The organism is Citrobacter sp. Res13-Sevr-PEB04-36 (genome assembly GCF_015672735.1).
Classification (GTDB): Bacteria; Pseudomonadota; Gammaproteobacteria; order Enterobacterales; family Enterobacteriaceae; genus Citrobacter.
Map to the genome: position 1 here is coordinate 1 of NZ_JADABY010000018.1, position 115,343 is coordinate 115,343.

97 protein-coding genes, 1 tRNA gene and 3 pseudogenes (1 of these 101 running past the window's edge) are annotated in these 115,343 nt (G+C 52.5%); 58 read left to right on the forward strand and 43 right to left on the reverse strand.

Annotated elements, in window-relative coordinates; genetic code table 11:
* Positions 1–605, reverse strand: a 605-nt coding sequence (locus tag IMQ48_RS05540; protein ID WP_196208226.1) for a TonB-dependent receptor plug domain-containing protein, incomplete at its 3' end; no start/stop codon positions are given.
* Positions 606–892: 287 nt separating this feature from the next.
* Positions 893–1,153, reverse strand: a complete 261-nt coding sequence (mcbA, locus tag IMQ48_RS05545; protein ID WP_096757757.1) for a DUF1471 family periplasmic protein McbA — start codon at positions 1,151–1,153, stop codon at positions 893–895.
* A 211-nt stretch (positions 1,154–1,364) separates the two neighbouring features.
* Here mcbA and rlmF point away from each other — a divergent pair, with 211 nt between their 5' ends.
* Complete coding sequence (gene rlmF / locus IMQ48_RS05550; RefSeq protein ID WP_196208227.1) at positions 1,365–2,291, forward strand: 23S rRNA (adenine(1618)-N(6))-methyltransferase RlmF; 927 nt, start codon at positions 1,365–1,367, stop codon at positions 2,289–2,291.
* On the opposite strand, the gene ybiO is transcribed toward rlmF, so the two are convergent.
* The 6 genes from ybiO to rhtA form a co-directional block, all read right to left on the reverse strand.
* Positions 2,288–4,522, reverse strand: coding sequence for a mechanosensitive channel protein (gene ybiO / locus IMQ48_RS05555; protein ID WP_196208228.1), 2,235 nt, complete (start codon positions 4,520–4,522; stop codon positions 2,288–2,290). The genes rlmF and ybiO overlap by 4 nt on opposite strands.
* 117 nt (positions 4,523–4,639) lie before the next feature.
* Positions 4,640–5,362 carry a glutamine ABC transporter ATP-binding protein GlnQ gene (gene glnQ / locus IMQ48_RS05560; protein WP_196208229.1) on the reverse strand — a complete coding sequence of 241 codons (723 nt, stop codon included), beginning with the start codon at positions 5,360–5,362 and terminating at the stop codon, positions 4,640–4,642.
* The gene (gene glnP, locus IMQ48_RS05565; RefSeq protein WP_096757753.1) at positions 5,359–6,018 is read right to left on the reverse strand and encodes a glutamine ABC transporter permease GlnP; all 660 of its coding nucleotides are present in this window, start codon (positions 6,016–6,018) and stop codon (positions 5,359–5,361) included. Before glnP ends, glnQ begins: the two co-directional genes overlap by 4 nt.
* Before the next feature lie 137 nt (positions 6,019–6,155).
* Positions 6,156–6,902 (reverse strand): glutamine ABC transporter substrate-binding protein GlnH, encoded by a 747-nt coding sequence (glnH, locus tag IMQ48_RS05570; protein ID WP_096757752.1) that lies wholly within the window; start codon positions 6,900–6,902, stop codon positions 6,156–6,158.
* A 365-nt stretch (positions 6,903–7,267) separates the two neighbouring features.
* Positions 7,268–7,771, reverse strand: a complete 504-nt coding sequence (gene dps / locus IMQ48_RS05575; protein WP_096757751.1) for a DNA starvation/stationary phase protection protein Dps — start codon at positions 7,769–7,771, stop codon at positions 7,268–7,270.
* A 304-nt stretch (positions 7,772–8,075) separates the two neighbouring features.
* Positions 8,076–8,963, reverse strand: coding sequence for a threonine/homoserine exporter RhtA (rhtA, locus tag IMQ48_RS05580; RefSeq protein ID WP_196208230.1), 888 nt, complete (start codon positions 8,961–8,963; stop codon positions 8,076–8,078).
* 343 nt (positions 8,964–9,306) lie between these two features.
* Between rhtA and ompX the strand changes: the two genes are divergently transcribed.
* The gene (ompX, locus tag IMQ48_RS05585; RefSeq protein WP_196208231.1) at positions 9,307–9,822 is read left to right on the forward strand and encodes an outer membrane protein OmpX; all 516 of its coding nucleotides are present in this window, start codon (positions 9,307–9,309) and stop codon (positions 9,820–9,822) included.
* A gap of 63 nt (positions 9,823–9,885) precedes the next feature.
* On the opposite strand, the gene IMQ48_RS05590 is transcribed toward ompX, so the two are convergent.
* Positions 9,886–11,472 carry a phosphoethanolamine transferase gene (locus tag IMQ48_RS05590; protein ID WP_196208298.1) on the reverse strand — a complete coding sequence of 529 codons (1,587 nt, stop codon included), beginning with the start codon at positions 11,470–11,472 and terminating at the stop codon, positions 9,886–9,888.
* Between the two features lie 277 nt (positions 11,473–11,749).
* Positions 11,750–11,878 (reverse strand): manganase accumulation protein MntS, encoded by a 129-nt coding sequence (mntS, locus tag IMQ48_RS05595; protein ID WP_196208232.1) that lies wholly within the window; start codon positions 11,876–11,878, stop codon positions 11,750–11,752.
* Positions 11,879–12,064: 186 nt separating this feature from the next.
* On the opposite strand from mntS, the gene mntR reads away from it, so the two are divergent.
* Both mntR and IMQ48_RS05605 read left to right on the forward strand, forming a co-directional pair.
* Entirely contained in the window at positions 12,065–12,538 is a 474-nt protein-coding gene (gene mntR / locus IMQ48_RS05600) for a manganese-binding transcriptional regulator MntR (RefSeq protein ID WP_096757747.1), read from the forward strand.
* Positions 12,535–13,644 carry an anion transporter gene (locus IMQ48_RS05605; RefSeq protein WP_196208233.1) on the forward strand — a complete coding sequence of 370 codons (1,110 nt, stop codon included), beginning with the start codon at positions 12,535–12,537 and terminating at the stop codon, positions 13,642–13,644. Before mntR ends, IMQ48_RS05605 begins: the two co-directional genes overlap by 4 nt.
* A 90-nt stretch (positions 13,645–13,734) precedes the next feature.
* Here the strand turns inward: IMQ48_RS05605 and ldtB are convergent, their stop codons facing one another.
* Positions 13,735–14,655 (reverse strand): L,D-transpeptidase, encoded by a 921-nt coding sequence (gene ldtB / locus IMQ48_RS05610; RefSeq protein WP_181618980.1) that lies wholly within the window; start codon positions 14,653–14,655, stop codon positions 13,735–13,737.
* Between the two features lie 225 nt (positions 14,656–14,880).
* Here ldtB and IMQ48_RS05615 point away from each other — a divergent pair, with 225 nt between their 5' ends.
* Complete coding sequence (locus tag IMQ48_RS05615; RefSeq protein ID WP_135321144.1) at positions 14,881–16,473, forward strand: ABC-F family ATPase; 1,593 nt, start codon at positions 14,881–14,883, stop codon at positions 16,471–16,473.
* 143 nt (positions 16,474–16,616) lie between these two features.
* On the opposite strand, the gene IMQ48_RS05620 is transcribed toward IMQ48_RS05615, so the two are convergent.
* A complete protein-coding gene (locus IMQ48_RS05620; RefSeq protein ID WP_196208234.1) occupies positions 16,617–17,879 on the reverse strand; it encodes a DUF1479 domain-containing protein in 1,263 nt (420 codons plus the stop codon).
* A gap of 193 nt (positions 17,880–18,072) precedes the next feature.
* Between IMQ48_RS05620 and IMQ48_RS05625 the strand changes: the two genes are divergently transcribed.
* The gene (locus IMQ48_RS05625; protein WP_196208235.1) at positions 18,073–18,261 is read left to right on the forward strand and encodes a hypothetical protein; all 189 of its coding nucleotides are present in this window, start codon (positions 18,073–18,075) and stop codon (positions 18,259–18,261) included.
* A gap of 54 nt (positions 18,262–18,315) precedes the next feature.
* Here IMQ48_RS05625 and IMQ48_RS05630 read toward each other — a convergent pair whose 3' ends face one another.
* The 3 genes from IMQ48_RS05630 to IMQ48_RS05640 form a co-directional block, all read right to left on the reverse strand.
* Positions 18,316–19,131: a Cof-type HAD-IIB family hydrolase gene (locus tag IMQ48_RS05630; protein WP_196208236.1), complete on the reverse strand. Its 816-nt coding sequence runs from the start codon at positions 19,129–19,131 to the stop codon at positions 18,316–18,318.
* A gap of 200 nt (positions 19,132–19,331) precedes the next feature.
* On the reverse strand, positions 19,332–21,764 hold the full coding sequence (locus IMQ48_RS05635; protein ID WP_196208237.1) for a formate C-acetyltransferase/glycerol dehydratase family glycyl radical enzyme: 2,433 nt from the start codon (positions 21,762–21,764) through the stop codon (positions 19,332–19,334).
* Positions 21,765–21,769: 5 nt separating this feature from the next.
* Positions 21,770–22,669 carry a glycyl-radical enzyme activating protein gene (locus tag IMQ48_RS05640; RefSeq protein WP_196208238.1) on the reverse strand — a complete coding sequence of 300 codons (900 nt, stop codon included), beginning with the start codon at positions 22,667–22,669 and terminating at the stop codon, positions 21,770–21,772.
* Between the two features lie 132 nt (positions 22,670–22,801).
* Between IMQ48_RS05640 and fsa the strand changes: the two genes are divergently transcribed.
* The gene (gene fsa, locus IMQ48_RS05645) at positions 22,802–23,464 is read left to right on the forward strand and encodes a fructose-6-phosphate aldolase (protein ID WP_196208239.1); all 663 of its coding nucleotides are present in this window, start codon (positions 22,802–22,804) and stop codon (positions 23,462–23,464) included.
* Between the two features lie 86 nt (positions 23,465–23,550).
* Here fsa and moeB read toward each other — a convergent pair whose 3' ends face one another.
* Positions 23,551–24,300, reverse strand: a complete 750-nt coding sequence (moeB, locus tag IMQ48_RS05650; protein ID WP_196208240.1) for a molybdopterin-synthase adenylyltransferase MoeB — start codon at positions 24,298–24,300, stop codon at positions 23,551–23,553.
* The gene (moeA, locus tag IMQ48_RS05655; RefSeq protein ID WP_196208241.1) at positions 24,300–25,535 is read right to left on the reverse strand and encodes a molybdopterin molybdotransferase MoeA; all 1,236 of its coding nucleotides are present in this window, start codon (positions 25,533–25,535) and stop codon (positions 24,300–24,302) included. Before moeA ends, moeB begins: the two co-directional genes overlap by 1 nt.
* A gap of 201 nt (positions 25,536–25,736) precedes the next feature.
* Here moeA and iaaA point away from each other — a divergent pair, with 201 nt between their 5' ends.
* The 5 genes from iaaA to gsiD are packed head-to-tail and all read left to right on the forward strand — an operon-like array spanning position 25,737 to position 32,004.
* Entirely contained in the window at positions 25,737–26,702 is a 966-nt protein-coding gene (iaaA, locus tag IMQ48_RS05660; RefSeq protein WP_196208242.1) for a beta-aspartyl-peptidase, read from the forward strand.
* Positions 26,689–28,560 carry a glutathione ABC transporter ATP-binding protein GsiA gene (gene gsiA, locus IMQ48_RS05665; protein ID WP_196208243.1) on the forward strand — a complete coding sequence of 624 codons (1,872 nt, stop codon included), beginning with the start codon at positions 26,689–26,691 and terminating at the stop codon, positions 28,558–28,560. The genes iaaA and gsiA overlap by 14 nt, the downstream gene beginning before the upstream one ends.
* Positions 28,561–28,583: 23 nt before the next feature.
* Complete coding sequence (gene gsiB, locus IMQ48_RS05670; protein WP_196208244.1) at positions 28,584–30,122, forward strand: glutathione ABC transporter substrate-binding protein GsiB; 1,539 nt, start codon at positions 28,584–28,586, stop codon at positions 30,120–30,122.
* A 47-nt stretch (positions 30,123–30,169) separates the two neighbouring features.
* Positions 30,170–31,090, forward strand: a complete 921-nt coding sequence (gene gsiC / locus IMQ48_RS05675; protein ID WP_196208245.1) for a glutathione ABC transporter permease GsiC — start codon at positions 30,170–30,172, stop codon at positions 31,088–31,090.
* 2 nt (positions 31,091–31,092) lie between these two features.
* Positions 31,093–32,004 carry a glutathione ABC transporter permease GsiD gene (gene gsiD / locus IMQ48_RS05680; protein WP_096757731.1) on the forward strand — a complete coding sequence of 304 codons (912 nt, stop codon included), beginning with the start codon at positions 31,093–31,095 and terminating at the stop codon, positions 32,002–32,004.
* A gap of 59 nt (positions 32,005–32,063) precedes the next feature.
* Here gsiD and rimO read toward each other — a convergent pair whose 3' ends face one another.
* On the reverse strand, positions 32,064–33,371 hold the full coding sequence (gene rimO, locus IMQ48_RS05685; protein WP_196208246.1) for a 30S ribosomal protein S12 methylthiotransferase RimO: 1,308 nt from the start codon (positions 33,369–33,371) through the stop codon (positions 32,064–32,066).
* A gap of 469 nt (positions 33,372–33,840) precedes the next feature.
* On the opposite strand from rimO, the pseudogene glgP reads away from it, so the two are divergent.
* Positions 33,841–36,271: pseudogene (gene glgP / locus IMQ48_RS05690) on the forward strand (glycogen/starch/alpha-glucan family phosphorylase).
* A gap of 32 nt (positions 36,272–36,303) precedes the next feature.
* Here the strand turns inward: glgP and IMQ48_RS05695 are convergent.
* Complete coding sequence (locus IMQ48_RS05695) at positions 36,304–37,230, reverse strand: LysR family transcriptional regulator (RefSeq protein ID WP_196208247.1); 927 nt, start codon at positions 37,228–37,230, stop codon at positions 36,304–36,306.
* A 234-nt stretch (positions 37,231–37,464) separates the two neighbouring features.
* Here IMQ48_RS05695 and bssR point away from each other — a divergent pair, with 234 nt between their 5' ends.
* Positions 37,465–37,848 (forward strand): biofilm formation regulator BssR, encoded by a 384-nt coding sequence (gene bssR, locus IMQ48_RS05700; protein WP_196208248.1) that lies wholly within the window; start codon positions 37,465–37,467, stop codon positions 37,846–37,848.
* Between the two features lie 102 nt (positions 37,849–37,950).
* Positions 37,951–39,063: a PQQ-dependent sugar dehydrogenase gene (locus tag IMQ48_RS05705; protein WP_196208249.1), complete on the forward strand. Its 1,113-nt coding sequence runs from the start codon at positions 37,951–37,953 to the stop codon at positions 39,061–39,063.
* A gap of 16 nt (positions 39,064–39,079) precedes the next feature.
* Here IMQ48_RS05705 and IMQ48_RS05710 read toward each other — a convergent pair whose 3' ends face one another.
* On the reverse strand, positions 39,080–39,706 hold the full coding sequence (locus IMQ48_RS05710; protein ID WP_196208250.1) for a glutathione S-transferase family protein: 627 nt from the start codon (positions 39,704–39,706) through the stop codon (positions 39,080–39,082).
* 318 nt (positions 39,707–40,024) lie between these two features.
* Between IMQ48_RS05710 and dacC the strand changes: the two genes are divergently transcribed.
* A complete protein-coding gene (gene dacC / locus IMQ48_RS05715) occupies positions 40,025–41,227 on the forward strand; it encodes a serine-type D-Ala-D-Ala carboxypeptidase (RefSeq protein ID WP_196208299.1) in 1,203 nt (400 codons plus the stop codon).
* A 45-nt stretch (positions 41,228–41,272) separates the two neighbouring features.
* Here the strand turns inward: dacC and deoR are convergent, their stop codons facing one another.
* Both deoR and ybjG read right to left on the reverse strand, forming a co-directional pair.
* Entirely contained in the window at positions 41,273–42,031 is a 759-nt protein-coding gene (gene deoR / locus IMQ48_RS05720; RefSeq protein ID WP_196208251.1) for a DNA-binding transcriptional repressor DeoR, read from the reverse strand.
* Positions 42,032–42,096: 65 nt separating this feature from the next.
* Positions 42,097–42,705 (reverse strand): undecaprenyl-diphosphate phosphatase, encoded by a 609-nt coding sequence (gene ybjG / locus IMQ48_RS05725; protein ID WP_196208300.1) that lies wholly within the window; start codon positions 42,703–42,705, stop codon positions 42,097–42,099.
* Positions 42,706–43,003: 298 nt separating this feature from the next.
* Here ybjG and IMQ48_RS05730 point away from each other — a divergent pair, with 298 nt between their 5' ends.
* Positions 43,004–44,236 (forward strand): MFS transporter, encoded by a 1,233-nt coding sequence (locus IMQ48_RS05730; RefSeq protein WP_196208252.1) that lies wholly within the window; start codon positions 43,004–43,006, stop codon positions 44,234–44,236.
* Between the two features lie 494 nt (positions 44,237–44,730).
* On the opposite strand, the gene IMQ48_RS05735 is transcribed toward IMQ48_RS05730, so the two are convergent.
* The 3 genes from IMQ48_RS05735 to IMQ48_RS05745 form a co-directional block, all read right to left on the reverse strand.
* Entirely contained in the window at positions 44,731–45,012 is a 282-nt protein-coding gene (locus IMQ48_RS05735) for a hypothetical protein (RefSeq protein ID WP_370551829.1), read from the reverse strand.
* A 108-nt stretch (positions 45,013–45,120) separates the two neighbouring features.
* On the reverse strand, positions 45,121–45,936 hold the full coding sequence (locus IMQ48_RS05740; RefSeq protein ID WP_196208253.1) for a Cof-type HAD-IIB family hydrolase: 816 nt from the start codon (positions 45,934–45,936) through the stop codon (positions 45,121–45,123).
* A complete protein-coding gene (locus tag IMQ48_RS05745) occupies positions 45,936–47,144 on the reverse strand; it encodes an MFS transporter (RefSeq protein ID WP_196208254.1) in 1,209 nt (402 codons plus the stop codon). The genes IMQ48_RS05740 and IMQ48_RS05745 overlap by 1 nt, the downstream gene beginning before the upstream one ends.
* Before the next feature lie 85 nt (positions 47,145–47,229).
* Between IMQ48_RS05745 and IMQ48_RS05750 the strand changes: the two genes are divergently transcribed.
* On the forward strand, positions 47,230–47,772 hold the full coding sequence (locus IMQ48_RS05750) for a TetR/AcrR family transcriptional regulator (RefSeq protein WP_196208255.1): 543 nt from the start codon (positions 47,230–47,232) through the stop codon (positions 47,770–47,772).
* Between the two features lie 11 nt (positions 47,773–47,783).
* On the opposite strand, the gene IMQ48_RS05755 is transcribed toward IMQ48_RS05750, so the two are convergent.
* Positions 47,784–48,698 carry a LysR family transcriptional regulator gene (locus tag IMQ48_RS05755; RefSeq protein ID WP_196208256.1) on the reverse strand — a complete coding sequence of 305 codons (915 nt, stop codon included), beginning with the start codon at positions 48,696–48,698 and terminating at the stop codon, positions 47,784–47,786.
* A 102-nt stretch (positions 48,699–48,800) separates the two neighbouring features.
* Here IMQ48_RS05755 and IMQ48_RS05760 point away from each other — a divergent pair, with 102 nt between their 5' ends.
* Complete coding sequence (locus IMQ48_RS05760; RefSeq protein WP_196208257.1) at positions 48,801–49,712, forward strand: DMT family transporter; 912 nt, start codon at positions 48,801–48,803, stop codon at positions 49,710–49,712.
* Between the two features lie 220 nt (positions 49,713–49,932).
* Here the strand turns inward: IMQ48_RS05760 and IMQ48_RS05765 are convergent, their stop codons facing one another.
* Complete coding sequence (locus IMQ48_RS05765) at positions 49,933–51,618, reverse strand: aspartate:alanine antiporter (RefSeq protein ID WP_096757714.1); 1,686 nt, start codon at positions 51,616–51,618, stop codon at positions 49,933–49,935.
* Between the two features lie 267 nt (positions 51,619–51,885).
* On the opposite strand from IMQ48_RS05765, the gene IMQ48_RS05770 reads away from it, so the two are divergent.
* Entirely contained in the window at positions 51,886–52,266 is a 381-nt protein-coding gene (locus tag IMQ48_RS05770; RefSeq protein ID WP_196208302.1) for an inner membrane protein YbjM, read from the forward strand.
* 34 nt (positions 52,267–52,300) lie between these two features.
* Here IMQ48_RS05770 and IMQ48_RS05775 read toward each other — a convergent pair whose 3' ends face one another.
* Positions 52,301–52,564, reverse strand: coding sequence for a GrxA family glutaredoxin (locus tag IMQ48_RS05775; RefSeq protein WP_135322543.1), 264 nt, complete (start codon positions 52,562–52,564; stop codon positions 52,301–52,303).
* A gap of 172 nt (positions 52,565–52,736) precedes the next feature.
* Here IMQ48_RS05775 and IMQ48_RS05780 point away from each other — a divergent pair, with 172 nt between their 5' ends.
* From IMQ48_RS05780 to rlmC, 10 genes are all read left to right on the forward strand, one after another.
* On the forward strand, positions 52,737–53,027 hold the full coding sequence (locus IMQ48_RS05780) for a YbjC family protein (RefSeq protein WP_196208258.1): 291 nt from the start codon (positions 52,737–52,739) through the stop codon (positions 53,025–53,027).
* Positions 53,011–53,733 (forward strand): nitroreductase NfsA, encoded by a 723-nt coding sequence (nfsA, locus tag IMQ48_RS05785; RefSeq protein WP_196208259.1) that lies wholly within the window; start codon positions 53,011–53,013, stop codon positions 53,731–53,733. Before IMQ48_RS05780 ends, nfsA begins: the two co-directional genes overlap by 17 nt.
* 59 nt (positions 53,734–53,792) lie before the next feature.
* Entirely contained in the window at positions 53,793–54,695 is a 903-nt protein-coding gene (gene rimK / locus IMQ48_RS05790) for a 30S ribosomal protein S6--L-glutamate ligase (RefSeq protein ID WP_196208260.1), read from the forward strand.
* Positions 54,696–54,785: 90 nt separating this feature from the next.
* On the forward strand, positions 54,786–55,262 hold the full coding sequence (locus IMQ48_RS05795) for a YbjN domain-containing protein (protein ID WP_196208261.1): 477 nt from the start codon (positions 54,786–54,788) through the stop codon (positions 55,260–55,262).
* Between the two features lie 431 nt (positions 55,263–55,693).
* Complete coding sequence (gene potF, locus IMQ48_RS05800) at positions 55,694–56,806, forward strand: spermidine/putrescine ABC transporter substrate-binding protein PotF (RefSeq protein WP_196208262.1); 1,113 nt, start codon at positions 55,694–55,696, stop codon at positions 56,804–56,806.
* 136 nt (positions 56,807–56,942) lie between these two features.
* Positions 56,943–58,076 carry a putrescine ABC transporter ATP-binding subunit PotG gene (gene potG / locus IMQ48_RS05805; RefSeq protein WP_196208263.1) on the forward strand — a complete coding sequence of 378 codons (1,134 nt, stop codon included), beginning with the start codon at positions 56,943–56,945 and terminating at the stop codon, positions 58,074–58,076.
* Positions 58,077–58,085: 9 nt separating this feature from the next.
* Positions 58,086–59,039: a putrescine ABC transporter permease PotH gene (gene potH / locus IMQ48_RS05810; protein ID WP_115258957.1), complete on the forward strand. Its 954-nt coding sequence runs from the start codon at positions 58,086–58,088 to the stop codon at positions 59,037–59,039.
* Positions 59,036–59,881 (forward strand): putrescine ABC transporter permease PotI, encoded by an 846-nt coding sequence (gene potI, locus IMQ48_RS05815; RefSeq protein ID WP_182270109.1) that lies wholly within the window; start codon positions 59,036–59,038, stop codon positions 59,879–59,881. Before potH ends, potI begins: the two co-directional genes overlap by 4 nt.
* Before the next feature lie 36 nt (positions 59,882–59,917).
* Entirely contained in the window at positions 59,918–60,427 is a 510-nt protein-coding gene (locus IMQ48_RS05820; RefSeq protein WP_196208264.1) for a YbjO family protein, read from the forward strand.
* Positions 60,428–60,467: 40 nt separating this feature from the next.
* On the forward strand, positions 60,468–61,595 hold the full coding sequence (rlmC, locus tag IMQ48_RS05825) for a 23S rRNA (uracil(747)-C(5))-methyltransferase RlmC (protein WP_196208265.1): 1,128 nt from the start codon (positions 60,468–60,470) through the stop codon (positions 61,593–61,595).
* Between the two features lie 137 nt (positions 61,596–61,732).
* Here rlmC and IMQ48_RS05830 read toward each other — a convergent pair.
* From IMQ48_RS05830 to IMQ48_RS05840, 3 genes are all read right to left on the reverse strand, one after another.
* Positions 61,733–61,820: transfer RNA gene (locus IMQ48_RS05830), tRNA-Ser, on the reverse strand.
* Between the two features lie 148 nt (positions 61,821–61,968).
* Positions 61,969–62,646, reverse strand: coding sequence for an isochorismatase family protein (locus IMQ48_RS05835; protein WP_096757702.1), 678 nt, complete (start codon positions 62,644–62,646; stop codon positions 61,969–61,971).
* 16 nt (positions 62,647–62,662) lie between these two features.
* Positions 62,663–63,523, reverse strand: coding sequence for a pirin family protein (locus IMQ48_RS05840; RefSeq protein ID WP_196208266.1), 861 nt, complete (start codon positions 63,521–63,523; stop codon positions 62,663–62,665).
* Positions 63,524–63,631: 108 nt separating this feature from the next.
* Here IMQ48_RS05840 and IMQ48_RS05845 point away from each other — a divergent pair, with 108 nt between their 5' ends.
* A complete protein-coding gene (locus tag IMQ48_RS05845; RefSeq protein ID WP_196208267.1) occupies positions 63,632–64,543 on the forward strand; it encodes a LysR family transcriptional regulator in 912 nt (303 codons plus the stop codon).
* A 78-nt stretch (positions 64,544–64,621) separates the two neighbouring features.
* Here IMQ48_RS05845 and infA read toward each other — a convergent pair whose 3' ends face one another.
* From infA to trxB, 6 genes and pseudogenes are all read right to left on the reverse strand, one after another.
* Positions 64,622–64,840: a translation initiation factor IF-1 gene (gene infA, locus IMQ48_RS05850; RefSeq protein ID WP_002211347.1), complete on the reverse strand. Its 219-nt coding sequence runs from the start codon at positions 64,838–64,840 to the stop codon at positions 64,622–64,624.
* Positions 64,768–65,125: pseudogene (locus IMQ48_RS05855) on the reverse strand (hypothetical protein). The gene infA and the pseudogene IMQ48_RS05855 overlap by 73 nt, the downstream one beginning before the upstream one ends.
* Positions 65,126–65,830 (reverse strand): leucyl/phenylalanyl-tRNA--protein transferase, encoded by a 705-nt coding sequence (gene aat / locus IMQ48_RS05860; RefSeq protein WP_196208268.1) that lies wholly within the window; start codon positions 65,828–65,830, stop codon positions 65,126–65,128.
* 44 nt (positions 65,831–65,874) lie between these two features.
* Positions 65,875–67,596 carry a cysteine/glutathione ABC transporter ATP-binding protein/permease CydC gene (gene cydC / locus IMQ48_RS05865; protein WP_196208269.1) on the reverse strand — a complete coding sequence of 574 codons (1,722 nt, stop codon included), beginning with the start codon at positions 67,594–67,596 and terminating at the stop codon, positions 65,875–65,877.
* Positions 67,597–69,363 (reverse strand): cysteine/glutathione ABC transporter permease/ATP-binding protein CydD, encoded by a 1,767-nt coding sequence (gene cydD, locus IMQ48_RS05870; protein ID WP_196208270.1) that lies wholly within the window; start codon positions 69,361–69,363, stop codon positions 67,597–67,599.
* Positions 69,364–69,476: 113 nt separating this feature from the next.
* On the reverse strand, positions 69,477–70,445 hold the full coding sequence (gene trxB / locus IMQ48_RS05875; RefSeq protein WP_196208271.1) for a thioredoxin-disulfide reductase: 969 nt from the start codon (positions 70,443–70,445) through the stop codon (positions 69,477–69,479).
* 626 nt (positions 70,446–71,071) lie between these two features.
* Between trxB and lrp the strand changes: the two genes are divergently transcribed.
* From lrp to IMQ48_RS05930, 10 genes and pseudogenes are all read left to right on the forward strand, one after another.
* Positions 71,072–71,566, forward strand: coding sequence for a leucine-responsive transcriptional regulator Lrp (gene lrp / locus IMQ48_RS05880; protein WP_000228473.1), 495 nt, complete (start codon positions 71,072–71,074; stop codon positions 71,564–71,566).
* Between the two features lie 134 nt (positions 71,567–71,700).
* Positions 71,701–75,786, forward strand: coding sequence for a DNA translocase FtsK (ftsK, locus tag IMQ48_RS05885; RefSeq protein WP_196208272.1), 4,086 nt, complete (start codon positions 71,701–71,703; stop codon positions 75,784–75,786).
* Positions 75,787–75,896: 110 nt separating this feature from the next.
* Complete coding sequence (lolA, locus tag IMQ48_RS05890) at positions 75,897–76,508, forward strand: outer membrane lipoprotein chaperone LolA (RefSeq protein ID WP_096757694.1); 612 nt, start codon at positions 75,897–75,899, stop codon at positions 76,506–76,508.
* A 10-nt stretch (positions 76,509–76,518) separates the two neighbouring features.
* On the forward strand, positions 76,519–77,862 hold the full coding sequence (gene rarA / locus IMQ48_RS05895; RefSeq protein ID WP_196208273.1) for a replication-associated recombination protein RarA: 1,344 nt from the start codon (positions 76,519–76,521) through the stop codon (positions 77,860–77,862).
* Positions 77,863–77,954: 92 nt separating this feature from the next.
* On the forward strand, positions 77,955–79,247 hold the full coding sequence (gene serS, locus IMQ48_RS05900) for a serine--tRNA ligase (protein ID WP_096757692.1): 1,293 nt from the start codon (positions 77,955–77,957) through the stop codon (positions 79,245–79,247).
* Between the two features lie 229 nt (positions 79,248–79,476).
* The gene (dmsA, locus tag IMQ48_RS05905) at positions 79,477–81,921 is read left to right on the forward strand and encodes a dimethylsulfoxide reductase subunit A (protein ID WP_196208274.1); all 2,445 of its coding nucleotides are present in this window, start codon (positions 79,477–79,479) and stop codon (positions 81,919–81,921) included.
* A 10-nt stretch (positions 81,922–81,931) separates the two neighbouring features.
* On the forward strand, positions 81,932–82,549 hold the full coding sequence (gene dmsB, locus IMQ48_RS05910) for a dimethylsulfoxide reductase iron-sulfur subunit DmsB (protein WP_096757690.1): 618 nt from the start codon (positions 81,932–81,934) through the stop codon (positions 82,547–82,549).
* A 1-nt stretch (position 82,550) separates the two neighbouring features.
* Positions 82,551–83,414 (forward strand): dimethyl sulfoxide reductase anchor subunit family protein, encoded by an 864-nt coding sequence (locus IMQ48_RS05915; protein ID WP_196208275.1) that lies wholly within the window; start codon positions 82,551–82,553, stop codon positions 83,412–83,414.
* Between the two features lie 281 nt (positions 83,415–83,695).
* Complete coding sequence (locus IMQ48_RS05920) at positions 83,696–84,844, forward strand: MFS transporter (protein ID WP_196208303.1); 1,149 nt, start codon at positions 83,696–83,698, stop codon at positions 84,842–84,844.
* A gap of 213 nt (positions 84,845–85,057) precedes the next feature.
* Positions 85,058–86,478: pseudogene (locus tag IMQ48_RS05930) on the forward strand (APC family permease).
* Positions 86,479–86,527: 49 nt separating this feature from the next.
* On the opposite strand, the gene IMQ48_RS05935 reads toward IMQ48_RS05930, so the two are convergent.
* The 5 genes from IMQ48_RS05935 to ycaO form a co-directional block, all read right to left on the reverse strand.
* Positions 86,528–87,319: a hypothetical protein gene (locus tag IMQ48_RS05935; RefSeq protein WP_196208278.1), complete on the reverse strand. Its 792-nt coding sequence runs from the start codon at positions 87,317–87,319 to the stop codon at positions 86,528–86,530.
* A gap of 97 nt (positions 87,320–87,416) precedes the next feature.
* Complete coding sequence (gene pflA, locus IMQ48_RS05940; RefSeq protein WP_096757686.1) at positions 87,417–88,157, reverse strand: pyruvate formate lyase 1-activating protein; 741 nt, start codon at positions 88,155–88,157, stop codon at positions 87,417–87,419.
* 190 nt (positions 88,158–88,347) lie between these two features.
* Positions 88,348–90,630 carry a formate C-acetyltransferase gene (gene pflB / locus IMQ48_RS05945; protein WP_196208279.1) on the reverse strand — a complete coding sequence of 761 codons (2,283 nt, stop codon included), beginning with the start codon at positions 90,628–90,630 and terminating at the stop codon, positions 88,348–88,350.
* A gap of 59 nt (positions 90,631–90,689) precedes the next feature.
* Positions 90,690–91,547 carry a formate transporter FocA gene (focA, locus tag IMQ48_RS05950; protein WP_135322512.1) on the reverse strand — a complete coding sequence of 286 codons (858 nt, stop codon included), beginning with the start codon at positions 91,545–91,547 and terminating at the stop codon, positions 90,690–90,692.
* 404 nt (positions 91,548–91,951) lie between these two features.
* Positions 91,952–93,712 (reverse strand): 30S ribosomal protein S12 methylthiotransferase accessory factor YcaO, encoded by a 1,761-nt coding sequence (gene ycaO / locus IMQ48_RS05955; RefSeq protein WP_196208280.1) that lies wholly within the window; start codon positions 93,710–93,712, stop codon positions 91,952–91,954.
* A 135-nt stretch (positions 93,713–93,847) separates the two neighbouring features.
* Between ycaO and IMQ48_RS05960 the strand changes: the two genes are divergently transcribed.
* The 13 genes from IMQ48_RS05960 to IMQ48_RS06020 all read left to right on the forward strand — a co-directional run bounded on the left by IMQ48_RS05960 (position 93,848) and on the right by IMQ48_RS06020 (position 108,836).
* Positions 93,848–94,540 carry a DUF421 domain-containing protein gene (locus IMQ48_RS05960; RefSeq protein ID WP_196208281.1) on the forward strand — a complete coding sequence of 231 codons (693 nt, stop codon included), beginning with the start codon at positions 93,848–93,850 and terminating at the stop codon, positions 94,538–94,540.
* A 214-nt stretch (positions 94,541–94,754) separates the two neighbouring features.
* Complete coding sequence (gene serC / locus IMQ48_RS05965) at positions 94,755–95,843, forward strand: 3-phosphoserine/phosphohydroxythreonine transaminase (RefSeq protein WP_196208282.1); 1,089 nt, start codon at positions 94,755–94,757, stop codon at positions 95,841–95,843.
* A gap of 70 nt (positions 95,844–95,913) precedes the next feature.
* The gene (gene aroA, locus IMQ48_RS05970; RefSeq protein WP_196208283.1) at positions 95,914–97,197 is read left to right on the forward strand and encodes a 3-phosphoshikimate 1-carboxyvinyltransferase; all 1,284 of its coding nucleotides are present in this window, start codon (positions 95,914–95,916) and stop codon (positions 97,195–97,197) included.
* 172 nt (positions 97,198–97,369) lie between these two features.
* On the forward strand, positions 97,370–98,053 hold the full coding sequence (gene cmk / locus IMQ48_RS05975) for a (d)CMP kinase (protein WP_045441261.1): 684 nt from the start codon (positions 97,370–97,372) through the stop codon (positions 98,051–98,053).
* A 113-nt stretch (positions 98,054–98,166) separates the two neighbouring features.
* Positions 98,167–99,840, forward strand: a complete 1,674-nt coding sequence (gene rpsA, locus IMQ48_RS05980) for a 30S ribosomal protein S1 (protein WP_045441262.1) — start codon at positions 98,167–98,169, stop codon at positions 99,838–99,840.
* A gap of 159 nt (positions 99,841–99,999) precedes the next feature.
* Positions 100,000–100,284: an integration host factor subunit beta gene (gene ihfB / locus IMQ48_RS05985; protein ID WP_003035780.1), complete on the forward strand. Its 285-nt coding sequence runs from the start codon at positions 100,000–100,002 to the stop codon at positions 100,282–100,284.
* Positions 100,285–100,490: 206 nt separating this feature from the next.
* Positions 100,491–102,755 carry a ComEC family protein gene (locus IMQ48_RS05990; protein ID WP_196208284.1) on the forward strand — a complete coding sequence of 755 codons (2,265 nt, stop codon included), beginning with the start codon at positions 100,491–100,493 and terminating at the stop codon, positions 102,753–102,755.
* A gap of 36 nt (positions 102,756–102,791) precedes the next feature.
* On the forward strand, positions 102,792–104,540 hold the full coding sequence (gene msbA, locus IMQ48_RS05995) for a lipid A ABC transporter ATP-binding protein/permease MsbA (protein ID WP_196208285.1): 1,749 nt from the start codon (positions 102,792–102,794) through the stop codon (positions 104,538–104,540).
* A complete protein-coding gene (lpxK, locus tag IMQ48_RS06000) occupies positions 104,537–105,514 on the forward strand; it encodes a tetraacyldisaccharide 4'-kinase (RefSeq protein WP_196208286.1) in 978 nt (325 codons plus the stop codon). The genes msbA and lpxK overlap by 4 nt, the downstream gene beginning before the upstream one ends.
* A gap of 41 nt (positions 105,515–105,555) precedes the next feature.
* Entirely contained in the window at positions 105,556–106,788 is a 1,233-nt protein-coding gene (locus IMQ48_RS06005) for a winged helix-turn-helix domain-containing protein (RefSeq protein ID WP_196208287.1), read from the forward strand.
* A 51-nt stretch (positions 106,789–106,839) separates the two neighbouring features.
* The gene (ycaR, locus tag IMQ48_RS06010) at positions 106,840–107,022 is read left to right on the forward strand and encodes a protein YcaR (RefSeq protein WP_096757674.1); all 183 of its coding nucleotides are present in this window, start codon (positions 106,840–106,842) and stop codon (positions 107,020–107,022) included.
* On the forward strand, positions 107,019–107,765 hold the full coding sequence (kdsB, locus tag IMQ48_RS06015) for a 3-deoxy-manno-octulosonate cytidylyltransferase (protein WP_196208288.1): 747 nt from the start codon (positions 107,019–107,021) through the stop codon (positions 107,763–107,765). The genes ycaR and kdsB overlap by 4 nt, the downstream gene beginning before the upstream one ends.
* Before the next feature lie 177 nt (positions 107,766–107,942).
* Positions 107,943–108,836, forward strand: coding sequence for a YcbJ family phosphotransferase (locus IMQ48_RS06020; protein ID WP_196208289.1), 894 nt, complete (start codon positions 107,943–107,945; stop codon positions 108,834–108,836).
* Here the strand turns inward: IMQ48_RS06020 and elyC are convergent.
* Positions 108,813–109,592 (reverse strand): envelope biogenesis factor ElyC, encoded by a 780-nt coding sequence (elyC, locus tag IMQ48_RS06025; protein ID WP_196208290.1) that lies wholly within the window; start codon positions 109,590–109,592, stop codon positions 108,813–108,815. The two genes, IMQ48_RS06020 and elyC, sit on opposite strands and share 24 nt — an antisense overlap.
* Positions 109,593–109,727: 135 nt before the next feature.
* On the opposite strand from elyC, the gene cmoM reads away from it, so the two are divergent.
* The 4 genes in view from cmoM to mukB are tightly spaced (at most 3 nt apart) and all read left to right on the forward strand, a layout consistent with a single transcriptional unit that may run on beyond the window.
* Positions 109,728–110,507: a tRNA uridine 5-oxyacetic acid(34) methyltransferase CmoM gene (gene cmoM / locus IMQ48_RS06030; protein WP_196208291.1), complete on the forward strand. Its 780-nt coding sequence runs from the start codon at positions 109,728–109,730 to the stop codon at positions 110,505–110,507.
* Between the two features lie 3 nt (positions 110,508–110,510).
* The gene (gene mukF, locus IMQ48_RS06035) at positions 110,511–111,833 is read left to right on the forward strand and encodes a chromosome partition protein MukF (protein ID WP_096757668.1); all 1,323 of its coding nucleotides are present in this window, start codon (positions 110,511–110,513) and stop codon (positions 111,831–111,833) included.
* Positions 111,814–112,518: a chromosome partition protein MukE gene (gene mukE, locus IMQ48_RS06040; protein WP_196208292.1), complete on the forward strand. Its 705-nt coding sequence runs from the start codon at positions 111,814–111,816 to the stop codon at positions 112,516–112,518. The genes mukF and mukE overlap by 20 nt, the downstream gene beginning before the upstream one ends.
* Positions 112,518–115,343 carry the 5' portion of a chromosome partition protein MukB gene (gene mukB / locus IMQ48_RS06045; protein WP_196208293.1) on the forward strand. 1,635 nt of this gene lie beyond the right edge of the window, so 2,826 of the gene's 4,461 nt are visible here — the first part of the coding sequence; it begins with the start codon at positions 112,518–112,520; its stop codon lies off the right edge, out of view. Before mukE ends, mukB begins: the two co-directional genes overlap by 1 nt.

Here is a 115,343-nt window from a genome sequence, read left to right on the forward strand (position 1 = left end):
ATATCCAGCGTACCGCGGCGGAACCAGGCGCTGCCGACGCTGGCAGAGGCATCAATGCCCGAGTCAGTGCGCGGTTGCTTGCTGATCATATTGATCGAGCCGGTCGGCGCGCTGCGGCCATAGTCGGTGCCGGAAGGACCTTTAATCACTTCAACCTGTTCGGTATTGAAGGTATCGCGCGTGACACTGCCAATGTCGCGAACGCCGTCGATGTAAATGCTGTTTGAGGTATCGGCCCCACGCATATAAATCGCGTCGCCGGTAGTAGAGTTGCCGTTTTCACCTGCGAAAAATGCGCCGACGCCCGGTACGTTCTTTAGCGCGTCGGTCAGGTTTGTTGCCCCTTGATCCTTAATGACCTGCTCAGAAATCACCGTCATGGTGCGCGTCGTATCAGCAACAGGACGGGAGAATTTCGGATCGGCTGAGTGGGTGGGGGCGTACAGCGACGGTTTGGCGGCTTCTACGACCAGCGTATCTTCTTGCTTCTTGTCCTGATCGCCTGCGGCGACGGCCTGAGCGACCGGAGACAGGCCGATGCACAGACCGGCAAAAAAGGTCAGTGAATGGAAACTACTGGACGGCAGGTTGCGATTTTTATCCATGTTAATGAGTAGCTTATTATTTTTGAGTAGAAGGTTTCACTCGTGCGAAGGGACATCTCTTTGGATGTTACGCCTGCAGGTCTCGCCGTAATGAAATGCGTAATTGATAATGATTTTGATAAGCATTATTAATCAGTGCGACTTTTTAGCATTCATTAATTCAAAAATAAATACATTTATTTACATTGGATTCAAAATTCCAACATGGTGGTTACAAATTGTGCGGGGAGTACGGAGAGCAAAAAAGAAAACTGCATTCAGGACGAATGCAGTTAGGCTGAGGGAGATTACTTGTAGATAGTTGCGGTACCGTACATCTGATTTTTACCGCCAGCAGCATTAACCACAAAGCCTTTTGCGCCTTGCTCTTTCGCTTTTTCCGCCAGCTTGTCTTCAAGATCGGTCAGACTTGACGCGCCGGTAGCCGACACGGTTCCGGAAGCCTGTAGCGGGCCGGTGGCAGGACTGGTGTTAGGCGGTGCAGCAAAAGACGCAAATGTCATACCGGTAAGTACGGTAGCGGCAAGGAGTGTGAGGCATTTCTTCATAATGATATCCTCTGAGAAACAACGGGTAGTGCCTGATAAGTTTAGGACGTCATTGCCGGACGTTTACCGCAAAAAATTGATGGACAACTGAGTGTTTTTTGAACGATTCGTTTTGTGGAAATCCGGCATAAATTATCGATTTTCCGTGCCGTGCGTGTTTACCGCGTGGCGTTATGCGGGTATCTTACGCCGCTGTTAATAGGAGAATGTTATGCCCCCCCAGAAACCGGGATTACACCCACGCAACCGCCACAATGGCCGTTACGATCTTGCCGCGTTATGCCAGGTGACGCCCGAATTGACGCAATTCCTCACCATTACGCCAGGCGGCGAGCAGAGCGTTGATTTTGCTAACCCATTGGCTGTGAAGGCGCTGAATAAAGCCCTGCTGGCGCATTACTATGCGGTGGCTAATTGGGATATTCCGCAAGGTTACCTGTGCCCACCGGTCCCGGGTCGGGCGGATTACATTCATCATCTGGCCGATCTGCTGGGCGAAACGACGGGAACTATCCCGGCGAATGCGAGCGTGCTGGACGTCGGCGTTGGGGCAAACTGTATTTATCCGCTGATTGGCGTGCACGAATATGGCTGGCGGTTTACCGGCAGTGAGACCAGCCAGGAAGCATTGAGCAGCGCACTGGCGATCGTTAACGGCAATCCGGGGTTAACCCGTGCTATTCGCCTGCGCCGTCAGAAAGATTTGTCGTCTATCTTCAACGGAATTATTCATAAGAATGAACAGTTCGAAGCGACACTGTGCAATCCGCCGTTCCATGATTCAGCGGCTTCTGCCCGCGCCGGAAGTGAGCGTAAACGTCGTAACCTGGGACAGGACAAAGACGATGCGCTGAACTTTGGCGGGAAACAGGAGGAGCTCTGGTGTGAAGGTGGCGAAGTAGCGTTTATCAAAAAAATGATCGCCGAAAGCCAGGCCTTTGGTCGCCAGGTGATGTGGTTCACCACGCTGGTTTCACGCGGTGAAAATCTGCCACCGCTGTACCACGCCCTGACGGATGTGGGTGCGGTGAAAGTGGTCAAAAAAGAGATGGCCCAGGGGCAAAAGCACAGCCGCTTTATTGCCTGGACCTTTATGGATAACGATCAGCGTCGCCGTTTCATGGCGCGTCAGCGCTAAATCGTCGGCTCCGTCGGCGGCAGCGGATCGGCTGCTGCCGTGGGACCATTCACCGCTGCGGGCAAAACCTGGTAGGCCTGTACCGGCGCGCGCACGTTGGCCAAATCAAAGTATTTTTTCACCTGACTGTCGAGCGCAAAGCGTACCGCCCACTGCTTCAGCGGTAAGGTGGTGAACGACACCCGCAGCGTAAACGCCGTATTGGTTAACCCGACAATACCCGCGAATGACGGCTCGCCAATAATGAATCCACGAATATCTTCCCTTTCCATCACCGCCGTGACGGCATCCTTCAACGCCTGATTGGCTTTATCGGCATCCTCATGGCGGTCCACGTCGTAATTGGCGACGACAGATCCAATGCCCCGTACAAAGTTGGCGAAGGTGGTTATCGATGACCACGGGATAATATGGTACGCCCCGGTGTCCTGGCGCACACCGACTGAGCGAATCGACATGCGCTCAACCGTGCCGGTTAGCGGACCGATGGTGACCAAATCACCAGTGTTCATGCCATTTTCAAACTGGATAAAGATCCCGGTAATAATATCTTTCACCAGCGTCTGCGAGCCGAAGGAAATAGCCAGCCCCAGCGCGCCCGCGCCTGCCAGTAACGGGGCAATATTGACCCCAATTTCCGACAGCACGATCATGATAGTGATGGTGCTGATAATCACCGCCAGCGCGTTGCGAAACAGCGTCAGCAGCGTGCGGGTGCGTGCGCTGGGCAGGGGCCGACCGTGGATATCCGAGGTCAGGCGGTTTTCAATCAGGCTGGCGAGCAGGGTCCAGCCGATAGCCGAGAAGAATAAAATCAGCGCGATACGGATCAGAATATCCACCGTTTTTTCGCCCGCGCCGTAATGCAGCCAGTTCCAGAAGTCGAACAACCCCCAGGCGTTGAGCAGCAGCATGATGGCGACACAGACCGTCAGGATCCGCGCGATGCTTAACGCCGTCGACAGCCAGCCATTAAGGCGTTTTTGCAATTCCGGATAGCTGCGCTGGGTGTGAGGTGAAAGCGTAATGGTTTTGGCGATCCAGCGGGAAAACATGCCGGAAATAAAGGCGGCGATGCCGATAATCACCAGGCTGCGCAGCGTTGCCCCCATCATAAATTTCAGGCTGTTGCCCGGATCAAATAGCGAGAAGAAAAACAGCACGACGAAATAGGCGCTGGCCAGCCAGTGCCAAATCAGCGCAAAGGCGCGGATAAACAGGCTGAAAAAAGCCAGCGACCTTTCTGCCAGATTCTGTAAATGCTCGGTGATCTCTTTCTTGTTCTTGAAGATCAGATACAGCGCCCACAGCGTAATGCACAACATGATGATGACGTTAGCCATAGCACCGACCTGCACATTGATCTGATTAGAAATAATGGGCACCACCACAATAAGCCCGTAGCCAATCAGACTGCTGAGTGAACTCAGGCGACGATTCCAGTAGCGCGCACCTGCTGTCTGAATGTTGAACGGACGCAACTCCGCCACCGTCGGGCAAAATATCAGGCGTAAAATGGCCTTGAAGAACTCAATCAACGCGAATGCATTGAGGAACAAACTTTGTTGGAAAGCGATGGTGCGATTACCTGCGTTCATGCGGTCGCTTAATATCTGCCCAACAAACAGCGTCAGCGCCAGCAGCAATAAATCAATGATGAACGCGCCAATAATCATGGCGGGAAGCTGTAGCCAGTTGCTGCGTTCACGATTTTTTTGCCGCACCCATTGCCCCATTTTGCGATACAGCGGCAGCGCACATAAGCGTATCAACCAGTAAAACCCGAATACGGACACCGCCAGCATGACGAAGTGGGTCAGGGCATTGGTGAATGATTGCGGGTTAAATGATTTGTGCGGCGCGTCGGTGATGTTGCGATAAAGCTGGGCAAATCGGCTGGAGAGGGCTTCGCCGTAGTGGCGACTGACATCGGTCACGTTCTCAAGTACCGTTTTTTCTTCCGTCAGCGTGGGGGGGACGATAGTGGGGACCGGGTCAGGTGGTGGCGTTGCCGCCACTTTACGCAGTTGTCCTATCAACTCCTGGCGTGAGGCGTCATTCTCCAGCACGTCTGCCAGAGCAGAATAGGCCGCCTTCTTTTGCTCAACGTCAGGCTCAGCTGTAGGCTTCGTTGGTGGGCTGTCGGAGGCTGTGGAGGTTATGCCGGGTATCGTGACTGCCTGAGCCGGGACGCTCAGTAGAAAAACGCAAATGAATAAGATCCACCGCATGACTCCTCCCATGAGAAATAAACGCAAAAGGATAAGTATAGATGTCAGGGCGGGAGGGGCGTGAAATCAGACGATTCTTGGGGAGAACCTCCCTTCGGGAGAAGGGAGGTGTCAGCATCAGGAAACGTGCTGCAAAAATTCCTGCAGACGCTGGCTGGGCGGATTTTCAATCAGAGTTTGCGGGTTGCCGTCTTCGGCAATACGGCCCTTATCAATGAAGATCAGGCGTGAAGCCACTTTTTCGGCAAAGCCGATTTCGTGGGTCACAATCACCATCGTCATGCCTTCTTCTGCCAGATCCTGCATGACTTTCAGCACTTCGTGACGCAGTTCCGGATCAAGGGCTGAGGTTGGTTCATCAAACAGCATCATTTTCGGCTTCACCGCCAGTGCACGGGCGATCGCCACACGCTGCTGCTGGCCGCCGGAAAGCTCAGAAGGGTAGTGATGCGCACGCTCGGCGAGGCCCACTTTAGCCAGTAACTCTTTGGCCTGTTTCTCAGCCTGATCTTTCTTCGCCCCGCGCACGCGCAGCGGTCCAAACATGACATTTTCCAGTGCTGTCAGGTGTGGGAACAGATAGAACTGCTGGAATACCATCCCGGCTTCCTGGCGAATTAACCGCTCGTCGACCTTCGGATCGTTGACCTTCAGACCATCGACAATCAGTTCGCCGGAGGTAATCTCTTCCAGCTTGTTAATGCAGCGTAGCAGGGTCGACTTACCGGAGCCGGAAGGCCCGATAATCACCACTACTTCGCCCTGGCTAATATTCAGATCGATGTTATGCAGCACCTGGGTAGGACCAAAATGCTTAGAGACGTTTTTAAATTCAATCACAGGATTTTCATCCTTCTTTCCAGACGACGCAGAACGAAGCTCAGCACCAGCGTAATAATCAGATAGAACACCGCAACGGCGCTCCAGATTTCCAGTGCGCGGAAGTTACCGGCAATGATTTCCTGGCCCTGACGGGTCAGTTCAGCGACGCCAATGACAATAAACAGTGAGGTATCTTTAATGCTGATGATCCACTGGTTACCCAGCGGTGGCAGCATACGACGCAGCGCGAGTGGTAAAATAACGTGGCGAATAGTCTCTGTGCGTGAGAGACCCAGCGCCAGCCCGGCTTCGCTGAAACCTTTATGAATTGAGAGCACCGCGCCACGGGTGATTTCCGCGATGTAGGCACCGGAGTTAATCATGATGGTGACGACGGCGGCACTGAAGGGATCAATGCGTAAATCGTTAAACGCCATCGGCAGGGCGAAGTAAATAAACATCACCTGCACAACGATGGGCGTGCCGCGGATGACTTCGATAAATACCAGCGCAACGTGGTTGGCTATCCAACCGCCGAAGGTACGTGCAAAACCTGCTGCCAGCCCGATTACCAGACCGCCAGCCAGACCGAGGACCGAAATCCACAGGGTCATTTTGGCGCCTTCAATCAAGAGCGGAATGGCGGGCCAAATGGCACTCCAGTCAAACTGCATATGTCGTTCCTGTTACCGTGGTGAAAATATTCAAATGCCTGTTTTGCCGGATTCGACAGGCTTATCCGGCCTACAGGTCTCAAATCTGCTGGCGTAGGCCCGGTAAGCTTCGCGCTACCGGGCAACGCCGCGAGTTATTATTTAGGTTCAGTACCGAACCATTTTTTGTAGATTTCGTTGTATGTGCCGTTCTCTTTCAGCGTTTTCAGCGCGCCGTTCACTTTCTCACGCAGTTCGTCGCTGCCTTTCGGGAAGGCAATACCGTATTGCTGGGCTTCCAGAGAGTCGCCTACGGCTTTGAACTGACCGTTGCCCGCGGTTTTGATGAAGTAAAGAATGTTTGGTGTGTCGTGCAGGACGGCATCTGCGCGGTTAGTGCCCAGTTCCATATAGGCGTTATCGATGTTCGGGAACTGGCGCAGGTCTTTGGTTTTGATGTTTGCTTTCGCGTAATCGACAGAACCGGTTCCGCCTTTCACCGCCACCACTTTGCCATCCAGATCTTTCACGCTTTTCACGTCGTTATTGTTGGCTTTAACCATCACTAACAGGCCGCTTTTGTAGTAGCCGTCAGAGAAGTCGATCGCTTTTTTACGTTCTTCGGTGATGGTGATACCTGCCAGAGCCAAATCGATATTTTTGGTTTGCAGCGCCGGGATGATGCCGCTGAAATCCATTGGTTTCAGTTCATAATCCAGCTTCAGCTCTTTAGCCACAGCTGCCCACAGATCCACATCAAAACCGACGTATTTGTCACCCTGCTTGAATTCAAACGGAACAAAAGCGGTGTCAGTTGCGACAACGAGTTTCTTATCCGCGGCATGAGAAGACACCGCAAAAGCCAGGGTAAGTGCAGCCAGTGAAACTTTTAATACAGACTTCATAGGATTTCCTTTTATATCCACGGGGCGATCCCCTGCGAGAACAAATAGCGTAATGAAAGAATCGTGCCAATTTTGCAACTTATTGTTTTAACAAGAAGGTACTGCATTTTCCTGCACAATATGTAGGGCAAAGCGGGCTGCCTGCACCGTTTCGGGGCACTCATTTGGTGCGTGAAAGGTGTGGTGCAAACGGTATGACTATTTAGCGTAAAAATTGCTGATAAAACAATCTTTCGTTAACGATTGTGTGAGGTGATTATTACAAATATTTTACTTTGCAGTGACGAGCGATCAATGTTGTGCACCAAAAAAGTGCAAAACCCCCGCCAGGGCGAGGGTTATATAGGAATTTCTTATCATGACTGTTATTCGATGTTGGCTTCGATAAACCACAGGAATTTGTCGAGATCGCGCGACGCGGCGGTGAAAATATCAGCGGTATCTTCATCTTTGGCTTCGCTAATGGCTTTACGCACGCTGTTAGCGACCACGGCATAGCGTTCAGCCAGCTCTTTTAAGTGATCCTGCACGCTGTGAATATCCAGCGGGTAGCTTTTCAGCGACGTTTTGCTGTTAATAACTTGCGTTGTCCCCAACGCGACGCCACCCAACTGTACGGCGCGCTCGGCCATGGTGTCGAGATGATCGGTTAACGCGGTGCGAAAACCATCCAGCATTTCATGTACGGCAATAAAATTAGCGCCGCGCATGTTCCAGTGCGCTTGCTTGGTGATGAGTGACAGGTCGATGAACTGGATCACCTGCTGATTCAACAGCTCTACGGTCGCTTTCTTATCACTGTCGGATACATCGTTACGGGTATAAAGAAGGGGGGATGCTTTTGTTTTTACCAGTTTTGCTGTACTCATAATCTTATATCCTCTTGATATTTATGTCCCAGGTCATTCAACGAGAGTAAGTATAGACCTAAATTCTTGTTTCTTTTTCTGGTCTTACCTATCACTTTAATAGTGAACACTGTGGGGAATATAAATATTCAATTGAATCATGCTAATAAGTTAAATTGTAATCTGTTGTCAGCTATTTTTTCTGGATGTTTATATTCGTGGGAAATAGGAAGTGATAAACGATAGCGGTATAAGAATAATAATCACTGAGATCAACAAAAGGCTATTCTGCATGATTATGCAAACCATGCAGAATAACGGCAGGTTAATTTACGTCGAGTTGCTTAATTTGTGGCTCTTTACGAATGGTGAGCGTAGAGCCCATTGACGCGGCAATAATGGCCCCCAGAGCCAGCATTTGTACCATCGTCAGCGTTTCGCCGAGGAAGATCATGCCAGAAACCGCCGCCAGCGCAGGCTCCATGCTCATCAGCGTGCCAAAAGTGCGCGTAGGCAGGCGCGTTAAGGCGATCATTTCCAGCGAGTAGGGTAGCGCTGTAGAGAGGACGGCGACTGCTAAACCCAATGGCAGAATCGACCAGTGCCACAGCGCATCTCCGGCCTGTATCGCGCCCAGCGGCACGAAAATGATCGCTGCAATCAGCGAACCCACCGCTACGGTTGCCGGGCCGTGCTCCTCGCCAGCGCGCTGACCGGTAAGAATATAGACCGCCCAGCAGGCACCTGCGCCCAGTGCCAGCGCAGCACCGGTTAAATCAACGTGCGACACATCCTGGCCCAACGGCAGCAGGAACCAGAGTCCAAGTACGGCCAGAGCTACCCAAATGAAATCAACAGGACGTCGGGATGAGAACAGTGCCACCGCTAATGGCCCGGTGAATTCCAGCGCCACGGCAATCCCCAGCGGAACGGTCTGAATCGACAGATAGAAGAGATAGTTCATCCCGCCCAGAGACAGGCCGTAAAACAGCAGAGGAAGACGCTGCTCTTTGGCAAAACGTAACCGCCAGGGTTTAAAAAATGCGATGAGGATTAATGTTCCTAGTGCCAGACGTAGCGCGGTCACACCTGGTGCGCCGACGATAGGGAATAGCGATTTCGCCAGCGATGCCCCGCTTTGTATAGAGGACATTGCAATCAGCAGAACCAAAATAGGTAACCAGACTGGCGTTTTACGTGACGACCCCAGCATCCTTTCTCCTGTCAATATAAGTAAAACAGCGAGTGTAATGGAAATACACGCAGGTGGTTGAGTATTCGTTGAAAAAAAAAGTGCACAGATCCGTACAATGACCTGAAAGTGATGGATTAATAATCTGTGTGATTAGGAATTTTCTGGATGAATGTGCCTGGTTGTGCGCGCAATAATGGCATTAATCGTTATAAAAGTGATGTTAATTGAAAGAGATAGCGGGTTTTTGAAATGTTCTGTTACATGAAATTTCCCGTTAGACATCGCTAATCGCAAAGAGTTTCCCATCAATTTTTGGTATATTTAAAACTTAAGATTTACTTGAAGCACATTTGAGGTGGTTATGAAAAAAATTGCATGTCTTTCAGCACTGGCCGCTGTTCTGGCTTTCTCCGCAGGTTCCGCTGTTGCGTCTACTTCTACCGTTACCGGTGGTTATGCTCAGAGTGATGCTCAGGGCGCTGCGAACAAAATGAACGGTTTTAACCTGAAGTATCGCTACGAGCAGGACAACAACCCGCTGGGCGTGATCGGTTCCTTCACTTACACTGAAAAAGATCGTACCGATGCTTCCGGCGACTACAACAAAACCCAGTACTACGGCATCACTGCAGGTCCTGCTTACCGTCTGAACGACTGGGCAAGCATCTACGGCGTTGTAGGTGTTGGCTACGGTAAATTCCAGGATGCAGCCTCTCCTGCTGACAACCACAGCACCAGCGACTACGGTTTCTCTTACGGTGCTGGTCTGCAGTTCAACCCGATCGAAAACGTTGCTCTGGACTTCTCTTACGAGCAGAGCCGTATTCGTAGCGTTGACGTCGGCACCTGGATCGCAGGCGTGGGTTACCGCTTCTAATCACTTCGGTGATATGAAAAATCCGCCCCGAGGGGCGGATTTTTTTTGTCTGCGATTTGCGCGTTAGCGTGATTTGGTCTCGAAGATATCGGTACCAAGATGGTTGTAGTCCACCTTCTGTAATTTGAAGTTGGTGATGTACACCGGTCCGGCTTTTTTCTCGGAAATAAAGCGGTAGCGGTTAGTGATTTCTTTCGCGCTGATCCCTGTCCACTGCGAGAAAAAGCTCAGGAAGTCATTTGCGGAGCGACGGGCTTTAATCACCCTGTGTGCTTTGTCGTCACTGGATAGCACCATAAACGGCACCTGGAAATTCTGCTGGAATTGATCGTCGTGTGCCAGGTACTGTACCTCTTTCCCGCGTTCTTTAAAGGCGAGGCCATGATCGGAGAAGTAGACCATCGAAAAGCTGTCGCCGCTATTACGCAGCTGATCGTAGAGCTGGCGTAGAAGGTCGTCGGTCTGCGTCATGGTGTACAGATAACACGACGTCTCTCTCGACTGGACGAAAGTCTCGTATTTCCCCTGAGTACGATCGCAGGCCTGCGGATGCGAACCCATTAAGTGCAACACAATGAGCTGGGGTTGAGTACGCTCCGTTTCTAACACCTGGGCGGTCATCTTCAACAGCGCTTCATCGCGGGTGTTCTTGTCGGCTTCGAAGTCGCCGTTTTTCAGAAAATGAACCTCGTCAGCACGCTTGGCGATACTGGCGATTGCCGTGTCGTATTCACCGATCTGCCCCTGATTAGAGAACCACCACGTCTGGAATCCGGCGCGGTTAGCGAGGGTAACAAAGTTATCCTGGAACTGCGGCTTATCATCGACCACCCGATTCAGCGTTAAGCCAAGTGATTTTTGCGTTGATCCGCTGGCCGCGATGTAATCTGTAAAAATATAGCCGTTAACGCTGCTGGCAAATGGCGTGTTATCCCAGTGGCCACCGAATGCGCCTAGCGCATCACGACGGGCGCTTTCACCAATTACGACGACATAGGTATGGTACTTGGGTTTCACCGCTGTCACTGTCCAGGTGTCTTTGACACTCGCCAGCTTAGCCATTCGTTCCTGCTCGTCGAGGACTTCATCGTTATTGACGATTACGTCCTTGGCAAAGCGGAACACCGGATAGCCAGTATCTTTTAATTTGAAGACACCGCCCCAGGCCAGGTTTTGCACTGGCGTAACAAAGAACGCCACAATGCTGACCAGCAAACACAGGCTGTCGAACTTATTCCAGCGGCGTTGAGCCGCGTCTTTTTTACGCCGTATGGCAAGCACGCCGAGGGCAAAGATAAATACGCCCACCAGGTAGTTGTACCAGGGGAAGATGGTCAGGATTTCGGTGGACTCTTCCATGTTGGTCGAATGCAGCGCCAGCAGGGTATTAAAGTTAGGTGAGCCGTAAGCCTGACCAAACGGAAAATACATCGCAGCAATCAGTGAACAAATGCCAATCAGCGTTTTTTGCGTGCGCGGTGCATAGCGCCACAGCAGTAACAATATACAGGTAAAGGCGACGCTATATAGCAGGCTAAGCGGGTAGCCCAGCGCAAGGTTGATCAGCAGAGACTGTAAGAAATAGAAACCAGTCCACGGGCTAAGCGCCCGGCTACGAGCAATAAGTGAATCTTTGAGGGTTAAATTCATATGCCACTGTTGCAAAAACGCCATGTGCTTACCCTGGCGCGAAGGGTCATTTGCCTGCCTGAGAGAGCGAGAAGAGGGATGAGGTCCGCATCTGCGAGCCACAATATATGCAGGGCTGCGAAAAGATAGAGTGTGTGCGTAAGAAGGTCAACTACTACAAAGTAAATGTTTTGCGAGGGGGATGGCAAAACGGACAAAAAGAAGGGGTATTGGTGGGAAACCGACCACCGTATCGATGTTACGGCGAGAAAATGAAGCGGCGTACCGCGACGCCGCATTATTTTCCGGAGGGTTTATCCTGCTCTGGTTTGCCGTTGATCATGTCACACAGCATAGCGAGCAGCATCAACCGTACTTTAAAAGGAGAGTGACTAAACACGCGCATACACCTCTTGAATTCATTCATATGAACCTCCTGACTTTACGATCCCATCAGTCCTTGAGGGATGTCTTTATTATATACAGATATAGCACAGGCTATATTATATAGCTATTGCTAAAACGTTAATTTTTTGTGCCTACGCAACTCTGGTTTACAATGAGCGCTCTCTAATCAGATGCTGTTAATGCGTCACAGGAACGAGGAAGCAGAATGAGTCGTCGCGCAGGTATGCCAACAACAAAAAAAGTGACGCAATTGGTGAATGTTGAGGAACATGTTGAGGGGTTTCGTCAGGTCAGGGAGGCGCACCGTCGCGAACTGATCGATGATTACGTGGAGCTGATTTCCGACCTCATTATCGAAGTGGGCGAAGCGCGTCAGGTGGATATGGCTGCCCGACTTGGGGTTTCCCAACCCACCGTCGCCAAGATGCTTAAGCGCCTTGCTTCCGTGGGGTTAATTGAAATGATCCCCTGGCGCGGTGTGTTCTTAACAGCTGAAGGCGAGAAGCTGGCGCAGGAGAGTCGCGAACGTCATCAGATCGTAGAAAATTTCTTGCTAATGTTAGGTATCAGCCCGGAAATTGCCCGCCGCGATGCGGAAGGGATGGAGCACCATGTCAGCAAGGAAACACTGGAGGCTTTTAGCCGATTTACCCAACAGCAGGGAACTGACTCTGAATGAGTTTTCCTTTGTTACGCGCATTAAAGCGCGATCGTTTTTTCCAGTTGTTAATCATCACTGGTATTGTACTGAGCCTGTTCACACCGTTTACGCCCCGGAGCTGGCCGGGGGCCATTGACTGGCATACGATCATTACGCTTAGTGGGTTGATGCTCCTTACCAAAGGGGTGGAGCTAAGCGGTTATTTTGATGTGCTTGGCCGCAAGATGACCCGCCGCTTTAAAACAGAACGTCAGCTGGCGATATTTATGGTGTTGGCGGCGGCGTTACTGTCGACGTTTCTGACTAATGATGTCGCCCTGTTTATTGTGGTTCCGTTGACCATCACCCTGAAAAAACTGTGCGCAATCCCGGTGAACCGCCTGATTATTTTTGAGGCGCTGGCGGTCAACGCCGGATCGCTGCTGACGCCGATCGGTAATCCGCAGAACATCCTGATGTGGGGACGCTCCGGGCTGTCATTCACCGCGTTTACCTGGCAAATGGCACCGCTTGCCGGTGTGATGATGCTGACGCTGGTCGTGCTGTGCTGGTTTAGTTTTCCGCGTAAAGCGTTGCTCTACCATACCGGCACGCTTGCGCCTGACTGGCAGCCCCGACTGGTGTGGAGTTGCCTGGTATTGTATCTGGTCTTTTTAACGGCGCTGGAACTCAAGCTTGAGCTTTGGGGGCTGGGGATTGTGGCGGCAGGCTTTATGCTGCTGGCTCGCCGTGTGATCTTCAGTGTGGACTGGACGCTGCTGCTGGTGTTTATGGCGATGTTTATCGATGTGCATCTGTTGACACAGTTACCCGTGCTTCAGGGGGCTTCGGGCCACATTGGTACGCTTTCACAACCCGGTCTATGGTTGACGGCAATCGGCCTGTCGCAGTTTATCAGTAATGTACCCAGTACCATTTTGCTGCTGAACTACGTCCCGCCAACGCTTCTGCTGGCCTGGGCGGTCAATATTGGTGGTTTTGGACTGTTACCGGGATCGCTGGCGAACCTTATTGCCTTACGCATGGCGAACGATCGACGTATCTGGTGGCGTTTTCATTGGTATTCGGTGCCGATGCTGATCTGGGCCGCGCTGGTGGGGTATGGTTTGCTGCAGATGATGTGAGGATTACGCCCGATGGCGCTAGCGCTTATCGGGCCTACTTAATCTGTAGGCCGGATAAGGCAAAAGCCGCCATCCGGCATTTTTTGATGCTTAGTTCAGACGCACCGGCATACCAGAACGGTTCTGGACAGCCTGCTCAACGACGGCCTGGTCGACATCCGGCTGAGCGGTGATACTCTTAATGCTCTTGGTCAGCGTAATCGGTACGATTTCCCCGCCTTCGAACTGTTCTTCGGTAGTAGACAGTGGGTTATGCACCTCAATGTAACGACTGCCGTCTGGCTCGGTCGTCGCTTTTACCGGTTCATCAATAAACTGGACACGCGTACCGACTGGAACATTTTCGAACAGGAATTTGATGTCTTCATTACGCAGACGTACGCAGCCGTGGCTAACGCGTAAGCCGACGCCGAAGTTTGCGTTGGTCCCGTGGATGGCATACAGGCGACCGATATACAGTGCGTACAGACCCATCGGGTTATCCGGACCTGCCGGAACAACGGCTGGCAGTGGTTCGCCTGCAGCGCGGTATTCGGCGTGCATTTTGGCCGTTGGTGTCCAGGTTGGGCCTGCTTTCTTACGCTCAACTTTGGTGGTCCAGTTGATCGGCGTATCTTTGCCTAACTGGCCGATACCAATCGGTAAAACGATAACCGTGTTGGTGCCTTTCGGGTAGTAGTACAGACGCATTTCAGCGCTGTTAATCACAATACCTTCATGCACGGTATCCGGCAGGATCAGCTGCTGAGGAATGTTCAGCACGGTGCCACCCTTCGGCAGGAAGGTATCCACGCCCGGGTTAGCTTCCAGCATGTTGGACAGACCCATCTGGTATTCAGCCGCATAGTACTCCAGCGGTTGGGTGTTGCCTTCAGGAATCGTGATGACCTGGTTCTGGCCAATCAAACGGCTACCATCGGTAGGCAGCGGGTACGTGACGGCTGAGGCAGTGTTACAAAAACCAACTACTGCGAGCGCCGCCGCGAAAAGCGTTGTCAATTTCATATTCATTTTTGCGAGATTCTGAAGCCTGGCAGGCTAGTGGGTTGAGATTTATGTAGTGTTGGGCACGCATTATATGTGCATTCTAAGCAACAAGGAATTCAGATGTGTACTAAATCACATTTTTTTCCTTTTGGTTTCACTTTAGCCCTCATACACGAGAGGCGCGATCTTATTCCAGACTTATGGCATAATAAGCGGTTCGTCACATATTTCTTCTTTCAGGATACGCCAGTGTTAGTTTCCAGCAACGTCACCATGCAGTTCGGCAGTAAGCCGCTGTTTGAAAATATTTCCGTCAAATTTGGCGGCGGCAACCGTTACGGCCTGATTGGCGCCAACGGTAGCGGTAAATCCACTTTTATGAAAATTCTCGGCGGCGACCTCGAACCGACGCTGGGTAACGTTTCCCTCGATCCGAACGAACGCATCGGTAAGCTGCGTCAGGATCAGTTCGCTTTTGAAGAGTTCACCGTTCTGGACACCGTTATTATGGGGCACGCTGAACTGTGGGAAGTGAAGCAGGAACGTGACCGTATCTATGCGCTGCCGGAAATGAGCGAAGAAGACGGCTATAAAGTTGCCGATCTCGAAGTTAAATACGGTGAGATGGACGGTTATTCGGCTGAATCTCGTGCCGGTGAACTGCTGCTGGGCGTCGGTATTCCGGTAGAACAACATTACGGCCCGATGAGCGAAGTGGCACCCGGCTGGAAGCTGCGTGTGCTGCTGGCGCAGGCGCTGTTTTCTAACCCGGACATCCTGCTGCTCGATGAACCAACCAACAACCTGGACATCGATACTATTCGTTGGCTGGAGCAAACGCTGAACGAGCGTGACAGCACCATGATCATCATCTCGCACGACCGTCACTTCCTGAACATGGTCTGTACGCACATGGCGGATCTGGACTACGGCGAGCTGCGTGTTTATCCGGGTAACTATGATGAATACATGACGGCAGCAACCCAGGCACGTGAGCGTCTGTTGGCCGATAACGCCAAGAAAAAAGCGCAAATTGCCGATCTGCAATCCTTCGTCAGCCGCTTTAGCGCCAACGCCTCGAAATCTCGTCAGGCGACTTCTCGTGCGCGTCAGATTGATAAAATCAAGCTCGACGAAGTGAAAGCATCCAGCCGTCAGAACCCGTTCATCCGTTTCGAACAGGACAAGAAACTGTTCCGTAACGCGCTGGAAGTCGAAGCGCTGACCAAAGGTTTTGATAACGGCCCGCTGTTTAAAAACTTCAATCTGCTGCTGGAAGTGGGCGAGAAAGTTGCCATTCTGGGGGCTAACGGCGTGGGTAAATCCACCATGCTGAAAGTGCTGGTCGGCGACATGGCGCCGGATAACGGTACCGTGAAATGGTCTGAGAATGCGCAAATTGGCTACTACGCACAGGATCATGAATATGAGTTCGAAAACGATTTAACCGTTTTCGAATGGATGAGTCAGTGGAAACAAGAAGGCGATGACGAGCAGGTTGTTCGCAGCTTCCTTGGTCGTCTGCTGTTCAGCCAGGACGATATCAAAAAGCCTGCTAAAGTGCTGTCCGGTGGTGAAAAAGGGCGCATGCTGTTTGGTAAGCTGATGATGCAGAAACCGAATATTCTGGTAATGGATGAACCTACCAACCACCTGGATATGGAATCGATCGAATCGCTGAACATGGCGCTGGAAATGTACCAGGGCACGCTGATCTTCGTTTCTCACGACCGCGAATTCGTCAGCTCGCTGGCCACCCGCGTGATTGAGATTACGCCGGAACGCGTGATCGACTTCACCGGTAACTACGAAGATTACCTGCGTAGTAAAGGCGTCGAATAATTTTTCCGTCGTCTTTCGTGTTACAGGTGTGTTGGCTGCACCTGTTCACCCCGGTCACTTACTTATGTAAGCTCCCGGGGATTTACAGGCTGGCCGCCTTCCTGTAACGCGAAATACTTAGGAAAAAGGGTGTAAGTTACACATTAAATAATTCCCAATGCGCGCTTACCGTGGATATTCAAATCCTCCAGCGTAAAGCGTCCTTCCCAGTTTGTTTCATAGTCTTCACGCGGGAAATCCCCCGGCGAGGCACCTTTCTCCAGCGCGGCCTTCACCTTGTGGGCATAGGCGAGATTTTTTTCGCACATTGGTGCGGCGGGAATATACATCACATTGCCCCAGCCCTGTTGATTCTCCACCGGCGCAACGGCGTGGATCACATCACAATGCCACCACACGGAATCGCCGGCTTCCAGTTGCGGAATGCTGGTTAACGCCTCGATGAGTAAGGGATGCCATTGCGCTGAAACCGGCAGCACTCTTCCTGGCGCGACGCCGCACAGTTCATCTTCCGGAACATCATCCAACAGTGGGCGTAACAGCACATAAGCCATCGCTTCAGGAATGGGTACCACATGGAGTAACCCCTGGCCCGGTAACATATCGGAAAGCGCCGTCCAGCCCTGGAAGGTGCGGAATACCGAACATTTGGTGGTGTTATCGACCGTATACTCTTCGACGTCAGTGCGATGCGCCGCCTGCCACGGATCGTAATCGGCCAGATTGCCGTTAAAAACAGAAGCAAAAACACGCTGATACGCCGGAAGCAGCCAGCGCTCCAGTGCGCCGGAGTCCGTATGTGCGCCGAGCCCTTTGGAGGTGGTTCCCGGCGGGCGGCGGCGAATGCGGTCAGGATATATTACGCTGACATCCGGGTTAAACCACTGTTTACCTTCGCTTTCAAAAGTCCACAGGCGATTGAGAAACGACTGTGTGTTAGCCATCTCTTCACTCTGGCGGGCCTGCATTTGTGCCTGTGACCAGTAGATCGGAAAGATTTCAGGACGCGATGCGCTCAGGGTGCCGAAGAAATTGTCCCCCGGTCCTTTGTAGACCTCGTCAAAGCGGTTGCGGTCCAGATAATCGAGCATCGACCGATCCCAGCCCAGCGCCTGCTCACGGGGGAAATGACCCTTAATGACAGCACATCCGCGACGTTTAATCTGTTCACGCTGTTCTTCGGAGACGGTCCCCGCCTGGATATCGTCATAAGAGAGGACCGGCCAGACGGCATTACCCTGTGCTTTAAGCGCGTTGATCTCCGCCACACGGGTGGCGATGGTCTCGCTAAGCTGGCTGAAGATCTGCTGGACCTCGCCAAGCTGCGCCCGCAGTTCCCGCTTCATCTGACGGATTGCCGCTTTGTGATCGGCAGGCAATGTGTCGCTGGTAAAAGTAAGAGCCATAACTACCTCGCATGAACTTTCATTCGAAACTAATTTTGATTGCAAATGATAATATAAGTTAAAAATAAGTTAATGCAAGTTTAATGAGCGGCGTTAATTGCTGATGGGGACACGTGGTGTGTCTGACCTGCCGAGAGCAGGGGGATACGGGTAAAAATGGATAAACCACGTCACCCGGCGCGCAGAGTTGACCGTGCCCGATAATATCGTAGTCGGATTTTTTGACGGCCTCTTTGTCACCGGCAATACCGTACAAACTGAAGATGGCAAACGACTAACGGGTAATACGCTCTACTTGCTATTAACGTATATGGCATTGCTGGCGCTTATCGGGCAATACATTGTCTCTGCCTACGCTCGCGCGGAATTAGAGTCATTCTGACAGGGTGAGGGAGGGATAAAACCCGGAGTAACGTGAACGGACTCCGGGTTTATATCAGACGTTAAACGGTGAGGTGTTGTCGAGTACGGCCTGAATCACGTTCAGTGCGCCCTGATGATTGTTGTCATCGGTCTGGTAACGGGCAATTGCTTTAATGCTGTCTGCCGCATTTGCCATGGCAAAAGAATAGTGTGCCATTTTCAGCATTTCCGCATCGTTGCCGCTATCACCAATGGCAACTACATTCTGCGGCGACAGGTTCCAGCGTTTAAGCAGGCGGCTGATGCCGTTGGCTTTGTGTAAACCCGGGATTATCAGATCGATAAAGCCAAATCCGCTAGTCACCGGCTTCATGATACCGTCGAGGGTAGTATGCAAATGGTCAATAACCAACGGAATTTGTCCATCAGGTAAATTCAGCGAGAACTTGAACAGCACATCATCGATATCCTGATAATCCTTAACCGGTTTCAGGCGATGGTAGTGTTTTGACATCAGTGCTACAAACGCGTCCGGTGCATTTTCGCTAACGTAGGCGCTTTGCAGTCCACAGGCAACAAAGTTTAGTTGTTTATCTTTCAGCAACTCGCCGATGACAATACGGGATTCGTGGCGGGTAAGTTCGCCGTGAAAAAGTTGTTTACCGTGCTCATACACCAGCGCGCCGTTCTCCGCGACAAAAGAGATTTCGTCTTTGAGTTCCGGAAAAAAAGAGATCAGCTGGTAATACTGGTTGCCGCTGGCCACGACAAATTCAATATCTCGTTTTTTCAGTTCATGGTATTGCGCCATAAATCGCTGGCGATCGTACTGCTTGGCATCGTCGAGAAAAGTGCCGTCCATGTCGGTGACGATAACGTTGATGGTCATATATGCTCCTGGCTTTCACTGCAACCAGAAACATTCTAATAACAATGTGACCTGTAGCACAAATTTAATTTCGAATGAAAGTTTCCCCGTCGTCTATTACAGCACAGTTGTAGGCCGGATAAGCGTCAGCGCCATCCGGCATTGAGGCGGTATCGCTGCCGGATAGCGACGCGAAAACGTCTTATCCGGCCTACGGGAAATTACAGCATATGCTCTGTACGGGCGATGATATCGTCCTGCGCATCCGGAGACAGGGCTGTGAAGAAAGCGGAGTAGCCTGCCACACGCACCACCAGGTCACGGTACTGATCCGGGTGTTTTTTCGCTTCCAGCAGCGTTTCGCGGGAGACAATGTTGTACTGAATATGCCAGCCTTTGTGCTCTTCAAAGAAGGTACGTAGCAGGATCATTAACTTCTGCTTATCGGACTCATTTTCCAGTGTAGACGGATTAAGCTTCTGGTTTAACAGCACCCCACCGAGGATCGCGCCGGTCGGCAACTTGCCCACTGAGCCAATCACCGCCGTTGGGCCAAGGTGGTCGGTACCGGAGGCCGGGCTGGCGCCTTCTGCCAGCGGGGTATGCGCTTTACGGCCATCCGGCGTTGCCATTGTTGCCGCGCCAAACGGTACGTTTGCCGAGATGGAGGAGGTTCCGGCGTAATAGTTACCACCGATCGGACCGCGACCGTAACGCGGGTTATGATACTGCTTCAGTTCGTCGATATAGGTCTGGTAGGCGCGGGCCAGCAGGGTGTCGACGCTGTCATCATCGTTACCGTACTTCGGTGCGCCGTTGATCAGACGCTGGCGTAATTGTTCATGCGTGAGGCCTGCAAAGTCATCTGCCAGGGCTGCCGCCAGCTGCTGCTGACCGATAACCCCCTGATCGAAGACCAACTTTTTCACGGCAGCCAGACTGTTGCCAAGGTTAGCAATCCCGACCTGCAAACCGGATACCCAGTCATATTTTGCGCCGCCCTGTTTAATGCTCTTCGCCCGCTCAATGCAATCATCCACCAGCGCAGAGCACAGGATGTCGTGGACGTTTTCTTCCAGCATGGTATCAACCACATACTCAATCTCGATGGATTTACGCGTGTAGTAGCGGATCTGCGTATCCCAGGCGGTCATCACCTCGTCGAAGTTTTGGAAGTTACCCGCAGAGAGCGCCTTTTCCTGCGGCAGGAACACCTTACCGCTGGTGGCATCGCGACCACCTTCCAGCGCGGCCAGCATCACACGGGCAAAGTTAATAAAGCTCATGCCGGTGCAGCGGTAGCCCCACTTCCCGCCCACGGCGGTTTCGATGCAGCCAATGGCCGCGTAGTCGTAGGCATCCTGCGGCTCGATTCCTAACTTAATAAATTCAGGGATAACAATTTCGTCGTTGTTAAATGCCGGCATGCCGAAGCCGCAGCGGATGACCTGTACGCAGGCATCAAGGAAATCGTTACTCATCCCGGCGTGATAACGCACGCTGAGGTTCGGCTGGGTGGAACGCAGGCGACCGCAGGACTCCAGAATGGCATAGGAGAGCGGATTAACCGCGTCCATCGGTTGATCGTTGACCAGATTTTGACCACCGATAGTGACGTTTTGATACAGTGGGCTGCCCGCGGATGCTTTCGAGTGGGAGCCGGAGCGGATTTTGTTCACTTCCAGCAGCTTCAGCCAGCAGCTGTGCAGCAGCTCAATGGCGTGCTCGCGGTCCAGCGTCTGGTTCAGCTCCACGTCACGACGATAGAACGGGTAGAGATACTGGTCCATGCGGCCAAACGACACCGAGTGACCGTTCGATTCGATTTGCAGGATAAGCTGGATGAAATAGCATAGTTGCAGTGCCTGCCAGAAGGTTTTTGGCGGTTCGTGGGCGATGACATCGCAGTTTTCTGCCATTGCCAGCAGCTCATCGCGACGGCTTTCACGGGTTTCAGTTGCTGCCATTTTGCGCGCCAGGCTGGCGAAACGTTCGATATGCAGGCTGACGGCATCCAGTACGATATCAATGGCTTTCAGGAACTGATCGCCATGGAGATCGTCCAGGCAGGTCAGGTTAATGCGCGAACGACGCTCGTCGACTTTATGACGCAGACCATCAAGGCCTTTTTCCAGCAGTAGCGGGAAGTTCACCGCCAGGTGCGCATCGCCGGAAGTCATGTTGCCTTCGGCTTTGATGATGCCGGTTTCCAGCAGGCCTTTCTGCTCGTCGGTAAACATGCCGTAGCAGCGATCCTGCACGGTCTGACCGCGCCACCACGGGCAGATTTCATGCAGTACCCGCTTGTTCTCTTCGCTGACCGCAAAGCCTGCTCCTGGCCGGTCGGCCAAATCGTCGATCTCTTTTTCAATCCACGATACGGTGTATTCCGGGAAGATTGGCGCGGCGCGGACTTCGCTTGCCTGATTACCGATAATCAACTCGTCATGTTTGATCCAGATAGTCCGTTCCGCCAGATGATGCGCCAGCGCCAGCGCGCGGCGTACCGGGATCGGCTTGTCCAGATGCTGCTGATACATCTCGGTATAGTGCTGGGCGCGCTCGGTACACACCGGCGGCTTCACAATGTGGATCAGGGCTGTTTTGTGTGCGTTGATGCGGTCGCTGAGTGTATCCAGTTTCAGTGTGGTCATGGCGGTTATCCTCGTAGGGTCGCGGTTAAACCTTTATGGCTGGCATACTGCTGGGCAAATTCGAGCAGTGCAGGCGCATCCAGCGGTTTGTCCGGGGCGTTGTAGGGTTGGCTGAGTAAGTGGTATTTGTTGATGCCCAGAGTGTGGTAGGGCAAAAAATGAATCTCACCGACGTGAAGTTCATCGGCGGCAAAATCGGTAATAGCTTTAATGGCTTCTTCGTTGGCGTTGAAGCCCTGAATCAGCGGCACGCGAATAATCATTTTTTTTCCGGCAGCGGCCAGTTTTTTCAGATTATCCAGCACGCGAGCGGCGTTGCCATCAGTCCACTGCTTAAACGGCGCATCGGCGACGTGTTTTAAATCGGCAAGAAACAGATCGATGTGCGCTAATGAAGGTTCAATGTATTTCCACGGTACGTGCAGGCAGGTTTCGACCGCAGTGTGAATACCCGCCTCATGGCTGGCTTTGAGCAACGCCGCGGCAAGTTCTGGCTGCATAAATGGCTCACCGCCGGAGAGCGTTACCCCACCACCGCTGCGGTCGTAGAAGGGTTTATCGCGCAGCACGGTGGACATTATCTCCTCTACGCTTTTTACTTCACCGCAGACGGTAAGCGCCTGGGTTGGGCAGCAGTGGGTCAGTGCGGTGAGGGTCTTATCGGTCAATTTTTCACGATGAATAAGCAGGCCGTTTAGCGCGCGCTGAATGACGTCAGGCGCAGCCTGGACACACAGGTCACAGCCCTCCAGACACAGACGTGCGTCATACAGCAGATCCTGCGTACGGGCACGGCTCTCCGGATTCTGGCACCAACGACAACCCAGAGAGCATCCTTTAAGGAAGACTACGGTGCGGATACCGGGACCATCGTGGGTGGAATAGCGCTGGATATTGAAAATCATAAACGGCCTCTCATCTTTCGTATAGAGATTAAATTACTTTCGAATGAAAGTTATATTGACGTGCGTCAACTAACCGTGCGGTTTCGTCGTGCTACCTTTGATTCATGCTAATTATCAGTTTGAGGAAAGGTCATGGAACTCTATTTAGATACGTCTGATGTGAATGCGGTGAAAACCCTGGCGCGTGTTTTTCCGCTGGCAGGCGTTACCACTAACCCGAGTATTGTGGCGGCAGGTAAAAAGGCGCTGGAGGTATTACTCCCGGAACTGCACGATGCAACTGGCGGGCAGGGACGTTTGTTTGCTCAAGTGATGGCAACGACCGCTGAGGGCATGGTCAGCGACGCGCATAAACTGCGGGCAATGATTCCCGATATCGTGGTGAAGGTACCGGTGACCGCAGAAGGGCTGGCGGCGATTAAATTATTGAAGGAAGAGGGGATCCCAACGTTGGGTACCGCAGTTTACAGTGCGGCACAAGGTTTGTTAGCCGCGCTGGCGGGAGCTGAATATATTGCGCCGTATGTTAACCGTGTGGATGCGCAGGGCGGGGATGGCATTCAGACGGTGGTCGATTTACAGAATTTACTGAAAATGCACGCGCCGCACGCCAAAGTACTGGCTGCCAGTTTTAAAACCCCACGACAGGCGCTGGATTGCCTGCTGGCAGGCTGTGAAGCCATTACGCTGCCGCTGGATGTGGCTTTGCAACTGATTAGCTCCCCGGCCGTGGATGCTGCCGTGGCGAAGTTCGAGCACGATTGGCAGAGCGCATTTGGACGTACGTCGATCTGATGCTGTTGCCGGGTGGCGCTAACGCTTACCCGGCCTACGTTCGAGCCGTTGTAGGTCGGGTAAGGCGAAGCCGCCACCCGACTTTTTTACCGACTACAAACCTCACACCCCGGGTTGCGCATCAGCTTCATTTCCCGGAACTGGCAGGTCATTGCATCGTACATCACGATTTTACCGCTTGCCGGTTTACCGAAGTTTGCCAGTAACTTGATGGCTTCCATCGCCTGCAGCGATCCGATCACGCCAATCAGCGGTGACATCACGCCGGCCTCCACGCAGGTTAAGGCGTTTTCACCGAACAGGCGGCTCAAACAGCGGTAGCAGGCTTCACCCTCCTGATACGTAAAGACGGTGATTTGTCCTTCCATACGAATGGCCGCGCCGGACACCAGTGGAACCTTTGCCGTAAAGCAGGCGGCGTTCAGCTGATTGCGCACGGCGACGTTATCGGTGCAATCCAGCACCAGGTCATGCTCTACAACCAACGCATGCATTGCAGCATCATCGAGTAGCGCATTCACCGGTGTGAGGGTGATATGTGGATTAATCCGCGCCAGCGCATCGCGCGCTGAATCCACTTTCGGCTGCCCGACGGTCGCATCGCTATGCAGCGTCTGGCGCTGGAGATTGGAAACCGACACGGTGTCAAAGTCGAGCAGGGTTAAATGCCCAATGCCTGCACCCGCCAGATACTGGGTCGCAGCGCAGCCCAGACCTCCCAGTCCAACGACCAGCACCCGCGCTTCTTTTAGCGCTTCCTGACCGTCAAAGTCGAAGCCGCGCAGGATAATTTGCCGGTTATAACGCAGCATCTCCTGGTCGCTGAGTTCTGCCATTACAGGCCTCCAAACAGCGCGTTAAAGGGCTCGACGTCTACCCATTCCCCGGCTTCAACGTTGCCGCGATCGCGTTCAAGAACGATAAAGCAGTTGCCAAGGCTAAAGGAGCTAAAAATATGCGAGCCCTGATGACCGGTGGTGGTGACCTCCAGTTCGCCGTTTGCTGTACGCTGTAATATGCCTCGCTGGAAATCCAGACGGCCTGGCGTTTTCTTCAGCCGTGATGCGGTCCGTACGCGCTGGCGTGGGGGTAATCCGCTGGCGGTGTTGCCGCTTAGTTTTGCCAGCAACGGTTGCACCAGTTGATAGAAGGTGAGGGCCGCAGAGACCGGGTTACCCGGCAGGCCACAAAACCAGCTGTTGTTCAGTTTACCGAAAGCGAACGGTTTACCTGGTTTAATCGCCAGTTTCCAGAAGGCAATTTCGCCGAGTTCTTCGAGAATGGTTTTGGTGTAGTCCGCTTCCCCAACCGACACGCCGCCGGAGCTTATCACCACATCGGCCTGACTGTCGGCTTCGATAAACGCCGCGCGCAGGGCGTGAGGATCGTCGCGGATAATACCTAAGTTGATGACCTCACAGCCCAGTTGTTGCAACATCAGGTGAACAGCCAGTCGGTTAGTGTCATAAATCTGACCGTCACTCAGCGGTTGGCCTGGCAGTTGTAGTTCATCACCGGTGGAAAACAGCGCCACGCGCACTTTACGCACAACCTGCACATCGGCAACGCCGAGCGAGGCCAGCACCGGGAGCTCAGCGGTTGTCAGACGCGTTCCTGCGGCAAACACCACCGCGCCGTTGGCTATATCTTCACCGCGCAGACGAATATTTTGCCCGGCGCGGACATCCGCGGTAAAACGAATGCCATCGTCAGTCTGTTCCGTTTGTTCCTGCATCACCACGGCTTCACAGCCGACGGGCACCGGCGCACCGGTCATAATACGGATGCAGGTCCCCGCAGGCCATTCCCCATGAAAAGGCTGACCGGCAAAGGCTTTACCCGCAACAGCAAGCGGCAGACCGGATTGCAAATCCGCTAAACGCACAGCGTAGCCGTCCATTGCCGAGTTATCGAATCCCGGTACATCAATCGGTGAGACGACGTTGGTTGCCAGCACACGGCCAAAGCATTCGACCAGTGGCAGCGTTTCAACAGCGGCGAGTGGGGTAACAGACGACAGCATTTGTGAGAGTGCCGTTTCGAGCGGCATCAGTCCGGCGGTAAATTCCATGAGAAGACTCCTGCGAGGCAAAATCGAATCCGGTCATTATGTCAGAAAACAGACGCAGACAGTATGCCACCTCAGTCTTAGGTGCAGGCCTTTATCTTTACATGACGTCTGCATCTTTCTATATTCGAAAATCGAATCAATAACTCACCGAAATTCTGCTATTTATAACCACGTTTCCTGCCACCTAAATGGACGATAAAAATGGGCAAAGCAGTCATTGCAATTCACGGCGGCGCTGGCGCAATAACCCGCGCGCAGCTGAGTCAGGAGCAGGAATTGCGTTATATACAGGCGTTGTCAGACATCGTTGAAGTGGGTCAACGGATGCTGGAGGCGGGCCAAAGTGCGTTGGATGTGGTGACTGAAGCCGTGCGTTTACTGGAAGAGTGCCCCCTGTTTAATGCCGGAATCGGCGCGGTATATACCCGAGATGCAACCCATGAGCTGGATGCCTGCGTGATGGACGGAAATACGCTGCAGGCGGGCGCCGTTGCTGGCGTCAGCCATCTGCGCAACCCGATCCTCGCGGCCCGTCTGGTGCTGGAAAAAAGTCCGCACGTCATGATGATTGGTGAAGGGGCGGAGAATTTTGCCCATGCGCAGGGTATGGATCGCGTGAGTGCGGAGATTTTCTCGACGCCAGAACGGTATGCTCAGCTGCTGTCAGCGCAAGCTGCGGGAGAAACTGTGCTTGATCACGGCGGCACGCCGCTGGATGAGGGCAGCAAAATGGGCACCGTCGGTGCGGTGGCGCTGGATAAATACGGTAATCTGGCGGCGGCGACCTCGACCGGCGGCATGACCAACAAACTGCCGGGGCGTGTCGGGGATAGCCCGTTAGTGGGTGCCGGTTGTTATGCCAATAACGCCAGTGTGGCGGTCTCGTGTACCGGAACCGGGGAAGTGTTTATACGCGCGCTGGCGGCATATGACATTGCCGCGCTGATGGATTACGGCGGCCTGAGCTTGTCAGAGGCCTGCGAACGCGTGGTGATGGAAAAATTACCGGCGCTCGGCGGTAGCGGCGGGCTTATTGCCGTCGATCATGAAGGCAATGTGGCCTTACCGTTTAACAGTGAAGGCATGTACCGTGCCTGGGGATATGCTGGCGATACGCCAACCACCGGTATTTACCGGGAGAAAGGAGATACCGTTGCCACACAGTGATGAGCTTGACGCCAACGATGTACTGGCGGTTAGCAATCTGAACATTGCTTTTGCGCAGGAGCAGAAGCGGATCAGTGCGGTACGCAATTTGTCATTTCGTCTCAAGCGTGGGGAAACGCTGGCGATTGTTGGCGAGTCCGGTTCAGGAAAATCGGTCACCGCGCTGTCACTGATGCGCCTGATTGAACAGGCGGGTGGTGAGGTGAACTGCGATGAGATGTTGCTTCGGCGACGCAACCGGCAGGTGATTGAACTGGGCGAACAGAGCGCGTCGCAGATGCGTCATGTGCGCGGGGCGGATATCGCGATGATCTTCCAGGAGCCGATGACGTCGCTCAATCCGGTGTTCACCGTAGGTGAACAAATAGCCGAGTCGATTCGTTTGCATCAGGGGGCTAGCCGTGAAGCGGCGATGGAAGAGGCCAAACGGATGCTCGATCAGGTGCGGATACCGGAGTCCAGGGCTATTTTATCGCGCTTTCCGCATCAGCTTTCTGGCGGTATGCGCCAGCGGGTCATGATTGCGATGGCGCTGTCGTGCCGTCCCGCGGTATTGATTGCCGATGAGCCGACCACCGCGCTGGATGTCACCATTCAGGCGCAGATCCTGCAACTGATTAAAGTGTTACAGCAGGATATGGCCATGGGGGTGATTTTTATCACTCACGATATGGGCGCGGTTGCCGATATTGCCGACCGCGTACTGGTGATGTATCAGGGTGAAGCCGTAGAAACGGGCAGCGTGGAACAGATTTTTCACGCCCCGCAACACCCCTATACCAAAGCGCTGCTGGCCGCCGTGCCGCAGCTCGGGGCAATGAGTGGACATGAACTGCCGCGCCGTTTCCCGTTGATTTCGCTGCAGGACCCCGACCACCGAGAGCCGCAGACTGAACAGGACACGGTGGTGGCGGGCGAGCCGATCCTGCAGGTGCGTAATCTGGTGACGCGTTTCCCGCTGCGCAGCGGCATTCTCAACCGCGTGACCCGTGAGGTACATGCGGTGGAAAACGTCAGCTTTGATCTGTGGCCGGGTGAAACGCTCTCGCTGGTGGGGGAATCCGGTTGTGGTAAATCCACTACCGGACGGGCGTTGTTGCGACTCGTGGAGTCTCAGCACGGAGAGATCACCTTTAACGGTCAGCGTATTGACACGCTGGCCAGCAGCAAGCTTCAGCCGCTCCGTCGGGATATTCAGTTTATTTTCCAGGATCCCTATGCGTCGCTCGACCCGCGTCAGACGGTAGGTTATTCCATTCTCGAGCCGCTGCGTGTGCACGGTCTACTGCAAGGGGACGCCGCGGCAAAACGGGTCGCCTGGCTGTTGGAGCGGGTGGGGCTACTTCCTGAACACGCCTGGCGCTATCCGCACGAGTTTTCCGGTGGCCAGCGGCAGCGTATCTGTATTGCCCGGGCGCTGGCGCTCAATCCAAAAGTGATCATCGCCGATGAATCGGTTTCGGCACTGGATGTCTCGATTCGTGGGCAGATTATTAATTTATTGCTCGATCTCCAGCGGGAAATGGGTATCGCCTACCTGTTTATTTCTCACGATATGGCGGTGGTCGAACGTATCAGCCACCGTGTGGCGGTGATGTACCTGGGGCAGATTGTCGAGATTGGTCCCCGTCGGGCGGTGTTTGAAAATCCGCAGCATCCGTATACCCGCAAATTAATGGCGGCGGTTCCGGTTGCCGATCCCTCTCATCAGCGGCCGCAGCGGGTGCTGCTGTCGGATGATATCCCCAGCAATATCCGCAAGCGCGGAGAAGAGATTTCCCCGGTGTCACTCCAGTTAGTGGGGCCTGGGCATTATGTTGCGCGTCCGCAGCTGGAAAATGCGCTTTCGCGTCTATAACAGGCAGGGTTCAGGAGAATAACATGAGACAAATTGTTGCTCGTAAATGGCTGGTTGCGCTGGGGGTTGCCTCTGCACTGGCTGCGTCCCCTGCCTGGTCGGCTAAAGACGTGGTGGTGGCGGTCGGGTCTAATTTTACTACGCTCGATCCGTATGACGCGAATGACACGCTGTCGCAGGCGGTGGCGAAGTCGTTTTATCAGGGTCTGTTCGGCCTTGATAAAGAGATGAAGCTGAAAAATGTGCTGGCAGAAAGCTATACCGTTTCCGATGACGGCTTAACCTATACCGTCAAACTTCGGCAGGGGGTCAAGTTTCAGGATGGCACCGATTTCAATGCAGAGGCGGTGAAAGCTAACCTTGAGCGAGCCAGCAATCCGGAAAATCATCTTAAACGCTATAACCTGTACAAAAATATCGCTAACACCGAGGCCGTTGATGCGACGACGGTGAAGATCACGCTGAAACAGCCGTTCTCGGCGTTTATTAATATTCTGGCACACCCGGCGACGGCAATGATATCGCCGGCGGTGCTGAAGAAATACGGTAAAGATATCGGCTTCCATCCTGTGGGTACCGGGCCTTATCAGCTTGAAACCTGGAATCAGACCGATTTTGTGAAGGTGAAAAAGTTCGCCGGCTACTGGCAGCAGGGCCTGCCGAAGCTGGATACGATTACCTGGCGTCCGGTGACCGACAATAACACCCGTGCGGCGATGTTGCAGACCGGCGAGGCACAATTTGCCTTCCCGATCCCTTACGAGCAGGCCGCATTACTGGCGAAGAACAAAAAACTGGAACTGGTTGCCAGTCCGTCGATCATGCAGCGTTATATCAGCATGAACGTGACGCAAAAACCGTTTGATAATCCGAAGGTGCGTGAGGCGCTGAACTATGCCATTAACCGCCAGGCGTTGGTTAAAGTAGCGTTTGCCGGTTATGCCACACCGGCGACCGGCGTGCTGCCGCCCGCGATAGCCTATGCGCAAAGCTATACGCCGTGGCCTTATGATCCAGCGAAAGCCCGTGAGTTGCTGAAAGAGGCGGGTTATCCCAATGGCTTTACCACCACGCTGTGGTCATCGCATAATCACAGCACCGCGCAGAAAGTGCTGCAATTTACCCAGCAGCAGTTAGCTCAGGTCGGCGTGAAGGCGCAGGTGACGGCGATGGATGCCGGACAGCGGGCGGCGGAAGTTGAAGGTAAAGCGCAGAAAGAGAGCGGGGTACGGATGTTCTACACCGGATGGTCTGCGTCGACGGGCGAAGCTGACTGGGCGCTGTCGCCGCTGTTTGCTTCACAAAACTGGCCGCCAACGTTGTTTAATACGGCGTTTTACAGTAACAAGCAGGTGGACAGCGATTTAGCCGCGGCCCTGCAAACGAACGATCCGAGCGAAAAAGCGCGATTGTACAAAGATGCGCAGGATATCATCTGGAAAGAGTCGCCGTGGATCCCGCTGGTGGTGGAGAAACTGATCTCTGCGCACAGTACCAGCTTGACCGGATTCTGGATTATGCCGGACACCGGATTTAGTTTTGATGATGCGGATTTGCAATAAGCTATTCATTCGGCCCCTGAACACCGGGGGCCGCCGAAGGGAGTCTGATGCTTAATTATGTTTTCAAGCGCCTGCTGGGATTGATTCCAACGCTACTGATCGTCGCGGTGCTGGTGTTTTTATTTGTTCATTTTTTGCCCGGCGATCCGGCCCGGTTGATCGCCGGACCGGAAGCCGATGCCGAGGTTATTGAACTGGTGCGTCAGCAGTTGGGTCTGGACCAGCCGCTGCATATTCAGTTCTGGCATTACATGACGAACGTGTTGCAAGGTGATTTTGGCACCTCGATGGTGTCGCGTCGTCCGGTTGCTGAAGAGATTGCCAGCCGCTTTATGCCCTCATTGTGGTTGACGATTGCCAGCATGACGTGGGCGGTCTTGTTTGGCATGACGGCGGGGATCATCGCCGCCGTATGGCGTAATCGCTGGCCGGACAGGTTGAGTATGACCCTGGCGGTCACCGGGATCTCATTCCCGGCGTTTGCCCTCGGCATGCTGTTAATGCAGATTTTTTCCGTGGAGCTCGGCTGGTTACCCACCGTGGGCGCGGATTCCTGGCAGCATTATATCCTGCCCTCTATCACGCTGGGCGCGGCGGTGGCAGCGGTATTGGCGCGTTTTACCCGTGCCTCGTTTGTCGATGTGCTCAGCGAAGATTACATGCGCACCGCGCGGGCAAAAGGGGTGAGTGAAACCTGGGTGGTGTTAAAACACGGTTTGCGTAACGCGATGATCCCGGTCGTCACGATGATGGGGCTGCAGTTTGGCTTTTTGCTTGGTGGCTCCATTGTGGTTGAGAAAGTCTTTAACTGGCCAGGGCTCGGACGATTGTTGGTGGACTCGGTTGAAATGCGAGACTACCCGGTGATTCAGGCCGAGGTGCTGTTATTTTCTCTGGAGTTTATTCTTATTAACTTAGTGGTGGATGTACTCTATGCCGCCATTAATCCGGCTATCAGGTACAAGTAAGGATGCGATTTTTTAACTGGCGCCGACAGGCGATTTTAAATGCAATGCCGCTCGTTAAACCTGAACAGATCCGCACGCCGTGGCACGAATTTTGGCGACGTTTTCGTCGCCAGCGTGTGGCGATGATCGCAGGATTATTCGTGCTGGCCTTGATTCTGGTGGCGATATTTGCTCGCTGGCTGACGCCGTTTGATGCCGAGAATTACTTCGATTATGACCGCCTCAATGACGGGCCGTCGATGTTGCACTGGTTTGGCGTCGATTCGCTGGGACGGGATATTTTTAGCCGCGTGCTGGTTGGCGCGCAAATTTCGCTGGCGGCGGGGGTTTTTGCCGTATTTATTGGCGCAGCTATAGGTACGGTGCTGGGCCTGCTGGCAGGCTATTACGAAGGCTGGTGGGATCGGCTGATTATGCGTATCTGCGATGTGCTATTCGCTTTTCCGGGTATTCTGCTGGCGATAGCGGTGGTGGCGGTACTCGGCAGCGGCATTGCTAACGTAATTATTGCCGTCGCCATTTTCTCCATTCCGGCCTTTGCGCGACTGGTGCGTGGAAATACGTTGGTGCTCAAACAGCAGACGTTTATTGAGTCGGCGCGCAGTATTGGCGCCAGCGATACGACTATTATCTTCAACCATATTTTGCCGGGAACGGTCTCGTCGATTGTGGTCTTTTTTACCATGCGCATCGGGACGTCGATCATCTCCGCCGCGAGTTTGTCGTTCCTGGGATTGGGTGCTCAGCCACCGACGCCGGAGTGGGGCGCGATGCTCAACGAAGCGCGGGCGGATATGGTGATTGCCCCACACGTGGCGATATTCCCGGCGGTGGCAATATTCCTGACGGTGCTGGCATTTAACTTATTGGGTGATGGCCTGCGCGACGCGCTGGATCCGAAGATTAAAGGATAAACTGTAGGCCGGATGACGGCGTAAATGCCTTGTCCGGCCTACAGTTGGGTGACGATGAGTTAAACGCGGCTGCCCCACAGATCGTATTCGTCTGCGTTTTCAACTTTGACGCGGATAATATCGCCAGGCTTCACGTTGGTTTCGCCATTCATGTACACCGCACCGTCGATTTCCGGAGCGTCTGCCATGCTGCGACCAATCGCGCCTTCTTCGTCAACTTCATCGACGATGACCAGAATTTCGCGGCCGACCTTCTCCTGCAAGCGTTCAGCAGAGATCTGCTGCTGCAATTGCATAAAGCGGTTCCAGCGTTCTTCTTTTACCTCTTCCGGGATTTGATCCGGCAACTCATTGGCTCCCGCACCGTCTACCGGACTGTATTTAAAGCAGCCAACGCGATCCAGGCGTGCTTCTTTCAGGAAGTCGAGCAGCATCTGGAAGTCTTCTTCGGTTTCACCCGGGAAGCCGACGATGAACGTTGAACGCAGGGTCAGTTCAGGGCAGATTTCACGCCACTGCTTAATACGCGCTAACTGGCGGTCTACCGAACCTGGGCGCTTCATCAGCTTGAGAATACGCGGGCTGGCATGCTGCAGTGGGATGTCCAGATACGGCAGAATTTTGCCTTCCGCCATCAGCGGGATGACATCATCGACGTGCGGGTACGGATAGACGTAGTGCAGACGAGTCCAGATACCCAGTTTCGACAGCTGCTCGCACAGATCAACCATGCTGGTTTTCACCGGCTCACCGTTATGGAAGCCGGTGCGGTGCTTCACATCCACACCGTAAGCGGAGGTATCCTGGGAGATAACCAGAATCTCTTTGACGCCCGCATCAACCAGGCGCTTGGCTTCGCTGAGTACCTCGCCGATTGGACGGCTGACCAGATCGCCGCGCATCGACGGAATGATGCAGAACGTGCAGCGATGGTTGCAACCTTCAGAGATCTTCAGATAGGCGTAATGACGTGGCGTCAGCTTGACTCCCTGCTCAGGAACCAGGCTCTGGAACGGGTTATGCTTTGGCTTTGGCACGTAATGGTGAACGTGTTCCAGAACCTGCTCGTAACTGTGCGGTCCGGTGATTTCCAGCACCTTCGGGTGAACTTCACGGATCTGATCGACTTTCGCGCCCAGGCAGCCGGTGACAATCACCTTACCGTTCTCGTTCAGCGCTTCGCCAATCACTTCCAGTGATTCTTGTACCGCGCTGTCGATAAAGCCGCAGGTGTTAACGATAACCATATCTGCATCGTCGTAATTCGGCACAACATCATAACCTTCAGTACGAAGTTCAGTCAGGATGCGCTCAGAATCAACGAGGTTTTTCGGACAACCTAGTGAAATAAAACCAATTTTTGCCATTTTCTTATACTGTACATTGCTCGTAATCGGTGGATTATACAGATGCCACCGCGCGACATCTATATCTGATGAACAGAAGTAGGTCGTCCTGAAGGGGGATACGGGCAAATGACTTTTCGGTAGGGGAAAGGTGTTTAGATAGTCTAATTCCGGCTTTAAGTGTCACTTCTTGGCTATAGAGAAGAAGTCTTATAAATTTATTTCGTCGAGCGTTATCCATGAGGTTAAATTTGAAAGACATTGCTTTGCAGTCAAAACTTAAAATGGCGAGAACTCTTTATGCTAATGGTGTGAGCTTATATTATATTTCGCTCGCGACTGGTTTAAGCTGGCGCTTATTAATGAATGAACTTCATTCCATTACTCGTCAGGAAGTGGGCCCGCAAAAGAATCAACGCTCATAAATTTATTCTAATTTATTTATTTTTTATTCTTCTGCCCCTTCCCGATTCTGCGAGGTCACGCTGATATGTATATTTCCCCACTTCCTACAGCCGCCGAAATTGATGTTGATAAACTCAGGGATGATATTGCCAATAAGCTCTTATTTACCATTGGTAAAGATCCGGCCATTGCCACCAAACGCGAATGGTTAAATGCCACGCTATATGCCGTGCGCGATCGCATGGTCGAACGCTGGCATCGTTCAAACCGGGCGCAATTCTCTCAGGATGCCCGTCAGGTTTATTACCTGTCGATGGAGTTTTTGATTGGGCGGACATTGTCGAATGCGCTGCTTTCTCTGGGGATTTATGACGAAGTGAACAGCGCGCTCGAGGCCATGGGACTGGATCTGGAAGAGCTGATTGACGAAGAAAACGATCCCGGGCTTGGCAATGGTGGTCTCGGACGTCTGGCGGCCTGTTTCCTTGACTCGCTGGCCACACTGGGTTTGCCAGGCTGCGGTTATGGCATCCGTTACAATTACGGTATGTTCAAACAAAATATCGTCAACGGGGTGCAAAAGGAGTCGCTGGATTACTGGCTGGAATACGGAAACCCGTGGGAATTTAAACGTCATAATACCCACTATAAAGTGCGCTTCGGCGGCCGCGTTCAGCAGGAAGGCAGCAAAATCCGCTGGATTGAGACCGAGGATATTCTGGCCGTCGCGCATGACCAGATTGTCCCTGGTTATAACACAGACAGCACCAATACATTGCGCTTGTGGAATGTGCAGGTTAATAGTGAAGTCAATTCAGGCAAAGTGAATCTGCATGATGATTTTACCGTTGAAGTGGAAAACAAATACCATTTTGAAAAGATCTCGCGGGTGCTGTATCCGGATGACTCCACCGATGCAGGGCGCGAACTGCGTTTACGCCAGGCCTATTTTTTGGCCTCAGCGACGATTCAGGACATTTTGAGCCGGCATTATCAACTGCACAAAAGCTATCATAACCTGGCCGATAAAATCGCGATTCACTTGAATGATACCCATCCGGTTCTGGCGATCCCCGAACTGATGCGCCTGTTAATCGACAATCATCAATTTGCATGGGATGATGCGTTTGACGTGACCTGTCAGATTTTCTCCTATACCAACCACACCTTGATGAGTGAAGCGCTGGAAACATGGCCGGTAGAGATGCTGAGCCGGATCCTGCCGCGCCATTTGCAAATTATTTTTGAAATTAACGATCGCTTCCTGAAATCCGTTGCGGATAAATATCATGATGACAGTGAGCTGCTTAAACGGGTCTCGTTAATTGATGAATCGCATGGCCGGGTGGTGCGGATGGCCTGGCTTGCCGTTGTGGTCAGCCATAAAGTGAACGGCGTGTCGGTATTACATTCAAAATTGATGACGGAATCGCTGTTTGCTGACTTTGCGCGAATATTCCCGATGCGGTTTACCAATGTCACGAATGGCGTGACGGCCCGTCGCTGGCTGGCACTGGCGAACCCGCCGCTGGCAAACGTACTGGATGAGAATATCGGTCAGAACTGGCGCACTAACCTGGCGCAACTGGCTAATCTGAAACAGTATCTTGATTATCCGAGCGTGAACGACGCGGTGCATCGTGCGAAGCACAAAAATAAACAGCGGCTGGCGCACCATATTGCCACCCGGTACGGGGTGGTGGTGGATCCTGCGGCCCCGTATCCACGAGTACAAGCGGCAATTATTGAACGTGCTCCACGTGATTACTCGCTACAATCGGATTAAAGCTTCGCCGGATGAAAACTGGGTGCCTCGCGTGAATATCTTTGCCGGTAAGGCTGCCTCGTCGTATCACATGGCGAAACAGATTATTCGCTTAATTAACGACGTGGCACAGCGGGTGAATAACGATCCGCAAATTGGCGGCAAGCTGAAGGTGGTGTTTATCCCGGATTACAACGTCAGCCTGGCGCAGCTGATTATTCCGGCGGCTGACCTTTCCGAGCAAATTTCACTGGCAGGGACTGAAGCCTCCGGTACCAGTAACATGAAGTTTGGCTTAAATGGTGCATTGACCATTGGCACGCTGGACGGGGCAAATATTGAAATGCAGGAATATGTCGGCAAAGATAATATTTTTATCTTTGGCAATACGGCGCAGGAAGTCGACGTCTTACGACGTGACGGCTATAACCCGAGAACGATTTTTGAGAATGATGCTGAACTGCATCAGGCACTGACGCAAATTGGCACAGGGCTGTTCAGTCCACAGGAGCCTGGGCGGTATCGCAACATCCTCGATTCATTGATCAACTTTGGTGACCATTATCAGGTGTTAGCGGATTATCGCCGCTATGTTGATTGCCAGGACTCGGTGGATGAGTTGTATCGTAATCCCCGTGAGTGGACGACGAAAACGCTACATAATATTGCCAATATGGGGTACTTCTCGTCAGATAGAACGGTACAGGAATATGCCGATAATATCTGGCGTATTACCAGGAACCATGTTTAACCCTTAATCACAACGGGTATTCTCCCTGGTTTTCAGGACAGGGAGGATGCTTGTAAATCGGCGAGAATCGGCTCCAGCATTTTATGTGTATTGGTATCTTTGCGTGACGAGGCAAAAATACTGAATTGCGGTAGCGGGAACGGTGTCTTTATTTCCTTCAGGCCGTAAAGTGGCGCATGCGTGGCAAAGATTTTTTCCGGGATCACCCCTAAACATTGGGTATTCGCGACAATGGTGAGTATTGCAGTAAAAGAAGAGGTTAGCAGGCAACGATCCCCGGTTCTGAATTTTTTATCCACGATGCTGCGGTGATAAATAATTTTTTCATTCTTAGTGTTGTAACCCACCAGATTGGCACTTCTGAACATTTCCTCACTGATTGAATGACCATACAACGTATTATTTTGTGACGCTGCCAGTACCAGCCGCATATCGCATATTTTTTGACAGGAAATACTGCCCGACTCCACGGAAAAGGTAGAAAAAACAACATCAGCCTGCCGCATGGTGAGCAGTTCAATAATACTCTGTTCATTTAAATCGGCGGTGAGATGCAGAAGGCTGATGTCCGCGTTGTTGTAGATTATTTTTTCCGTAACGTCGGGAATAACGATTGGCGAAATAAACGATTCTGTATACAGCGTGAGCCTTTTTTTGGATGCCGGGGAAGTATGTGGCATCAGCAGCGACAGTTTATCGATAATCGGCATCGCATTATCATAAAGCTCGTCGGAGTAGACGGTCGGTAACAGCGCATTGCCGCTGCGAACAAAGAGATTATCGCCCATCAGTTCACGTAGTTTTCTTAGTGACTGACTGACGGCAGAGGGGGAAATATTCAGCATATCAGCCACGCGGGTGATACTGCCGAGGCTATAGATTAAACAGAAAATGGTCAGCAGATTCAGGTCTATCTTTGATAGCGTACGTATCTTCTCGGCATCATTTGCTTTTGACATAGCGCCCTCATCATCCGTGCCACGAAAGTAACCCCATCAGGTATAGCAAAAAATTATCGCTACGTCAGAAACAGGCCGTTTCTCCACCCAGGCAACGGCACAATGCCGCTCTGCACGTTGTAACATTGTAAATAATGTTAATCAATTAGGATTTATTGATGTAGGGCATCAATTTGTTCAAAAAACAACCATACTATTAAGTTGCACCATGGTTGGAAAGAGGAGGAACAAAGTATGGTTGTTGACAGACTGAGAACCGATCTTCTCAACAAGTTGATAAACGCCCGCATCAATCTCGCCGCTTATCTGTTGTTGAGGAAAGCGAAAGGCTATATGTCAGTGAGTGAGAGCGATAGTCTGCGTGATAATTTTTTTGTACTGAATCGCGAACTACACGACCAATCACAGCTCCACGGTATGCATCTTGATCAGGAAGAGTGGAATGCCCTGCGCCGTGCTGAAGGGGCGTTAGCCGCCGCGGCTGTTTGTCTGATGAGTGGACATCACGATTGTCCGACCTTTATCGCCGTTAACGCAGATAAACTTGAAAACTGCCTGACAACGCTGACGCTGAGTATCCAGAGTTTGCAAATGTACTCAACGCTGGAACACGTCTGAACCAGGGGGAGGGCGCTCCCCCTTTTCGTTAAGATTGTGTAAAAGTCGCGGGATATTGCCCCTTGCTGGCTACGCTTTATGCAGAGCCCTTAAGGAGGTGTTATGCGGCGACTCTTTCTCTGTACGGCCCCACTGTTACTGTTTGCCCCTCATGCCAGTGCCGAACCCTCTGCGCTGAAGGTTGAAGTGCTGCAAACCAAACTTGATCACCCCTGGTCATTGGCCTTTTTACCTGACAACCGCGGCATATTAATCACTCTACGGGGTGGGCAGCTGCGGCTTTGGCAAGCGGGGGAAGGGCTTTCCGATCCACTCACCGGGGTACCAAAGGTTTGGGCACACGGTCAGGGTGGGTTGCTTGATGTGGTGCTCGCCCCGGATTTTGAACGCTCGCGGCGGGTTTGGCTCAGCTTCGCTGAAGCCGACCATGAGGGTAAGGCCGGTACGGCAGTCGGTTATGGACGACTGAGCGACGATCTCAAACATCTGCAGGCGTTCCAGACGGTTTTCCGCCAGATGCCAAAACTCTCAACCGGCAACCATTTTGGTGGGCGCATGGTGTTTGACGGTAAAGGCCACTTGTTTATTGGTTTGGGTGAAAATAACCAGCGCGCTACCGCTCAGGATTTGGACAAGCTGCAGGGTAAGGTGGTGCGACTGACCGACGAGGGCAACATTCCGCCGGATAATCCATTTGTGAACCAGGCCGGTGCTCGACCTGAGATTTGGTCCTATGGCATCCGTAATCCGCAGGGGATGGCGATGAATCCCTGGAGTGACACGCTGTGGCTCAATGAACATGGCCCGCGCGGTGGCGATGAAATTAATATCCCCGAGAAAGGCAAAAACTACGGCTGGCCGTTAGCGACCTGGGGGATGAACTACAGCGGTTTAAAAATACCTGAGGCTAAAGGTGGAATTGTTGAGGGTACGGAACAGCCTGTTTTCTACTGGGAAAAGTCGCCGGCGGTCAGCGGGATGGCTTTTTACAATAGCGATACCTTTGCGCAGTGGCGGCAGAAGGTGTTTATTGGCGCGTTAAAAGATCAGGATGTGATCGTTTTAAGCGTTAACGGGAATCAGGTTACTGAGGACGGGCGTATTTTACGCGAAAGAGGACAGCGGATCCGCGATGTGCGTGTCGGACCAGACGGTTATTTGTACGTGTTAACCGACGAGTCCGACGGGCAACTACTGAAGGTGAGCCCCCGGTAGCCGCAGCGCTACAGCATCAGCTGACCGGGATCATCACCGCTTTTTGGAACGCTGGACGTTTGGTAAGCTGCTGGTACCAACGCTCAAGGTGAGGACGTTCGGTCCAGCTCAGGCCAACGTTAAACAGGTTGTAGATAAACGGGGCGATGGCGATATCGCCGGTACCAAACTCGTCCCCGGAGAACCATGGTTGGTCGGTCAGCGCGTTGTCGAGCATGGCAAACAGGTTGTCACAAACCTTCGCGCCTGCGTCAATGGCCGCCTGGTCGCGTTGTTCTGCCGGCGTTCTGACCAGACCAAATAAGATGACCCGATGCGCAGGGCTTAGCGTCTGGTTAGCCCAGTCCATCCATTTTTCGCCTTCTGCACGTTTTGCCGGGGCATCGATCCACAGCCGTTTTTGCCCGTATTGGGCGGCCAGATAGCGGACGATGGTATTGGATTCCCACAGTAAAACGTCGGTTTCATCATCGCGTAGCAGGGGGACCAGACCGTTTGGATTCATCGCAAGGTAGTCAGCATCTCGGTTGATACCGTGCTGCCCGCCCGCCAGTATTTGGTTATACGGCAGTTCCAGTTCTTCGAGCGTCCACAACACTTTTTTCACGTTGGTCGAGTTATTGCGACCCCACAGTGTAATCATAGTAACCCCGCGTAATCATTGAGCAGCTTGATGGCTGCATTCGGTATTAAACCCGTTACATGGTGGGGGAAACCTAATATTTACGCAACAACACGTAAAAAAATCGTGATGAAAGCGGCGCAGCGCAGTGTTATTGCATAAACTTTAAAAACTTTACCAACTTACGGTTTCTTTAAGCTCGTTAGTGCGTTATTACTCACCGCACTTATTTTACACGTCATCCATCAGGCCGCTTCTGCGCGGGTTTGGCCGATGCAGTTTGTGTAAACATGGTGTGTTATGACGTGGTTTTTTGGAATGGATACTCGGGTGGCATTTATGACGCAATACTTCTCTTCCCTTCGCAGTTTCGCCGCAGGTTCAGCGCTGTTATTCCTTTTTTCACCGATCGCACAGGCGGTAGAGCAACCCACCGCGCCGCCGAGCGTGGATGCGCGCGCGTGGATCTTAATGGATTACGCTAGCGGCAAGGTGCTGGCGGAAGGCAATGCTGATGAGAAATTGGATCCAGCCAGTCTGACCAAGATTATGACCAGCTATGTGGTAGGCCAGGCGCTAAAGGCCGGGAAAATCAACCTTAACGATATGGTCACTGTAGGAAAAGATGCCTGGGCGACGGGCAACCCGGCTCTGCGTGGGTCTTCGGTGATGTTCCTGAAACCCGGCGATCAGGTAGCGGTGTCCGATCTGAACAAAGGCATTATTATTCAGTCGGGTAATGATGCCTGTATCGCGCTGGCAGATTACGTGGCTGGCAGCCAGGAATCCTTTATTGGTTTGATGAACGGCTATGCGCAAAAGCTGGGACTGACGAATACCACCTTCCAGACGGTGCATGGCCTGGATGCGCCGGGGCAGTTCAGCACCGCGCGTGACATGGCCTTGCTCGGTAAAGCGCTAATCCACGATGTGCCGGAAGAGTACGCCATTCATAAAGAGAAAGAGTTTACCTTTAATAAAATTCGCCAACCGAACCGCAACCGCCTGCTGTGGAGCACCAACCTGAATGTGGACGGGATGAAAACGGGCACCACGACGGGCGCGGGTTATAACCTGGTGGCTTCCGCCACCCAGGGCGATATGCGCCTGATCTCGGTAGTGCTGGGGGCGAAAACCGACCGTATTCGTTTCAATGAGTCAGAGAAGCTGCTGACGTGGGGCTTCCGCTTCTTTGAAACGGTCACACCGATTAAACCGGATGCCACCTTTGTGACCCAGCGTGTCTGGTTTGGCGATAAGAGTGAAGTTAATCTGGGGGCCGGTGAAGCCGGTTCGGTGACCATTCCGCGCGGCCAGCTTAAAAATCTGAAAGCCAGCTTTACGCTGACCGAACCGCAATTAACCGCGCCACTGAAGAAAGGCCAGGTTGTCGGAACGATCGACTTCCAGCTGAACGGGAAATCCATTGAGCAGCGTCCGCTGATGGTGATGGAGGCCGTTGAAGAGGGCGGTTTCTTTAGCCGGATGTGGGACTTTGTGATGATGAAATTCCACCAGTGGTTTGGTGGCTGGTTCTCTTAATCGCTGTAATTGCCGGACGGCGTTTGTACGTCCGGCAATGTCCTTTCAGTACATCAACTTAATTTGCTGCGCTTTTGCGTAATCAACAAACTCATCGTCAGGACGGGTATCGCTGATGATGCTATCAAAACGTTTTAGCTCGCCCATCCGCGCGGGACGCACCTTACCAAACTTGCTGTGATCCACCACCAGCACATGATATTGCGCCATCGACATCGCCCAATGCTTCACCGGTAATTCTTCCAGGTTAAAACAGGTTGCGCCCTTATCAATGTGTACGCCTGCTGCAGAATAAAACGCGATATCCGGGCACAGATTATTCAGTGTCTCCTGAAAATCGAGCGGTTTGAAAATAGCGTTGCTGGCATGGAATTCACCGCCACACAGAATGACGCGGCACAGTGGTTTTTCCTGGAGTGCCAGAAAGGTATTCAGCGAATAGCAGATTGCAGTGAAAGGCAGGTCACTATCGATAGCTTCAATGATCCACGGCGTGGTGGTACCGCAGTCAAAAAAGATTGTCTGATGCGCCTGAACGAGGCTCGCAGCTTGTTGGGCCGCGCGACGTTTCTCATCCACCAGCCGGGACTTTTGGTCGCTGATTAAGTAGTGGCTGGCGCTACGGGGTTCCAGAACAATATAGCCTCCCAGCAACACGACCGGGGCATTGTTATTGTTCAGGTCGCGACGGATGGTCATCTCAGATACGCCAAGCAGCGTCGCGGCTTCTTTAAGGTGTAATTTATCGCTGCGTTTCAGCGCCTGCAGCAACTGACCAATACGCTCGTCGCGTCGTGTTTCCATAGTTCCCCTGGAGAGTAGAATAAGCGTTTCATATCGCGCGCTTAATACTACTTTTTTACCGTGGATTAGTCACGCACCCAGCCTTTACGGATCGGCAGGGCGAAGCAGGTGCGATAGCAAGTCTGCAACGCGGAATACAGCGTGGTGCCGAACCGTTGCCAGATCATCTGGGCGCTCAGGCAGCCGATTAGTCCTGCCAGGAACCCACCCAGCATATCCAGCGGCCAGTGTACGCCGAGGTACACCCGCGACCAGGCGATCGCCACGGCAATCGCCATAAACAGGGCGCCAGACCACAGGCGATGCCAGAATATAAAGGCCAGTGCAAAGGTGAAAATAACGGTGCCGTGATCGCTCGGGAAAGAGTCATCAGGCGCATGGTGCAGGAAGTTGTAGCCGATGTGGTTAACGAACGGACGATCGTGCGGGAACAGATGCCCCATCAGCCAGGAAACGGTGAGGCCGACGATCAGCGCCAGCGCCATTTTGATCACCAGTTTGCGCTGAGTGTTAACGTGGTCGCGCGGACCCCAAAGCCACAGGATTACGGCCAATAGCGGCACGATGCTGATCAGATCTTTGGCAATAAATATGGCAAACGCGATCGCCCATTGCGCAGAGTCCGGCGTGGCGTTGATCAGGTAAAATAGCGAGTTGTTCAGATTTTCCAGCATAACATCCAGATTCAGCACAGTAGTTAAAAAAAGTCCCATCAGGCCGAGCATAAGAGCGCTTCCATGGAATAAAAAGCGGCGTTGTCTTATTTGTCAGCTAAATGACTCTTTTTAAGATAATTAATGATGTCTAAAGCGCATGATAACGGGTTCAACTTAAATTAACCTTAAAGCAAAAGAGCATTGTGAAACTGAGTGTAAAAATGTGCGCATTTTGCTGTCAAATCACATAATTCACTATCACCAGTCCGACGCATTTATTACACTTTGCGCGATTTTTCATTGGTTAAGAGACTGCATGCACAACCGTTTATCTTCAGGCGCCCGACTGGGGCGTCAGGCATTACTTTTCCCGCTCTGTCTGGTGCTTTACGAATTCTCTACGTATATCGGCAACGATATGATCCAGCCCGGTATGTTGGCGGTGGTGGAGCAATATCAGGCCGGATTAGACTGGGTTCCCACTTCCATGACCGCGTACCTGGCAGGCGGCATGTTTTTGCAGTGGTTATTAGGACCGCTGTCGGATCGTATTGGTCGTCGGCCGGTGATGTTAACCGGTGTGGTGTGGTTCATTGTTACCTGCCTTGCGACGCTGTTTGCGCAGAACATTGAACAATTTACTTTCCTGCGCTTTTTGCAGGGCATTAGCCTGTGCTTTATTGGCGCGGTGGGTTATGCCGCGATTCAGGAGTCCTTTGAGGAGGCGGTATGCATTAAAATTACCGCCCTGATGGCGAACGTGGCGCTGATTGCTCCGTTGCTGGGCCCGTTGGTCGGCGCTGCATGGGTGCACGTGCTGCCGTGGGAAGGGATGTTTGTGCTGTTTGCCGTACTGGCCGCTATCGCCTTTGTTGGCCTGCAGCGCGCGATGCCTGAAACCGCGACCCGACTCGGTGAAACACTGTCCATTAAAGAGTTGGGCAAAGACTACAAGCTGGTGCTGAAGAACGTGCGTTTTGTCGCCGGTGCTCTGGCGTTGGGCTTTGTCAGCCTGCCGTTGCTGGCGTGGATCGCCCAGTCTCCTATTATCATTATTAGCGGTGAAAAGCTGAGCAGCTATGAATATGGTCTGCTACAGGTGCCAATTTTTGGCGCGCTAATTGCCGGTAACCTGGTGCTGGCGCGCCTGACCGCGCGACGCACGGTACGATCGCTGATTATTATGGGCGGATGGCCGATCGCCGTGGGGCTGATTATCGCCGCGGCGGCCACGGTGGTCTCTTCCCATGCATATTTGTGGATGACAGCAGGGTTAAGTGTTTATGCATTTGGGATTGGTGTGGCGAATGCCGGACTGGTACGCCTGACGTTGTTTGCCAGCGATATGAGCAAAGGGACGGTTTCCGCCGCGATGGGCATGCTGCAGATGCTGATCTTTACCGTTGGTATTGAGCTGAGTAAGCATGCTTATTTACTCGGCGGTAACGGCCTGTTTAGCCTGTTTAATCTGGCCAGCGGGGTACTGTGGCTGGCGCTGATGTTTATCTTCCTGAAAGATAAGCGGGTAGGGGACTCACGGGAAGGATAAAGCCCGGCTATCCGTAATGCCGCTTAGTTAACGTCTCGGTTTCAGAAAGCATCAACATGTGTTGGGGAGGTAATGAATATGCTCTCTCAGAGAAAGGGTTCCGTTCACCTCATGTTCATCGTTTCTCTGAAGCACCGATTCCTGTGAACGTGTAAAGGGCGTTCTTCGCCACGCCCTTTACAATCCCGGCTCCCGGCAGGAAAATTGTTGCTTCGCAATCCCCTCCGCTTATTCCTCCAGGCTATCGGGCCGGGCGCGAGGTAGCGTCCCTGCAAAACGCGCCCTGAGCCAGCATCCATGCTGGCTCTCCCGGCCTTACGGAAACTCGTCGGCAATTTTCAGCCGGACCAGCCCACACCTGACTACCTGAGCTTTTACTTGAATATCTCTGAACAGCAAAACGGATATAGCTGAAAGCCAGAGAGTTGAAGCGATGACCCATGTCCGACTGAAAATCGATGAGGCGTTGACGGCTGCCCGGGCTTTACGAGGGCTTAGTGGTGATCGTCAATCTGATGCTCAATAACCATCCCTTCGCCTACGCTAGCGACATGCCGAGCATAAGGATGCGCACGATAAACGGGTGCAGGGGCTGGGGCTGGAGCAACATAAACCGTTTGTGGCGCAGTGGTCACGCTGACCGCCTGCGGAACGCTCACGGAAGAGGGAACCACAACAACTTTATAACCGCTTGGTACATCAACGGTGACGCTTTGCGCCATCGCGGTTCCCGCAAACCCCAGCAATATTGCCGCTATCAGTACACTTTTCTTCATCATCAGCTCACCTGAAAATATTTACTGGAGATAATTATCCAGCGGGTTAATGTGATGCGGATTATGAATAGATCATGTCCTTCTTTTGTTGCCGTCTGTGCTGAGGCGTTATCGCGTAAATGGTGCGTCGTTTTTTAGCACCCGGTCGATAATATCCAGTACGCCTTCTTGGTTATTCGACCCCGCGCGATATTTTGCCGCCCGGGCCACCGTATCGTTGGCATTGGCCATGGCAAAACTAAACCCCGCCTGACGCAGCATCTCAATATCATTGCCGCCATCGCCAAACGCCACCACTTCCTCATCGCGAATATTCCAGCGCTGTTGCAGCAGACGCAGACCGTTTGCTTTATGCACGCCCGGGATAATTAAATCGATGCTCCCATAGCCGGTATGAACCGGAACCATAATATCGCCAATCGCGTCATGCAGAGCAGACTGAACCTGCGGGATCTGTTTTTCAGAGATATTCAGCCCGAACTTGAAAAATACATCGTTGATATTGTTGAAGTTATCAACAAATTCGAGGCGGTGGTAGTACATGGCAGCGACGGATTTTAGCTCATCGCTGTAGTGCTTCAGCGTGTAGGCGCTGTTTTTTCCGCAGGCAATAATATCAATGTCGGTTCGCGTCAGCAGATGGTCCACGATGGTCTGAAAATCGTCTTTATCCAGTTCGCCGTTAAACACATCTTCCCCTTCGCTGACCACCCAGCCGCCGTTTTCCGCCACAAAGGAGATTTCATCGGCCAGTTCGGGGAAAAAGGAGATCAACTGGTAGTACTGATTGCCGCTGGCGACCACAAATCGGATCCCCAACTGCTGCATCTGGCGGTACTGCGCCATAAAACGTTCACGGTTGTAGGTCTTTTGGTCACTTAAAAACGTGCCGTCCATGTCGACTGCAATTAACTTAATAGCCATTAGTTGTTCTCCGTCACTGGGGTATTTTTAACATCTGGTTTGGCGACAGCCTTCGCGACGATAGCCGCGACCAGCACCAGCGCCAGCACCACCAGCATGGCGCTGCGCAGGCCATAGTGTTCACCCAGATAGCCCAGCAGCGGCGGTCCGACCAGGAAGGCGAGATAGCCGGTGGTTGCCACAACGCTCACGCGGGTTGGCGCATCGGGGCCGGTATCGCTGGCGGCCGAAATGGTCAACGGGAAGCCCAGCGACGCGCCGAGTCCCCACAAGACGACCGACACACCTGCGACCCACGTACTGTCGACAAAGATAATCAGGCTAATACCCAGCGCGCCCATTAACGCACTGGCGCGTACGACCGCAACGCGGCTGTAGCGATCGATAAACCAGCCGCCGGTAAACCGTCCGACGGTCATGCCCAGCGTAAACCCGGCATAAATCAGAGAGCCTGAGGTTGGGCTAAACCCGTGTCCGTCTACCATCAGGAGAGGAAGCCAGTCATTGGCTGAACCCTCGGCAAATGCCATCGCCAGTACCACGACACCGATGAGCAGCAGCTGGATATCGCGGTAAAAGGGCAGCCCTTTTTCGGCTGAGTGAGAGCCGTCAGCGGCATTTTTACCGGTGCCGTCAGGAATCGCTTTGATGGCGATAAATATTGGCGCAATGGCCACCAGCGCCGCCAGCAGAATATGCGCATTGGCGGGAACGCTAAAGGCGGTGAGCACCATCCCGACGCCTGCGCCAGCCAGGGTGCCGAGGCTATAAAAGCCATGCATCATCGGCAGCACGGTTTTATTCATTTCGCGCTCAACGGCCGCGCCTTCAACGTTAATGGCGACCTCTGCGGCACCAAAACTGGCACCAAAAACCCCTAGCCCAAACGCAAATAGCCAGGCGGAATGCAGCCATAGCGCCACGCTGAGGATAACCATCCCAATGACCGCGCATGACATGGTGGTGCGGATTACTTTTCGCGTGCCAAATCGTTTCACCAGCCACGCCGAACAAAGAATGCCACTCATCGAGCCAATAGAGAGTCCAAACAGCACCGCTCCCATTTCAGCGGTAGAAACGGAGAGGATATCTCTGATGGCTGGGGTACGCGTTGCCCAGGAGGCCATTAATAATCCTGGTAAAAAGAAAAACATAAAAAGCGCCCAGGTGCGGCGTCTTAAGGCTTTGCGTGATGAGATGCCAGTCATGAATTCGAGCCAAAGAAATGAGGAAAGGAGACAACATTAGCAAGGTTGTGTACATTTGTACACAAATGCAAGAAGAGGAAATGCAGTGCGACGCGCGAACGATCCACAACGGCGAGAAAAAATAGTTCAGGCTACGCTGGAAGCGGTAATAATTTATGGTATTCATGCAGTTACGCATCGTAAGATTGCAACGATTGCGCAGGTGCCGTTGGGTTCAATGACCTATTATTTTTTGGGAATCGATGAGCTTCTGATGGAGGCATTCGGTCGTTTTACCGAAACTATGTCGCTGCAATATCAGGCGTTTTTTGTGGGCGTAACCGATGCGCCACAAGCCTGTCATGCCATTACTGAGATGATTTACAGTTCGCAGGTCACCACGCCGGACAACATGGAGATTATGTATCAACTGTACGCGTTCGCCAGCCGCAAGCCGGCGTTGAAAACGGTGATGCAAAATTGGATGCAACGCAGTCAACAAACCTTAGAGCAGTGGTTTGACCCCGCTACGGCCCGTGCGCTGGATGCCTTTATTGAAGGGATGACGCTACATTTTGTGACCGATAAAAAACCGCTGCAGCGAGACGATATCCTTTTGATGGTGGCGCGCATTGCGGGATTGCCGTAGAAGTGAAACCATCAAAATGGTTTGTCGAGGCGTGTCGTCGCCTGGCGTAAAAAATCGATGACCTTCCTGGCTTCAGTGGTTAGTGGTTGGGCGGCCGTTTTCACGATTCCAACGTCCATATATGTAATAAAATCATCAAGGGTTCTGCGCATGACGCGCAGCCCATCCAGCGACCACGGGCGATAAACCAGATCGGATAAAATGGTAATACCTCTTCCTTTGGCGACCAGACTGCGCACTGCCTCAAAAGAGTTACTGCGAAAACAGATATTGGGTCTGTAGCCACGCTGTTGCCAGTAATCAGTGATGACGTCGGGGTACTTGTCGGTTTCCAACAATAAAAATGGTAGCTTCTCTACGTCTTTAAGGCGGACGGATGACTGGCTTTGTAGCGGGTGCCCAATTGAGGTCCACAGACGCCGCTGTGAGCGAATAAAGGTTTCGATTTCCAGGTCGGGATCGTGGTTGATATTTGAGGTCAGCAGCAGACAAAAATCGACGTTCTTCTCCCGCAGTGCCCGCACTAATTCTGGTGCGGTGGCTTCATGAAAAACGATCTCCAGAAGGGGGAAACGTCGTTCAATGTCACCAAGTATATCGGGTACCAGATACGCAGAGAGTGTTTCGGCTATCCCAATACGTACCGTACCGGTGAGGATATCGGTTTTGTCATGCAAATCATCAACGGCGGCGCGACTATTGCTGATAATGTTACAGGCATGAGCCAGAAAACGCTCTCCCTCGGCGGTTAGCTTCACTCCTTTGGGATATCGCAAAAATAGCTGCACGTCTAATGCATCTTCCAGGTTACGCATGGCTATGGTCATTGACGACTGAGAAATATGACAACGCGCTGCTGCTTTGGAAATTTGTAATGTTTCAGCGATCGCGATGTAAAACTCAAGTTGCCTTAGCGTAAATCTCATAGTTTTAATCTATGCACATGGATGAAAACGTTATATTAGCATTCATTATGATGCCGCCGTAGCCTTGTTGCGATACCGTAAACGTGACAAGAGGGCGTATATATGCCCTATATTTTACTCAGTCTGGCTGCCTGCTTTTGGGGCGGAAACTATGTGGTCGGCCACATATTGGTTGCTGAGGTTAATCCCATCATTTTATCAGCTACGCGCTGGATATTTACCGCACTGCTATTGATAGCGCTTTATTTTCGACAGGTCAGGGAGCAGTGGCCAGTGATGAAAACGTCCTTTGGCACTCTCGCTTTTCTTGTGTTATGCGGTCAGGTTCTTTTCCCGCTGACATTGTACATCGGCCTGCAATATACGACATCGCTAAATGCAGCGATTTATATGTCGACCACGCCAGCGATTGTTCTGCTCATCAATAAATTGTTTTTCAAAGAGCGGATCTCTCCTCGCAATATTGCAGGTGTTGCTCTCAGTACCATTGGCGTTTTCTGGCTGGTATTGCAAGGCAATCTGATGCATTCGGATATATTTAATCATCTGAATCAGGGCGATTTCTGGACCATGGGGTCAGCACTGAGTTGGGCCTTCTATTGTGCTTTTCTGCGAACAAAACCCCGTGAGGTAAAGGGCAATGCATTCGTCGCTGTTAGCGCACTGATAGGTGCAATTGTGCTCCTTCCCGTACTGATCCTGGAATTGATGCTTCATGGTATGCCAGACTGGAGCAGCTATGTGAATTCTGACGTTATGACTGGTGTCGTATACCTTATTATTTTCCCTTCCTGGCTGTCATATTTACTCTGGAACAAAGGGATTGACTCTATTGGGGCTACGCGTGGTGAAATCTATTCGCATCTGATCCCACTGAGTGGGGGATTATTCAGCGTCATCTTTTTGCATGTGACACTACATTCGTACCATCTGGTGAGTGCGCTGGTTATTGTCTTTGGCATTGCGCTCTGTTCGCGGGCGACAGTCTACCCGACTACTAAAAGCACTGTGTAAAAGTATGTGCTGTAACCAGCATGATGCAACCTGGACACAGAGGACGGAGGGGAGACAAATTTCAGGCAACAAAAAACCCATCAACCTTGAACCAAAACGGCGGGGTTGATGGGCTCCACAAATTGGGGACATCAAAGAAAAGCAGTGGCAATAGTTATGACTGACACCTTGAAGAAAAGTTCTGCTTACCTGCAAAAAATTTTCATTTAAAGGTAAATTTTTAACCGAGACCAGGCCAGACAATGACGATCAGTGTCCCCGCCAGCGTCAGTAAGACGTTGGCAATTGCATAGGTGCCTGCATAACCTAAAGCAGGGATATTGCTGCGTGCTGTGTCGCTGATGATTTCCATCGCTGGTGCACAGGTACGTGCGCCCATCATGGCGCCAAACAGCAGGGCACGGTTCATACGCAATACGTAAGCGCCAAACAGGAAACAGATCACCACCGGCACCAGGCTAACAATCAGGCCAGCTATCAGCATCTGTCCACCGACTGCACCGAGGCCATTGCCAATACCGCTACCCGCGCTTAAGCCGACGCCTGCCATAAAGACCATCAGACCAAACTCTTTCACCATGTTCAGCGCACCTTGCGGGATGTAGCCAAACGTCGGGTGGTTGGCGCGCAGGAAGCCAAGCATAATCCCTGCGAACAATAAGCCTGCTGCGTTTCCGATGCCAAAGCTGAAATTACTGAACTGGAAGGTGATCATCCCAATCATCAGGCCGATGATAAAGAAGGCGCAGAAGGCCAGCAGGTCGGTGACCTGGCTGTGAATTGAAATAAAGCCGATACGGTCTGCAATAGTTTTTACGCGGCGGGCATCGCCGCTCACTTGCAACACGTCGCCTTTATTGAGCACAACGTTGTCATCAATCGGCATCTCAATCTGGCTGCGGATCACGCGGTTAAGGAAGCAGCCGTGATCGGTCAGCTTCAACTGTGCCAGACGACGGCCGACAGCATTGTGGTTTTTCACTACGATCTCTTCGGTGACGATGCGCATATCGAGCAGATCGCGATCGAATACTTCTTTGCCGTTACGGAAACTGGGGTCGAGGCGGGCATGCGCATCCGGATAGCCCACTAAGGCTATTTCATCGCCCATCTGCAGTACGGCGTCGCCGTCCGGGTTAGCCAGAATACCGTTGCGGCGGATACGCTCAATATAACAACCGGTCTGACGATAGATGCCCAGCTCACGCAGATTTTTACCATCAGCCCACGCAACCAGTTCCGGACCGACACGATAGGCGCGAATCACGGGCAAATAAACCTTACGGTTAGCGTCGGTGTCGAGGCCACGTTCACGGGCGATTTGTTGAGCGCTGGTTTGCAGATCCTGATGCTGCAGTTTTGGCAAGTAGCGTGCGCCGACAATCAAGCTGACCAGCCCGATCAGATAGGTCAGCGCGTAACCGAGGCTCAGATTATCAAGGGCGGTCGACAGTTGTGTTCCCGTCATCCCCGAATGGCGCAAGGTATCACCCGCGCCGACCAGCACCGGCGTGGAGGTCATTGAACCCGCCAGCATGCCGGCTGTCAGGCCGATGTCCCAGCCAAATAGCCTACCCAGCCCCAGGGCGATCAGCATTGCGCTGCCGACCATGACCAGAGCAAGCATTAGATAATTTTTCCCATCGCGAAAAAAAATCGAAAAAAAGTTGGGACCTGCTTCGACGCCGACACAAAAAATAAACAGCATAAAGCCGAGATTTAAAGCATCAGTGTTAATACTAAAGTGCTGCTGGCCTAATAATAGGGATACCACTAAAACGCCAATAGAATTACCGAGTTGGACTGTGCCCAAGCGTAATTTACCCAGACACAGGCCCAGCGCCAGGACCACAAATAATAACAGGATGTAATTCCCATTTAACAAATCTGCGACGTTTATATTCACGGAGACTAACTTCTTGTTTACTAGTAAGCTATTGAAAGAAATGGCAATTTACGCTAATGTTTTTGCCAGAAATTAAGGGGCGACAGCATCGTACACAGCCCCTAATAAAGCAGCATGACAATATATGCTGCTAGTTTAATCTCATTGCGTTTCAACAGCTATAAGAATCGTGTGAGTGTGTTTTTGGCATGGAATGCCGAACGACTTTATCTGACTGGACGCCTTTGGGCGAAAAGAGTGTTCGATAGAGAGTGTCAGGAGGAACGGTTGAAACATAGGCAAGGTTGGGCGGGTGCGATCTGCTGCTTTGTGCTTTTTATTGTGGTGTGTCTTTCATTGACGCTGAACGTGAAAGGGGCATTTAGGGCGACTGGGCATCCTGAGGTCGGGTTGTTGTTTTTTATCTTACCCGGTGCAGCAGCAAGCTTTTTTTCCCATCGTCGGGAGGTACTTAGACCCCTTCTTGGTGCAATGTTGGCGGCACCGTGCTGCCTGTTATTGATGCGGTTCGTGTTTATGCCTACACGTTCGCTGTGGCAAGAGTTGGCATGGTTGTTTAGTGCGGTGTTTTGGTGCGCGCTTGGCGCATTGTGTTTTTTATTTATCAGTAGCCTATTTAATCAACATCAGCAGCGGAAAAAGCACTGATTACGCCCTCCAGTGGAGGGCGTAGAGATGGCAATCAGGCGAACAGATTTGCATTCTCTTTTGCCCATGCTTCAAAATCCGTGCAGCCGCCGATGTGTTTCTGATCGACAAAAATCTGCGGTACGGTCTCTACCGGCTTACCTACCGTTTTTTCCAGATCGGCTTTTGAGATCCCTTCTGCATGAATATCAATGTAGCGGAAGTTAAAATCTTCATGCTCATTGCTTAATTTTTCTGCCAATTCTTTTGCACGCACGCAATATGGGCACCCTGGGCGACCAAAAATAACAGCAAACATCTTTTTCTCCTCGAACTTATCAGGCCAGATGGCGAATATCTGTATGATGCCGCGATTTATGTCGGATGGAAAGCAGGTTCGGCCTGTTGCTTTGATACATCTACTCTATATCTGTTAAACATGAGAACGCGGAACGTTTTATAATACGTTCCACTTCGCCGGGAGGTCACGTATGCGCACTGTGAGTGTGTTACCTAAAAGCGTTTTGATCCTGGAAACGATCGGTATGGTGTCGTTAACGCTGGCGCTGCTGTCGCTTAACGATTACCTCACTTTACCCGCGCCGCTTAACAGTCCGTTGGCTTGTGTGGTGATGATTTTTTTGGGTGTATTGCTGATGCTTCCCGCCGCGGTGTTTTTAATGTGGCGCATTGCGCAACTGCTGGCGCCGCAGCTGATGTCACGAACATCCGGCGTTTCTTCCCGTTCAGCCAGAGAAAAAAGAGATGACTCCAACCATTGATTTACTTCGCAGCCACCGTTCTATTCGCCATTTTACCGATGCGTTGATTTCAGATGCGCAGCGCGAGGCGATTATTGCGGCCGCGCAAGGCACCTCAAGTTCCAGTTTTTTACAGTGCAGCACGATAATTCGTGTGACGGATAAGGCCCTGCGTGAGTCTTTGGTTACGCTGTCGGGCGGGCAACCACATGTGGCGCAAGCCGCCGAATTTTGGGTGTTTTGCGCCGATTTTAACCGTCATTTACAGATTTGCCCTGATGCTCAGCTGGGACTGGCAGAACAACTTCTGCTGGGCGTGGTTGATACGGCGATGATGGCGCAAAATGCGCTAACCGCCGCAGAGTCGTTGGGGCTTGGTGGTGTGTATATTGGCGGGCTGCGCAACAATATAGAGTCGGTGACTGATCTATTGAAACTGCCGCAGCATGTTCTGCCGCTGTTTGGCCTGTGTCTTGGCTGGCCTGCGGATAACCCCGATATCAAACCGCGACTGCCTGCGGCCATTGTGGTGCATGAAAATCAGTACCAACCGCTCGATAAGGACGTTCTGGCGCAATATGATGAGCAGCTTGCGCAGTATTATCTGACCCGTGGCAGCAACACGCGTCGCGACACCTGGAGCGATCATATCCGCCGGACTATCATCAAAGAAAATCGTCCATTTATCCTGGAATATTTGCACAAACAGGGATGGGCTACGCGCTAAAGATTTTAACCCGGTGTATCATACGCCGGCTTTCAGCAGGTCTTTCAGAGAGGTGCAGGGTGAAAATTGCCATTTTGTCCCGGGACGGAACGCTCTATTCTTGTAAGCGCCTGCGTGAGGCGGCGATGCAGCGCGGTCACCTGGTGGAAATTATCGATCCCCTTTCCTGTTATATGAACATTAGCCCGGCGGCGTCTTCGATTCACTACAAGGGCCGCCAGCTTCCCCATTTTGACGCGGTCATCCCACGAATAGGCTCGGCTATTACCTTTTACGGTACGGCGGCGTTGCGTCAGTTTGAGATGTTAGGAAGCTATCCGTTGAATGAGTCAGTGGCGATCACCCGCGCGCGCGATAAGCTGCGCTCATTGCAGCTGCTGGCACGGCAGGGGATTGATCTGCCCATCACCGGAATCGCGCACTCACCGGACGATACCAGCGACATGATCGATATGGTCGGCGGCGCGCCGTTGGTGGTGAAGCTGGTAGAAGGCACGCAGGGTATCGGTGTGGTGCTGGCCGAAACGCGTCAGGCCGCGGAGAGCGTCGTGGATGCGTTTCGCGGGCTGAATGCGCACATCCTGGTGCAGGAATATATTGAAGAGGCGAAAGGGCGGGATATTCGCTGCTTTGTCGTGGGAGATGAGGTGGTGGCCGCCATTGAGCGTCGGGCTAAAGAGGGCGATTTTCGTTCTAATCTCCATCGCGGTGGCGTGGCCAGTATTGCCAATATTACGCCACGTGAAAGAGACATTGCGATCAAAGCCGCCCGAACCATGGGCCTGGATGTGGCTGGCGTTGATATTTTGCGCGCAGAACGCGGGCCGCTGGTCATGGAAGTTAACGCTTCTCCGGGGCTGGAAGGCGTGGAGAAAACCACGGGGGTTGATATTGCCGTGCGGATGATCCAGTGGATCGAACGCCACGCGACCCCTGAATTTTGTCTTAAAATCGGCGGCTAAACGCAATATCGATGGCGATCGTGGTATGACGCGGTCTTTTTGCGTAAGCTGTGCCGGTAATTTTTTCATCGAAAGAGGTCGCACATTATTATGACATCACTGGTCGTTCCCACTCTGGATACGTTGCGTCAATGGCTCGACGACCTGGGCATGAGTTTTTTTGAATGCGATACCTGTCAGGCGCTGCATTTACCCCACATGCAAAACTTCGACGGCATCTTTGATGCGAAAATTGATTTGGTGGATAACGTCATTCTATTTTCTGCGATGGCGGAAGTCAGGCCATCGGCGTTACTGCCGCTTGCTGCCGATCTGTCATCCATTAATGCCAGTTCGCTGACGGTGAAAGCCTTTCTGGACATGCAGGATGATAATCTGCCAAAGCTGGTGGTTTGCCAGTCTTTATACGTTGTGCCGGGCGTAACGTTTGAGCAGTTTGAATGTTTTGTTCGTCAGAGCGAAGAACAGATATCCATGGTGATCCTGGAAGCCGGGGCGCATCAGCTGTTATTTAACGCCGAAGAAGATGTGCAAAACAGTGGTACTGATACCCATTTTCTCCATTAATATTTCCTGAACAATGATGCCAATAGCGCAGCCGCTGCCAGAGCGGTTGCGTATTACCCCATTTTTATTCTGCGTTTAACCTTTCATTAAAGAATTATTCACCTCACTTCCACGCCTTCTGCCTTATGTCATAGATAAATCCTGCATAAAAAATTGATAAAAGACGTTTTTTTAACTGGGCTATATCCTCGAATCCTGGCTAAAGTTATTCTGGCGAGGCTTATAAACGTCATCCATCAATGAACCCTTTGTGGGCTGCATACGCCCGCAAAGCATGTTGAATGATTTAGCGATTATCAGCGAGCCATAGCGGCACAGGGGAAGCCTCTTTTCTTATTTGTGCTGAGCGAAAGAATATGCACGTTTCTTGCATATCGTAGAGTGTGAATTTTTTGTTCGTTTGTTAACGAACTTTCAGAAGGAAAGAGATTATGACCGCCTTAAATAAAAAATGGTTATCAGGCCTGGTTGCGGGTGCTCTGATATCCCTCTCTGCCGGCACGCTCGCTGCTGAACAAAAAACGCTGCATATTTATAACTGGTCTGATTATATCGCCCCCGACACGGTGGCTAATTTTGAAAAAGAGACCGGTATTAAAGTGGTTTATGATGTTTTCGACTCCAACGAAGTACTGGAAGGTAAGCTCATGGCGGGTAGCACCGGCTTTGACCTTGTTGTTCCTTCCGCCAGCTTCCTTGAGCGTCAGCTTACTGCGGGTGTTTTCCAGCCGCTGGACAAAAGTAAACTGCCTGACTGGAAAAACCTCGATCCTGAATTGCTGAAGCTGGTGGCGAAACATGATCCGGACAACAAGTTTGCGATGCCATATATGTGGGCAACTACCGGTATTGGTTACAACGTGGATAAGGTGAAAGCGGTGCTGGGCGCGGATGCGCCGGTCGACAGTTGGGATCTGATCCTGAAGCCGGAAAATTTGGAAAAACTCAAAAGCTGCGGCGTCTCTTTCCTTGATGCGCCCGAAGAAGTCTTTGCCACCGTGCTGAATTATTTGGGTAAAGACCCCAACAGTACCAAAGCGGACGATTACACCGGACCGGCAACCGATCTGCTGTTGAAGCTGCGTCCAAATATTCGCTATTTCCATTCTTCTCAATACATTAACGATCTGGCAAACGGTGATACCTGCGTGGCAATTGGTTGGGCAGGGGACGTATGGCAGGCCGCTAATCGCGCGAAAGAAGCGAAAAATGGCGTCAATATTTCCTTCTCAATTCCAAAAGAAGGGGCGATGGCGTTCTTCGATGTTTTCGCCATGCCTGCGGATGCTAAAAACAAAGACGAAGCGTATCAGTTCCTCAACTACCTGCTGCGCCCGGATGTGGTTGCCCATATTTCCGACCACGTGTTCTACGCCAATGCGAATAAAGAAGCGACGGCGCTGGTCAGCCCTGAAGTTCGTGACAATCCGGGTATTTATCCACCAGCCGATGTACGCGCCAAGCTGTTCACTCTGAAAGTACAGGATCCGAAGATCGACCGTGTTCGCACTCGTGCCTGGACCAAGGTGAAAAGCGGGAAATAACCCGCGTCAGGGACATGACCCGGTGGCACGTGTGTCCGCCGGGTCATCCGATCCCGAACACCCATAACCCGGCAATACGCACCACGCTGGTGCGTTATTTGCACCGTTTCTTTGTTTTATGCCGGAGAGCACTCAAGTGAATGATGCGACCCCCCGCCCACAGGCGAAGACCCGTAAAGCGCTAACCCCGCTGCTTGAAATTCGTAATCTGACCAAGTCTTTTGACGGCCAGCATGCCGTCGATGACGTCAGCCTGACTATCTATAAAGGCGAAATATTTGCTCTGCTGGGGGCCTCCGGTTGCGGCAAATCAACCCTGCTGCGCATGCTGGCGGGCTTTGAACTGCCGACCACCGGGCAAATCATGCTCGACGGTGTCGATTTAGCGCACGTTCCACCGTATCTGCGCCCGATTAATATGATGTTTCAGTCCTACGCGCTGTTCCCGCATATGACGGTGGAGCAGAACATTGCCTTTGGCCTGAAGCAGGACAAGTTGCCGAAAGCTGAAATTACCAGTCGTGTCAATGAGATGCTGGGCCTGGTGCATATGCAGGAATTTGCCAAACGCAAACCACATCAGCTTTCCGGCGGCCAGCGCCAGCGAGTGGCACTGGCGCGCAGCCTGGCAAAGCGACCTAAGCTGCTGCTGCTGGACGAACCGATGGGGGCGCTGGATAAAAAGCTCCGAGATCGCATGCAACTGGAAGTGGTCGATATCCTCGAACGTGTGGGTGCGACCTGTGTGATGGTAACGCACGATCAGGAAGAGGCCATGACGATGGCGGGGCGTATTGCGATCATGAATCGCGGTAAGTTCGTGCAAATCGGTGAGCCTGAAGAGATCTACGAGCACCCGACCACCCGCTACAGCGCGGAATTTATCGGCTCGGTAAACGTCTTTGAGGGGCTGCTGAAAGCGCGTCAGGAAGACGGCCTGGTCATTGACTCTCCGGGGCTGGTCCATCCGCTGAAGGTTGATGCCGATGCCTCTATTGTTGATAACGTCCCGGTGTATGTCGCGCTGCGTCCTGAAAAAATTATGCTTTGCGAGGCCCCTCCGGCAGATGGCTATAACTTTGCGGTGGGGGAGGTGGTGCACATTGCCTATCTCGGCGATTTGTCTGTGTACCACGTGCGTTTAAAAAGCGGCCAGATGTTAAGCGCCCAGCTACAAAACGAACATCGTTACCGTAAGGGGCTACCGACCTGGGGCGATGAGGTGCGTTTGTGTTGGGATGCGGACAGTTGCGTAGTGTTGACGGTTTAAGGAGTGAAAATGCGTACACTTGAACCTCCGGCGCGTGTGGACAACGCGAGCCGTTTCACGCTGTTTATGTCGCGGATGCAGATGAAGCATGGGCGTAAGGTGGTAATTGCGCTGCCGTATATCTGGCTGATTCTGCTGTTTTTGCTACCATTTTTAATCGTCTTTAAGATCTCCTTTTCTGAGATGGCGCGGGCGATCCCTCCGTATTCCGACCTTATCTCATGGGCTGACGATCAGCTCTCCATTACGCTCAATGTCGGCAACTTCCTGCAACTGACGGCCGATCCTCTGTATGTTGATGCTTACCTGCAATCGTTGCAGGTGGCGGGGATTTCGACAATCTGCTGTCTGCTGCTGGGATATCCACTGGCATGGGCTGTGGCACATAGCAAACCGTCAACGCGGAATATTCTGTTGTTGCTGGTGATCCTGCCTTCCTGGACCTCGTTTTTGATCCGCGTGTATGCCTGGATGGGGATCCTGAAAAATAACGGGATCCTGAATAATTTTCTGATGTGGCTGGGGGTTATCGATCAGCCTCTGACTATCCTGCACACTAATCTGGCGGTTTATATCGGTATTGTGTATGCCTATTTGCCGTTTATGGTGCTGCCTATCTACACTGCGCTGACGCGCATTGACTATTCGTTGGTGGAAGCGGCGCTGGATCTTGGGGCCCGACCGCTGAAAACGTTCTTTAGCGTCATCGTGCCGTTGACCAAAGGCGGGATCATCGCCGGGTCAATGCTGGTGTTTATCCCGGCGGTCGGGGAGTTTGTGATCCCTGAACTGCTGGGCGGACCGGATAGCATTATGATTGGCCGTGTGTTGTGGCAGGAGTTCTTCAATAACCGCGACTGGCCGGTGGCGTCGGCTGTGGCCATTATTATGCTGCTGTTACTGATTGTGCCGATCATGTGGTTCCATAAGTATCAGCAAAAAAGTGTGGGGGAACACGGATGAATAATTTACCCGTCGTTCGTTCACCGTGGCGTATTTTTATCCTGGTCGTAGGGTTCACTTTCCTGTACGCGCCGATGCTGATGCTGGTTATCTATTCGTTTAACAGTTCCAAACTGGTGACGGTCTGGGCAGGGTGGTCGACGCGTTGGTACGGCGAGTTGCTCCACGATACCGCGATGATAAGCGCCGTTGGGATGAGTTTAACCATCGCGGCCTGTGCGGCGACGATGGCGGCGATCCTCGGTACGATTGCAGCGGTGGTGCTGGTGCGCTTTGGTCGTTTCCGCGGATCGAATGGTTTTGCCTTTATGATAACAGCGCCGCTGGTTATGCCGGATGTCATCACTGGCCTGTCGCTGTTGTTGCTGTTTGTCGCCATGGCACATGCCATTGGCTGGCCGGCAGATCGCGGGATGTTAACTATCTGGCTGGCGCACGTCACTTTCTGTACGGCGTATGTGGCGGTCGTTATCTCCTCGCGTTTGCGCGAACTGGATCACTCTATCGAAGAAGCGGCGATGGATCTTGGTGCCACGCCGCTGAAGGTCTTTTTTGTCATCACGCTGCCGATGATTATGCCGGCGGTGATATCTGGCTGGTTGTTGGCTTTCACTCTGTCGCTCGACGATCTGGTTATCGCCAGCTTTGTCTCCGGTCCTGGGGCGACGACGTTGCCGATGCTGGTGTTCTCCAGCGTACGTATGGGGGTTAATCCGGAGATTAACGCGCTGGCGACGCTGATCCTTGGTGTGGTAGGAATTATCGGATTTATCGCGTGGTATCTGATGGCTCGGACAGAAAAGCAGCGGTTGCGCGATATCCAGCGTGCAAGACGCGGCTGAAAAAACTAAAATCTGCCAACCTTTACTCGGTGCAGCATGTGGCGCTGCACCGTTTTCACGGAAGACGACGCGTTGGGATTTTTTAAGAAATCATCCGCATCACATGCTCGCTTAAACGTTCCTGCTTTAGTGCAGGTGGCGGTGCTCGCTATTATCATGATCCGCGGTCTCGATCTGTTGATGATTTTCAATACATTGGGCGTGCGCGGTACGATGGCATTTATCCAGCGTAGCGTGCAGACCTGGGATTTGACACTGGTATTTTTAAGCAGTCTGATGCTGGTGTTCATCGAAATTTACTGTGCCTTTTCCTTAGTAAAGGGACGTAACTGGGCGCGCTGGATTTATCTGCTTACCCAGGTAGTGGCCTCCGGTTATTTGTGGGCGGCGTCGTTGGGTTATGGTTATCCTGAGCTGTTCAGTATTGCGGGTGAATCGAAGCGTGAAATTTTTCGCACGCTGGTGATGCAGAAATTGCCGGATATGCTGGTGTTATTGTTGCTGTTTGTTCCGGCGTCCAGTCGACGGTTCTTCCGCCTGCAATAATGTGTATAATCTCCGCCCCGGTTAATTTGAAGGTTTTCTTATGCAGTGCGCACTTTATGACGCCGATCGCTGCCGTTCCTGTCAGTGGATAACACAGCCTGTTGGCGATCAACTTCGTGCAAAAATAGCCGATCTCCAGAATCTGCTTGCCGACTCTTCGGTTGGGGAGTGGTGCGCGCCTGTCGGTGGTCCGGAGAGTGCTTTTCGTAATAAAGCTAAGATGGTGGTGAGTGGCAGCGTGGAAAACCCGCTGTTGGGCATGCTGCATCGTGACGGTACGCCTGAAGATTTGTGTGACTGCCCGCTTTATCCTGCCTCATTTGCGCCGGTATTCGCTGCGCTAAAACCCTTTATCGCCCGCGCCGGGCTGACACCTTACAACGTAGCGCGTAAGCGGGGCGAACTGAAATATGTGCTGTTAACGGAAAGTCAGTTTGACGGCGGTATGATGTTACGTTTTGTCTTACGCTCTGAGGCGAAGCTGGGCCAACTGCGCGCGGCGTTGCCGTGGCTGCAGGCGCAGTTACCGCAGTTAAAGGTGATAACGGTCAATATCCAGCCGGTGCATATGGCAATTATGGAAGGGGAGACAGAAATCTTCCTGACCGAGCAGCAGGCGCTGGCTGAACGTTTTAACGATGTACCGCTGTGGATCCGCCCGCAGAGTTTCTTTCAAACCAATCCGGTGGTGGCGGGGCGTTTGTATGCCACGGCTCGCGACTGGGTGCGCCAGCTTCCGGTCAACCATATGTGGGACCTGTTTTGTGGCGTCGGGGGTTTTGGCCTGCATTGTGCCACGCCGCAGATGAAGCTGACGGGTATTGAGATCGCGCCAGAGGCGATCGCCTGTGCGAAAGAGTCTGCGCAGGCTTTAGGATTACAGAATCTGCATTTTCAGGCGCTCGACTCGACTCAATTCGCGACGGCGCAGGGAGAAGTACCTGATTTGGTGTTGGTGAACCCACCGCGTCGGGGCATTGGCAAACCACTGTGTGATTACCTTTCCCGCATGGCACCGCCGTTTATAGTCTATTCCAGCTGCAATGCGCAAAGCATGGCGAAGGATATTCGTGAACTGCCAGGGTATCGCATTGAACGCGTCCAGCTTTTCGATATGTTCCCGCATACCGCGCACTATGAAGTATTGACGCTGCTTATCCGGCAATAATTTCTTTTCTTCGCCGGGAATGCCTGATGACGCTTCGCTTATCAGGCCTACGGAGAGATGCGGATTGTTGGTCGCATCCGGCAAATGCAACAGACGAAAAAAAAGCCCGTACTTGCGTACGAGCTCTTTCTCAAATGTGGCGGTGAGAGAGGGGTTCGAACCCTCGATACGTTGCCGTATACACACTTTCCAGGCGTGCTCCTTCAGCCACTCGGACACCTCACCGTATTGTAGTGCTGCCTGACCGCTTGGGGGGCAACGGGGCGCTACTATAGGGAGTTGCGCTAAAACGGTCAAGCAGAATTTACGTCTTCACTCTCGTTTGGTTACGCAATAGACATATTCTGCGCCCGAACAGGCGCAGAGAATATGATTAGCGCTGAGAGTCCAGTTTTTCACCGTTGGTGACGACTTCCTGAGCCTTGCTGTAACTTTCAATCAGCAACTGATAGGCCGGGAAGATTTTGGTATACACTTCCGCCCATTCAGCGGCATCTTCACGGTTCCAGGTCCGCTGTATTTCAGATGCGACGGCTGCGGTATCCATTGGCACCACGCCTGCCTGTACTACTCGCGCCAACGTGATTTCCTGCGCCATCTTGCTGTAAGTGCCGGAAGCATCAATGACGGCAAACACTTTATATCCTTCTGCCACCGCGCTGATGGCCGGGAAAGCCATGCAGACGCTGGTAATCGTACCGGCAATAATCAGCGTTTTACGACCGGTTGCTTTGACAGCTTTAACAAAGTCTTCGTTATCCCAGGCGTTGATCTCGCCTTTGCGCGCCACGTACTGCGCATGGGGCGCATTAGCGTGGATCTCAGGGATCAACGGGCCGTTGGGTCCCTGGGGCACAGAGGCGGTGGTGATCACCGGCATCTTCGCCAGGGTGGCTATTTTTGCCAGCGCAGCGGCGCGGGCACGCAGTTCGGGCATCGGCATATCACCGACGGTCTGAAAAAGACCGCTCTGGTGATCGATAAGCAGCATTACGGCATCATCTACGTCGATAACCGGGCGTGAACCATTAAAATTTGCAGGACTGGACATCGTATTCTCCTTCGCTTTAGATTTGGCCAAAACGGCCGGAGTTGAAATCGCGTACGGCTTCGGCGATTTCTTGTTTAGTGTTCATCACAAACGGACCGTAACCAACAATCGGTTCATTTAGCGGTTCGCCTGACAGCAGCAGTACGCTGGCATCGCTACTGGCCTCAATATGTAGGGTTTTACCCTGCTGGCTTAATACCACCAACTGCGCCTCACTTGCGGGCGTGGTGCCGTTGAGGGTGATATTGCCTTTTAGCACTACCAGCGCAGTGCTCCATCCTTCCGGCTGGGACAGCGTGACCGGACGATTACTTTGCAGGCGCATGTCCCACACGTTCAACGGTGAGAAGGTATGCGCGGGACCTTTCGTATCCTGATAGCTGCCCGCAATCACGCGAACAGTACCTGCGTCATCCGGCAGGGCGACAGTGGGAATAACGTAGCTGCTGATGCCCTGATAGCCTGGCACGGTCATTTTGTCTTTGGCTGGCAGGTTGACCCACAGCTGAACCATTTCCAACTCGCCGCCCTTACGGGTAAATTCCGGAGAGTGGAATTCTTCGTGTAAAATTCCAGCCCCTGCTGTCATCCACTGCACATCGCCTGGACCGATAATGCCGCCGCGACCGGTAGAGTCGCGATGCTCAACCTCACCGCTGTAAACAATGGTCACCGTTTCAAAACCACGGTGCGGGTGCTCACCGACGCCACGCTTTTCGTTACCCGGTGTAAAGGTATGCGGACCGGCGTAATCCAGCAGCAGGAATGGACTTAGCTGCTCAGCATGAGACTGGTAAGAGAACATCGAGCGAACTGGAAATCCATCGCCAACCCAGTGTGGGCGAGGTGCGGTGTAGACGCCTGTTACGTGTTTCATCTGTATCTCCTCAGTGGCGTTATCTTGATGTGAATAAGCTTATATTCATGACAGCGAGCTGAGTAGTGGCTAAAATAGTTCTCACCGTCTCATTAACAGGACAATCAGATGACAAAGCTGGATCTCAATGATTTCGCATGGTTTGTGCATGTTGTCGAAGAAGGGGGATTTGCAGCGGCAGGTCGTGCGCTTGATGAACCCAAATCCAAACTTAGTCGGCGTATTGCGCAACTGGAGGATAGACTGGGCGTTCGTTTGATTCAGCGAACTACCCGACAGTTTAATGTCACGGAAGTCGGGCAGACCTTTTACGAACATTGTAAGGCGATGCTGGTTGAGGCACAGGCGGCACAGGATGCCATCGCAGCGTTGCAGGTTGAGCCGCGCGGCATTGTGAAGTTGACGTGTCCAGTAACGCTGCTGCATGTGCATATTGGCCCGATGCTGGCGAGATTTATGGCGCGTTATCCGGATGTCGCAGTGCAGCTTGAAGCCACGAATCGCCGCGTCGATGTCGTCGGAGAAGGTCTGGATGTAGCCATTCGTGTCCGGCCTCGTCCTCTTGAAGACAGTGATTTGGTCATGCGGGTGCTTGCTGACAGGGGGCATCGGCTGTACGCCAGTCCGCTATTGATTGAGCAGATGGGGGCATTACACGCGCCGGCAGAGCTGACCCGCTGGCCGGGGTTGAGTCTGGCATCTGGTAAACATGTTCATCGTTGGGAATTGTTTGGCCCACAGGGCGCCCGAGCGGAAGTGCATTTCACGCCGCGTATGATTACGACAGATATGCTGGCGCTGCGTGAGGCAGCGGTTGCCGGTGTGGGTGTCGTACAACTCCCGCAGTTAATGGTCAAGGATCAATTAGCGGCAGGGGAGTTGGTGGCGTTGCTGGACGGCTGGGAACCCAAGCGGGAGATTATTCACGCGGTTTTTCCATCGCGTCGGGGCTTATTGCCCTCGGTGCGCGCTTTAGTGGATTTCCTGACGGAAGAATATGCGCGCATGATTGAGGATTAAAACCTCAAATTTGATCCACAAAAAAGGCCGGATATACCGACCTTTTATTATCTGGACGCCGGTCTGGCGTGAAAACAATCAGCGACTACGGAAGACAATGCGGCCTTTGCTCAGGTCGTACGGGGTCAGCTCAACAGTCACTTTGTCTCCCGTCAGGATGCGGATATAGTTTTTACGCATTTTACCGGAGATGTGTGCAGTAACCACGTGACCGTTTTCTAACTCTACGCGGAACATGGTATTAGGTAACGTGTCGAGAACGGTACCCTGCATTTCAATATTGTCTTCTTTGGCCATCTAATCCTCTGGGGTATCACTACCGTAATTTGAACCGGCAAGATAATGCCGAAGTTCTTTTAATAAGTAAAGATTTGCGCGATTAAAACACAGCAAATCAGGTTTGGCGCATTACTCTATCCACACACGGCAAAGCCGCACTTAAAGCGCAACGTGTAAGGGAACGATGAGATAGACGATAGGCGTTGCCTGGCGCGAACTGTTCCTTAACGGCGGCGGGGTAATGGGCTAAACCAACTCTGCGACGCAATTATAACACCCCAACAAAAAATGTGCCGAAAACATTCACTCCTGAGGTAAAAATAACGTCCGGGGTACCCAAAAGTGGCTGGGTAGCCGCTGCTGGCGCAGTTTGCTTAAGTGTTCAAGGTACTCCCGACGCGGCGTTTCAACGGCGCCCAGCGACGCTGTATGGCCATTTAACACCTGACAGTCAATTAACTTCCCACCCTGCTGGCTAAATTCAGCGCAAAAAACAAGCAACGCGGTTTTTGAGGCATTTTCCTGACGACTGAACATTGATTCACCGCAGAATAACGTCCCTTGCGAAACGCCGTACATGCCGCCGACTAATTCATTGTGCCGCCACACTTCAATGGAATGCGCGTGCCCCAATTCATGCAGGCGGTGGTAAGCGTCAACAATATCACGCGTTATCCAGGTCCCTTCTTCCCGGTCATTGGCACAGCCTTCAATAACCTGACCAAATGCATAATTTAGCGTGACGCGATAAGGTGAGTGTTTATGAAAGCGCTTCATGCTGCGGCTAAGATGGAATTTTTCGGGCCACAAAATAGCTCGCGGATCGGGCGACCACCAAAGAATTGGGTCGCCGGGAGAAAACCACGGAAAAATACCGCGCTGGTACGCCATAAGCAGGCGGGCAGGGCTGAGATCGCCCCCCAGCGCTAACAAACCGTTAGGTTCGCGTAAAGCGCCTTCCGGTGATGGGAAGGCGATAGAATTACGGGACAGTTGCACCAGGCGCATGACAGCGAAACTCCATTACGCGAGTCGGATCGTTCAATAATAGCTTACAGACGTTGCTTAAACTGGTAATAACGCCCCTGCCTGGCTAACAGTTCTGCGTGATTACCTTGCTCAATAATGTGTCCGTTGTCCATTACTATTATTTGATCAAAACGTGACAGCCCGCGCAGGCGATGCGTCACCATCAAGACGGTTTTTTCTCGCATGACTTCGCTAATTAATTCAAGCATTTGGCTTTCAGTGGTGGCGTCCAGCCCTTCGGTGGGTTCATCCAGTAGCATCAGCGGGGCATCGTGGAGTACCGCTCGGGCGATAGCCAGACGGCGGAGTTCGCCGCCGGAAAGCTGACGACCACCTTCACCTAACCAGGCGTTGAGTCCATCATCTTCCAGCAGTTTTTCCAGGCCAACGCGGCACAGTATCTCAGACAATGCGTCATCACTGGCCTGCGGTGCTGCCATCAGCAGGTTGTCGCGTAATGTGGCGCTAAACAGGTGTACGCGCTGCGGCACGACGCTGATGCTTTGACGCAAACTTGATTCGCTCAGGGTTGAAATTGAGAGATCGTTGAACAGGATTTCGCCGTGTTGCGGGTTCCAGGCGCGCGTCAGCAGTTGCAGCAGGGTGGACTTTCCACAGCCGGTGCGCCCGAGAATCGCAATATGCTCGCCGGGCTTAGCTTGCAGAGAAAGGGTATCCAGCGCATTTTGCGACTGTCCCGGATAGCAGAAAGAGACGTCGCGCAGCGTGAGGGTAATCGGCTGCGAAAGTGTAGACCCGTTGTCAGGGAAAGTGACTTCCGGCTGCTGTTCTGTCAGTTCGGTGATGCGCAGGGCCGAGGCGATAACCTGACCGAGATGCTGAAATGCACCCGTTACCGGGGCCAGGGCTTCAAATGCGGCCAGTGCGCAGAACACAAACAGTGCAATCAGCGCGCCCGGTTGGGTATTTCCACCCACACCACCCGAGGCCATCCATAACATCACGATGACGGCCAGTGCACCAATCAGCAGCATTAAGGCCTGAGACAACGCCGTTAATTCCGACTGGCGACGCTGAGCTTCGTGCCACTGCAACTCTGTGGCTTCCATTTGCGCACGATAGCGAACGCTTGCGCCAAAAATGGTCAGCTCGGCCTGACCTTGCAGCCAGGAGGTCAGCTGTTGGCGATATTGTCCTCGCAAGTGAGTCAGGTTTTGCCCGGTGCGTTTTCCGGCCTGATAAAAGAGCGGGGGCAAAATAAACAAGGTCAGCAGCATAATGCCGCCAAGAGTGATAGCCAGCGTGAGATCGAGAACGCTGAGTCCCAGCGTGACCACCACAATCACGACAAATGCCCCAACCAGCGGAGAGATGACGCGCAGATAAAGATGATCAAGCGTGTCGACATCCGCAACGACGCGGTTAAGCAGTTCACCCTGGCCATATCGGGCCAGACCCGCCGGAGAGAGCGGTAGCAATTTACTAAACGTATAAATACGCAGGTGCTGCAGCACGCGGAATGTCGCGTCGTGGCTGACCAGTCGCTCGAAATAACGCCCTGCAGTACGGGTGATCGCCGCACCGCGTACGCCGGCAGCGGGGAGCATGTAGTTAAAGCTGTAAATCCCGGTCACGCCAACCACTGCAGAGGCAGAGAGGAACCAGCCAGAGAGCGTCAGCAAACCAATACTGGCTAACAGCGTGATAATCGCCAGGATAATACCCAGTGTTAACATCCACTTATGACGTTTGTACAGCGTCAGATAAGGTAGCAACGCGCGCATTTAGATGTCCTCCTGACGATGAGCCAGCAATGTCGCAAAAGCCCCGTTGGCTGCGCTTAGTTGAGCATAAGTGCCTTGCTCGACGATCTGTCCGTCCTGCATGACCCAAATGGCATCCCACTCGGCAAGGTCTTCAAGCTGGTGTGTGACCATCAGCGTGGTCTGGCGGCGTGATGCCTCATTCAGCGCCTGCATGACGCGCTGCTCGCTGTGCGCATCGAGGCTGGCTGCGGGCTCGTCCAGCAGTAATAGCTGACATGGATTGAGCAAGGCGCGGGCAACGGCAACGCGCTGCGCTTGTCCGACGGAAAGTCGAGCCGCCTGATCGCCGACCGGGGTATCGACGCCCTGAGGCAGCAGGGGTAAAAACTCACTTACCCAGGCGCTGTCGAGCGCTGCCTGAAGCTGTTGCTCGCTGGCATCTGGTCGTGCCAGCAGCACATTATCGCGCAATGTTGGGGCAGGAAGCTGTGGGTTCTGTCCTACCCATGAGAGCTGTTTACGCCAGGAATCAGGCGCCAGGGAGCGCAGCTCAAAACCGTTAATCCGCAGTGAACCCTGATACGAGAGAAAACCAGACAGCGCATTCAGCAGCGAACTCTTACCGGACCCACTGCGTCCCACCAGCACCGCGCGCTGACCTGCTGGCAGCGAGAAGTTAAGTGGACCAGCAAGCACTTTACCTTCCGGGGAGGTGATAACCAGATCTTCTGCGGTAATCGAAACCGGCTCTTTTACGGTCAACTCAATGTCGCCACGTTCAGGATGCGCCAGCGGTGTTTCCATGAACGTTTTCAGGCTGTCTGCGGCCCCAACAGCCTGGGCTTTGGCATGATAAAACGTGCCCAGATCGCGCAAGGGTTGGAAAAACTCAGGCGCAAGAATCAGTGCCAGGAACCCGGAGGCTAAGGTGACGCCGACGCCATAGTGACCGAAGTTGAGTTCGCCGAGGTACGAGAAGCCAAAGTAAACCGCCACCAGTGCGATGGACAGCGACGTGAAAAATTCCAGCACGCCGGAGGAGAGGAACGCGAGGCGCAGAACTTCCATGGTGCGCTGGCGAAAATCTTGTGATGCCGCACGAATGCTTTCTGTTTCTGCTTCGCCGCGACCAAATATTCTTAACGTTTCCATACCGCGCAGGCGATCGAGGAAATGGCCGCTGAGTCGGGCCAGGGCCTGAAAGTTACGTCGGTTAGCATCAGCAGCACCCATACCGACCATCGCCATAAACATGGGGATCAGCGGTGCAGTACCGAGCAGGATAAGGGCGGCTATCCAGTTAGACGGGAAAATGGCTGCCACAATCAAAATCGGGACGCAGACGGCAAGTGCCATTTGCGGTAGATAACGTGCGTAGTAATCATGCATGTCGTCAATCTGTTCGAGCACCAGCGTTGCCCAACTTCCGGCCGGCTTGCCCTGGATCCACGCGGGGCCAGCCTGTTGCAGACGGTCCAGAACCTGACGGCGAATTTCAAAACGAATGTGCTGTCCCGCGTGAAAACCGACCCGCTCACGTAGCCAAACAACCCACGCACGCAGGATGAAAATCAGCACTAATACGATGAAAGGGAGCAGAAGGGCTTCGCGTGGAATATTATCCATGATCATATGATCAAGAATGCGCGCCAGAAGCCAGGCCTGAGCGACAATTAACAGGCCGCTGACGAAGCCTAACAGGCGTGAAATATTCAGCCAACGCTGGGAAATGACACTTTGCTGTTTTAACCAGCGGGTTAGCTCTTTTTGACGGGTTTTATTCATTGCTCGCTTAGCAGGTGAGTTATAGGAATTTTTAGGCAGGACAATGTTACAACGGGGCAAAAATAAAGGCGACTTATAGTCGCCTTTTTTACTTTTGTTACTGATTTGTAAACTTATTTGCAGGCATCAGCCAAACCGTCGAGATAACGCTCTGCATCAAGGGCTGCCATACAACCCGTACCTGCAGAAGTAATTGCCTGGCGATAAATATGGTCCATCACGTCACCGGCTGCGAACACGCCAGGAATACTGGTTTGCGTCGCATTGCCGTGAATGCCGGACTGGACTTTGATATAGCCGTTTTCCAGTTCAAGTTGACCCTCGAAAATGGCGGTGTTCGGGCTGTGGCCGATAGCGACGAACAGTCCAGCAACATCCAGAGACTCGACGTTATCAGCGTTTTGCGTATCACGCAGACGCAGTCCGGTTACGCCCATCTGATCGCCTGTCACTTCTTCCAGCGTACGATGCGTGTGCAGCACGATGTTGCCGTTTTCGACTTTATCCATCAGGCGCTTGATAAGGATTTTTTCCGCACGGAAGCTGTCGCGACGGTGAATTAAATGCACTTCAGAGGCGATATTTGCCAGATACAAGGCTTCTTCCACAGCGGTATTACCCCCGCCGATAACCGCCACTTTTTGATTACGATAGAAGAAACCGTCGCAGGTCGCACAGGCGGAAACACCGCGGCCTTTAAACGCCTCTTCAGACGGTAAGCCAAGGTAGCGAGCGGAAGCGCCGGTGGCGATGATCAGCGCATCGCAGGTGTATTCGCCGCTGTCGCCGGTTAGACGGAACGGACGGTTCTGCAAATCAACCTTGCTGATGTGATCAAAAATGATTTCTGTCTCAAATTTTGTCGCATGTTCGTGCATACGTTCCATCAGCAATGGGCCGGTAAGATCGTGCGGGTCGCCCGGCCAGTTTTCGACTTCTGTTGTCGTGGTCAACTGACCTCCTTTTTCCATACCGGTGATCAGTACCGGTTGCAGGTTTGCGCGTGCAGCGTAGACCGCAGCGGTGTATCCCGCAGGGCCAGAGCCCAGAATAAGAAGTTTACTGTGTTTGGTTGCGCCCATGAGATCCCCATAGTTGTTGGCAGGCAATGTGCAGGATTGTAGGGAATTTGCAGGCGTAAAAAAAGAGTATGGCGATTTTGTTAACAATTTGTGCAATAGCGGGAACCGATGATCGGCCAGTCAAGCGGGATGACGATTACTAAAATAATTCGAGTTAGATGAAGGTGGCAAGAGCGTGAGGGCAACGCACAGGCAACGTGAAGTATGATGAGGATATAACGATTTCTACTTAAAATCGGCCAGTTATAAGGCGATAAAATGACGATTTCTCATCACTCCCAATGAATAACTGGCATGTTGTACTAAAAATCGATGTTTTGCTTTGACAATCCCCTGCTGTTTTGCGAAAACATTCAAGGAAGAAAAAAACTGTGTCGTGTGTGTGCTGCATAATCATGCATCCAGATACCATGTTTACCGAGTTAGCGAAATCTACGCATGGTGTGGACAGATGCCATTCGTGATGTCGATAGCCGCCGACAGGCAACGGTCTTCTCACCATAAACCCAGGCATTGCGCACCGTAAATCCCTCTGGGTTTCGGGTATTGTGATGGGTAGCGACTCTGAACAGTGATGTTAGAAGGGTCAGGCAGGAGTAGGGAAGGAATACAGAGAGACAATAATAATGGTAGATAGTAAGAAGCGCCCTGGCAAAGATCTCGACCGTATTGATCGTAACATTCTTAATGAGCTGCAAAAGGATGGGCGTATTTCTAACGTCGAGCTTTCTAAACGAGTGGGACTTTCACCAACGCCCTGCCTTGAGCGTGTGCGTCGGTTAGAAAGACAGGGTTTTATTCAGGGCTATACGGCGCTGTTAAACCCGCATTATCTGGATGCATCACTTCTGGTTTTTGTTGAGATTACTCTGAATCGTGGCGCACCGGATGTGTTTGAACAGTTCAACACTGCAGTACAAAAACTTGAAGAAATTCAAGAGTGTCATTTGGTTTCCGGTGATTTCGACTACCTGCTGAAAACACGCGTACCGGATATGTCAGCATACCGTAAGCTATTGGGGGAAACCCTGCTGCGTCTGCCTGGCGTGAATGACACACGTACTTACGTGGTAATGGAAGAAGTCAAACAGAGCAATCGTCTGGTAATTAAGACGCGCTAACACGGAACAGGTGCAAAATCGACTTAGTTTGATTACACTCCTGTTAATCCATACAGCAACAGTGCCGGGGCAACCCGGTGCTGTTGTCCGTTTTAGCATCGGGCAGGAAAAGCCTGAAACCTGGAGAGCCGTTTTTGAGCCAGGAATACACTGAAGACAAAGACGTCACATTGACGAAGTTAAGCAGCGGGCGCCGACTTCTGGAAGCGCTACTGATCCTTATTGCCCTTTTTGCCGTCTGGTTGATGGCTGCCTTACTCAGCTTTAACCCTTCGGACCCCAGTTGGTCACAAACCGCGTGGCACGAGCCTATCCATAATCTTGGGGGAATTCCCGGGGCATGGCTGGCGGACACGCTGTTCTTTATTTTCGGCATAATGGCTTACACCATACCCGTCATCATTGTCGGGGGCTGTTGGTTTACCTGGCGACATCAGGCCAGTGATGAATATGTCGACTATTTTGCCGTGTCACTGCGCATTATTGGCGTACTGGCACTTATTCTCACGTCTTGCGGACTGGCTGCAATCAATGCCGATGATATCTGGTATTTCGCGTCTGGCGGCGTGATCGGCAGTCTGCTCAGCACTACGTTACAACCTCTGCTGCACAGTAGCGGGGGAACGCTCACGCTATTGTGCATCTGGGCCGCTGGTCTGACGCTGTTTACCGGCTGGTCATGGGTGAGTATTGCGGAAAAATTAGGCGGTTGGTTACTCAATATTCTGACGTTTGCCAGTAATCGCACTCGCCGCGATGATACCTGGGTCGATGATGAAGAATACGAAGACGATGAAGAGTCCGTCGACATGGCCGAAGGAAAACCGCATGAATCGCGCCGGGCGCGTATTCTTCGCGGGGCGTTAGCGCGTCGTAAGCGGCTGGCCGAGAAATTTACCAACCCGCTTGGTCGCCACACCGATGCTGCGTTGTTCTCCGGCAAACGGATGGATGACGAAGATGAAATTGAATATAGCGCCCGTGGCGTAACCGCCGATCCGAATGATGTTCTGTTCTCGGGTAATCGCGCGACGCTGCCTGAATATGATGAGTTCGACCCACTGTTAAGTGGTCACTCGGTGACTGAGCCTGTGACTGCCGCCGCAGCTGCCACGGCGACCGCGCAGGCCTGGAGTGCGCCTGCCGATCCTTTAATGCAAGCTCCGCTGGTCTCCGGTGGCGTTCCTGTTCAGCCTGCACCGACCGCTGCATGGCAACCTGCGCTAGCGCCACAGGTGGTTGAGCCGGTTATGGCTCCAACCTACGAAGGTTATCCGCAGCCTGCACAGGTTGTACAGCCGACGGCACAGCCTTATGAGCCGTGGCCGCAGCCCGCACCGGTTGAGACTCAGCCGCAATATGCTGTGCCGCCTGTGGTTCAACCTCACTACCAACAGCCTGTCGCCCCACAGCAGCAAATGCAACCGCAGCAGCCTGTTACAGAACAAAGCTGGCAACAACAGCCAGTGCAGCAGCCGGTTCATTCGCCGGAACCTGTTTATAATTCGCCGTCGACTCCGCCTGCTTTTCAGCAGGAATCGACATTCCAGCCGCAGCCAATGTATCAGCCGCAGCCTGCTTTAGTGCAAGAACCTGTTGTTGAACAACCGCCGGTTGTCGAGCCTGAACCGTCTGTGGAAGAGACGAAACCGGCGCGTCCGCCACTCTATTATTTTGAAGAAGTGGAAGAGAAGCGCGCACGAGAGCGTGAACAACTCGCGGCCTGGTATCAGCCGATCCCAGAGCCTGCACAGGAGCCCGCGCGGGTTAAACCGTCTATGCCATCGATGCCGACGACCGCGTCTATTCCTCCGGTTGAATCTGTCGCTGCCGTTGCGCCGCTGGCTGCCGGAGTGAAAAACGCGGCATTGGGTGCCGGGGCTGCTGCGGTTGCCGCACCTGTGTTTAGTCTGGCGGGTAGCGGTGCGCCGCGCCCACAGGTGAAAGAAGGCATTGGTCCGCAACTGCCGCGTCCAAATCGCGTTCGTGTACCAACGCGTCGTGAACTGGCTTCGTATGGTATAAAATTACCGTCGCAGCGTATGGCCGAAGAGAAAGCGCGTGAAGAGCAGCTTGATACGGACTATAACGACGATGAAATTGATGCAATGCAACAGGATGAGCTGGCACGTCAGTTCGCACAGTCGCAGCAGCACCGCTATGGTGAAGAGTATCAGGACGATACGCATCAGGCTGAGGATGAAGAATCTGCAGCAGAAGCGGCGTTGGCCCGTCAGTTTGCCGCTTCCCAGCAGCAGCGCTATTCCGGTGAACAGCCTGCGGGAGCGAATCCGTTCTCGCTGGATGATTTTGCTTTCTCGCCGATGAAAGCGCTGGTGGATGATGGTCCGCATGAGCCGCTGTTTACCCCAAGCGTGATGCCGGAACCGTCACCGCAGCAGCATTATCAGCAGCCGCCACAGCCTGTCGCGCCGCAGCAGCATTATCAGCAGCCGCCACAGCCTGTCGCGCCGCAGCAGCATTATCAACAGCCGACGCAGCCTGCCGTGCCGCAGCAGCATTATCAACAGCCGACGCAGCCTGCCGTGCCGCAGCCGCATTATCAGCAGCCGACGCAGCCTGTTGCGCCGCAGCAGCATTATCAGCAGCCGACGCAGCCTGTTGCGCCTCAGCAGCATTATCAGCAGCCGCCACAGCCTGTTGCGCCGCAGCCGCAGGATAGCCTGATCCATCCGCTATTGATGCGCAATGGCGACAGCCGTCCTGTCCAGCGTCCAACCACGCTGCTGCCATCGCTGGATCTGCTCACCCCGCCACCGAGTGAAGTTGAACCAGTAGACACCTTCGCGCTGGAGCAAATGGCTCGTTTGGTGGAAGCGCGCTTAGCAGATTTCCGCATTAAAGCTGATGTGGTGAACTATTCGCCGGGCCCGGTAATTACCCGTTTTGAACTGAATCTGGCTCCGGGTGTTAAAGCCGCGCGTATTTCTAACCTCTCCCGTGACCTGGCGCGTTCGCTGTCAACCGCTGCGGTCCGTGTGGTGGAGGTTATCCCGGGTAAACCATACGTAGGGCTGGAATTACCGAACAAAAAACGTCAGACCGTCTACCTGCGAGAAGTGCTGGATAACGCGAAATTCCGTGATAATCCCTCACCGCTTACCGTAGTGCTTGGCAAAGATATTGCGGGCGAACCGGTTACGGCTGATTTGGCGAAGATGCCGCATCTGCTGGTGGCCGGTACTACGGGTTCCGGTAAGTCTGTTGGGGTCAACGCCATGATCCTCAGCATGCTGTACAAGGCACAACCGGAAGATGTGCGATTCATTATGATCGACCCGAAAATGCTCGAGTTGTCGGTTTATGAGGGGATTCCGCATCTGTTGACTGAAGTTGTTACTGACATGAAAGATGCCGCCAACGCGTTGCGCTGGAGCGTCAATGAAATGGAACGTCGTTATAAGCTGATGTCAGCGCTGGGCGTGCGTAATCTGGCGGGCTACAACGAGAAGATCGCTGAAGCCGAGCACATGGGGCGTCCGATTCCGGACCCGTACTGGAAGCCTGGCGATAGCATGGATGTCACCCATCCGGTGCTGAAAAAAGAGCCTTATATTGTGGTCCTGGTCGATGAATTTGCTGACCTGATGATGACCGTCGGTAAAAAGGTAGAAGAGTTGATTGCCCGACTGGCGCAAAAAGCACGTGCCGCGGGGATCCACTTGGTACTGGCGACCCAGCGTCCATCGGTTGATGTGATTACCGGGCTTATCAAAGCCAACATCCCGACCCGTATCGCCTTTACCGTGTCGAGTAAAATTGATTCGCGTACCATCCTTGATCAGTCAGGAGCGGAGTCGCTGTTGGGGATGGGGGATATGCTCTATTCCGCGCCAAACTCGACAATTCCGGTGCGCGTACATGGTGCCTTTGTGCGTGATGAAGAAGTTCATGCCGTTGTTCAGGACTGGAAAGCGCGTGGTCGTCCGCAATATGTTGAGGGTATTACCTCTGACAGCGAAAGCGAAGGCGGTGGCGGTGGTTTTGATAGTGGGGAGGAACTGGATCCGCTGTTCGATCAGGCGGTGAATTTTGTTACCCAAAAACGCAAAGCCTCCATCTCCGGCGTCCAGCGTCAGTTCCGCATCGGTTACAACCGCGCTGCACGTATCATCGAACAGATGGAAGCGCAGGGAATCGTCAGTGAGCAAGGGCATAATGGTAATCGTGAAGTGCTGGCACCACCGCCCTTCGATTGATTGCAAAGTTAAGTAATTCAGTATTTTCTACTTTCCTCATGCTGATTTTTGGCCTGGAATGGATAGCAGAGGGATCTCCCGTCGGGAGTGACGAATTTTGAGGAATAACGATGAAAAAAATCGCAATCACCTGTGCATTATTGTCGAGCTTTGTGGTGAGCAGCGTCTGGGCTGACGCCGCCAGCGATCTGAAAAGCCGTCTGGATAAAGTTAGTAGCTTCCATGCCAGCTTTACACAGAAGGTTACAGACGGTAGCGGCGCTGCGGTGCAGGAAGGTCAGGGTGACCTGTGGGTTAAACGTCCAAACCTGTTTAACTGGCATATGACGCAACCTGACGAAAGCATTCTGGTCTCCGACGGCAAAACGCTGTGGTTTTTTAACCCGTTTGTTGAGCAGGCCACGGCGACCTGGCTGAAAGATGCCACCGGTAACACGCCGTTTATGCTGATTGCGCGTAACCAGTCCAGCGACTGGCAGCAGTACAACATCAAGCAAAACGGTGATGACTTTGTGTTGACCCCGAAAACCAGCAGCGGCAATCTGAAGCAGTTTACCATCAACGTTGGGCGCGACGGTACGATCCATCAGTTTAGCGCCGTAGAGCAGGACGATCAGCGCAGTAGCTATCAGCTGAAATCTCAGCAGAATGGTGCGATCGAACCATCAAAATTTACCTTTACCCCACCGCAGGGTGTCACGGTAGACGATCAACGTAAGTAGAGGCGTGTGAGTGGGTAATCTGTCGCTCGATTTTTCTGATAATACCTTTCAGCCGCTGGCCGCGCGTATGCGGCCAGAAAATTTAGCGCAGTATATCGGCCAGCAGCATTTGCTGGCTGCAGGTAAGCCCTTGCCGCGCGCCATCGAGGCCGGGCACCTGCACTCCATGATCTTATGGGGCCCTCCTGGCACAGGTAAAACCACGCTTGCCGAGGTGATTGCCCGCTACGCGAACGCAGACGTTGAACGCATTTCGGCCGTCACCTCGGGTGTGAAAGAAATTCGTGAAGCGATTGAACGTGCGCGTCAGAATCGTAACGCCGGTCGGCGCACTATATTATTCGTGGATGAAGTCCACCGCTTTAATAAAAGTCAGCAGGACGCCTTTCTCCCGCATATTGAAGATGGCACCATTACGTTTATTGGCGCCACGACCGAAAATCCCTCGTTTGAACTGAACTCGGCATTACTGTCGCGTGCGCGAGTCTATTTGCTGAAATCGCTCACCACCGACGATATTGAGCAGGTACTGGAGCAGGCGATGGCGGATAAAGTGCGGGGTTACGGTGGCCAGGATATTGTTCTGCCGAATGAAACCCGTCGGGCCATTGCCGAGTTGGTGAATGGCGATGCGCGTCGGGCACTAAATACGCTGGAAATGATGGCAGATATGGCGGAAGTCGACGCCAGCGGAAAATGCGTTTTACAACCCACATTGCTGACAGAGATTGCTGGAGAGCGTAGCGCACGCTTTGATAATAAAGGCGATCGTTTTTACGATCTTATCTCGGCATTACATAAATCAGTACGCGGAAGCGCGCCGGATGCGGCCCTCTACTGGTACGCACGCATCATTACGGCTGGGGGCGATCCGCTGTACGTTGCACGCCGCTGTCTGGCGATTGCTTCTGAAGACGTGGGTAATGCCGATCCCCGAGCCATGCAGGTGGCGATTTCGGCATGGGATTGTTTCACCCGCGTGGGACCTGCAGAAGGTGAGCGGGCGATTGCCCAGGCGATTGTTTATTTGGCCTGCGCACCGAAGAGTAACGCGGTGTATACCGCCTATAAAGCGGCGCTGGCAGATGCGCGCGACCGTCCGGATTACGACGTACCGGTGCATCTGCGTAACGCACCGACGAAGTTAATGAAGGAAATGGGCTACGGGCAGGAATATCGCTACGCGCACGATGAGCCGAATGCGTATGCTGCCGGTGAAGAGTATTTCCCGCAGGAACTGGCACAAACACGCTATTATCACCCGACAAACAGAGGTCTTGAGGGTAAGATTGGCGAAAAGCTCGCCTGGCTTGCCGGACAGGATCAAAATAGCCCTATAAAACGCTACCGTTAGCGCGATCGTTGCGGTAATGTTGGCAATGTATCCCTGTGACTGCAGGCTGTGGTCACTTTCTCCCATTTTAATTCGATAAGCACAGGATAAGCATGCTCGATCCCAATCTGCTGCGTAATGAGCCAGACGCAGTCGCTGAAAAACTGGCAAGCCGGGGCTTTAAGCTGGACGTAGATAAGCTGCGCGCTCTTGAAGAGCGTCGTAAAGTTCTGCAGGTACAAACTGAAAATCTGCAGGCAGAGCGTAACTCTCGATCGAAATCCATTGGCCAGGCAAAAGCGCGCGGGGAAGATATCGAGTCTTTACGTCTGGAAGTGAACAAACTGGGCGAAGAGCTGGATGCCGCGAAAGCTGAACTGGATACCTTGCAGGCTGAGATTCGCGATATTGCGCTGACCATTCCTAACTTGCCAGCGGACGAAGTCCCGGTCGGTAAAGATGAAAATGACAATATCGAAGTCAGCCGCTGGGGCACCCCGCGTGAGTTTGATTTTGATGTACGCGATCACGTTACGCTGGGCGAAATGCACGCGGGGCTCGATTTTGCCGCCGCTGTTAAGCTGACCGGCTCGCGTTTCGTAGTCATGAAAGGGCAGATTGCGCGTATGCACCGTGCGCTGTCTCAGTTCATGCTGGATCTACATACTGAGCAGCATGGCTACAGTGAAAACTACGTTCCTTACCTGGTTAACCATGACACGCTGTATGGTACGGGCCAGTTGCCGAAATTTGCCGGCGATCTGTTCCATACCCGTCCGCTGGACGAAGAAGCCGATAGCAGCAACTATGCGCTGATCCCAACGGCAGAGGTTCCGCTGACCAACCTGGTGCGTGATGAAATCATTGACGAAGATGCGCTGCCAATCAAAATGACGGCGCATACGCCATGCTTCCGTTCAGAAGCGGGCTCTTACGGTCGTGACACCCGTGGTCTGATCCGTATGCATCAGTTCGATAAAGTTGAGATGGTGCAGATCGTTCGTCCTGAAGATTCGATGGACGCGCTGGAAGAAATGACCGGCCATGCTGAGAAAGTCCTTCAGCTGCTGGGTCTGCCGTATCGTAAGATCATTCTGTGTACCGGTGACATGGGCTTCGGCGCATGCAAGACCTACGATCTGGAAGTGTGGATCCCGGCGCAAAATACCTACCGTGAAATCTCTTCCTGCTCCAACGTGTGGGATTTCCAGGCTCGTCGTATGCAGGCACGCTGCCGTAGCAAGTCCGACAAGAAGACCCGTTTGGTTCATACACTGAACGGCTCTGGTCTGGCGGTTGGCCGAACTCTGGTTGCCGTAATGGAAAACTATCAGCAGGCTGATGGCCGCATTCAGGTTCCGGAAGTACTCCGTCCGTATATGAATGGTCTGGAATACATTGGGTAAGTGAGTTTTACCTGCTAAAAAAGCGCCTGCGGGCGCTTTTTTTATGCCTGCTTGACGCCGGACAATAATCCTTACCCCATTAGTGGTAATACTTCCTTCGAATGAAAGTCAGTATCTATCTCTGTCTTTACGCAAATTCACTATATACCAGTCTGTATAACGATAGCATTGATATATAAAAAGCTATACAGCGATTGTTTCTTTATTGTGAGCAGCAGAGTGAGCCACTATGAAAACTAAGATCCCCGATGCCGTGCTGGCCGCTGAGGTGAGTCGTCGCGGTTTGGTTAAAACGACGGCGATAGGCGGGCTGGCGATGGCCAGTAGCGCGTTTACCCTGCCATTTACCCGTATTGCCAATGCTGCAGAAGCCATTAATTCGGCGCAGATCAATGAGAAAGTGATCTGGAGCGCCTGTACGGTTAACTGTGGTAGCCGCTGCCCGCTGCGTATGCACGTGGTGGACGGTGAAATCAAATATGTTGAAACTGATAATACCGGCGATGACAATTATGAAGGGCTGCACCAGGTTCGTGCCTGTCTGCGTGGTCGCTCCATGCGCCGCCGTGTCTATAATCCCGATCGTCTGAAGTACCCGATGAAACGCGTCGGCAAGCGTGGCGAAGGCAAGTTCGAGCGTATCAGCTGGGATGAGGCGTATGACATCATCGCCAGCAACATGCAGCGGCTGATCAAAGACTACGGCAACGAGTCTATCTACCTGAACTACGGCACCGGTACGCTGGGCGGAACCATGACACGCTCATGGCCACCGGGTAAAACGCTGGTCGCTCGTCTGATGAACTGCTGTGGTGGTTATCTGAACCACTACGGGGATTACTCTTCTGCACAAATTGCTGCAGGGTTGAACTATACCTACGGCGGCTGGGCGGACGGCAACAGCCCGTCTGATATCGAAAACAGTAAACTGGTTGTTCTGTTTGGTAATAATCCGGGTGAAACCCGCATGAGCGGTGGCGGGGTAACGTATTACCTCGAACAGGCGCGGCAGAAATCCAATGCGCGAATGATCATCATCGATCCGCGCTACACGGACACCGGTGCGGGTCGTGAAGATGAATGGATCCCGATTCGTCCGGGCACCGATGCGGCATTGGTCAATGGCCTGGCCTACGTGTTGATTACCGAAAATATGGTTGATCAACCGTTCCTCGATAAATACTGCGTGGGGTATGACGAGAAAACCCTCCCGGCGAGCGCACCAAAGAATGGCCACTACAAGGCTTACATTTTAGGTCAGGGCAAAGACGGTATCGCGAAGACCCCGGAATGGGCCGCGCAGATAACCGGTATTCCTGCGGAACGCATCGTTAAGCTGGCACGTGAAATTGGCAGCGCCAAACCTGCCTACATCAGTCAGGGTTGGGGACCACAGCGTCACGCCAACGGTGAAATTGCCACCCGTGCTATTTCTATGCTGGCTATTCTGACCGGCAACGTCGGTATTAATGGGGGTAACAGCGGTGCGCGTGAAGGCTCTTACGATCTGCCGTTTGAACGTATGCCGACGCTGGAAAACCCGGTTGAAACCAGTATCTCGATGTTTATGTGGACGGACGCCATTGAGCGAGGCCCAGAAATGACGGCGCTGCGCGACGGTGTTCGCGGTAAAGATAAGCTTGATGTACCCATCAAGATGATCTGGAACTATGCCGGTAACTGTCTGATTAACCAGCATTCTGATATCAACCGCACGCATGAAATCCTACAAGATGACAAGAAGTGCGAGATGATTGTCGTCATTGATTGCCATATGACATCCTCGGCGAAATACGCGGATATTTTGCTGCCGGACTGCACCGCGTCTGAACAAATGGACTTCGCGTTGGATGCCTCCTGCGGGAATATGTCGTATGTGATTTTCACCGATCAGGCGATCAAACCGCGCTTTGAATGCAAGACTATCTATCAAATGACCAGCGAACTGGCGAAGCGCCTTGGCGTTGAGCAGCAGTTTACGGAAGGCCGAACTCAGGAAGAGTGGATGCGTCATTTGTATGAACAGTCGCGCAAAGCGATACCTGAACTGCCTACGTTTGAAGAGTTCCGCAAGCAGGGGATCTTTAAACAGCGCGATCCAGAAGGGCATCATGTGGCGTACAAAGCGTTCCGTGAGGATCCTCAAGCCAACCCGCTCACTACACCATCGGGCAAAATTGAAATTTATTCTCAGGCGCTGGCGGACATTGCGGCTACCTGGGAACTCCCTGAAGACGATGTGATCGATCCCTTGCCAGTCTACGCCCCGGGCTTTGAAAGTTTAAGCGATCCGCTGGCGGATAAATTCCCACTGCAGCTGACGGGCTTCCACTACAAATCTCGCGTTCACTCGACCTATGGCAACGTGGATGTGCTGAAAGCGTCCTGCCGCCAGGAAATGTGGATCAACCCGCTGGACGCGCAACGACGTGGTATTAGCAACGGCGATAAGGTACGTATCTTTAACGATCGTGGCGAAGTGCGTATCGAGGCGAAAGTCACGCCGCGTATGATGCCGGGCGTGGTGGCGCTAGGTGAGGGAGCCTGGTATGACCCGGATATGAAACGTGTGGATCAGGGCGGCTGCATCAACGTGCTGACGACCCAGCGTCCTTCTCCGCTCGCGAAGGGGAACCCGTCACATACGAACCTTGTTCAGGTTGAAAAGGTGTAAGGAGTAACCGATGACAACCCAGTATGGATTTTTTATTGATTCCAGCCGTTGCACCGGTTGCAAAACCTGCGAACTGGCCTGCAAAGACTATAAAGATTTAACCCCGGATGTCAGTTTCCGTCGTATTTACGAATACGCCGGTGGCGACTGGCAAGAAGACAACGGCGTTTGGCACCAGAACGTCTTTGCCTATTACCTGTCCATTGCGTGTAACCATTGTGAAGACCCGGCGTGTACCAAGGTGTGTCCGAGTGGCGCGATGCACAAGCGTGAAGACGGTTTTGTGGTCGTCGATGAAGATGTGTGCATTGGCTGTCGTTATTGCCATATGGCCTGTCCTTACGGCGCGCCACAGTACAATGCGGCCAAAGGGCATATGACCAAGTGTGATGGCTGCCACGACCGCGTGGCCGAGGGCAAAAAGCCGATCTGCGTCGAATCTTGTCCATTGCGCGCGCTGGATTTTGGTCCGATTGATGAACTGCGCAAAAAACACGGTGAGCTGGCGGCGGTTGCGCCACTACCGGGTGCACATTTCACCAAACCCAGCATTGTAATCAAACCTAATGCCAATAGCCGCCCGACCGGGGATACCACGGGTTATCTGGCTAATCCGAAGGAGGTGTAAGATGGGAAGTGGATGGCATGAGTGGCCGCTGATGATCTTCACGGTCTTCGGACAGTGTGTGGTTGGCGGCTTTATTGTTCTGGCGCTGGCATTGATGAAAGGGGGCTTACGTCCCGATGCACAGCAGCGTGTCGTTGCCTGTATGTTGGGCCTGTGGGTGTTAATGGGCATTGGCTTTATTGCCTCTATGCTGCACCTGGGATCGCCGATGCGTGCTTTTAACTCCCTTAACCGCATTGGTGCTTCTGCACTGAGTAACGAAATTGCCAGCGGTTCGCTGTTCTTTGCCGTCGGCGGTATCGGCTGGCTGATGGCGACGTTGAAAAAAATGCCGCCTGCGTTACGTACTTTGTGGCTAATCGTCACTATGGTACTGGGCGTGGTTTTCGTCTGGATGATGGTGCGCGTGTATAACACCATTGATACGATCCCAACCTGGTACAGCCTCTGGACGCCGCTGGGCTTCTTCCTGACGCTGTTTTTGGGGGGGCCGCTGTTAGGTTATCTGCTGCTGCGCGTGGCTGGAGTAGACGGCTGGGCAATGCGCCTGCTGCCGGCGATTTCGGTATTTGCGCTGGTGGTGAGTGCTATCATGGCGGTGATGCAGGGGGCTGAACTAGCGACAATTCACAGTTCCATTCAGCAGGCATCTGCATTGGTACCGGACTACGGCTCGCTCATGGCGTGGCGCATTGCGGCACTGGCTTTGGCTCTGTGCTGCTGGATTGTGCCGCAGGTAAAAGGCTACCAACCGGCAGTACCGTTGCTGTCAGTGGCATTTATTCTGCTGCTGGTTGGCGAATTGATCGGTCGCGGTGTGTTCTACGGTCTGCATATGACAGTGGGCATGGCAGTTGCCAGCTGATCTGAAGAATGCCGAATGGCGCAGCTAACGGCGCCATTCGGCAAATAAAAAATGCGATTCATCCATGAAATATTTCGACTGAACGAAACGCGATAATTTTGTTTTAGATCAATTAAAACAAACAGATGTATTTTCCTCTTTTTCATCCATTCATATTAAGAATCAGTAATACGAATCGATCGTCATGAAAGCGCCTCAGGCCCCTGATTGCGCCGATTGACAATGTTTTTGGCAGTGGCATGATGCGCATGAAATTTGAACTTCCTCACGGTTTTTTATTCATGTCTACCTATACCCGACCCGTTATGCTGCTGCTGTGCGGGCTGCTTTTGCTGACTCTGGCGATTGCCGTGTTAAACACGCTCGTCCCGCTTTGGCTCGCCCATGAAAATCTGCCGACCTGGCAGGTTGGCGTGGTTAGTTCGTCCTATTTCACCGGGAATCTGGTCGGGACGTTATTGACCGGGTATTTAATCAGACACCTTGGCTTTAACCGCAGCTATTACATTGCCTCGTTTATCTTCGCCGTGGGCTGTATCGGGCTGGGCGTGATGGTGGGATTCTGGAGCTGGATGACCTGGCGTTTTATCGCCGGTGTCGGCTGCGCCATGATTTGGGTGGTGGTAGAAAGCGCGCTGATGTGCAGTGGGACGTCCCGCAACCGCGGACGCTTACTGGCTGCCTATATGATGGTCTATTATGTGGGGACGTTTTTAGGGCAGCTGTTAGTCAGTAAAGTCTCGACAGAGCTAATGAGCGTTCTGCCGTGGGTCACTGGCACGATTCTGGCAGGCGTATTACCACTGCTCTTTACCCGCATTGTGAATCAGCAAAGCGAAGAACAGCATTCGACGCCGATAGCATCGATGTTGAGACTTCGTCAGGCGCGACTGGGCGTGAATGGCTGCATTATCTCCGGTATTGTGCTGGGCTCGTTGTATGGCTTGATGCCGCTGTACCTTAATCATCAGGGGGCCAGTAACGCCAGCATTGGTTTCTGGATGGCGGTGATGGTCAGCGCCGGTATTCTGGGCCAATGGCCGATTGGCCGTCTGGCGGATAAATTAGGTCGCCTGCTGGTTTTACGCGTTCAGGTTTTTGTGGTGATCATCGGCAGCATTGCGATGCTGAACCAGGCTGCAATGGCCCCGGCGTTGTTCATGTTAGGTGCGGCCGGTTTTACGCTCTATCCGGTGGCGATGGCCTGGGCCTGTGAAAAAGTGGAACACCACCAGCTGGTTGCCATGAACCAGGCACTGTTATTAAGCTATACCGTGGGGAGCCTGCTTGGGCCGTCATTTACCGCAATGTTGATGCAGAACTTCTCAGATAGCCTGTTGTTCATCATGATCGCCAGCGTGTCGTTTATTTATTTACTGATGCTGTTGCGTAAAACAGGACACAAGCCCAATTCTGTGGCACATATCTGAGGCTATTTAACGATTACGGTGGGTTTCTATTCATACAAATTATGTATGTTTGGTGAGAATCCACCGTATTCAATTCCCCCTCATCTTTGCTGAAAAATAAACTGTGCAGAAGGTTATAGTTTTACATTCTGCCATTTCCGCCCGTTCATTTTACCGCGCATAATCCCTCGCCTCATTTATTGATATTTAAAATAACCCCACGAAGGATCGCGTATGGCCGGTGCACAGGAAAAACAGTTGCGATGGTACAACATCGCCTTGATGTCGTTTATTACCGTTTGGGGGTTTGGCAACGTTGTTAACAACTATGCTAATCAGGGATTAGTAGTTGTCTCCTCCTGGATCTTTATTTTTGCGCTCTATTTTATTCCTTATGCACTGATCGTCGGACAGCTTGGCTCTACGTTTAAAGAAGGTAAAGGTGGCGTCAGTACCTGGATTAAGCACACCATGGGGCCAGGGCTGGCTTACCTTGCCGCATGGACTTACTGGGTGGTGCATATCCTTACCTGGCACAGAAACCGCAGGCAATCCTGATTGCCCTGGGTTGGGCGCTGAAGGGTGATGGGTCACTTATTAAAGAATACAGCGTTGTTGCGCTACAAGGGCTGACGCTGGCGCTGTTTGTCTTCTTCATGTGGGTTGCATCCCGTGGGATGAAGTCACTGAAAATTGTGGGTTCCGTGGCGGGAATTGCGATGTTCGTGATGTCGATTCTGTATGTCGTAATGGCGGTAACCGCACCGGCAATCACGAATGTTGAGATCGCCACGACTAACATCACTTGGGAATCGTTCATTCCGCATATCGATTTTACCTATATCACGACGATTTCGATGCTGGTCTTCGCGGTGGGTGGCGCGGAGAAAATCTCACCTTATGTTAACCAGACCCGCAATCCAGGCAAAGAATTCCCGAAAGGGATGTTGATTCTGGCCATTATGGTGGCGGTGTGCGCGATCCTCGGATCGCTGGCAATGGGGATGATGTTTGACTCCCGGCATATTCCCGATGATTTAATGACCAACGGTCAATATTATGCTTTCCAGAAACTGGGCGAGTATTACGGGATGGGTAACACGCTGATGGTTATTTATGCGGTTGCCAATACGCTGGGGCAGATTGCGGCACTCGTATTTTCTATTGATGCGCCGCTTAAAGTCTTGCTGGGCGATGCAGACAGTCGGTATATTCCTGCACGTTTGTGCCGCACAAATGCCTCCGGTACGCCGGTGAACGGTTATATACTCACGTTAGTGCTAGTTGCCATTTTGATTATGTTGCCGACGTTGGGTATTGGCGACATGAACAATTTGTATAAATGGTTACTGAATCTCAACTCCGTTGTTATGCCATTGCGTTATTTATGGGTGTTCGTAGCATTTATTGCCGTTATTCGGCTGGCGCAGAAATATAAGTCAGAATATGTTTTTATTCGCAATAAAACGCTGGCGTTAACCGTCGGGGGATGGTGTTTTGCCTTCACCGCGTTTGCCTGCCTCACTGGGATATTTCCAAAAATGGAAGCCTTTACCCCAGAGTGGACGTTCCAGCTGACGCTTAACATTGCGACGCCGTTTGTGCTGGTCGGGCTGGGCTTAATTTTCCCGCTGCTGGCGAGAAGAAAGGGCTAAACGAGCGATAACCAAAAGGAGATAGCGGGACTATCTCCTGCCTGGCTGCTCAGGACAGCGGGGTAAGTTCGCCGGGAATGGCATAGTGGTTACCGTCATAATGCAGTAGCCAGCTGGCTTTACCCGGTCTATCTTTCGATACGCACTGCTCGTTGGCATCAACATAGCTTGTTGATGCCACGTTTTTCTCGGTCACCCGAATATCTGCATACCCATTTTGTGAACCGGAATCCAGCGCCAGGGTGCGTTTACTGTCGCTGAAGGTTCCCTCGCAGTTGCCGTCCCATTCTCCGCTGCTATTCTCAAGCACAATACCGTTCAGTATTGGCCGGACCTGGTTATTGTCTATGACAAACAGCGAGAGCGCCGTTTCACTAAATGGATTTACCCGGGAACTGCCGGTACGGGAGATACGCAAACCGAATGCGGTCTGTTCAGGCGCAATTTTCCAGCGCGCGGTATCCAGTGTCAGGCCGGTAATGCGAATGGCGTCGTCGCTCATACTCTCTGGCAGGCGTAATCGTTGTTTTACGTCGAGAGTGGCGGAATCGAGCACCAGAAGCTCCAGATCGCCGACGTTATCGTAATCGCTATACTGCTGAGCCATTAATGGTACAGCGGCCAGCGTCAGCTCAGGGTGAGCCGGCCAGACACGGCAAATCGCGCTTTTGGGTGAATCACCGTGGATGGTAATCACCCGGTTATCTTTAGTGATAGTACCTTGCGACGTTGTCCTGGCATCCGGCCAGGCGTGCTGGATGATGGCATTAATATCGCAGTTGCTGGCGGCATTCGCGGCCTGGGCAGACAACAGTAACACTCCTGAGATGAATAACCGCATGACGTCCTTTCCTGTGTTGTGGCCCGTTTGCCGGAGAGGTGAGTGTAGATAACAAAACGGCCGCCATGTTGGGCAGCCGTTTTGCAGGGATGTAAACTTAATACATCACTTTGTGACCATATTGCTCAAGAATGCCTTTCACGCGATCCATAGTCTCTTTCTTCGGTGGTTTCACGCCATCCAGCTTGTATTCTTCGCCCATCGCCACCCATTTGTGTTTACCCAGCTCATGGTAAGGCAGCAGTTCGATTTTTTCGACGTTGCCCATATCGCGGGTAAATTCACCCAGACGATGCGCAGAGTCGTCATCGTCAGACCAGCCCGGTACCACAACGTAGCGGATCCATACTTTGATGTCTTTGTTAGACAGGTAGCGTGCGAACTCCAGCGTACGATGGTTAGAGACGCCCACCAGGTTCTGGTGAATTTCGTCGTTCATCTGTTTGAGGTCGAGCATTACCAGATCGGTCACTTCCAGCAGTTCATCAATTACCGGATCGTAACGGCGAACAAATCCGTTGGTATCGAGACAGGTATGAATGCCTTCTTTTCTACAGGCGCGGAACCAGTCACGAACGAATTCGGCCTGTAGGATAGCCTCTCCGCCAGATGCCGTCACGCCGCCACCGGAGGCGTTCATAAAGTGACGATAGGTCACCACTTCTTTCATCAATTCTTCAACGGTGACTTCTTTACCGCCGTGCGTGTCCCACGTATCACGGTTATGGCAATACAGGCAGCGCATCAGGCAGCCCTGGAAGAAGGTAATAAAGCGGATGCCCGGGCCGTCTACGGTGCCACAGGATTCAAAGGAGTGAATGCGACCAATAACTGACATTGCGGTGTATCTCCAGATGTGGCCCATCCGGGGCCAGAGTGAGTGCACAGTTATTAACTGTGTCGAGTCTGTTTTGGCGGTTATCCATAAGTATAGATAGCTGACGAAAGAGACTTAGTTGCTAAAAAGGCCCCACTTACGTGGAGCCTTTATTGTACGACATTTAACGCGTGATTTCAGTCAAAACCAATTACATGGTCTGAGTGAAAGTACGGGTAATAACATCCTGCTGCTGTTCTTTAGTCAGGGAGTTAAAGCGTACTGCGTAACCAGATACACGGATGGTCAGCTGAGGATATTTCTCAGGGTGCTCCATCGCGTCCAGCAGCATTTCACGGTTCATGACGTTCACGTTCAGGTGCTGACCACCTTCGATGGACGCTTCGTGGTGGAAGTAACCATCCATCAGACCAGCCAGGTTGGTCTTACGCACTTCGTCGTCTTTACCCAGTGCGTTTGGAACGATAGAGAAGGTGTAAGAGATACCATCTTTAGCGTAAGCAAACGGCAGTTTAGCAACGGAGGTCAGAGAGGCAACAGCACCTTTCTGGTCACGGCCGTGCATTGGGTTAGCACCCGGTCCGAATGGCGCGCCAGCACGACGACCATCTGGGGTATTACCGGTTTTCTTACCATACACAACGTTAGAGGTGATGGTCAGAACAGACTGAGTCGGGATAGCGTTACGGTAAGTAGTCAGTTTCTGAATTTTCTTCATGAAACGTTCTACCAGGTCAACCGCCATGTCATCAACGCGAGAGTCGTTGTTACCAAACTGCGGGTATTCGCCTTCGATTGCGAAGTCGATAGCCAGACCGTCTTCGTCACGAATCGGTTTAACTTTCGCATATTTGATTGCAGACAGGGAGTCAGCAGCAACGGACAGACCCGCGATACCACACGCCATGGTGCGAACAACGTCACGGTCGTGCAGCGCCATCAGAGAGGCTTCGTAGCTGTACTTGTCGTGCATGTAGTGGATGACGTTCAGTGCGGTGACGTACTGTTTAGCCAGCCAGTCCATGAAGTGATCCATACGTTCCATCACTTCGTCGAAGTTCAGCAGATCACCTTTGATTGGTTCAGATTTCGGACCAACCTGGATTTTCAGTTTTTCATCAACGCCGCCGTTGATTGCATACAGCATGGTTTTCGCCAGGTTTGCACGCGCACCGAAGAACTGCATTTGTTTACCAACAACCATCGGGCTTACGCAGCAAGCGATAGCGTAATCGTCGTTGTTGAAGTCCGGACGCATCAGGTCATCGTTCTCATACTGCAGAGAAGAGGTGTCGATGGACACTTTAGCGGCGAATTTCTTGAAGTTCAGAGGCAGTTTTTCAGACCACAGAACGGTGATGTTCGGCTCCGGAGAAGGACCCATGGTGTACAGGGTGTTCAGGAAGCGGAAGCTGTTTTTGGTTACCAGAGTACGGCCGTCAACGCCCATACCGCCGATTGATTCAGTTGCCCAAATCGGGTCACCGGAGAACAGTTCATCATATTCAGGGGTACGCAGGAAACGAACCATACGCAGTTTCATGACCAGGTGGTCAATCATTTCCTGAGCGTCTTGCTCGGTGATTTTGCCTGCTTTGATATCACGTTCGATGTACGCATCCAGAAAGGTGGATACGCGACCGAAGGACATTGCTGCACCGTTCTGAGACTTAACAGCGGCCAGGTAGCCGAAGTAGGTCCACTGGATAGCTTCCTGAGCGTTGGTAGCCGGACCAGAGATATCGCAGCCATATTTAGCCGCCATTTCTTTGATCTGACCCAGTGCGCGGTGCTGTTCAGCAATTTCTTCACGCAGACGGATAGTTGCTTCCAGGTTTACGCCATTTTCCAGATCGGACTGCAGAGAGACGAACTGAGCGTATTTGTCTTTCATCAGGTAGTCGATACCGTACAGCGCAACGCGACGGTAGTCACCGATGATACGGCCACGGCCATACGCATCTGGCAGACCAGTCAGAACACCGGATTTACGGCAGTTCAGAATGTCTTTGGTATAAACATCGAATACACCCTGGTTGTGGGTTTTGCGGTATTCGGTGAAGATTTTTTTCAGCATCGGGTCCAGTTCGCGATTGTACGCTTTGCAGGAACCTTCAACCATTTTGATGCCGCCAAACGGAATGATCGCACGTTTCAGCGGAGCTTCAGTCTGCAGACCAACGATTTTCTCAAGCTGCTTGTTGATGTAACCAGCATCGTGAGAAGTGATGGTAGAAGCAACGGAGGTGTCAAAGTCAACAGGCGCGTGAGTGCGGTTTTCCTGTTTAACGCCTTCCATCACGCTGTCCCACAGCTTGGTGGTCGCGTCAGTTGCGCCAGCCAGGAAGGACTCGTCACCCTCATACGGAGTGTAGTTTTTCTGAATGAAGTCACGGACGTTTACTTCATTCTGCCAATCACCTTTGGTAAAACCTTCCCAGGCTGTGGCTAACTTTTCATTAAGCTCGGACATGTAACACCTACCTTCTTAAGTGGATTTTTTATTTACTACGTGCAATGAGCATCAACAGATTAGTGATGATCGTTACCACGCAGGTAAATGACCCAGTATGTCAACCCGACTAACAAACCGCCGCCGATAATGTTACCGATCGTAACCGGAATCAGGTTATCGGTGATGAAATTCATCACGGTCAGGTGAGAAAAATTCTCCGGAGAAGAACCGACAGCGGTCCAAAATTCCGGTGTAGCGAAATCGCGTATTACGATACCCATAGGGATCATAAACATGTTTGCGATACTGTGCTCAAAACCGCTGGCAACAAACATTGCGACCGGTAATACCATGATAAACGCTTTGTCCATCAGGCTGCGGCCTGAATAGCTCATCCATACGGCCAGACACACCATCAGGTTAGCCAGAATGCCAAGGCTGACGGCTTCAACAAAGGTGTGATGCACTTTGTGATCGGCGGTTTGCAGGACGTTAAGCCCCCATGCGCCGTTAGCGGTCATATATTCGCCGGAAAGCCACATCAGTAGCACAAAGAGCAAGCAACCCACCAGGTTGCCAACATAAACGTTGAGCCAGTTTTTTGCCAGTTGGCCCCAGGTAATACGCCCACTGGCCTTAGCGACGACAATCAGTACGGTTGAAGTAAAGAGGTCGGCGCCGCAGACAACACAAAGAATCAGTCCCAGGGAAAAGCAGATACCACCGATCAACTTGGCCATGCCGAAAGGCATCGTTCCAGTACCGGTCGTGGCGGTGATATAGAAAACAAAGGCAATTGAAATGAACACACCGGCAGTAATTGCCAGATAGAACGTCTTAAGCGGATGTTTCGTTGCTTTATAGACGCCTGCTTCTTCGGCAACTTTGGCCATAGCAGCAGGAAGTATAAGATCAAAAGGGTTGTCAGCTTTCACACTAACTCTCTCTTTATTAAGTCGGCGACGAGATACTAACAAAGCATTATAGATGAGAATTTGATATAGATCATATCTCGCCTGGCTTATAGGCCCGTAAGACGCATGGTTTTTATGCGATTACGGAGTAACTTTTTGATTATCCAAGTAAAAATAAATTTTAAAAATTATAAAGTGAGTTGAATTTTTTCCTTTCGCCTCCCGTTGAGCGGTTAATTAAAATGGAGTAATTGAGATAAAACGCAACACTATCAAGCTATTTTTTTTAATATCAACTACTAATTTTTAACCTTGTTTTTACATTTATTTTTGATTACGCAAAAATAAAAAAACGGGGCACAAAATGCGCCCCGTAATATAGCGTAGTCAATTGTTGAAGCCTACTCAGAGCAGGCTAATTGCCATTATTTTGACCAGTATGCTGCTTTTGCGCGCTGCAGTTTTTCATAGGCTTTCAGCAAGGACTGATGCGCCGGAAAAGCCTGCAGATCGCTGTCGACGGACTGAAGACCATAGAACGGCGCTTCTCCGCTCAATGCCGCACTCGCCGCTTCAACCGCATCGGCACCGTACATACGGACAAAGGCGTTCAGATACTGCAGCGGCTGGCGATCGTCTTCCTGCGACAACAGCAGCAGCGTTTGCAGGCAACGGTAGTAGTTGGCTCGCTCGGCGCTAAAGACTGATGCGTTAAACTCCATAGTCCATTCGGTCCAAATCAGCGCCTGCTCCAGGTCACCGCCGGCCAGTGCCAGCATCACTTTCAGCTCGCCAATACGCAGCGTAGACCAGCCGTTGTCTGAACCTGTTGCCAGACCCAGCAGCTCACGTACGCGGGTAAAGTCGTCAAAACCTTCTTCATCCAGTTGTTCGAGCAGGCTGAGATAGTCTTCTTTATCCCACTCGCTGCCCGGCAGAGAAAGAATGGTTTCACGCAGATGTGTGCCCATACCGTTGTTCGCTAACCACAGATCTTCAGCCGGATAGATATCGGACATCCCCGGAACGATGATGCGGCAGGCGTACACGCCCAGATGCTCGTAATCAGCGATATACACTTCTTTATCTTCGGTTTTGAAGATAGCCATCAGGGTGGCGAACTCTTCTTCCGTGGTGCCGGAGAAATTCCAGTCAACAAACGGATAATCGGCATCCTGCTTGAACAAATCCCAGGAGATCAGGCCGCTGGAATCGATAAAGTGGGTTTCGAGGTTGGTATGCTCAGCCACTTCTTCATCATCAAAGGTCGGGGGCATAAAGACATCAAGATCTTTCAGACCGCGGCCCTGCAACAGTTCAGTGACGGTACGCTCCAGTGCCACGCCGAAGTCCGGGTGGGCGCCGAATGACGCAAAGCAGGTGCCGTTAGCCGGGTTAAACAGTACTACGCAGATAACCGGATATTTGCCGCCCAGCGAGCCGTCATAGGCGAAAATTGGGAACCCTTCGGCTTCCAGTTTGGCGATGGACTCGACTACAGCTGGGTAACGCGCCAGCACGTCGGCCGGGATTTCCGGCAGACTGATGCTTTCTGCAATGATGCGGTTCTTCACATAACGTTCAAAGACTTCAGACAGCCCCTGAACGCGTGCTTCATTTGGAGTATTACCGGCAGACATTCCGTTGGAAACGTACAGGTTGCCAATGATATTCATCGGAATGTACACGGTTTGGTTATCAGACTGGCGGGTAAACGGCAGACCGCAGATGCCGCGTTCTTCATTGCCTGACTGCAGGTCGATCAGCATGCTGCCGGTCAGTTCGTTTTCCGGATCGTAGAATGCGCGCAGACGGGCATCCAACAGACCTTCTGGAACGTCATCCTCTTCGGTTAACGGGAACCATTTTTCGTTCGGGTAATGCACGAACGGCCCATTAGCAATGGTTTCACCCAGCCAGAAATCGGCAAAGAAGTAGTTGGTGGACAGACGCTCAAAATATTCGCCCAGCGCGGAAGCCAACGCCGCTTTTTTCGTCGCGCCTTTACCGTTGGTGAAACACAGTGCGCACTCTTTATCGCGAATATGCACAGACCAGACGTTAGGAACGGGGTTCAACCATGAGGCTTCTTCAATCTGGAAGCCAAGGTCGAGTAATTTTTGCTGGAAGCGGGCGATGGAATCTTCCAGCGCGGCATCTTTGCCGGGAATAAATGTTTGCGTCATGAAAATCACTTTTGTCGTACGGAAAGCGCGCAATGATACGGGTTTTATATGAATGGCGCTATCGCCGCCACTGCGGTGACGCAAATAAAAGCATTGACTATGCTTTCACACGATAACCCACGTTAAGAGTACAAAATGAAAGCATTCGATTTACACCGTATGGCGCTGGATAAACTGCCCATGGAGTTTCTGGGTGAGGTGGCGCTGCGCAGCTTGTATACCTTTATATTGGTTTTTCTGTTTTTAAAGCTCACGGGGCGGCGTGGTGTACGCCAGATGTCGCTTTTTGAAGTACTGATTATCTTGACATTAGGGTCGGCAGCGGGGGATGTGGCGTTTTATGACGATGTCCCGCTGCTACCGGTGCTGGTGGTATTTATTACCCTGGCGCTGCTGTATCGCTTAGTGATGTGGTTGATGGCGCACAGTGAAAAGCTGGAGGATCTGCTGGAGGGTAAACCGCTGGTGATCATCGAAGATGGCGAGCTGTCATGGTCGAAGCTCAATAACGCCAATATGACGGAATTTGAGTTTTTTATGGAATTGCGGCTGAACGGCGTGGAGCAATTAGGACAGGTGAGGCTCGCTATTCTGGAGACAAACGGGCAAATCAGCGTCTATTTCTTTGCCGACGAAGACGTCAAACCTGGTCTCAGCATTTTGCCTAAACACTGTACGCAACGCTTTAAGGTGGTGCCGGAGGCAGGGGATTATGCCTGCGTACGCTGTAGTGAAGTTATTCACATGCGCGCCGGGGATCATCAATTATGTCCACGCTGTGCAAATCCAGAATGGACGAAGGCCAGTCGGGCAAAACGGGTTACCTGACAGCGAAAATATCGGTTTTGAGTCGTCAATCCGATAGATTCTGTTGTGTGACGAATGACTCATTTTTACCCTGACCTGTTTTACCCATTGCGGCGCGTGTCACTGAATGATAAAACCGATATCCACAGGAATAACATATACCCAATGTCTGTCACTGGAAATATCGCCAAAGACAGGATGTTGACTGGATAACAACACAACGTGGTGAGGGGAAATGGCTCAGGTCTTCAATTTTAGTTCAGGTCCGGCAATGCTACCGGCGGACGTACTTAAACTGGCTCAACAGGATCTCCGCGACTGGAATGGTCTTGGCACGTCGGTGATGGAAATTAGCCACCGTGGAAAAGAGTTTATCCAGGTTGCAGAGGAAGCAGAGCAGGATTTTCGCGATCTCCTCAGCATTCCCTCCAACTACAAAGTGTTGTTCTGCCATGGCGGTGGCCGCGGTCAGTTCGCTGGGATCCCGCTCAATATTTTAGGCGATAAAACCACGGCGGATTACGTCGATGCCGGTTACTGGGCTGCCAGCGCCATTAAAGAAGCGAAAAAGTACTGCACACCGAACGTGATTGATGCCAAAGTCACCGTTGACGGTCTGCGGGCAGTCACGCCGATGAGCGAGTGGCAACTTTCTGACAATGCGGCTTATCTACACTATTGCCCGAACGAAACCATCGATGGTATTGCAATCGATGAGACGCCGAATTTTGCCAGTAACGTTGTGGTAACCGCTGACCTGTCTTCCACCATTCTGTCCGGGCCGCTTGATGTTAGCCGCTATGGCGTAATCTACGCTGGCGCGCAGAAAAACATCGGCCCAGCGGGTCTGACGATCGTCATCGTACGTGAAGATTTACTCGGCAAAGCGCACGTGTCCTGCCCGTCGATCCTCGATTACACCGTCCTGAACGACAATGACTCGATGTTTAACACGCCGCCGACTTTTGCCTGGTACCTCTCTGGTCTGGTCTTTAAGTGGCTGAAAGCGCAGGGCGGCGTCAGCGTAATGGACAAAATTAACCAGCAAAAAGCGGAACTGCTATACGGCGTCATTGATAACAGTGACTTCTATCGTAACGACGTTGCGAAGTCGAACCGCTCGCGCATGAACGTTCCTTTCCAGTTGGCTGACAGCGCACTGGATAAACTGTTCCTGGAAGAGTCTTTTGCTGCCGGTCTGCATGCGCTGAAAGGACATCGTGTGGTCGGTGGGATGCGCGCGTCTATCTACAATGCAATGCCGCTTGAAGGCGTGAAAGCGTTGACTGATTTCATGATCGATTTCGAGCGTCGCCGCGGCTAATTGGCTGTTATTTTTCATCCCCACAGCCAGCCTGTGGGGTTTTTATATCTGTTTTTGAGAGTTAAGTTTCATGGAATCCCTGACGTTACAACCCATTGCGCGGGTAGATGGCACCATCAATCTGCCTGGATCCAAAAGTGTTTCTAACCGCGCTTTGCTGCTGGCTGCATTAGCAAATGGCACCACTGTCCTGACCAACCTGCTGGACAGCGATGATGTCCGCCATATGCTTAACGCGCTGAATGCATTAGGGATTAGCTATACCCTTTCCGCCGATCGTACCCGTTGTGAAATCATCGGTAACGGCGGCGCGTTACAGGCTGAAGGTGCAGTCGAACTGTTTCTTGGCAACGCCGGCACCGCGATGCGTCCGCTGGCGGCCGCGCTGTGTCTGGGGCACAACGATATTGTGCTGACGGGTGAACCGCGCATGAAAGAGCGTCCGATTGGCCATCTGGTCGACGCGCTACGCCAGGGTGGTGCAAATATTGATTACCTGGAGCAGGAAAACTATCCGCCTTTACGGCTGCGCGGTGGTTTTATCGGTGGTCAGGTTGAGGTGGACGGCAGCGTGTCCAGCCAGTTTCTCACCGCGTTGCTGATGACCGCGCCGCTGGCGCCGCAGGATACGACGATTACAATTAAAGGTGAGCTGGTATCAAAACCTTACATCGATATTACGCTAAACCTGATGAAAACCTTTGGCGTTGAGATTGAGAACCAGAACTACCAACATTTTGTTGTCAAAGGTGGACAGCAGTACCAGTCCCCTGGTGCATACCTGGTAGAAGGGGATGCGTCATCGGCCTCATATTTCCTTGCAGCCGGTGCGATTAAAGGCGGCACGGTGAAAGTTACCGGGATTGGCCGCCACAGCATGCAGGGTGATATTCGCTTTGCCGATGTGCTGGAAAAAATGGGCGCCACCGTGACGTGGGGTGATGACTTCATTGCCTGTACGCATGGGGAATTACACGCCATTGATATGGATATGAACCACATTCCGGATGCGGCAATGACCATTGCTACCGCGGCACTGTTTGCGAAAGGCACTACGACTTTACGCAACATATACAACTGGCGAGTCAAAGAGACCGACCGTCTGTTCGCGATGGCGACGGAGCTGCGTAAAGTAGGCGCTGAAGTGGAAGAGGGGCATGATTTTATTCGTATCACGCCACCGGCAGCGTTAACATTTGCCGACATTGCGACCTATAACGATCACCGCATGGCGATGTGTTTCTCGCTGGTGGCACTGTCAGATACGCCAGTCACTATTCTTGATCCTAAATGTACGGCCAAAACCTTCCCGGATTATTTCGAACAGCTGGCGCGTATTAGTACACCAGCTTGATTTTATGGCCGCACTACCCAGGTGCGGCACATTCTGACATCCCCGATTGCCCATTTATTCTACACTCAGCTTCAATGATTCTGTATTTTTCACACAAAGATAACGATCGTTGACGTTGGCGCGTATAATGCGCGGCGTTTACGTTAACGTATGCCTGTTTAAGGAGAAAAAGATGACGGCAATTGCCCCGGTTATCACCATTGATGGCCCAAGCGGTGCAGGTAAAGGCACCTTGTGCAAAGCAATGGCGGAAGCATTGCAGTGGCATCTGTTAGATTCTGGCGCGATTTATCGCGTACTCGCGCTCGCGGCGTTACATCATCATGTTGATGTCGCCTCTGAAGATGCGCTGGTTCCGCTGGCGTCACATCTGGATGTGCGTTTTATCTCAACAGACGGCAATCTGGAAGTTATCCTGGAAGGCGAAGATGTTAGCGGTGAAATCCGCACTCAGGAAGTGGCAAACGCCGCCTCTCAGGTCGCTGCGTTTCCCCGTGTGCGCGAAGCACTGTTACGTCGTCAACGCGCCTTCCGTGAAGCGCCGGGATTAATCGCTGACGGACGCGACATGGGGACCGTGGTATTCCCTGACGCACCGGTGAAAATTTTTCTGGACGCCTCCTCGCAAGAACGTGCGCATCGACGTATGCTACAGTTGCAGGAAAAGGGCTTTAGTGTTAACTTTGAACGCCTTTTGGCCGAGATCGAAGAACGCGACGACCGCGACCGAAACCGTGCGGTAGCGCCGTTAGTTCCCGCTGCTGATGCTTTAGTGTTGGATTCAACCCGATTAAGCATTGAGCAAGTGATTGAAAAAGCGTTACAATACGCGCGCCAAAAACTGGCACTCGCTTAAGAGCGACCGAATTTGCAGTACCCCCGTTGCAATGGAATGACAGCGGGTATGTTAAACAACCCCATCCGGCATGGAGCCAGGTGGACGTTAAATATGAAACCTGAAGATTAAACATGACTGAATCTTTTGCTCAACTGTTTGAAGAATCCTTAAAAGAAATCGAAACCCGTCCGGGTTCCATCGTTCGTGGTGTTGTTGTTGCTATCGACAAAGATATCGTACTGGTTGACGCCGGTCTGAAATCTGAGTCTGCCATTCCGGCAGAGCAGTTCAAAAACGCCCAGGGCGAGCTGGAAATCCAGGTTGGTGACGAAGTTGACGTTGCTCTGGATGCAGTAGAAGACGGCTTCGGTGAAACTCTGCTGTCCCGTGAAAAAGCTAAACGTCACGAAGCTTGGATCACGCTGGAAAAAGCTTACGAAGAAGCTGCGACCGTTACTGGTGTTATCAATGGCAAAGTCAAGGGTGGCTTCACTGTTGAGCTGAATGGTATTCGCGCGTTCCTGCCGGGTTCCCTGGTAGACGTTCGTCCGGTCCGCGACACGCTGCACCTGGAAGGCAAAGAGCTTGAGTTCAAAGTAATCAAGCTGGATCAGAAGCGTAACAACGTTGTTGTTTCCCGTCGTGCCGTTATCGAATCCGAGAACAGCGCAGAACGCGATCAGCTGCTGGAAAACCTGCAGGAAGGCATGGAAGTTAAAGGTATCGTTAAGAACCTCACTGACTACGGTGCATTCGTTGATCTGGGTGGCGTTGACGGCCTGCTGCACATCACCGACATGGCATGGAAACGCGTTAAGCATCCGAGCGAAATCGTAAACGTTGGCGACGAAATCACTGTTAAAGTGCTGAAGTTCGACCGCGAGCGTACTCGTGTATCTCTGGGCCTGAAACAGCTGGGCGAAGATCCATGGGTAGCTATCGCTAAGCGTTATCCGGAAGGTACCAAACTGACTGGTCGCGTGACCAACCTGACCGACTACGGCTGCTTCGTTGAAATCGAAGAAGGCGTTGAAGGCCTGGTTCACGTTTCCGAAATGGATTGGACCAACAAAAACATCCACCCGTCCAAAGTTGTTAACGTTGGCGACGTAGTGGAAGTTATGGTTCTGGATATCGACGAAGAACGTCGTCGTATCTCCCTGGGTCTGAAGCAGTGCAAAAACAACCCATGGCAGCAGTTCGCGGAAACCCACAACAAGGGCGACCGTGTTGAAGGTAAAATCAAGTCTATCACTGACTTCGGTATCTTCATCGGCCTGGACGGCGGCATCGACGGCCTGGTTCACCTGTCTGACATCTCCTGGAACGTTGCAGGCGAAGAAGCAGTTCGTGAATACAAAAAAGGCGACGAAATCGCAGCAGTTGTTCTGCAGGTTGACGCAGAACGTGAGCGTATCTCTCTGGGCGTTAAACAGCTCGCAGAAGATCCGTTCAACAACTGGGTTGCACTGAACAAGAAAGGCGCAATCGTAAACGGTAAAGTGACTGCAGTTGACGCTAAAGGCGCAACCGTAGAACTGGCTGATGGCGTTGAAGGTTACCTGCGCGCTTCTGAAGCTTCACGTGACCGCGTTGAAGATGCAACTCTGGTTCTGAGCGTAGGCGACGACGTTGAAGCTAAATTCACCGGCGTTGATCGTAAGAACCGTGCAATCAGCCTGTCTGTTCGTGCTAAAGACGAAGCTGATGAGAAAGATGCAATCGCAACTGTTAACAAACAGGAAGATGCAAACTTCTCTAACAACGCAATGGCTGAAGCTTTCAAAGCAGCTAAAGGCGAGTAATATCGAGTGCTCCGAATCCTTTGTGCTATTAACGGCACAAAGGGTGACGAGTAGCTTGACAGATTACAGGATTCGTCCTGTAATCAATGACAAAGGGCGGCTACGGCCGCCCTTAATCAATACAGCAGCTAATTTTGCCTTTAAGGAACCGGAGGAATCATGACCAAGTCAGAATTGATCGAAAGACTTGCAACCCAGCAGCCTCACATTCCCGCGAAAGCGGTTGAAGACGCGGTAAAAGAGATGCTGGAACATATGGCCTCGACTCTGGCGCAGGGCGAGCGTATTGAAATCCGCGGTTTCGGTAGTTTTTCTTTGCATTACCGCGCACCACGTACCGGACGTAATCCGAAGACTGGCGATAAAGTGGATCTGGAAGGAAAATATGTTCCGCACTTTAAACCAGGGAAAGAACTGCGCGATCGCGCCAATATTTACGGTTAAGTTCGTAACGAAACTTAACGCCGAGAAAAGCACCTGCATGGGTGCTTTTTTCATTTCTGCTTGTCTGTATTGGAACCCTCCTCTCAGTTAATTCGCACGTTACATCCACTGATCAATAACAGCGGAACGCACGCTGGAAAACGAAAAATCATTGCCAGACAACCGCAGCGTTGTCCTGCACACTTCCTGTAACAGGGAGGTGTTTCGTGAAAATAACAACGGCCAGTATGTGTGCATTGTGCGGTATTCTCCCGCTTACTGTATTACCCACGCTGCCCGCAATGCAGTGTGTCAGCGGGCTGTTTTTCCTGGCGTGTATGCTGTGTCTTATTCCACACAAGTCTCTGCTATACGCCGGGTTAACCCTGTTGTTCTTTCTCTGGGGAATACTGGCGGCGAAAGATGCTATCTGGGCAGCAAATACGCTCCCTGCGGACACACGGCAGGCTGTTGTGCAGATAACTGGCACTGATCATATGACCACACACTATGGGCAGATTACTCATCTGCAGGGGAGACGAATATTTCCATCCGTTGGGATCGTGCTATATGGACAATATTTACCCAGTGAGGTTTGTGCGGGTCAGCAATGGGCTATGACGCTTAAGGTACGCGCGATACACGGCCAATTAAATGAAGGGGGATTTGATAGCCAGCGCTATGCTTTAGCGCAGCACCAACCGCTGACGGGACGTTTCCTGCAGGCTACCATCATCTCGCCGCAGTGTAGCTTGCGCGCCCGTTATCTCTCTTCGTTGAAAGCAACGTTAGCCGTTTATCCCTGGCAGCAGGTGATACTGGGCCTGGGAATGGGGGAGCGACTATCTGTTTCGCAAGAGGTGAAAACCATTATGCGCGATACCGGTACAGCGCATTTGATGGCTATTTCCGGGCTGCATATTGCCTTTGCCGCGCTTTTGGCCGGCGGGCTAATCCGTGTTGGGCAATTTTTTATGCCAACTCGCTGGATCGTCTGGCAGATTCCGCTGGTGGGGGGAATCGCCTGTGCGATGTTTTATGCATGGTTAACAGGACTGCAACCCCCCGCATTACGCACCGTGGTTGCACTCATTGTCTGGGGCGCGCTTAAACTGAGTGGGCGACAGTGGAGTGGGTGGGCAGTCTGGACATGCTGCCTGGCCGCGATTGTGGTGGTTGACCCTGTCGCTGTTCTCTCCCAAAGCCTGTGGTTGTCTGCATTTGCCGTTGCGGCGTTGATATTCTGGTATCAATGGTTCCCATTGCCCGAGTTGTCGCTCACCCGGGCAGGACGCATATTTCTTGAGCTCGCGCATCTCCAGTTAGGCATTACGCTACTGCTTTTGCCAATGCAAATCGCCCTGTTTCACGGTATCAGCCTGACCTCATTTCTGGCTAATTTGTTTGCCGTTCCACTGGTCACGTTTGTTTCTGTCCCGTTGATACTCGCGGGTATGATTGTGCACTTAACCGGACCGTTGGTTGTCGAGACCGGTTGCTGGTATCTGGCCGATCGATCGCTGGCACTCTTATTCTGGGCGCTCAATAGCCTACCAGAAGGTTGGATTAACATTGATCAGCGCTGGCAATGGCTTTCGTTATCGCCCTGGGCGATGCTCGTGGCATGGCGACTGAACGCCTGGCGTACCTTACCGGTAGTCTGCATTTCGGCAGTGCTTTTGTTGAGTTTTCCATTCTGGCGACCTGCGCGAACGCAAGTATGGCAGGTGTATATGCTGGATGTTGGGCAGGGACTGGCAATGATCATAGCCCGAAATGGTAAGGCGATCCTCTATGATACCGGGCTGGCATGGCCAGGGGGCGACAGCGCACAGCAGTTGATTATCCCCTGGTTACGCTGGCACAACCTGACGCCTGAAGGGATCGTATTGAGCCATGAACATCTGGATCATCGGGGGGGTATGGATTCGTTACTGAAAACCTGGCCAGCAATGTGGGTGAGAAGCCCGCTGGGATGGAAAGGTCATTTACCCTGCTTTCGCGGTGAGAGTTGGCAATGGCAAGGATTAACCTTCAGCGCACACTGGCCGATTCGTGGGAATAATGATCGGGGAAATAACCATTCCTGCGTGGTGAAGGTTGACGATGGTAAGCGCAGTCTTCTACTGACCGGTGATATTGAATCTCCCGCTGAACAAAAAATGCTAAGTCACTACTGGCAGCATCTGCAGTCCACTTTTATTCAGGTTCCGCATCATGGCAGTAATACTTCCTCGTCATTAGCGCTGATCCAGCGAGTGGGAGGGCAGGCTGCTTTAGCTTCAGCTTCACGCTATAACGCCTGGCGTCTACCTTCCTGGAAAGTGAAGCAACGCTATCAGCAACAGAATTACCAATGGCTGGACACCCCTCATCAGGGGCAGGTTACGCTGGATTTTTTCCCGGAAAATTGGCAAATACGTAGTTTGCGGGATCAGATTTTACCTCGTTGGTATCATCAGTGGTTTGGCGTGCCGGAGGATAACGGGTAGAATATGCGGCTATTCTAACAAATGCTGGTTTTTTGAATGCATAACGATAAAGATCTCTCTACGTGGCAGACGTTTCGCCGACTATGGCCGACCATAGCGCCTTTTAAATCGGGTCTGATCGTGGCGGGTATAGCGTTAGTCCTTAACGCGGCCAGCGATACCTTCATGCTATCGCTCCTTAAACCATTACTGGATGATGGTTTTGGTAAAACAGATCGCTCGGTGTTGTTGTGGATGCCACTGGTGGTCATTGGGCTGATGATAGTACGTGGCTTAACCAGCTATGTCTCCAGCTACTGTATTTCCTGGGTGTCAGGCAAAGTGGTTATGACCATGCGCCGCCGCCTGTTCGGCCACATGATGGGCATGCCCGTCGCCTTTTTTGATAAACAGTCTACAGGTACGTTACTGTCTCGAATTACCTATGATTCAGAGCAGGTAGCGTCATCGTCTTCTGGCGCGCTGATCACCGTCGTGCGTGAAGGCGCCTCGATTATTGGCCTGTTTATCATGATGTTTTATTACAGCTGGCAGCTGTCACTAATTCTGATTGTGCTGGCACCCATTGTGTCGATTGCGATCCGCGTGGTTTCCAAGCGTTTCCGTAGCATCAGTAAGAATATGCAAAATACCATGGGGCAGGTGACGACCAGTGCGGAGCAGATGCTGAAAGGCCACAAAGAAGTCTTGATTTTTGGTGGTCAGGGAGTCGAAACCAAGCGTTTTGATAAAGTCAGTAACAAGATGCGTTTGCAGGGCATGAAGATGGTTTCTGCATCTTCTATCTCCGATCCTATTATTCAGCTGATTGCGTCTTTGGCACTGGCTTTCGTTTTGTATGCTGCCAGTTTCCCAAGCGTCATGGAAAACCTGACGGCGGGGACAATCACGGTGGTCTTCTCTTCAATGATTGCCTTGATGCGTCCGCTGAAGTCTCTGACTAACGTCAATGCGCAGTTCCAGCGTGGTATGGCGGCGTGCCAGACCTTATTCACTATTCTGGATAGCGAACAGGAAAAAGACGAAGGTAAACGTGTTATCGAACGCGCGACTGGCGATCTGGAATTCCGTAACGTCACTTTTACCTATCCGGGTCGTGAAGTGCCTGCGTTGCGTAACATCAACCTGAATATTCCGGCAGGGAAAACCGTTGCGCTGGTAGGGCGTTCAGGCTCAGGTAAATCCACCATCGCCAGTTTGATCACGCGCTTCTATGACATTGATGAAGGGCAGATTCTGATGGATGGACACGATCTGCGCGAATATACCCTGGCATCCTTGCGCGATCAGGTGGCGCTGGTTTCGCAGAACGTGCATCTGTTTAACGACACGGTAGCCAATAACATCGCCTACGCGCGTACGGATATCTACAGCCGCGAACAGATTGAAGAAGCGGCGCGAATGGCCTACGCCATGGACTTCATCAACAAAATGGATGATGGTCTGGATACGGTCATCGGCGAGAACGGTGTGCTGCTTTCTGGCGGTCAACGCCAGCGTATCGCTATCGCCCGTGCCTTGCTGCGCGACAGTCCGATTCTGATCCTCGATGAAGCAACCTCGGCTCTGGATACCGAATCCGAACGCGCTATTCAGGCGGCTCTTGATGAACTGCAGAAAAACCGCACCTCGCTGGTCATTGCGCACCGTCTTTCGACCATCGAACAAGCGGATGAGATTGTCGTTGTGGAAGACGGGCTGATTGTTGAGCGCGGTACCCACAGCGAACTGCTTGAACAGCGTGGCGTTTATGCGCAATTACACAAAATGCAATTTGGTCAATGATCGCACGCATCTGGTCTGGTGAATCGCCGCTGTGGCGCTTGTTACTTCCACTCTCCTGGCTTTATGGCCTGGTGAGTGGAGGGATCCGCTTATGCTATACGCTTGGGCTTAAACGCGCATGGCGCGCGCCAGTGCCGGTTGTGGTAGTCGGAAACCTTACTGCTGGCGGCAATGGTAAAACGCCAGTTGTTATTTGGCTGGTTGAACACCTGCAGCAACGCAGCATTCGTGTGGGCGTGGTTTCTCGCGGTTATGGCGGAAAAGCGCAGGCGTACCCGCTGTTGCTGACGGCGGACACCACTACGGCAGAAGCGGGTGATGAACCGGTACTGATCTTCCAGCGTACTGGGGTGCCGGTTGCTGTTTCTCCGGTAAGAGCCGATGCGGTAAAAGCCATTCTTGCCCGTCATGACGTGCAGATTATCGTCACGGACGATGGCCTGCAGCATTATGCCCTGGCACGCGACGTGGAAATCGTGGTGATTGACGGCGAACGTCGGTTTGGCAATGGCTGGTGGCTTCCTGCGGGTCCAATGCGTGAACGTGCCGGGCGGCTTAAATCGGTGGATGCGGCTATCGTCAACGGCGGCGTTCCGCTGGCGGGAGAAATTCCGATGCGCCTTGAGCCGGGACTGGCCGTTAATTTACGCACTGGCGAGCGCTGCGACGTTGCGCAGCTGTCCAATATTGTTGCTATGGCCGGGATTGGTCATCCCCCGCGTTTCTTTGCCACCCTGGCGGCATGCGGGGCTAACCTACAGAAATGTGTCCCATTGGCAGACCATCAGTCTCTGACCTACAGTGACGTCAGTGCACTGTTAGTTGCCGGACAAACGCTGGTGATGACAGAAAAAGACGCGGTGAAATGTCGCGCCTTTGCTGAGGATAACTGGTGGTACCTACCTGTTGATGCGCATCTGTCGGGGGACCTGCCCGGCGTATTACTTGATAGATTAACCTCGCTGGCTCGTTAACGGTTTCACGCTGCGGCAGCGACTGACTTATGAGGTTATCCATGTCGTTGCCGTACCTTTCTCTGACGGATGCCCGTCATCTCCACCTTGCAGCGCAAGGACTGCTGAAAAAAACACGTCGTCGGGCGACTCCTGAAGATATTCTTGCGACCATTGCACGCATGTCTTTACTGCAGATCGATACCATCAACATTGTGGCGCGCAGTCCTTACCTGGTACTGTTCAGTCGTTTGGGCGACTATTCCCCACAATGGCTGGATGGCTCGCTACAGCGCGGTGAACTGATGGAATACTGGGCGCATGAAGCCTGCTTCTTACCACGTAGTGACTTTGCGCTGATTCGCCACCGTATGCTTGCCCCTGAGAATATGGGGTGGAAGTACACAGCGGCCTGGATGCAAGAACATGCTCATGAGATTGAACAGCTGCTGGTGCATATTCAGCAAAATGGACCAGTACGCTCAGCCGATTTTGAGCATTCGCGCAAGGGAACCAGCGGCTGGTGGGAATGGAAGCCGCAGAAACGTCATCTTGAAGGTCTGTTTACTGCTGGCAGGGTGATGGTGGTGGAGCGGCGTAATTTCCAGCGAGTTTATGATGTAACACATCGTGTTATGCCGCTTTGGGATGACGAGCGTGACCTGCTTTCGCAGACACAAGCAGAAATAGCCATGCTGGATAACAGCGCTCGCAGCCTCGGTATTTTTCGCGAATCGTGGCTGGCGGACTACTATCGTTTGAAACGTCCAGAACTCAAAAGCTGGCGTGATGTGCGTGCAGAACAGCGGAAAATCATCCCTGTCGATGTCGAAAGGTTGGGGCCCATGTGGCTCCATAGCGACATTCTACCATTGCTTGAACAGGCACTGGCAGGCAGGTTAACGGCTACCCACAGCGCTGTGTTATCTCCCTTTGACCCGGTGGTCTGGGATCGTAAACGCGCGGAGCAGTTGTTTGATTTTAACTATCGGCTGGAGTGCTATACGCCAGCACCGAAACGGCAGTACGGCTATTTTGTTTTGCCTTTGCTGCATCGTGGGCAGCTGGTGGGCCGTATGGATGCTAAAATGCACCGTAAAACGGGCGTGCTGGAGATTATCTCACTCTGGTTGCAGGATGGCGTCAAACCGGGAATTACCCTGCAAAGGGGCTTATTCCAGGCCATCGATGATTTCGCGCGCTGGCAACAGGCGACGCGCGTCACGCTGGGACGCTGTCCTGACGGTTTATTTGTCGACTGTCGTGATGGCTGGGAAATAGCCCCAGCCCGGTAAATGATTATGTTAATATTTACGGATTCACAATCCGGTCCATCTGGAGGAACTATGGATCATCGTCTGCTTGAAATTATTGCCTGCCCGGTATGCAATGGAAAACTCTGGTACAACCAGGAAAAACAAGAACTTATTTGTAAGCCGGATAACCTCGCGTTCCCGCTGCGAGATGGCATTCCCGTTTTGTTGGAAACGGAAGCCCGCGCCCTGACAGCGGATGAGAGCAAATCATGAGTTTTGTGGTCATTATTCCCGCGCGCTATGCATCTACACGTCTGCCCGGTAAGCCGCTGCTGGATATCAACGGCAAGCCGATGATCGTGCATGTTCTGGAACGTGCGCGTGAGTCCGGTGCCGATCGTATTATCGTTGCTACCGATCATGAAGATGTTGCTCGCGCAATTGAAGCGGTGGGTGGGGAAGTGTGCATGACGCGCGCCGATCACCAGTCCGGAACGGAGCGCCTGGCGGAAGTGGTCGAGAAATGCGGTTTTAGCGACGATACCGTTATTGTGAACGTACAGGGTGATGAGCCGATGATCCCGGCGGTCATTATTCGCCAGGTAGCAGAGAACCTGGCGCAGCGGCAGGTCGGTATGGCAACGCTTGCTGCGCCGATCCACACCACGGAAGAAGCCTTTAATCCTAATGCGGTAAAAGTGGTACTGGATTCTGAAGGTTATGCGCTCTATTTCTCACGGGCAACCATTCCCTGGGATCGCGATCGTTTTGCCAAAAGTCTTGAAACCGTCGGTGATACCTTCCTGCGTCACCTGGGGATTTATGGCTATCGCGCCGGTTTTATCCGTCGCTATGTTAATTGGCAGCCGAGTCCGCTTGAGCATATTGAAATGCTGGAGCAGCTCCGCGTGCTGTGGTACGGCGAAAAAATTCACGTGGCGGTGGCGAAAGAAGTACCCGGTACAGGTGTTGATACCGCCGAAGATCTCGAGCGCGTTCGCGCTGAAATGCGTTAGTTTTTCTAATTACACTCCCCTCACTACAGATTGATATCTGACGAGTATTAGTGGGAGGAGTGTCGTATCTTGATTCTTTTCTTCCACTTTTCTGTTCATCAATTGATCTCATCCGGGTGACATCCGTCTGCACGACGCTCATTATAAAAGCAGTCGCATTTATGAGGGCCATCTGAAATGGAACAGTTGCGTGCCGAACTCAGTCATTTACTGGGTGAAAAACTCAGTCGTATAGAATGCGTGAATGAAAAAGCGGATACGGCGCTGTGGGCATTGTATGACAGCCAGGGAAACCCGATGCCGCTGATGGCGAGAAGTTTCACCACGCCGGGTATGGCACAGCAGTTGGCATGGAAAACGTCCATGCTGGCACGCAGCGGTACGGTACGTATGCCGGTCATTTATGGCGTCCTGACGCACGAAGAACATCCCGGCCCGGACGTACTGCTACTTGAGCGTTTGCGCGGCGTGCCGGTGGAAGCACCCGCGAGAACCCCCGAACGTTGGGAACATTTAAAAGATCAGATCGTTGAAGGGATGCTGTCATGGCATCGCCAGGACAGCCGCGGTTGCGTTGGTGAGGTGGATAATACCCAGGAAAATGTCTGGCCGTCCTGGTATCGTCAACGTGTGGAGGTGTTGTGGAGCACCCTCAACCAGTTCAGCAATACCGGGTTAACGATGCAGGACAAACGGATTTTGTTCCGCACTCGAGAGTGCCTACCTGCCCTGTTTGAAGGGTTTAATGATAACTGCGTCCTGATCCACGGCAATTTCAGTTTGCGCAGTATGCTCAAAGATGCCCGTAGCGATCAGCTCCTGGCAATGGTCGGGCCGGGGTTAATGCTTTGGGCGCCAAGAGAATTTGAGCTGTTCCGGCTGATGGATAATGCGCTGGCGGAAAGCCTGCTGTGGCAATATCTGCAACGCGCGCCCGTGGCGGAGTCGTTCATCTGGCGACGCTGGCTGTACGTGTTGTGGGATGAAGTCGCCCAGTTGGTCAATACCGGGCGTTTCAATAGGTCTAACTTTGATCTGGCAACCAAATCACTGTTGCCCTGGCTCGCCTGATGAGCCCTTTAGCCACTGCCAGATCCTTCCCAGCGTTTCGTAACCGACGCGATCGCTGTGCATCAGCCAGACGGGAGACGGAATAGCGCGTTCCCACGGGTTAAGCGGAGAGTTTATCGCCAGCTGATTAGCGGGCGCTGGTAGCGGATGCAGCCCGGCCTGCTGGAAGAAGATCATCGCGCGCGGTAAATGTGATGCGGAGGTCACCAGCAGGAATGGCGCGTTACCAATTGCTTTTTTCACCGCGGCGGCTTCTTCTTCGGTATCTTTAGGTTCATCCAGCGTAATTATCTCACTGCGGGGAACCCCCAATGATTGCGCTACGCGGGCACCGACTTCTGCGGTGCTGACGGTATTGGTTTTTGCAACGCCACCAGTGAAGATCAGTTTCGATCCTGGATTAGCTCGCCACAGACGCAGTCCTTCATTGAGGCGTGGAAGGCTATTATTGATGAGATTTGAACTCGGTGCCCATTGTGGGTTCCAGGTATAGCCCCCGCCCAGTACCACAACGTATTCTACTTTTTGCGTATCCTGCCAGGTAGGATAGGTATCTTCAATCGGTTTAAGCAGGCTATCGGCGACGGGTTGTAAGCTGAGTAGCAAAAGCGCTAGCCAGCTCAGACTAATACACACTTTCCCTGTTTTCTGAAAGCGACTAAACCAGACTAACGCCAGCCCTATCCCCATCACCAGCAGCATCAACGGAAGCGGCAGCATCATACCGCCAATCACTTTCTTCAGCGTAAAAAGCATCCTTTTTGGTTCCTTTTTTAACCATACAGCAGAAGATCAGCAGGGATATTACACCAGAAAGGTTCATTCTCGGCGCGGGTGTGACAAAATAGCGGTTTTACTTAGTCACCCTTAAGCCAGCATGTGGAGCGCGCGATGCGGGATCGCAATTTTGATGACATTGCCGAGAAGTTTTCCCGTAACATTTACGGTACCACCAAAGGTCAGCTTCGTCAGACGATCCTCTGGCAGGATCTGGACGCGCTTCTTGCCAACTATGCGGGCCAAACGTTGCGTGTGCTTGATGCGGGTGGCGGAGAAGGGCAGACAGCCATCCTGATGGCACAACGGGGCCATCACGTCACCCTGTGCGATCTGTCTGCTGAAATGGTGGCGCGGGCGCAACGTGCGGCAGAAGAGCAAGGTGTGAGCGACAACATGCATTTTATACATTGTGCCGCTCAGGACATTCCACAGCATTTGGATTCTCAGGTTGATCTGATATTGTTTCATGCTGTGCTGGAATGGGTGGCCGACCCGCAAGCCGTCTTAAAAACACTGTGGTCGATGTTACGCCCGGGCGGTGCTTTATCGCTGATGTTCTACAATGCAAACGGTCTGTTGATGCGTAATGTGTTGGTCGGCAATTTTGGCTATGTACAGCAGGGAATGTATAAAAAGAAACGGCGCACGCTGTCTCCCGATTTCCCGCGCGACCCTCAGCAAGTCTATGGCTGGCTGGAGGAGATAGGCTGGGAGATAACCGGTAAAACGGGCGTGAGGGTGTTTCATGATTATCTGCGTGATAAACAAAAACAACATGACTGTTTTGACGCTTTAACAGAAATAGAAACGCGCTATTGTCGCCAGGAGCCGTTTATCAGCCTTGGGCGTTATATTCATGTCACCGCGCGCAAACCGCAGATGCAAGGATAACCTATGAGTGAATTTTCCCAGACAGTCCCCGAACTGGTTGCCTGGGCCAGAAAAAATGACTTTTCCATCTCTCTGCCGGTAGACAGACTTTCATTTCTGCTGGCTGTGGCTACGCTGAACGGTGAGCGGCTTGACGGTGAGATGAGTGAAGGCGAACTGGTGGATGCGTTCCGCCATGTTAGTGATGCGTTTGAGCAAACCAGCGAAACCATCGGCGTGCGTGCCAACAACGCGATCAACGATATGGTACGTCAACGTCTGCTGAACCGCTTTACCAGCGAGCAGGCGGAAGGAAACGCCATTTATCGTCTGACGCCTTTGGGGATTGGCATCACCGATTATTACATCCGCCAGCGTGAGTTCTCGACGCTGCGCCTTTCCATGCAGCTCTCAATTGTAGCTGGGGAACTAAAGCGTGCGGCAGACGCCGCCGAAGAAGGCGGCGATGAGTTCCATTGGCACCGCAATGTGTACGCGCCGCTGAAATATTCGGTGGCGGAAATTTTTGACAGCATCGACCTGACGCAGCGCATTATGGATGAGCAGCAGCAGCAGGTGAAAGACGACATCGCGCAGTTGTTGAATAAAGACTGGCGGGCGGCGATTTCCAGCTGCGAAATGCTGCTGTCTGAAACCTCCGGCACGCTGCGTGAACTGCAGGATACGCTGGAAGCGGCAGGGGATAAGCTACAGGCTAACCTGCTGCGTATTCAGGATTCCACCATGACCCATGACGATCTGCACTTCGTTGATCGTCTGGTGTTCGACTTACAGAGCAAGCTTGACCGTATCATCAGCTGGGGTCAGCAATCCATCGATCTGTGGATCGGCTACGATCGCCACGTGCATAAATTTATCCGTACTGCGATTGATATGGATAAAAACCGCGTCTTTGCTCAGCGTTTGCGCCAGTCTGTCCAGACTTACTTTGACGATCCGTGGGCGTTGACCTATGCCAATGCCGATCGCCTGCTGGATATGCGTGACGAAGAGATGGTGCTGCGTGACGAAGAGGTTACCGGGGAACTGCCGCCGGATCTGGAGTATGAAGAATTTAACGAGATCCGCGAACAGCTGGCGGCGATCATCGAAGAACAGTTGGCTATCTATAAATCCAGACAAACGCCACTGGATCTCGGTTTGGTAGTGCGCGAATATCTGGCGCAATACCCACGGGCGCGTCACTTTGATGTCGCACGTATTGTTATCGATCAGGCGGTACGCCTTGGCGTAGCGCAAGCAGATTTCACCGGACTGCCAGCCAAATGGCAGCCGATTAATGATTACGGAGCCAAGGTACAGGCGCATGTCATTGACAAATATTGAAAAAGTGATGCCGGTTAAGCTGGCGCAGGCGCTGGCGAATCCGTTATTTCCGGCGCTGGACAGCGCATTACGTTCAGGCCGACACATCGGTCTGGATGAGCTGGACAATCATGCCTTCCTGATGGATTTTCAGGAATACTTTGAAGAATTTTACAGCCGCTATAACGTGGAACTCATTCGTGCCCCGGAGGGTTTTTTCTACCTTCGCCCGCGCTCGACCACGCTTATTCCCCGCTCGGTGTTGTCTGAGCTGGACATGATGGTCGGTAAAATTCTTTGCTATCTCTATCTCAGCCCGGAACGTCTGGCCAATGAAGGGATTTTTACCCAGCAAGAACTGTATGACGAACTGCTGACGTTAGCGGACGAATCCAAATTGCTCAGGCTGGTGAATAACCGTTCCACCGGTTCGGACGTTGACCGTCAGAAGCTGCAGGAAAAAGTCCGTTCTTCATTAAACCGCCTGCGCCGCTTAGGTATGGTGTGGTTTATGGGCCATGACAGCAGCAAATTCCGCATTACGGAGTCGGTCTTCCGCTTTGGCGCGGATGTGCGCAGCGGCGACGATCCACGCGAAGCGCAGCGTCGCTTAATCCGCGATGGTGAAGCGATGTCGGTCGAAAACCACCTGCAACTCAACGATGAGCCAGAAGAGAATCAGCCGGACAGTGGAGAGGAAGAATAATGATTGAACGCGGTAAATTTCGCTCACTAACGCTGATTAACTGGAATGGTTTTTTTGCCCGCACCTTTGACCTCGACGAACTGGTCACTACGCTGTCCGGTGGGAACGGGGCGGGTAAATCCACCACTATGGCGGCATTTGTTACGGCGCTGATCCCGGACTTAACCCTGCTGCATTTCCGTAACACTACCGAAGCCGGTGCGACCAGCGGTTCTCGTGATAAAGGCCTGCACGGTAAGCTCAAAGCAGGTGTCTGTTATTCGATGCTTGACGTCCTGAACTCGCGTCATCAGCGCGTGGTGGTTGGCGTGCGCTTGCAGCAGGTTGCCGGGCGCGATCGTAAAGTGGATATCAAACCGTTCGCCATTCAGGGGCTGCCGATGTCGGTACAGCCAACCGAGCTGGTCACGGAAACGTTGAATGAGCGTCAGGCGCGCGTCCTGTCTCTTGCTGAGCTGAAAGATAAGCTTGAAGAGATGGAAGGCGTCCAGTTTAAGCAGTTCAACTCGATAACCGATTATCATTCGCTGATGTTCGATTTGGGCATCATCGCTCGTCGTCTGCGCTCCGCTTCTGACCGAAGTAAATTCTATCGCCTGATTGAAGCTTCGCTGTACGGCGGGATCTCCAGCGCCATCACCCGTTCGCTGCGCGACTATCTGCTGCCGGAAAACGGCGGGGTGCGTAAAGCATTCCAGGATATGGAAGCCGCACTGCGTGAAAACCGCATGACGCTGGAAGCGATACGCGTGACCCAGTCAGACCGCGACCTGTTTAAGCACCTGATCAGCGAAGCGACCAACTACGTGGCCGCGGACTATATGCGCCATGCCAACGAGCGTCGTATCCATCTGGATAAAGCGCTGGAATATCGTCGCGAGCTGCACACGTCGCGTAAACAGCTGGCGGCAGAGCAGTATAAGCACGTGGAGATGGCGCGTGAGCTGGGTGAACACAATGGCGCCGAAGGCGACCTTGAAGCCGATTATCAGGCCGCCAGCGATCACCTGAATCTGGTGCAAACCGCGCTGCGTCAGCAGGAAAAAATCGAACGCTACGAAGCGGATCTTGAAGAGTTACAGATTCGTCTCGAAGAACAAAATGAAGTGGTGGCGGAAGCCACCGATCGCCAGGAAGATAACGAAGCGCGTGCTGAGGCCGCCGAGCTGGAAGTGGATGAGCTGAAAAGCCAGCTTGCCGATTATCAGCAGGCGCTGGACGTCCAGCAAACGCGTGCGATTCAGTACACTCAGGCAATTCAGGCGCTGAGTCGGGCCAAAGAGATCTGTCATTTGCCAGATCTGACGCCAGACTCCGCAGCAGAGTGGCTGGAAACCTTCCAGGCTAAAGAGCAGGAAGCCACGGAAAAACTGCTAACGCTGGAACAAAAAATGAGCGTGGCGCAAACCGCGCACAGTCAGTTCGAACAGGCCTATCAACTGGTGGCGGCAATCAACGGTCCGCTGGCGCGTGGTGAAGCCTGGAGCGTGGCGCGTGAGTTACTGCGTGAAGGTGTTGAGCAACGGCATCTGGCGGAGCAGGCTCAGCCGCTGCGCATGCGGCTGAGTGAGCTGGAACAGCGTCTGCGCGAACAGCAGGAAGCTGAGCGTTTGCTGGCTGAGTTTTGTAAGCGTCAGGGTAAACATTTCGATATCGACGAGCTGGAAGCCCTGCATCAGGAGCTGGAAGCCCGCATCGCATCCCTGTCTGATAGCGTATCGTCCGCTAGCGAACAGCGTATGACCCTGCGTCAGGAGCAGGAACAGCTACAATCCCGTATTCAGCATTTAATGCAGCGTGCTCCTGTCTGGCTGGCGGCGCAAAATAGCCTCAACCAGCTTAGCGAACAGTGTGGTGAAGAGTTCACCTCCAGTCAGGACGTGACCGAATACCTGCAACAGCTGCTGGAGCGTGAACGCGAAGCCATTGTTGAGCGTGATGAAGTTGGTGCGCGCAAAAACGCGGTTGATGAAGAGATTGAGCGCTTAAGTCAGCCGGGGGGCGCAGAAGATCAGCGCCTCAACGCACTGGCTGAACGTTTTGGCGGCGTGTTGCTGTCAGAAATCTACGATGATGTCAGCCTTGAGGATGCCCCGTATTTCTCCGCGCTGTATGGTCCGTCGCGCCACGCCATCGTGGTACCGGATCTGTCGCTGGTTACCGAACAACTGGCCGGACTGACGGATTGCCCGGAAGATCTCTATTTCATCGAAGGGGACCCGCAGTCATTTGATGACAGCGTCTTCAGCGTAGATGAACTGGAAGGCGCGGTGGTGGTGAAAACCGCCGAGCGCCAGTGGCGTTATTCCCGTTTCCCGACGGTGCCGATTTTTGGTCGCGCCGCGAGGGAAAGCCGCATTGAAACCCTGCATGCCGAACGTGAGGGGCTGTCCGAGCGCTTCGCCACGCTCTCGTTTGACGTCCAGAAAACCCAGCGTCTGCACCAGGCGTTCAGCCGCTTTATTGGCAGTCATCTGGCGGTTGCGTTTGAAGCCGATCCGGAAGCCGAGATCCGTCAGCTGAACAGCCGTCGCGTTGAACTGGAGCGTGCGCTGACCAATCATGAAAATGATAACCAGCAGCAACGTATGCAGTTTGAACAGGCGAAAGAGGGCGTCTCAGCCCTCAACCGTCTGTTGCCGCGTTTGAATCTGCTGGCCGATGATACGCTTGCTGACCGCGTGGACGAAATCCGTGAACGTCTGGATGAAGCCCAGGAAGCCGCGCGTTTCGTTCAGCAGCATGGCAACCAGCTCGCCAAACTGGAGCCGATGGTTTCTGTTCTGCAAAATGACCCCGAGCAGTTTGAACAGTTAAAAGAAGAC

Coding starts and splice junctions, on each gene's coding strand:
- IMQ48_RS05630 (WP_196208236.1), bottom strand. CDS start 19,131: ATGACCATCAACGTTATCGTCACCGACATGGACGGCACTTTTCTCGAC.
- gsiC (WP_196208245.1), top strand. CDS start 30,170: ATGCTTAATTATGTTTTCAAGCGCCTGCTGGGATTGATTCCAACGCTA.
- dacC (WP_196208299.1), top strand. CDS start 40,025: ATGACGCAATACTTCTCTTCCCTTCGCAGTTTCGCCGCAGGTTCAGCG.
- serC (WP_196208282.1), top strand. CDS start 94,755: ATGGCTCAGGTCTTCAATTTTAGTTCAGGTCCGGCAATGCTACCGGCG.
- IMQ48_RS05820 (WP_196208264.1), top strand. CDS start 59,918: ATGTGGCGCTGCACCGTTTTCACGGAAGACGACGCGTTGGGATTTTTT.
- IMQ48_RS06020 (WP_196208289.1), top strand. CDS start 107,943: ATGGAACAGTTGCGTGCCGAACTCAGTCATTTACTGGGTGAAAAACTC.
- IMQ48_RS05775 (WP_135322543.1), bottom strand. CDS start 52,564: ATGTTTGCTGTTATTTTTGGTCGCCCAGGGTGCCCATATTGCGTGCGT.
- infA (WP_002211347.1), bottom strand. CDS start 64,840: ATGGCCAAAGAAGACAATATTGAAATGCAGGGTACCGTTCTCGACACG.
- IMQ48_RS05695 (WP_196208247.1), bottom strand. CDS start 37,230: ATGTCAAAAGCAAATGATGCCGAGAAGATACGTACGCTATCAAAGATA.
- moeA (WP_196208241.1), bottom strand. CDS start 25,535: ATGGAATTTACCGCCGGACTGATGCCGCTCGAAACGGCACTCTCACAA.
- rimO (WP_196208246.1), bottom strand. CDS start 33,371: ATGGCAAAAATTGGTTTTATTTCACTAGGTTGTCCGAAAAACCTCGTT.
- dmsB (WP_096757690.1), top strand. CDS start 81,932: ATGACAACCCAGTATGGATTTTTTATTGATTCCAGCCGTTGCACCGGT.
- IMQ48_RS05920 (WP_196208303.1), top strand. CDS start 83,696: ATGTCTACCTATACCCGACCCGTTATGCTGCTGCTGTGCGGGCTGCTT.
- ihfB (WP_003035780.1), top strand. CDS start 100,000: ATGACCAAGTCAGAATTGATCGAAAGACTTGCAACCCAGCAGCCTCAC.
- potI (WP_182270109.1), top strand. CDS start 59,036: ATGAATAATTTACCCGTCGTTCGTTCACCGTGGCGTATTTTTATCCTG.
- dps (WP_096757751.1), bottom strand. CDS start 7,771: ATGAGTACAGCAAAACTGGTAAAAACAAAAGCATCCCCCCTTCTTTAT.
- cmk (WP_045441261.1), top strand. CDS start 97,370: ATGACGGCAATTGCCCCGGTTATCACCATTGATGGCCCAAGCGGTGCA.
- potH (WP_115258957.1), top strand. CDS start 58,086: ATGCGTACACTTGAACCTCCGGCGCGTGTGGACAACGCGAGCCGTTTC.
- ldtB (WP_181618980.1), bottom strand. CDS start 14,655: ATGAATATGAAATTGACAACGCTTTTCGCGGCGGCGCTCGCAGTAGTT.
- IMQ48_RS05745 (WP_196208254.1), bottom strand. CDS start 47,144: ATGACTGGCATCTCATCACGCAAAGCCTTAAGACGCCGCACCTGGGCG.
- deoR (WP_196208251.1), bottom strand. CDS start 42,031: ATGGAAACACGACGCGACGAGCGTATTGGTCAGTTGCTGCAGGCGCTG.
- IMQ48_RS05935 (WP_196208278.1), bottom strand. CDS start 87,319: ATGCGGTTATTCATCTCAGGAGTGTTACTGTTGTCTGCCCAGGCCGCG.
- IMQ48_RS05640 (WP_196208238.1), bottom strand. CDS start 22,669: ATGATTTTCAATATCCAGCGCTATTCCACCCACGATGGTCCCGGTATC.
- gsiD (WP_096757731.1), top strand. CDS start 31,093: ATGCGATTTTTTAACTGGCGCCGACAGGCGATTTTAAATGCAATGCCG.
- IMQ48_RS05960 (WP_196208281.1), top strand. CDS start 93,848: ATGAAAGCATTCGATTTACACCGTATGGCGCTGGATAAACTGCCCATG.
- mntR (WP_096757747.1), top strand. CDS start 12,065: ATGAGTCGTCGCGCAGGTATGCCAACAACAAAAAAAGTGACGCAATTG.
- ybiO (WP_196208228.1), bottom strand. CDS start 4,522: ATGCGGTGGATCTTATTCATTTGCGTTTTTCTACTGAGCGTCCCGGCT.
- pflA (WP_096757686.1), bottom strand. CDS start 88,157: ATGTCAGTTATTGGTCGCATTCACTCCTTTGAATCCTGTGGCACCGTA.
- cydD (WP_196208270.1), bottom strand. CDS start 69,363: ATGAATAAAACCCGTCAAAAAGAGCTAACCCGCTGGTTAAAACAGCAA.
- IMQ48_RS05755 (WP_196208256.1), bottom strand. CDS start 48,698: ATGAGATTTACGCTAAGGCAACTTGAGTTTTACATCGCGATCGCTGAA.
- IMQ48_RS05635 (WP_196208237.1), bottom strand. CDS start 21,764: ATGACCACACTGAAACTGGATACACTCAGCGACCGCATCAACGCACAC.
- glnP (WP_096757753.1), bottom strand. CDS start 6,018: ATGCAGTTTGACTGGAGTGCCATTTGGCCCGCCATTCCGCTCTTGATT.
- nfsA (WP_196208259.1), top strand. CDS start 53,011: ATGACTCCAACCATTGATTTACTTCGCAGCCACCGTTCTATTCGCCAT.
- trxB (WP_196208271.1), bottom strand. CDS start 70,445: ATGGGCGCAACCAAACACAGTAAACTTCTTATTCTGGGCTCTGGCCCT.
- ycaO (WP_196208280.1), bottom strand. CDS start 93,712: ATGACGCAAACATTTATTCCCGGCAAAGATGCCGCGCTGGAAGATTCC.
- cydC (WP_196208269.1), bottom strand. CDS start 67,596: ATGCGCGCGTTGCTACCTTATCTGACGCTGTACAAACGTCATAAGTGG.
- pflB (WP_196208279.1), bottom strand. CDS start 90,630: ATGTCCGAGCTTAATGAAAAGTTAGCCACAGCCTGGGAAGGTTTTACC.
- kdsB (WP_196208288.1), top strand. CDS start 107,019: ATGAGTTTTGTGGTCATTATTCCCGCGCGCTATGCATCTACACGTCTG.
- IMQ48_RS05760 (WP_196208257.1), top strand. CDS start 48,801: ATGCCCTATATTTTACTCAGTCTGGCTGCCTGCTTTTGGGGCGGAAAC.
- dmsA (WP_196208274.1), top strand. CDS start 79,477: ATGAAAACTAAGATCCCCGATGCCGTGCTGGCCGCTGAGGTGAGTCGT.
- IMQ48_RS05840 (WP_196208266.1), bottom strand. CDS start 63,523: ATGAAACACGTAACAGGCGTCTACACCGCACCTCGCCCACACTGGGTT.
- IMQ48_RS05740 (WP_196208253.1), bottom strand. CDS start 45,936: ATGGCTATTAAGTTAATTGCAGTCGACATGGACGGCACGTTTTTAAGT.
- mntS (WP_196208232.1), bottom strand. CDS start 11,878: ATGAATGAATTCAAGAGGTGTATGCGCGTGTTTAGTCACTCTCCTTTT.
- IMQ48_RS05590 (WP_196208298.1), bottom strand. CDS start 11,472: ATGAATTTAACCCTCAAAGATTCACTTATTGCTCGTAGCCGGGCGCTT.
- mukF (WP_096757668.1), top strand. CDS start 110,511: ATGAGTGAATTTTCCCAGACAGTCCCCGAACTGGTTGCCTGGGCCAGA.
- aat (WP_196208268.1), bottom strand. CDS start 65,830: ATGCGCCTGGTGCAACTGTCCCGTAATTCTATCGCCTTCCCATCACCG.
- ybjG (WP_196208300.1), bottom strand. CDS start 42,705: ATGCTGGAAAATCTGAACAACTCGCTATTTTACCTGATCAACGCCACG.
- IMQ48_RS05620 (WP_196208234.1), bottom strand. CDS start 17,879: ATGGCTCTTACTTTTACCAGCGACACATTGCCTGCCGATCACAAAGCG.
- IMQ48_RS05835 (WP_096757702.1), bottom strand. CDS start 62,646: ATGTCCAGTCCTGCAAATTTTAATGGTTCACGCCCGGTTATCGACGTA.
- lpxK (WP_196208286.1), top strand. CDS start 104,537: ATGATCGCACGCATCTGGTCTGGTGAATCGCCGCTGTGGCGCTTGTTA.
- serS (WP_096757692.1), top strand. CDS start 77,955: ATGCTCGATCCCAATCTGCTGCGTAATGAGCCAGACGCAGTCGCTGAA.
- IMQ48_RS06005 (WP_196208287.1), top strand. CDS start 105,556: ATGTCGTTGCCGTACCTTTCTCTGACGGATGCCCGTCATCTCCACCTT.
- ompX (WP_196208231.1), top strand. CDS start 9,307: ATGAAAAAAATTGCATGTCTTTCAGCACTGGCCGCTGTTCTGGCTTTC.
- IMQ48_RS05605 (WP_196208233.1), top strand. CDS start 12,535: ATGAGTTTTCCTTTGTTACGCGCATTAAAGCGCGATCGTTTTTTCCAG.
- fsa (WP_196208239.1), top strand. CDS start 22,802: ATGGAACTCTATTTAGATACGTCTGATGTGAATGCGGTGAAAACCCTG.
- IMQ48_RS05795 (WP_196208261.1), top strand. CDS start 54,786: ATGACATCACTGGTCGTTCCCACTCTGGATACGTTGCGTCAATGGCTC.
- rhtA (WP_196208230.1), bottom strand. CDS start 8,963: ATGCTGGGGTCGTCACGTAAAACGCCAGTCTGGTTACCTATTTTGGTT.
- lrp (WP_000228473.1), top strand. CDS start 71,072: ATGGTAGATAGTAAGAAGCGCCCTGGCAAAGATCTCGACCGTATTGAT.
- IMQ48_RS05730 (WP_196208252.1), top strand. CDS start 43,004: ATGCACAACCGTTTATCTTCAGGCGCCCGACTGGGGCGTCAGGCATTA.
- IMQ48_RS05845 (WP_196208267.1), top strand. CDS start 63,632: ATGACAAAGCTGGATCTCAATGATTTCGCATGGTTTGTGCATGTTGTC.
- IMQ48_RS05705 (WP_196208249.1), top strand. CDS start 37,951: ATGCGGCGACTCTTTCTCTGTACGGCCCCACTGTTACTGTTTGCCCCT.
- IMQ48_RS05735 (WP_370551829.1), bottom strand. CDS start 45,012: ATGAAGAAAAGTGTACTGATAGCGGCAATATTGCTGGGGTTTGCGGGA.
- gsiB (WP_196208244.1), top strand. CDS start 28,584: ATGAGACAAATTGTTGCTCGTAAATGGCTGGTTGCGCTGGGGGTTGCC.
- rlmC (WP_196208265.1), top strand. CDS start 60,468: ATGCAGTGCGCACTTTATGACGCCGATCGCTGCCGTTCCTGTCAGTGG.
- potF (WP_196208262.1), top strand. CDS start 55,694: ATGACCGCCTTAAATAAAAAATGGTTATCAGGCCTGGTTGCGGGTGCT.
- glnH (WP_096757752.1), bottom strand. CDS start 6,902: ATGAAGTCTGTATTAAAAGTTTCACTGGCTGCACTTACCCTGGCTTTT.
- ycaR (WP_096757674.1), top strand. CDS start 106,840: ATGGATCATCGTCTGCTTGAAATTATTGCCTGCCCGGTATGCAATGGA.
- IMQ48_RS05710 (WP_196208250.1), bottom strand. CDS start 39,706: ATGATTACACTGTGGGGTCGCAATAACTCGACCAACGTGAAAAAAGTG.
- lolA (WP_096757694.1), top strand. CDS start 75,897: ATGAAAAAAATCGCAATCACCTGTGCATTATTGTCGAGCTTTGTGGTG.
- aroA (WP_196208283.1), top strand. CDS start 95,914: ATGGAATCCCTGACGTTACAACCCATTGCGCGGGTAGATGGCACCATC.
- elyC (WP_196208290.1), bottom strand. CDS start 109,592: ATGCTTTTTACGCTGAAGAAAGTGATTGGCGGTATGATGCTGCCGCTT.
- msbA (WP_196208285.1), top strand. CDS start 102,792: ATGCATAACGATAAAGATCTCTCTACGTGGCAGACGTTTCGCCGACTA.
- cmoM (WP_196208291.1), top strand. CDS start 109,728: ATGCGGGATCGCAATTTTGATGACATTGCCGAGAAGTTTTCCCGTAAC.
- mcbA (WP_096757757.1), bottom strand. CDS start 1,153: ATGAAGAAATGCCTCACACTCCTTGCCGCTACCGTACTTACCGGTATG.
- iaaA (WP_196208242.1), top strand. CDS start 25,737: ATGGGCAAAGCAGTCATTGCAATTCACGGCGGCGCTGGCGCAATAACC.
- IMQ48_RS05780 (WP_196208258.1), top strand. CDS start 52,737: ATGCGCACTGTGAGTGTGTTACCTAAAAGCGTTTTGATCCTGGAAACG.
- mukE (WP_196208292.1), top strand. CDS start 111,814: ATGTCATTGACAAATATTGAAAAAGTGATGCCGGTTAAGCTGGCGCAG.
- rlmF (WP_196208227.1), top strand. CDS start 1,365: ATGCCCCCCCAGAAACCGGGATTACACCCACGCAACCGCCACAATGGC.
- IMQ48_RS05915 (WP_196208275.1), top strand. CDS start 82,551: ATGGGAAGTGGATGGCATGAGTGGCCGCTGATGATCTTCACGGTCTTC.
- moeB (WP_196208240.1), bottom strand. CDS start 24,300: ATGGCAGAACTCAGCGACCAGGAGATGCTGCGTTATAACCGGCAAATT.
- bssR (WP_196208248.1), top strand. CDS start 37,465: ATGGTTGTTGACAGACTGAGAACCGATCTTCTCAACAAGTTGATAAAC.
- rpsA (WP_045441262.1), top strand. CDS start 98,167: ATGACTGAATCTTTTGCTCAACTGTTTGAAGAATCCTTAAAAGAAATC.